Below are 112061 nucleotides of genomic sequence, written 5' to 3' on the forward strand. Positions count from 1 at the left end.
GGTGTAGCAATGCACGGGCAGTTTCAGCACGCGCGCCTCGTTCAGCAGTTCGGGCGCCGGCTCGCCATAGATGTGCAATTGCCAGTCCATGCTGCGCAGGGCCGTGAAGTTGTCTTGCGTGCCATCGGAGAACCACGGCAGGCGGTCGCCGCCGCGCAGGTACTCGGCATGGCCAGCGGACAGGGCGCTGTCTTCATAGCTGATCTCGATTTGCGACACCGTCTTGAAGAGCAAACGGCGCGCCCGCCCGAAGCCCGAGAGGAAGGGCAGCGCGTGCGGCACCAGCCAGCGCCGCAGGAATTGTCCGGCCATGCCTTGCGCGACGATGGCCTGGAAGGCGCGGTCGGTGGTGGCGACGAGCTTGCGTGCAAACACGATGCGCTCGCTTTCATAGGTGTCGAGCAAGGCGTCGTTGCTTTGGCTCCGCAGCTTTTGCGCCATTTTCCACGCCAGGTTGACGGCGTCCCCCAGGCCCGTGTTCATGCCCTGGCCGCCCACGGGGCTGTGCAAATGGGCCGCGTCGCCGAGGATGAAGCAGCGTCGCATGCGAAACTGCGCCGCCACCCGGTGATGGACTTTATAGGTGGAAAACCAGTTCACCTGTTCGACCTTGATGCCGAGCAGGGTTTCCACGTCGCCGCGCACGTCGTCGAACACGGGCGCCGGCGCGCCATCGGGACGGTCGGGCAGGATGCCGATCAGGCGCTGCATGCCGCTGGTGCGCACGGGCAACATCAGCGCAAATGCGTTCGCGCCCAGGTGGGCGTGCAAATCCGTATTGCTGCCGGCCACTTGCGCATCGGCTACGTAATACAGGTGGTCGTAGGTGCCGCCGGAAAAGTCGACACCGGCGATCTCGCGCACCTTGCTGCGGGCGCCGTCACAGCCGCAGATATAGTCAAACGTGCAATATTGTCGCTCGTCATCCTTGAGCAGGATGGCTTGCACTTCGCTATCGTCCTGCGTCCACAGGTCCAGCGCGACATTCCATTCCACGTGCACGCCGGCCGCCGCCAGCTTGCTGATGAGGAAGCGCTCATGCTCGTCCTGCGGCAGGCTCAGCACGAAAGGGTAGGGGCTCAGGCCTTCGCCGATCTCGCCCAGCGCCAGTTTCACGAGTTCCTCGCCGCCTTCGTGGATGTGCATGGCATTGATCTTGATGCCCAGGCTGACCAGTTCGTCGGCAAAGCCCAGCTGCTGGTAAAACTCCAGGGTGCGCGCATGCACGGCCATGGCCCGCGACGCCTGGCCCGGACCGCTATTTTTATCGATGATGCGGCAATCGACGCCATGGCGCGCCAGGCGCAAAGCAAGCATGAGGCCGGTAGGACCGGCGCCGACGATCAATACGGGAGGAGTATTCATGCCATCCAGTATAGGACAGGATGGGAGAGGGCAGCGCAACGATTGAAGTTGCTAGTCGAAAATGAAAATGTCCCGCCGGGGCGGGACATTCAGGGTGCTATGTGCGCCTTGCAGCGCAGTATTTAGATGCCGCGCAGGAGTTCGTTGATGCCGGTCTTGGCGCGGGTTTTGGCATCCACGCGCTTGACGATGACGGCGCAGTACAGCGAGTACTTGCCGTCTTCCGAAGGCAGGTTGCCCGAGACCACGACGGAGCCGGCTGGCACGCGGCCGTAGGTGACTTCGCCCGTGGCGCGGTCGTAGATCTTGGTCGACTGGCCGATGTACACGCCCATCGAGATGACGGAATTTTCTTCGACGATCACGCCTTCGACGATTTCCGAGCGGGCGCCGATGAAGCAGTTGTCTTCGATGATGGTCGGGTTCGCTTGCATCGGTTCCAGCACGCCGCCGATGCCGACGCCGCCGGACAGGTGGACGTTCTTGCCGATTTGCGCGCAGGAACCGACGGTGGCCCAGGTGTCGACCATGGCGCCTTCATCGACGTAGGCGCCGATGTTGACGTAGGAAGGCATCAGCACGACGTTCTTGGCGATGAAGCTGCCGCGGCGGGCAACGGCTGGCGGTACCACGCGGAAACCGCCCTTGGCGAAGTCTTCGGCCGTGTAGTTGGCGAACTTGGTCGGCACCTTGTCGTAGAACTGCATCGTGCCATCCGATGGCAGGACGACGTTGTCTTCCAGGCGGAACGACAGCAGCACGGCTTTCTTGACCCACTGGTTGACAACCCAGTCGCCCGAGGTTTTTTCCGCCACGCGGATGCTGCCGTTGTCCAGGCCATTGATGACGTGGGAGACGGCGTCGCGCAGTTCGGCCGTGCCGTTGCGCGGATTGATCTCGGCGCGGTTTTCCCAGGCCTGGTCGATGATGGTTTGCAGTTGTTGGCTCATGATGATGTCTTGTTTATGTAGGGGTTGAGGCGGATGCGGAAAGCTGCTGGCAGAATTTTACTATGCGCAGTGCGGCTTCCAGCCCTTCGGCCGTTTCGGCCACCAGGGCCATGCGGATGCGGTTGCGTCCCGGATTGATGCCGTGCGCGTCGCGCGCCAGGTAGCTGCCAGGCAATACCGTGACATTATATTCGGCGTACAGGCGCTGCGCGAATTCGGTGTCGGACAGTCCCGTGCGGCTGACGTCGGCCCACAGGTAGAAGCCGGCGTCCGGCAATTGCACGTCCATCACCGCTTGCAGCAGTGGCGTGATGGCGTCGAACTTGGCGCGGTACTTGGCGCGATTTTCCTCGACATGGGTTTCGTCGTTCCAGGCCGCGACGGAGGCCGCCTGCACGGCGGGGCTCATGGCGCCGCCGTGGTAGGTTCGGTAGAGCAGGAATTTTTTCAGCACTTCCGCGTCGCCGGCGACGAAGCCCGAGCGCATGCCGGGCACGTTCGAGCGCTTCGACAGGCTGGAAAACACCACCAGGCGCGCATACGGACGCTCGATCGTGGACAGGCCCAGCATGTGCGCCGCCTGCAGCGCGCCCAGCGGGGGCGTGTCGCCGTGGTAGATCTCGGAATAACATTCGTCGGCGGCGATGACGAAGTCGTAGCGCTCGGACAGGGCGAACAGGTGTTCCCAGTCCGTCAGGCTCAAGACGGCGCCCGTCGGGTTGCCAGGCGAGCACAGGAACAGCAGCTTGACCTTTTCCCACACGGCAGCCGGCACCGCGTCGTAGTCGCAGCCGAAATTGCGCGCCGGATCGGAATTGACGAAATACGGTTCGGCGCCGGCCAGGTAGGCCGCGCCTTCATAGATCTGGTAAAACGGATTCGGGCTGATCACGAGCGAACCGGCCGACGGATCGATCACCGTTTGCGCCAGCGCAAACAGCGCTTCGCGCGAACCGTTTACGGGCAGGATTTGCGTGGCAGGATTGAGCTTGGGGATGCCATAGCGGCGTTCCAGCCAGCCAGCGATGGCGGTACGCAAGGCTTCCGAACCGATGGTGGTCGGATAGCTGGCCAGGCCGTGGATATTGTCGACCAGGGCTTGCTCGATGAAGGTCGGCGTCGGATGCTTGGGTTCGCCCATGCCCAGGCTGATAGGCGCATACTCGGGGTTGACCGTCACGCCGGCAAACAGCTGGCGCAGCTTTTCGAATGGATATGGTTGCAGTTTGGCAAGAAGTGGATTCACGGAGCGGACCAGGGCAAGAGTGGGGTGATAGTGTCGCGTATGGATTGCCAGGCATGGCGCAATGACGCCAGTCAAGCAATCAGCTTAGCCTTTTATTATAGCCGTCCTCACGCACGGGCTGTGCAAGTGGGCTGTTGTTGGCCGGCACGGCGTGCAGCTTCCGGGCCTGGCAAGGTAAAATACGCCATGCCTATCTTACTTCCCACCCTGCTTGCCATTGAAACGTCGTCCGAACTGGCCTCCTGCGCCTTGCTGCGCGGCGATGTCATCCTGTCCCGCGCCTCGTCGGGCGTGCGCACCCATTCCCAATCGATCCTGCCGATGGTGCAGGAATTGCTGTCCGAGGCGGGCGTGACCCTGGCCGACGTCGACGCCATCGCCTACGGCTCCGGCCCCGGCTCGTTTACGGGCGTGCGCACGGCCTGCGGCATCGCGCAAGGCCTGGCGTATGGCGCCAAGCTGCCTGTCGTGCCCGTCGTCACGCTCGACGCCATGGCGCTCGCGTGCCACCAGCAGCATGGCGCGCAACACATCGTGACCGTGCTCGACGCCCGCATGGGCGAAGTGTACTGGGCGCAATATGATTACCAGGATGGCTTGCGGGCCGTCCTGCCACCGGCCCTGAGCGCGCCGGCCGGCGTGGCGCCGCAAGGCGACGTCACCGGTTGCGGCAATGGTTTTGGCGCCTATGCCGAAGCGCTGGCCGCGCTGCCGTGCGCGGCCACGGCCGACGCGGCCATCATGCCGCACGCCGTGCAAGTGGCGCAGCTGGCGCGCATCGCCTTTGCCGCCGGCCAGTTCGTGACGGCGGCCGAGGCGCAGCCTTTGTATTTGCGCAACAAGATCGCCTACACGAGCGCGGAGCGGCACGAGATGCAACTGGCCAAGGCCGCTGCGGAGTCCGCGCAATGAGCGTAGCGGGCAAAGGTACGGACAAGTGCAAGGACAGCGCGGCTGGCTGGGACTTGCTGCGTCTCGACTATCAGCCGATGCGTGAGGCGGACCTGGCTGAGGTGCTGGCGCTGGAGCAGCGCGTGTATCCGCATCCCTGGACGCACGGCAACTTCGTCGATTCGCTCAAGAGCGGCTACCCGGCCTGGGTGCTGCGCGACGTGGACGGCACCCTGCTTGGCTACTTTTTATTGATGCTGGTCGTCGATGAGGCACACCTGCTGAATGTGGCCGTCGAGGGCGCCATCCAGGGCCAGGGGCTGGGCCGCTTCCTGCTGAACCAATCCTGCGCCTGCGCGCGCCAGCTGGGCATGGAATCGATGCTGCTGGAAGTGCGCCCGTCGAACCTGCGCGCGCTCGATATTTACCAGCGCTATGGATTTGAGCAGATCGGCCGGCGCAAGGGATATTATCCGGCGGCCAACTCGCAACGTGAGGACGCCATCGTGATGCGTTATACCTTATGAACCGCAGCGCCGTTTTCCTCGATGAAATGGGCGTCGGCCCCCTGTGGCGCTTGCGCCAGGGGGCCGCGCCCGAGGTCGTTGATATTGTCGTCGAAGCTCCCTTGGTGGTGGACGTTGCCGTGGCGGCGCCCGAGGCCCAAGCCGTTGAAGCCGTGACCGCAGTGGTCACTGAGGTGGTTGCCGAGGTGCAGGCCGAAATACCTGTTGCCGTTGCCGCTACGCCTGCTGCTGCCGCCGAGCCTGACGACACGGCCTGGTTCGACGATGCTCCCGCGCCGCCACCGGCCAGGCAGCTGAGCGACGCCGATATCGCCACCCTCGACTGGGATGGCTTGACGGCCGCCGTGGCCAAATGCGCGCGCTGCGACTTGTGCAAGACGCGCAAGGGCGTCGTCATGGGCCGTGGCGACCGCCAGGGCGCCTGGCTGATGCTGGCCAGCAGTCCGTCGCGTTGGGAAGAACGGGAAGGGCGCGCCTTGCCGGGCGAGCAGGGCAAATTGCTCGACAATATGCTCAAAGCCATCGACCTCGAGGCGGGCCGCGACGTGTACATCACGCACTTGCTGAAATGCCGTCCGCTCGATGAGGCGGGGCAGGAACGCTTGCCCACCGAATCAGAGTCGGCCGCCTGCCGCCCGTATTTCGAGCGCGAACTGGCCCTGCTGCAGCCGCGCACCATCGTCACCCTCGGCTCCATGGCCGCTGCCGGCATCAATCCCGGTGAAAAACCCGTGCGCGGCAAGGTGCGTCAGCTGGGCAGTGCTTCCGTCGTGGCCACCTTCCACCCGGAGCAACTGCTGCAGGATGAGACGGGCAAGGCCAAGGCGCGTGCCTGGGCCGACCTGTGCCTGGCGAAAAGCACGCACGGTGGTTGATACATTTCAGGTCCGCTTCGAACGCCGCTGGGGCCATCTGACGCACCCCCGCGTGCGTGCGCTGGCCTGGCTGCTCGACTCGCCCGATTTGCTGGACCCGGCCAGCGCCCACTGGGGCGGGCGCATCGCCAGCTTGCCTCCCGTCACGCCTGCCGTGGCGGCATGGCTGGGGGCGCTGCAAGATGACCCGTCGCCGCTCGATGCGGCGTTGGGGCCGAAATTCTATTCCCGCCTGGGCCTGTTCGCTGAAAAGCTGCTGGCCTTTTATTTTGAGCAGCACGGCGTGCTCGCTGCGCATGGCTTGCAAGTGCAGGTGAACCGCAACGATACGGTGGGCGAGTTCGATTTCCTGCTGCGTGACGGGAACGATCTGCTGCACTGGGAATTCGCCACCAAGTTCTACCTGCTCGAAGGCGCGCCCGATCCCGGTGTCTTCAACCACTTGATCGGCCCCAACCTTGCCGACACCTTGGGCTTGAAGATGCGCAAGATTCTCGACAAGCAACTGGCCTTGTCTCGCCACCCGGCTGCGCAAAGCTTGCTGGCGCACCCAGTGCGCGCGGCGCAGGCGCTGGTCAAGGGCTGGCTGTTCTATGCGGCGGGCGCCACGCCCGCCATGGATGGTATTTCCCAGGAACATGGACACGGCTTCTGGTGCACGCCAACACAATTGCCGGCGCAGCGCTACGTGGTGCTGCCGCGATTGCAATGGCTGGCGCCGTTCAAGGGGCGCGAGGTGGCAGTGCTGGACGTCGCTACCTTGCGCGCGCAGTTGTCTGATCTGGCGCAACCGGTGATGGTGGCCACGGTGGACCATGTCGAAGGCTGGGAAGTGGAGCGCACGCGCGGGTTTGTCGTGCCCCATGACTGGACGCAGCAGGCTGCCGCGAGGCGGCTGGCTGGCACGCTACCTGCGTAGGTCGGATTAGCGGGGCCGCCGAGGCGCGTAGCGCGTAATCCGACACCACCGTTAATGCTTATGCTCGCCGATCAAGGACAGGCTGTCGTGTTCCGCCTGATTCAGCTTGTGCCTGCGCATGATCATGTACATGGTGCCGGCGACGAACAGGCCGAACAGGGTGATGATGATATTGAGCGGCAGGTGCAGGCGGATCATGATGGAATACACGGCCAGCATGGTGAGAATCGACAGGTTTTCATTGAAGTTCTGCACGGCGATGGAATGGCCCGCGCTCATCAGGACGTGGCCGCGGTGTTGCAGCAGGGCATTCATGGGCACGACGAAGAAGCCGGACAGGGCGCCGATCAGTATCAGCAGCGGGTAGGCGATCCACACGGAGTGTACTTGCGTCATCATCATGACGATCACGCCCATGGCGATGCCCAGCGGAATGACGGTCAGCGACTTGCGCAGCGGAATGAAACGCGCCGACAGCACGGCGCCGGCGGCCACGCCGATGGCGACCACGCCCACCAGGCTGGTCGCCTTGTCGAACGGCATGTTCAGCGACTGCTTGGCCCATTCCAGCACGATCAGTTGCAAGGTGGCGCCAGCGCCCCAGAACAGGGTCGTCACGGCCAGGGTGATCTGGCCCAGCTTGTCTTTCCACAGGATGGAATAGCAATTGGCAAAATCGGTGATCAGTTTGATAGGATTGCGTTCCTGGTGCGCATACACGCAGCCCGTGTCGGGAATCTTCAGGTTGGCCAGGGTTGCCAGCACATAAATGCCTACCACCACGCACAGGGCCGCTTCCGTCTTGCTGGTGATGCCGGTATCGATCATGGGGAAGTCGATCGATAGCAGCATGTCGGACACGTGGCCGCTGACAAGCGCGCCGCCCATGACGGTGCCGAGGATGATGGAGGTGACGGTCAAGCCTTCAATCCATCCATTCGCCGCCACGAGCTTTTCCGGCGGCAGCAGTTCCGTCAGGATGCCGTACTTGGCGGGCGAATACACGGCCGCGCCGAAGCCGACGACCGCGTAGGCCAGCAAGGGATGCACATGGAAGAAGACGAGGGCGCAGCCGAAGATCTTGACCATGTTGGCGATGAACATGACCTTGCCTTTCGGCAATGCATCCGCGAAGGCGCCGACAAAAGCGGCCAACAGCACGTAAAACAGCACGAACGACAATTTGAGCAGCGGCGTGATCCACGCCGGGGATTTCATGGACACCAATAAATCGACGGCGACAAAAAAGAGGGCGTTATCTGCCAGCGAGGAAAAGAACTGCGCCGCCATGATGGTATAAAAACCACGATTCATTCTGGATTGCCTGAAATCATATCTGGCTTGCTTTATACCACGAAAAAACGGCAAACCCCAAGTTTGGGCGGGGTCGCTTTGCATAGTCTTGCCTAAGCGAAGCTTAATTTTTCTGCCGTAGAAAAATACACATAGATGTGAGCATTTTATAAATGATGTCCTCTGCACACGATCCTGGGCGTCTGCAGTGTCCGCTTACTGTGCATCCGGTAAAATACGGCTTTCCCACCCGCCGTGAACGACGCATATGCCCAGGCCCCTCATCGCCACCATCCATCTGGATGCCATGCAACAGAATCTGGCGCGCGCGCGTGCCTGCGCCCGCGGCGCCAGGGTGTGGGCCGTCGTCAAGGCGAATGCCTATGGCCACGGCCTGGAGCGGGCCATGCGGGGCTTTGCCGACGCCGATGGCCTGGCGCTGGTCGAGGTTGATTACGCCGTGCGCTTGCGCGAACTGGGCTGGAGCAAGCCCATCTTGCTGCTGGAAGGCTTTTTCGACGCCAGCGATTTGCCGGTCATGGCGCAATATGGCTTGAATGGCAGCGTGCATTGCGAAGAACAGATCGCCATGCTGGCAGCGGCGCGCTTGCCGCACGCCATCGATGTGCATCTGAAGATGAATACGGGCATGAACCGCCTGGGCTTTACGCCAGATGCCGTGGCGGCTGCGTATGCGCGCCTGCGCGCCATGCCGCATATCGGCACGATTACCCTGATGACGCATTTCGCCAATGCGGACGAGGCGGCGCCCACGCGCTTGCCGCTGGCCCAGCAGATGCTGCGCTTCGAGGCCGGGGCGGCCAGCATCGGTACCAGCTTGCCGCGCAGCCTGTGCAATTCGGCCGGCTTGCTGCTGCACCATCTGGACAGCGACTGGGTACGCCCCGGCATCATGCTGTATGGCGGCACGCCCAGCGGCACGTCGGCGCAGGCGTTCGGCTTGCTGCCCACGATGACCTTGCGCAGCAGCATCATCGGCATCCAGAATATCGCCGCCGGCGAAGTGGTGGGTTACGGCAGCCGCTATGAAGCGGCCGGCAATATCAAGGTGGGCGTGGTGGCCTGCGGCTATGCGGATGGCTACCCGCGCCACGCGCCCGAAGGCACGCCCGTGCTGGTCGACGGCGTGCGCACGGGGCTCATCGGCCGGGTCTCGATGGACATGCTGATGGTCGATTTGACGCACGTGCCCGGTGCGCGGGTCGGCAGCAGCGTGACCTTCTGGGGCCAGGGCCTGCCGATCGACGAGGTGGCACTGGCCGCCGGCACCATCGGCTACGAGCTGATGTGCGCACTGGCGCCGCGCGTACCGGTGAACGAAGCGTAGGGTGACGCGGCAGCGCGGTTTGTATATACTGTATATATAACCAGCTGTTTCATTTTACCTGAGCAAAGTACACCATGGCAAAAGTCAAGACCATCTATACCTGCAGCGATTGCGGCGCCATCAGTAATAAATGGATGGGGCAATGCACCTCGTGCAACCAGTGGAACACCATGGTGGAAACCCTGCCCGAAACGGGCGGCAACAACCGCTATTCGAACCCGCAGCACATGTCGCTGGCGCAGACGGCGCCCGTGCTGTCGCTCGACGATATCGATGCCATCGACGTGCCCCGCTTCGGCACGGGCATCGAAGAATTCGACCGCGTGCTGGGCGGCGGCATGGTGGCGGGCGGCGTGGTGCTGATCGGCGGCGACCCCGGCATCGGCAAGTCGACCCTGCTGCTGCAGGCGCTGGCCAACATGTCGCACCACAAGCGCGTGCTGTATGTCAGTGGTGAAGAGTCCGGCGCGCAGATCGCCCTGCGCGCCAAGCGTCTCGTCATCGATGCCAAGGAACTCAAATTGCAGGCCGAGATCCAGCTGGAAAAAATCCTCGGCACCCTGGCCGACCTGAAGCCGGAAGTGGTGGTTATCGATTCGATCCAGACCGTGTATTCCGACGCGCTCAGCTCGGCGCCCGGTTCCGTGGCGCAAGTGCGCGAATGCGCGGCGCAGCTGACGCGCGCGGCCAAGCAGACGGGCGTGACCATCATCCTGGTGGGGCACGTGACGAAAGAGGGCGCGCTGGCCGGTCCCCGCGTGCTCGAACACATCGTCGACACGGTGCTGTATTTCGAGGGCGACGCCCATTCCAGCTTCCGCCTGGTGCGCGCCATCAAGAACCGTTTCGGCGCCGTCAACGAGCTGGGCGTGTTCGCCATGACGGAAAAGGGGCTGAAAGGGGTGTCGAACCCGTCCGCGCTGTTCCTGTCGCAGCACGACAACCAGGTGCCCGGTTCCTGCGTGATGGTGACGCAGGAAGGCACGCGCCCGCTGCTGGTGGAAATCCAGGCCCTGGTCGATACCAGCCATTTGCCGAATGCGCGCCGCCTGTCTGTCGGCCTGGAGCAGAACCGTCTGGCCATGCTGCTGGCCGTGGCGCACCGCCACGCGGGCATCGCCGCGTTTGACCAGGATGTGTTCATCAATGCCGTCGGCGGCGTCAAAATTACGGAACCGGCGGCCGACCTGGCCGTGTTGCTGGCGATTAACTCGTCGATGCGCAACAAGCCCTTGCCGCGGGGATTGGTCGTGTTTGGCGAAGTGGGCCTGGCCGGCGAAATCCGTCCTGCGCCACGGGGCCAGGAACGCTTGCGCGAAGCGGCCAAGCTGGGCTTTACCCTGGCCGTGGTGCCGAAGTCCAACCTGCCCAAGCAAGTCATCGAGGGTCTCAAGGTGATCGGCGTCGAACGCATCGACGAGGCATTCAACAAGTTGCGCGACCTGGAGTAAGAGTTGGTATGGTGTAAATGCCAAGCTTGAGACAAGTCAAACGGAATTTCCGTTTAGAACTATAATATTTGTCCGACGGATTCGCGCAGCGAGTTCGTATCGACAATGCATAGTGAGAGAAGCGGAATACAGTGTCAGTTGAACAAAGGCAGGGCGCACGCAAGATATTGCGTGCCAAGGCAATGTTGGTAATGGATGGCGCGGGCCCCGTGGCGGCGCGCACCCTCGATGTGGGGCCGGGCGGCATGGCGGCCGTCATCGCGGAACCGGTGCCGACAGGCAAGCAGGGCAAGGTGTTGTTCGAGTTGTTTTACGATGGCTCGGCACACATTATCGAGGCGCGCGCGTCCGTCTCGCACTGCATTTTCAGCAGTGCTGGTTTCAAGGTGGGACTTACTTTCCTGCAACTGGACATGGCTGTCAGCAGTGCCATTTCGAAATTCATGCGCTGAGGCATGTCCGCGGAGGGGGGGCACATGAAATGCGCTATCATGGTGCATATGGGTTTGCAGTCAGGAAAAACTTGTTCTGTTCGCTGTTTTGATATTCCGGTAATACTGCATAATTATCAACCAGAAGAGGGACCTTGCCGCGCCACGCGCGCTTGCTGTCCGTTTTCAGCGCAGCGCGCGGTCATGACCTGAACCGTGTGCCATGACCTTACACCCGACGGGAATGCCCACCATGTTTAATTCGACCATCAACAGCAAGGTTTACACCAACAACACGCAGCAGACGACGCAGGGCAGTATCTCGGCCGATGTGTATGCGAAGGTGGAGCGCCAGATGCAGTCGCAGAACACGGGCGTCGTCAAGCTCAATGCCAGCCTGGCGCGCGACCAGGCCAAGTTCTCGGGCCTGGGCCAGTTGCAATCGGCGCTGGCGAAATTCCAGAGCGTGGCCAAGAACATGGCCGGCAGCGGCCTGGCCACCTCGGCCACGTCCAGCAGCAAGGATGTGCTGAGCGCCACCACCACCGACAAGGCTGTCGGCGGCAGCCATGCATTGAACGTCAAGCAGCTGGCACAGGGGCAGACCCTGCAGAGCGGTGCGCAGAAAACCTCGAGCGCGGCGATCGGCACGGGGGCGCCCGCGCTGGTCAAAATCGAAGTGGGCGCGACCGACGGCAAGCAATTTACCCCCGGCAGCGGCAAGGTCATTTCGCTGACGATTGACAGCAGCAACAATAGCCTCGACGGCATCGCCGCCGCGCTCAAGCAGCAGGGCATCGACGCCAGCGTGGTGAAGGGTCCGGATGGCTATGCGCTGGCCCTGAACGGCAAGAGCGGCGCCGACAGCAGCATGCGCATCAGCGTGTCCGGCGACGCGGCCGTCAGTAACCTGCTCAGCTATGCGCCCGGTGCCGGCAAGGGCCTGCAACAGACGGCCGCCGCGCAGGACGCGCTGCTTACCGTCGACGGCAAGGACATCAAGAGCGCCACGAATACCCTGACGACTGCCGTCGAGGGCGCCACCATCGAATTGAAGAAAACAGGCACGACGGACCTCGTCATCGCCAAGGACAGCAGCCAGATCGCCAGCAACGTGGCCAGCTTCGTCACGGCCTACAACGAGCTCAACAGCAAGCTGCAGAGCCTGCAGCAGGGCGATTTGAAATCCGATACGGCCCTGGGCCAGGTGCGTTCGCAGATGGAGCAAGTGCTGCGCACCGCCAGCACGGGCGTGCCCGCTTCCATCCTGGCCAGCGCTGGCGTGACCCTGGGCAAGAGCGGCGAGCTGGTGCTCGACGACAAAAAACTCAAGGCTGCCATCGCCGCCGATCCGGACGCCGTCAGCAAGCTGTTTACGAATAACGGCAAGGGCGTGGCGGACCAGTTTTCCAGCAAGATAGGCGAGTTGACGGGCGAAACGAGCATCATCCACAAGGAAGTGCAATCGGTGGGCAAGGACATCACCACGCTGAACAACAAGAAAGCCGTGCTGGCCAAGGCACTGACGGCGCAGGCGCAGGCGCTGGTGAAGGCGTATTCGGCCCAGGAGCAGATGGGCACGAACTCGGCCTTGCCGGGTTATACCGGTAAAAATTCTTTATTTGACTTCATGGCTTGAGAGCGCACCGCTAAAGCGCCCATGGCGGCGTTGCACCGCCTTGCCGTACTTAGCGTACTGCCTTCGGCGCTGCGCCTTGCCCTGAGCGCTGTATCGGCGCGCTTTCCAGTTGGCTAGATTCTGTCGCCCTGCGCAAAGAAGGCCGATGGCGAACTGCCGAAAGTCTTCTTGAACATGGCGGAAAAGGCCGACTGGCTGGCGTAGCCCAGTTCTTCGGCCACCTGCGACAGCGGCACGCCGCGCGCGATCAGGGGCGCCGCGTGCGCCAGGCGCACCTGCTGGCGCCACTGGCCAAAACTCATGCCCAATTCCCGTTCGAACAGCCGCGCCAGGGTACGCTCCGAGGCGCCGACCTGCTGCGCCCAGTGTTCCAGCGTCTGGTTCAAGCCGGGCTTGTCGATCAGGCTGTCGCACAGGGTCTTCAGGCGCTTGTCGCTGGGCAAGGGCACACGGATGGGACGCGTGTCCGAGCGTTTCAGCTCGTCGAGGATCAGTTCGGCCAGCAGCGCCTCGCGCGCCGGTTCCTGGCCCGGGTCCAGCTGTTCCAGCGCCATGATCAGCTGGCGCAGCAGGTTCGACACTTCCAGCACCTTGCAGTCATGGCCCGCGAACGGCGCGCGCGCGGCATGGATGCACAGGGGGCGCAAGCGGGTTTTTTCCAGTATCGTGACGGCATGCTCCACGTTGGGCGCGATCCAGATGGCGCGCATGGGCGGCAGCACCCAGCTGCTGTTGTTGGCGGTAATGCGCAGCACGCCTTCGAGCGCCATGATGACCTGGCCCCAGGGGTGGCTGTGCGGTAATAAAAATTCATCGGGTTGCAGGTCGCGCGCGACCATGGTCACGGGGATGGTCGCACTGGGCGCCTCCCTTGGCGGACACATGCGGGTATGGTGGAGGATAGGTACACCCATCAGCTTGGCCTTAATTCGATAAATTATGTCGTTCTGTCGGAAAACGGACGATGGTATTTTGCATACACTTGAGCTTCACCAGTATAAGACAGGGTATGACATGATAACAACTAACTCGGCAAGGCACTTGCCACCGCAGTCACCGCCAACCTTGCGCAGCGACGCGCGCGTCATCGCCCTGGTGGGGCTGGCGCATGGTATTTCGCACTTCTACCACCTGATCCTCGCGGCCCTGTTCGTCTGGCTGAAACCCGCCTTTGGCCTGTCGTATGCGGAACTGGGCCTGCTGATGACGGTGTTTTTCATCATCTCGGGCGTGGGGCAGGCGCTGGCCGGCTTTGTTGTCGACCGCTTCGGCGCGCGTGCCGTGCTGTTTTCCGGCATATTCTTGCTGGGCGTGTCGGCGCTGGCCCTGTCCACCGCGCACAGCTATGCGGCGCTGATGCTGGGCGCCATGCTGGCCGGCATGGGTAACAGCGTGTTCCATCCAGCCGACTATACGATCCTCAACCAGCGCGTCTCGGCGGCCCGCGTGGCCTACGGCTTTTCCGTGCATGGCATCAGCGGCAACATCGGCTGGGCCTTGGCGCCTTTGTTCATGACGTACGTTGCCACCCAGTATGACTGGAGAATCGCGCTGCAATGCGCGGCCGTGCTGCCGTTCGGCGTGCTGCTGATCCTGTTTTTGAACCGTCACGCCATCCGTCCCGAGCCTGTCAAGCAGGCCGCGCCGGGCCAGGCGGGCGGCGGCGAAGGCACGCTGGACTTTTTGCGTTTGCCGGCCGTGTGGATGTGTTTTGCCTTCTTCTTCATTACCGCCATCGCCCTGGGCGGCATCCAGAGCTTTGCCAGCGTGGCGCTGGTCAAGCTGTACGGCATGAGCCTGGCGCTGGCCACCAGCGCCTACACGGCCTACATGCTGGCCTCGGCCGTGGGCATGCTGGCCGGCGGCGTGGTGGGCGCGCGCAGCAAGCAGCCGGACCGCAACGTGGCGATCGCCTTTTCCGCCGCCGCGCTGCTGGCCGTGCTGCTGGCCATGGCCGTCGTGCCGGCCTGGGGCGCGGTGGTGCTGATGGGTGCCATCGGCCTGACGTCGGGCGTGGCGGGGCCGTCGCGCGACCTGATGATACGCGCGGCGGCGCCGAAGAATGCCACCGGGCGCGTGTACGGCGTCGTGTATTCGGGCCTCGACAGCGGCCTGGCCGTGGGGCCCCTGTTCTTTGGCGCGCTGATGGATGGCGACCACCCGGCCTTGCTGTTCGTCTTCATCGGCGTGTTCCAGGCGCTGGCGATTGCCACGGCCGTGGGCGTGGGCGGCAAAACACGCGCCGCGGCGCTGCAAAAGGCATAGAATCGTTGCCATCTGCCACTCAAGGAGTTCCCATGACCTTTGCCACCACCGATCTGTGCGACGACCATGCAGCCATGCTGGACGATGGCACCCTGGCCGTGCTGCCGCCCGTGTACCGCGCTTTCGGCCAGCGCATGCGCTTCAGCGGCCCGGCCACCACCTTGCAAGTGTTCGAAGACAATGCCCTCGTGCGCAGCACCCTGGAAGCGCCGGGCCAGGGCCATGTGCTGGTAATCGATGGCGGCGGCAGCCTGCGCCGCGCGCTGGTGGGCGGCCAGCTGGGCGTGCTGGCGGAGAGCAACGGCTGGGCCGGCATCGTCGTCGATGGCTGCATCCGCGACAGCGAAGAAATCAATGTCTGCCAGATCGGCGTACGCGCGCTGGCCACGCATCCGCGCAAGAGCAACAAGACGGGCGCCGGCCAGCGCGACGTGCGCGTGCAGCTCAGCGGCGTGGCCGTGCATCCGGGCGACTGGATCTACGCCGATGCCGATGGCATCCTGGTGGCGCGCCAGGAACTCGATTGAACTGTGCTCCTGCGGGAGGGAAAGTGCGCTGGAAGGCGTTGCATATTGTCCACGTTAAATATATTTTTGCAAAGTTCTTTGATTTTCATCATGGCTGAGATATGATTTCACTTAAGGTAACTTTAATATCAATAGAGCAAGGAAGCCAGACCATGAAAATCGCCACCATCGCAGCAGTTGTCGCTCTGTTTGCAGCAGGCACCGCCAGCGCCAGCCCCGTCAACCTGATCACGAATGGCAATTTTGAAACGGTCGCTACCGGCTATACCTTCAACAGCGGTTTTAAAGTCATCAACAGCGGTTCATCGGCCCTTACGGGCTGGACCGTGGGCGCCAGTTCCGTCGACCTGATCCGCAATGCCTACAATGCCATCGATGGCTACAGCGTCGATATGCTGGGCACACCGGGTCCAGGTTTCCTCTCGCAAAGTTTCAGTGTCATTGCCGGCCAGACGTATAACCTGAGCTTTGACATGGCGCGCAATTCCGGCGGCCCCGCAGGCCAGGGCGTGGCGGTCAGCTTCGGTGGCGCGGCAGGCAATTTCTACTCGACGGCTGCCGCCTCGAACACCTTGTACAGCAGCAATACCCTGAGCTTCACGGCTGCCACCACCGGCCTGGCGACCCTGTCGTTTGCCAGCGCCGCCAAGGCCGGCACGCCGCTCGACAAATTCTCGGGCGCCGTGATCGACAACGTGTCGGTGATGACCGCCGTGCCGGAACCGGAAACCTATGCCATGCTGCTCGCTGGCCTGGGCCTGATGGGTTTCCTGCGCCGCCGCAAGGCCGCCAAGTAAGTCTGGTTTTGTCCGAAATCAAACCGCCTGCTGCCATGCACAGGCGGTTTTTTTACGTCAGGTGTAGTTGCGCTGCATCGGCCTCTCCCCGTAACGGACACGCCGCCGTGCAACCGCTTCAAGCCCGCGATGCGCGCATCGATGTCAAGCAGCTCGCGCGCCAGCGCCATTGATGCTGTGCTCATGACGGCCGCGTTCGCCACGCCGTCGACTTTTTTTCTGCTGCGCGAGCAACTGAGTTCCCTCAACGTGTACCTGGGCGGCGTGCCGCTGTCCCTCTTCGCGCCGATGCATTTGCTCATCAGCAGCTTGCCGGGCAGTGTGGTGACGGTCTGGTCGGTGCTGCTGGTGAGGGGCCAGCCCGTGCTGTGGCTGTTCATCGTGCCGGCACTGGCCTGGGGACTGGCGCAGAGCCTGCCATTGCACCCCGGCCAAGGTGCACGGGGAGGGCAGCCGCACGAATCGCTGTTGAGATGACGATAACGAAATGCAATAATGGCCGTGCTCGCAGTGCAGCAATGACTGCAATGAACGACTATTAAGGGAATAACTATGCAGCAGGATGCCGCAGGAAAAAACATGGCGTTGCTCGATCCGGTGGTGGCGCCGCGCATCGCGGTGACGCGCCTGGTGACGGGCCTGCTGCAAGGCTTGCTGCTGTACTGGCTGTACAGCACGGCGCAAGACAAGGTGTGGCCCGCCACGGAAGCCTACCTGCTGGGCCCATTGATGCTGATCAGCCTGCTGTTGCCCATCCTGCTGGTGTCCAGCCTGGGCCACATGTCGATCAAGCGCATCGCCCTGTGGATGGCCGGCGCGGCCGTCGTGCTGGCCGTGCTGGCCTGGCATGACGTGGCGCGCGGCGCCGAACACGTCATCTGGGGCAATTACAAGCCGGGCGCGCCGCTGCGCGTCATTTCCGCCCAGCTGTTCGGTTTTTGCGTGGTCGGGTTGTATATCGCCCACGCGCTGGTGCTGGCCAGCGCCCAGGATGGCCGGCGCATCGCCCGCTACCCCACGTATTTTGAAATCGCCTGGAAGCTGGGCATCCAGCTGCTGTTTTCGCTGCTGTTCGTGCTGGGCCTGTGGCTGGTGCTGTGGCTGGGCGGGCAACTGTTCCTGCTGATCAAGCTCAGTTTCCTGAAAAAGCTGCTGGGCCAGGCGTGGTTCGTGATCCCCGTCATCTGCTTCGCGTTCTCGTTCGCCATCCACATCACCGACGTGCGCCCATCCATCGTGCGCGGCATCCGCACCCTGCTGCTGGTGCTGCTGTCGTGGCTGATGCCGATTGCCGCCGTGCTCGTTTCCGGTTTCCTGCTGACCCTGCCCTTCATCGGCTTCGAGCGCCTGTGGGCCACGCGCCATGCCGCGTCCGTGCTGCTGGGCATGGCCGGCGTGCTGGTGGTGCTGATCAATGCCGCCTTCCAGAATGGCGAAGTGGGCCATGGCGTGGCGCGCGGCATCCGCCTGGGCACGCGCCTGGCCTGTCTGCTGCTGCCATGGGTGGTGGGCATCGCCATCTATGCACTGACCCTGCGCGTGATGTCGCATGGCTGGACGGCCGATCGCCTGATCGCCGCCGCCTGCCTGCTGGTCGCCACCTGCTACGCCGCCGGCTATGCCTGGGCGGCCAGCAAGTATGGCGACTGGCTGCACCTGATCGCCAACGTCAACGTGGCCACCGCCTTTGTCACCCTGCTGGTGCTGTTCGCGCTGTTCTCGCCGCTGGCGGACCCGGCGCGCATCTCCGTGGCCAGCCAGATGGCGCGCCTGGACAGCGGTAAAGTGAGCGTGGACAAGTTCGATTTCGAATACCTGCGTTTCCAGGGCGCCCGCTATGGCCAGGCGGCCCTGCAGGAATTGAGCAAACGCACGACGGGGCCGGATGCGGCCATCGTGCGCGCGCGTGCCGAGGCCATGCTCAAGCGCCAGAACCGCCTCGACGAGACGGGCGCGCTGAGCGACGTGTCGATCAACCTGACCCTGCGTCCGGCCACGGCGAAGCTGCCGGACAGTTTTCTGCGCCAGGACTGGACACAAGTGAGCCCGGCCTGGCGCCTGCCCGCCTGCCTGAAGCGGGCAGGGCCTCAGTGCGATGCCTACCTGCTCGATTTCGACGGCGATGGCAAAGACGACGTGCTGCTGATCAGCAATGACCCGCGCGCCTCGTCGGTCTTGCTGGCGGAAAAGGAAGACGGCAGCTGGACCGCGCGCGGACAAATCCCTGTGGACGCCCTGCGCTGCAAGCCGCTGCGCGAGAAACTGCAGGCGGGCGAGTTCCAGCTGGTGCCGCCGAAGGTGCGCGAGCTGGAAGTCGACGGCCAGCGCGTGCCGATGACTTTATATACGCCAGAGGATGAGGTCAGCTGCCCGGATGAGGCGGCGCCGGGCTCGTAAATGGCAGGGAGAGGACCTGGCGCGCCTGGTAAAACCTCTTGTTTGCCATGAAGGCAATGATTTCGTGCGCTGAGCCATTCCGACCGTCCGCTATCGGCCTATTGTGTTGAAAAACGCGGGTACGTTGATGTTTAGATAGAAAACCTGTCAGCCTCGACTGGTCAGAACCGCCGCTATTGAACGATCACCGACTGCTTGGAGGCCCGAGACATCCCGAAATGGTTGCCACTCGACATTTTCAACACAATAGGCCAGGAGCGGACGTTGAATAGGTATGCGCTGCTTCTTGCCTGCCTTTACGGGCAAGAGCACAATCGACTTCAACGATTCTGAACTCAAGTCGATTTTGCGTCGAATTTTCCTGGGCTACTTTCAGCGAGGTTAACTACTGCAAGTTCAGCCGTTCGATAGAGTAGATGTTGTTTAATTCAGGGCGTGCAGTCGCTCGTTTCCAAATATGGAATCAATGAAAGTGATGGCAATAAAGTGGAGGAACCAGGAGGTGCGAAGCTACAATGGCCTCATGTGCAGCAACGGTGATATCTACGAAGTGCACGAAACCTGGATGGCCAGAGTACATGAAAAACAGGAGCTTGGCGGTTGGCTCAATGTCGCGATTCTGGCGCAAGAAGAGCTATATGGTGGACAGTACATAGTTAAATGCGGAGAGGCTATGGAACATGGCTCAATCGGCGTAGTCGTTTTGGAATCGCTGCAAAATCATGAACCTGTTTGGACGTTTGTTTCGGATCAATCCAATCCATTTGATCAAATAACAATCAAGGGCGGCTGGGTTGTGGTGCTGTCAACGTCAGGCGCCGTGTTACGGTTTGGTGCGCCAATGAGGGAGGCAAGGCTTCTGCTTCCGAGTACGTCGATCCATGATACTAACGACGGGCGCTTGTAAAGTGAGACGCTGCTCTTCCGCTATGCTTAGGTGATGCCTTTTAGGCAGCCTCCGGCCAAAAACGGACTCTGAAGCATTAACCGAAACCGACCTTTTAACCCGGTATACCGAACGATCACACTAAATTATGGGAATAATCCGTCGATCAGCAGCAAGCCTAAGAATTTTCGGTGACGAACTCCAGCCGGCGGAAATCTCGCGCATGTTGAAATGCGAGCCAACCCAAGCAAGAGTAAAGGGAGAAGTGATCAAGTATCCATCTGGAAGGGAGCGAACAATTACCTGCGGGAGTTGGCTCCTTACTGCTAATCGCACGGAGCCGGAAGACCTTGATGGTCAGATCGAATGGTTGATGGCCAAAATGACTGACGATCTTATGGTCTGGCAGGCCCTGACCTCTTCCTATGATGTGGACATGTTTTGTGGCGCGTTCATGCAGAGTACGAACGACGGCCTCTCGATCAGTCCGAAAACCATGCTTGCTCTTGGTTCACGCGGAATCGAGTTTGATCTGGATATCTACGGTCCTGATGACGATAGCGATGGCGACGATTAGCTGAACAACGACTTTGAGCTTGAGAAGTCGATCTGTAAACGTCCGCTTCGGGGGGGGAACCAGCCAGCGACGGCAAGCGCCAGAAGCTTTCCTGAAAGACTGTATTGCGTCAGTTCGTTGCCGAGCCAAGCTGCTTGTCGGCAGCCTTCATGGCGTGTTCAACAACGCTGTTCCTCAACGACAGCAGCAAGGCAGCAGCGGCGAATCCTGCGGCGAGCCAGAGGTTGGCGCAGAGGCCTGGCCCGTCGACGGCCTGTCCACCGGCCCATGCCCCGAGCGCAATGGCAACGTTGAATACGCCCACATACAGCGCGGCGACTATTTCCACGGCCCGGGGCGCCGCCTTCATCATCAAGGTCATCAGGCCGACCGATACACCGCCGCGGGCAGGGCTTCGAGGCGATCGATGGCCACCCGTGGCACCTGGTCTGGACGGCGCCGGAAGCCTGAGGCGCCGGGCAGGTTGCCGAGGTCGGCGAAACAGGCCGGATCAGTTCTTCGTGCGTACCTGGCGCACGTGGTTTTCCAGTTCGCTGAATGAAGGGCGTTCCGTGGCGGAAATGACCTTGCGGCCGAATTCCACGGCCAGCGCCGGCGCATAGCCGTTCAGGCTGGCCAGCAGGGTCACTTTCACGCACTGGTACATCTTTGCCGTTTCATGGTGCTTGCGGCGCAGCAAGCTGGCCAGCGGCGCGATGAAGCCGTAGGCCAGCAAGATGCCGATGAAGGTGCCCACCAGCGCCTGCGCGATCAGCACGCCCAGCTCGGCCGGCGGCAAGCCGACGGACGCCATCGTGTGCACCACGCCCATCACGGCGGCCACGATGCCGAAGGCGGGCATGGCGTCGGCCAGCTGCGAAATCGTCTGGATCGGCATTTCCGCATCTTCATGGTGCGTCTCGATCTCGTTATCCATCAGGTTTTCGATCTGGTAAGCATCCATATTGCCCGACACCATCAGGCGCAAATAATCGGTGATGAATTCCAGGATGTGCTCGTCACCAAGCGTATACGGGTATTTCACGAAGATGGGGCTTCGGTACGGGTCGTCGATATCGTCCTCGACCGACATCAGGCCTTCCTTGCGGATCTTGCTGAGGATTTCATACATCAGCCCCATCAATTCCATATAGCGCGCCTTCGTGTATTGCGAACCGTGGAACAGGGTGGGCAGGGCGGCGAACGTGGCGCGGATGGCCTTGGCGTCGTTGCCGACAAAGAAGGTGCCCAGCGCGGCGCCGCCGATCATCAGCAATTCCAGCGGCTGGAACAGGGCCGCCAGGTGGCCGCCCTGCATGGCGAAGCCGCCGAAGACGGAAAACAGCACGACGAGAAATCCGAGTATGACTAGCAAAACTTACTCCTTCATAACATTGCCATATCGCAATATTGTAGTTTAACCTGATTCGGATGCCGTGGCCGCTTCCGGCTGCAATTGCTGGCCGAGAAAATTGATAAAGGCGCGCACTTTGGCGGGCAACTGGTGGCGGCTGGGGTAGCAGGCGGACAGGTCGGCAGGCGCCAGCGACATATCGAGGTGGGCCTGGGCCTGGTCGGCATCGGCTTCGAGGGCAAGGCGAATCGGTATGCTGGCCTCAGGCCGGCGCCTGCCGCTTCACCTGTGCGGCGGGACTGGTCTTCTCCCAGCGGAACAGCCACATGATGATCAGCTTGGTCGTGGCGCTGACGCAGGCCAGCAGCAGCAGGGGCCAGCCTGTTTTCAGCCCCATGACGCAGGCAAAGAAGATGGTGCTGATATCCATCGCCAGGATGAACTGGCTCATCTTCAGCGACACGGCGCCCGTCTTGCCCGAGCGCCAGATCAATCGGATCTGGTGCGCATAGCCCTGCGCCAGCAGCACGGTGACGGCGACGATCAGGCTTTGCGAGATCACGCGCTTTTCATCGCTGAAGGTGGGACCGAACGCCAGCCCCGCCACGCCGGCGCACAGCAGCAGCGCGCAGGCCAGCAGCGCATGGCGCGATGCCAGGCTGCGGCGGTCGCGGTCGATTTCATACAGGATGGCCAGCGCGATCAAGGACGCGATCAGGCGGGGCCAGACGATGTAGTGGTTGAACGGCGTGATCGAATAGCCATACACAAAGAACGCGCAATACGCGAGGAAGCTGACGCTGAACTGGTTGAGCGACAGGATGTCCGTCGTCTTGCCGGCGCCGACCCTGGCATCGTGCTTGCGCTGCCAGATCTTTTGCAGCTGCGACCACAGGCCAAGCAGGCTGACGACGATGAAGAGCGAGTTGAGGCTGCCGGCGAGGGCGTAGAGGGATTGATGCTGCAAGATATCTCCTGGGAAGGCCAAGGTGCCGCTGCCGTGACAGCACGCCTTGTCTATACATTTTATTTTGGCAATATGCTCTCATGAAATAAATTGGCGGGCAAGCAATGCTTTTAATGCTGCGGCCTGTGTCGCGGCATTTGCCTGAACGCACCTGTTCCTGAGCTTGGCCCTATAATTGCACCATGACTTTCTTATCACTGCGTGCCCGCTCCGTGCTGGCCACCCTCGGCAAAATGGCCGTTTCCCTGATTCTTCTGTTGACCGCACTGTGGGGCGCGCTGGCGCTGTGGTACCAGCTGTCCGGCGGCACGGCGGCGCAAGCCATCGGCGCGCTGCTGTGGGGCGCGCTGGGCGTGGCCAGCGTGGTGCTGTGGTGGATGCGCGGCGATGTGCGCGCGCTGCTGCCGTATGCGGCCGGTTTTCTCCTGCTGCTCGTGTGGTGGAGCCTGATCACGCCGAAGCAGCAGCGCGTGTGGGCCGACGACGTGGCGCGCAATGTCACGGGCACCGTCAAGGGCAATCGCGTCACCTTGGACAATGTGCGCAATTTCGACTGGCGCAGCGATGATGACTACACGGTCAAGTGGGAACAGCGCAGCTACGACCTCGACGAGCTGCGCACGGTGGACACGGCGCTGTCGTACTGGACGGGTCCCTACATCGCGCATACGCTGATCTCGTTCGGCTTTGCCGACGGGCGCTTTTTGACGTTTTCCATCGAGATCCGCAAGGAAAAGGGCGAGAGCTTTTCCGCCATCGGCGGCTTCTTCAAGCATTTCGAGATGAGTCTGATCGCCGCCGACGAGCGCGACATCCTGCGCGTGCGCACGAATGCGCGCGGCGAGGACATGCATCTGTACCGCGTGATGATGCCGAAAGCGGCCATGCGTTCGCTGTTCCTGGCCTACCTGGACGAAGCGCAGGCGCTGAAGGCCAAGCCGCAGTTCTACAACACCCTGACGGCCAACTGCACCACCATCGTCTTCGAGATGGTGCGCCGCATCGTGCCGGGCCTGCCGCTCGACTACCGCCTGCTGGCCTCAGGCTACCTGGACCGCTATCTGTTCGACGTCAAGGGCCTGGTGCCCGGCCAGAGCTTCGAGCAGCTGCGTACAGGGGGCCACGTCACGGCGCGTGCGCGGGCGGCGAATGACGATGCGGACTTTTCGCACGTCATCCGCCGCGGCATGCCGGGCTATGATGAAACGGGCCATCCGAAGCTGCAAATGCCACGCCAGTAGCGGTCTGCCTTATACTGTCGCAATTCCGACCGGCCGCCTTTCGCGGCCGGTCTCACTTTACGAATAAAGAAGGCCCGCTATGCCATTTTCCTCACTGGGTCTGATTCCCGCCCTGGTCCGTGCCGTTGACAAAGCCGGCTATGCCGCGCCGACGGCCATCCAGGCTGCCGCCATTCCCGCCATCCTGCGCGGTAGCGACGTGCTGGGCGCGGCGCAGACGGGTTCCGGCAAGACGGCGGCCTACGCGCTGCCGCTGCTGCAGGCGCTGATGGCGCCCGCTGCCGGCCCGCGCCAGGTGCGCGCGCTGATCCTCGTGCCCACGCGCGAGCTGGCCGCGCAGGTGGGGCAAACGGTGCACGCGCTGGCCAAGCCGTTGCCGATCAAACTGAAGATTTCCGTGCTGTTCGGCGGCGTGTCGATCAATCCGCAGATGATGGACTTGCGCGGCGGCGCCGATATCGTCGTCGCCACGCCGGGCCGCCTGCTGGACCTGGTGCGGCAAAATGCCGTGAAACTGGGCGGCGTGTCGCTCTGCGTGCTCGACGAGGCCGACCGTTTGCTCGACATGGGTTTTAGCGAAGAAATCAACGCCATCCTGGCGCTGCTGCCGGGCAAGCGGCAAAATCTGTTCTTTTCCGCCACCTTCCCCGACAGCGTGCAGGCGCTGGCCGACAGCCTGCTCCAGGAACCCGTGCGCATCGAAGTGGCGTCCGAAGCGCAGGACAAGCCCGACATCGTGCAGCGCGCCATCACGGTCGACGTGCCGCGCCGCACGCAGCTGCTGCGCTACCTGATCCTGCAGCAGCAGTGGGACCGGGTGCTGGTGTTCGTCGCCACCAAGTATGCGGCCGAACACGTGGCCGACAAGCTGCAGCGCGCGGGCCTGCATGTGGGCGCCTTCCACGGCGAATTCAGCCAGGGCACGCGCAGCCAGTTGCTGGCCGACTTCAAGGCGGGGCGCTTGCAGGTGCTGGTGGCCACCGACGTGGCCGCGCGCGGCATCGACATCGCCGGCCTGCCGGCCGTCGTCAATTACGACTTGCCCCGCTCGGCCGTCGACTACACGCACCGCATCGGGCGCACGGGCCGCGCGGGCGAAAGCGGCACGGCCGTCAGTTTCGTGACGGCCGATACGGAAGCGCATTTCCGCCTGATCGAAAACCGCAACGACTTGCGCATCGTGCGCGAAGTGGTGGCCGGTTTCGAACCGACGGAACTGCCCGCGCCCGTGAATCCCGTCACCGATACGGTCAACGGCGGCGTGAAAGGCGCGCGCAAGAGCAAAAAGGACAAATTGCGCGAGGCTGCTGCCATGGCTGCCATGGCGGAAAAAGCGGCCGGGGGCAATTAAATCGTCCTTATGTGCGCTGGCCGCTTGAACCGCCAGGTTTCCCGGACTAAGATTGTGTTTCTATAAAGCAAGGGGATGGGAATGCACATGACATTCATCACACGCGCGGGCGCGCGGGCTTGCGCGCTGGCGCTGGCCGGTTGCGCCGGCATGGGCGGAAGCGGTGACAAGCCCGATGGCACGACCGGCATGCAGATGCCGGGCAAAGCGCCGGCCGATGCCGCCGTGGCCGCCACCTGGTACAACCCGCCCAGCGAATTTCCCGGCATTTGCCTGACCCAGTTCAAGGATGGCAGCTTGCGTTTCGACGGCGGCTTCGCTTTCTATAACCCCGGCCGTTGGGCGTATGACGCCGACAGGGGCGAATTGCACCTGGCGCTGGCGCCGACGCCTTCGCTGGAGCTATCGCACGCGCAAATCGTGCAGCACCAGAATCTGCTGCGCATCGAGGCGGACAAGAATACGCTGGTCTATGGCGTGAAAGCCGACACCAAGGCCATCGGTCTGGGCGGCTTTGTGTTTTACCGCGACACGCCTTGCCCGGCGCGGCACGGATAAGTGCGGGATTAGTGTCATACGGGAATATTTAGTCGTATAATTTCAGCGCAAGCCGATTGCCGCGCAAGATGATGCCGCGCTCCAGGCAAGCTTCCATATCGCCTTGGCGATGAGAGGATGGTCCGATGGATTTGCACGACGAGCATGGTATGCCGGGTACTGCGGTGCTGGCGGCGGATGCCGTACAGCAGCCTGCGGCGCAGCGGCGCACCTTGCTGCTGGTCGATGACGAGCCCAATATCCTCGCCTCCCTCAAGCGCCTGCTGCGGCGCGATGCCTACCATATCCTCACGGCCAACAGCGGCCAGGAAGGACTGGACGTGCTGGCCAGCAATGTGGTCGACGTGATTGTGTCGGACCAGCGCATGCCCGGCATGCTGGGCGCCGACTTCCTGCGCAAGGCCAAGCTGATGTGTCCGCAAACCATCCGCATCATGTTGTCGGGCTATACCGAGTTGCAGGCCGTCACGGACGCCGTCAACGAGGGCGCCATCTTCAAGTTCCTCACCAAGCCCTGGGAAGACCATCAGCTGCGCGAGCATATCGCCGAAGCCTTTCGCCTGAAGGGCATCGACGACGACAATGTGCGCCTGAATGCGCAACTGCGCGACGCCAACCAGGCGCTGGCGGCGGCCAATGCCGCCATGCAGGCGCTGGTGAGCCAGCAGCAGCACCAGATCAGCCGCGATGAAGTCAGCCTGGGCATCGCGCGCGAAGTGCTGCAATTTCTGCCGCTGGCCGTGATCGGGCTCGACGACGAAGGCATGATCGCCTTCATCAACGCGTCGGCAGCCAACCTGTTCGAGCGGGGCGCGGCCCTGCTGGGCAACGAGGCGGCGCTGGTCTTGCCGCAACTGTTCGACGGGCAGGACACGCCCCGCCTGACCGCCATCGACGGTCAGCCGTATGTGGTGGCAGTCCATCCCATGGGCTTGCATTCGCGCTCGCGCGGCAGCCTGGTCACCCTGAGTCGTCATGGAGCCGATACATGAGTGAAAGCGTGAGTGAAAGCGGACGCGAGATTTCCATGGAGCAGGCGCAGGAAGGCATGGTGCTGGCGCAGGCGTTGAGCGACGCCAGCGGCGCCGTGCTGCTGGCACGGGGCGCCACCCTGACGGCGGCCAGCCTGACGGCCTTGCGCAGGCGCAATATAGAGCGCTGCCATGTCGTCATGGACGAGGCGCCGGACCCCGCCGCGCAGGCGCGTGCCGAGCAGGAACGCTTGCGCCGCCTGGAACGGCTGGCCGTACTGTTCCGCGCCACGCCGCCCGATTCCGCCGGGGCGGAACTGCTGGCGCTGCTGCAACGCTACCGGCAAGGGGGCGCGGCATGACACGGCTCAGTTTTGAACATATCATCCGCCAGATACAGGAATTGCCGTCGCTGCCGGTGGTGGTGCTGGAGCTGCTGTCGAGCATGGACCAGGACGATACGGATGTGCATGTGCTGGCGCAAAAGATCGAGCTGGACCAGGCTTTGGCGGCCAAGACCTTGCGCATCGCCAACTCCTCGTTCTACGGCATGCAATCGAAGGTCACCAGCATTCCGCAAGCCGTTTCCGTGCTGGGCTTTCACAGCATCCGCACCGTCGTCACGGCCTGCGCGCTGACGGGCAGCTTCGCGCCGGTGGCCGGCGGCTTCGATTTCAAGGCGTTCTGGCGCCACTCGCTGGCCACGGCCATCGCCGCGCGCCTGCTGGCGCCGCACCTGCGCGTCAATCCCGAGACGGCGTTTACGGCCGGCTTGCTGCACGACCTGGGCACGCTGGTGCTGGTGACGCGTTTCCCGGCCGAGCACGCGCTCGTGCGCAGCTACCGCCAGGCGCATGACTGCCAGATGGCCGAGGCCGAACTGGCCGTCATCGGCATCGATCACGCGCAAGTGGGCAGCGCGCTGGCTGCCTACTGGAAGTTTCCCGAGGCGATACAGCAGGCGGTGGCCGACCACCACGCCATCGACCGCCTGGAGGCGGGTGGCTTGCCGCTGGCCGTGCACATGGCCAACGCCGTGGCCCTGGCGCTCGACCTGGCCGGCGTCGACGATGCGCTGGTGCCGGCCCTGTCGCCCACGGGCTGGCGCAGCATCGCGCTGGACGAGCCGGCCTGGCTGGCGCTGCTGGGGCAAACTGAACACACCTTCGATGAAATGTCGCGGATCATGCTGGCATGAACAGGATAGAGGCCATGGACACAGACGCAGGAAAGGCACTGCCCGCCACGCCGGAACGCCGTCAGACCGATTCCATCGCGCTATCGGCGTTTTTCGACGGCCACCCCGTGGCCACCTTCGCCATCGATACGGACCACGTGGTGACGCACTGGAACAGCGCCTGCGAACAGTTGCTGGGCTTTACGGCCGCCGAGATGGTCGGCACGCGCGAGCATTGGAAGGCGTTTTATCCGCAGCCGCGCGCCTGCCTGGCCGACCTGCTGGTGGCCGACGATATCGCGCTCGGTGAAAATGACCTTTACCTTGGCAAGCTGAAGCGCTCCCCCGTGATTCCCGGCGCCTTTGAGGCCGAGGATTTCTTTGCCGATATCGGCCCTGACGGCCACTGGCTGCATTTTACGGCGGCGCCCCTGCGCGACCGCCAGGGACGTCTGGTGGGCGCCATCGAAACCCTGCGCGACGTGAGCGAACGGCGCCTGGCCGAACTGGCGCTGCGCAAGGCGCACGACAACCTGGAACACCTGGTTGCCAAGCGCACGGCCCAGCTGGCCGAAATGAACGAGCGCCTGGCCGACGATATCCGCCAGCGCCAGATCGCCGATCTGGAATTGCGCGAGCGTAACCTGGCCCTGACGGAATTGAACAGCAAGCTGTCGCTGGCCCAGCAAAAGCTGCTGCAGTCGGAAAAACTGGCCTCGATCGGCCAGCTGGCCGCCGGCGTGGCGCACGAGATCAACAATCCCATCGGCTATGTATTTTCGAATTTCGGCACCTTGGAAGGCTACCTGGACGATCTGTTTTCCATGCTCGACGCCTACGAGGAAGCCGAGCCGGCCGTGGCCGACGCCGTGGTGGCGGCGCGCCTGCGCGCCTTGCGCGAACAGATCGACCTGGACTTCCTGCGCACCGACATACCGCTGCTGATGGGCGAGTCGAAGGAAGGCATTTCGCGCGTGCGCCGCATCGTGCAGGACCTGAAGGATTTTTCGCGCACGGATGCGCACCAGGAGTGGGTCTGGGCCGACCTGCGCCAGGGCATCGATACCACGCTCAATATCGTGAATAACGAAGTCAAGTACAAGGCCGACGTGGTGCGCGAATATGGCGACATTCCCGATATCGAATGCCAGCCTTCCGAGCTGAACCAGGTGATCATGAACCTGGTCGTCAACGCGGCCCACGCCATGGGCGAGGAGCACGGACGCATCACCCTGCGCACGGGCAGCGATAACACGACGGAAGTGTGGATCGAGGTCGAGGACACGGGCGGCGGCATCGCGCCCGAACACCTGTCGCGCATCTTCGATCCGTTCTTTACCACCAAGGCCGTCGGCAAGGGCACGGGCCTGGGCCTGTCGCTGGCCTACACCACGGTGCAGAAGCACCACGGCCGCATCGACGTGCGCAGCGTCATCGGCCGCGGCACCACCTTCCGCATCACCTTGCCCGTGCGCCAGGCGCAGGCCGTCGCACCATGACCGAACAGGACAGCATGAGTACCAGCACCAGCACCAGCGCCAGCACCGCGGCCGCGCCGCCGACCATCCTGTGCGTCGACGACGAACCGAATATCCTCTCGTCGCTGCGGCGGCTGTTCCGCCCGCACGGTTACCGCGTGCTGACGGCCGACGGCGGCGCGGCGGGCCTGGCCCTGCTCGAGAGCGAGACGGTGGACCTGGTCATCTCCGACATGCGCATGCCGCACATGGATGGCGCGCAATTCCTGGCCCAGGTGCGCCAGCGCTGGCCCGGCACCATGCGCTTGCTGCTGACCGGCTATGCCGATATCCAGTCCATTCTCGACGCCATCAACCAGGGCGAGATCTACCGCTACGTCACCAAGCCCTGGGACGAGAACGACATCGTGCTGGTGGTGCGCCACGCGCTGGAACGGCGCGCGCTGGAACAGGAAAAACTGCGCCTGGAAGCGCTGACGGCCAGCCAGAACGTGCAGCTGCAGGCGCTCAACGCCAGCCTGGAAGCGAAGGTGGCCACGCGCACGCAGCAGCTGAAACAGTCGCACGACGAGGTGCAGGCGGCCAATGAGCGCCTGAAGGCCACGTTCGTGACGACCATCAAGGTGTTTTCCAACCTGATCGAGATGCGCGGCGGCAAGCTGGCCGGCCATGCGCGGCGGGTGGCCGAGCTGTCGCGCAAGCTGGCGCAGGCGCTGGGCCTGGAAGGGCAGGAGGCGCGCGACGTGTTCATCGCGGCCCTGCTCAAGGATATCGGCAAGCTCAGCCTGAGCGACGATGTGCTGGAACTGCCGGCCAGCGCCTGGACGGGCGAGCAGCTGGCCGCGTTCCGCAAGCATCCGCTGCGCGCCGAACAATTGCTGATGGCGCTCGACGAGTTGCGCGCCGTCTCCGTCATCCTGCGCTCGCAGCTCGAGCGCTTCGACGGCGGCGGCTTTCCCGATGCCATGGTGGGCCTGGCCATTCCGCTGGGCGCGCGCATCCTGGCGCTGGCGTCGGACTACGACGGCTTGCAGATCGGCGCCATGGTGCAGCGCAGCCTGCGCGCCGACGAAGCGCGCACCCTGATCTACGACAGCGTCGGCAAGCGCTACGACCCGGCCGTGGTGGCTGCTTTCCGCAGCATCATGGAGGAGACGGAGCCGCCGGCGCGCGACCTGACCGTGCTGTCGGGCCAGCTGGCGCCGGGCATGACGCTGTCGCGCGACCTGATCAGCCGCGATGGCCTGATGCTGCTGGCGGCCGAACACGTGCTGACGGCCCGCGTGATTGCCCAGCTGCTCGATTTCGAAGGCAAGAATGGCGGGCGCCTGAGCATCCGCGTGTACGCGCCGCCGAAAGACGCCTAGGCGTTCGCGGCGCCAGGGGGCTGCAGCGGCAGGTGCACGGTAAAGCGCGTGCCCTGGCCCACTTCCGACGCCACCTCGATGCGCCCGCCATGCTTGTTGACGATGCCGTACGACAGCGACAGGCCCAGGCCCGTGCCGCTGCCGACGGCCTTGGTGGTGAAGAACGGCTCGAAGATGCGGTGCAGGTGCTCGGGCGCGATGCCGGCGCCCGTGTCGCCGACTTCCACCCATACCCAGTCGCCCGCGTGACCGGTGCGGATGCTGATCACGCCTTCGCCGCTGATGGCCTGGCCCGCGTTGACGAGCAGGTTCATGAACACCTGGTTCAGCTGCGACGCCAGGCACAGTATCGGCGGCAGTTCGCCATACTGTTTCTCGATGCGCGCCTTGTATTTCAATTCGTTGGCGACGATATTGAGGGTGCTGTCCAGGCCCGCGTGCAGGCTGGCCACTTGCCAGTCCGTCTCGCCCACATGGGAAAAATCCTTCAGCGCCTGCACGATGTCGCGCACGCGCTTCAAGCCATCCATCGATTCGCGCACCAGGTCGCCGATGTCGTCCTGCAGGAACGTCAGGTCGGCCTGCGCGCGCACCTCGGTCACGTACGCGGCCAGGGCAGGGCCGTCGGGCGGCTCGCGCATCGCCGCCTCGTATTGCGCGATGACGTCGAACAGGGTGCCGACATAGCCTTGCAGCGAACTCATGTTCGAGTTGACGAAGCCGATCGGGTTATTGATTTCATGCGCGATGCCGGCCGCCAACTGGCCGATGGAGGCCATCTTTTCCGATTGCAGCAGCTGGTCGTGCGCTTCCTGCAGCTTGCTGATCAGTAGTTGCTGCTCTTCGCCGCGCGCCTGCAGCATCGCTTCCATGCCCTTGCGTTCCGTGATGTCCGTCAGCGAGCCGATCACCTCGAGCGGCACACCATGCTCGTCGCGCACCAGGCGCAGGCTGTCGTGCATCCACAGATAGCTGCCGTCGCGCACGCGGAAACGGTATTCATAGGCGCGCGCGCCTTCGACGAAGATCTGCGCCAGGCTGGAAAAAATGCCGGGCGCATCGTCGGGGTGGATGTGGTCGAACCAGAAGTTGGGGTCGGCCACCATGTCTTCGGGCTGGTAGCCCAGCACGTTCAAGGCATTGTTGCTGACGAAGGTCATCTTGAAGTCGCCGCTGGGCACGGTGCAATAGATGATGGAGGGCGTATTGTCGAGCAGGTATTGCAGGCGCACGGCCGTGGCCGCCGACGCATCGTCGCCAGGCACCGCCTTGGCATGCTGGCCGGCCTCGGGTAAAGAAAGGTCGAAATCCTCGAACTGCATCGTCATACCTCGCTGCTTGCACGGCATTGCTGTCATCCTGGCTTGATTATGCCTGATTCCGCCTGCCTTGGGCCGCCATCGTCAGCGGCGCATCAAGGGGCCAGCGGCTGCTCGACGATCGCCATGCGCCGCGCGATGCGCTGCGCCGCTTGCGTGTCGCCCGCCTGTTCGGCGCGCAGGCGCTGCACGCCCAGCCACGCCAGCAGCGGGCGGCGCCAGCCTTGGTCCGAAGCGGTGGCCACGGCCGTATCGAGCAGCGCCGGCGTGGCGCGGCCCGAGCGCAGCAGCACGCCAGCCGCCACCAGCTGCGACAGCGGGTCATCGATGGCCGCCACGGCGCTGGCGGCGGCCGTGTCGGAGGCGGCACCGGCTGGCGCGCGCTGCGCCTGCGGCAGCAGGGCGACGTCGGCCGCCTGCGCCTTGCCGGCCAAGTAAGCCGCATACGCGCGGTCGGCGTCATTCGCGTCCGCTTGCAGGGCGTCAAAGCCGGCGCAGTCCTCGAAGGCCAGGCTGGCCACGCGCGCGGCGCAGCGCAGCAGTTCGATGCGCGCCACCAGTTCGAGCTTGCCCGTGCCGGCCACCTGGCTGCGGGCGCGGCGGAATTCCGTCTGCTCGACCAAGGCGTTGCCATTCAAGTAAGCCGCTTGAAACCGTTCGATGGAACTTTGCGCATTCATTTTCCAGTCCGGCACGGGCGGGCCGCTGGAGCAGGCGGCAAGTGCTGCCATGGCCAGGGCAGACAGGAGGAGTTGGATATTTCTCATGGCAGTTTGATCTCCGGATTGCGCTTGAACGGCCATTTGCGGTTGATTTCATTGACCAGCTGCTCGACCTTGCGCAGATTGCTTTCCACGTCGGCGCGCAGCGGGCCCAGGTCGGCTGTTGCCGCCCTGGCGTTGGCGCCCACGGCTTGCGCCTCGACCAGCACGGCGTCGACCTTTTTCAGGCTGGCGCGGGTGTCGGCCAGCAGGGCGTTCAGCTGCACGATGGTGGCCTGCGCATCGGTCATCACGCCTTTTTCACCAAACACGCGCGTGTCGGCATTGGCCACCAGGCCATCCGTGCGGCGCGCCAGCTGGTCGGCCGTGACCAGCAGGGCGTTGGCCCGCTCGACCAGCAGGCGCGACTGCTTGTCGTCGCCCGTCAGCAAGCCCATGGCGCCGCCCGGGCCGCTTAGCTTGCCGGTCACGGCCTGCACATTGCGCAGGGTGCCGTCGAGCGGAGAATCGGTGCCCGTCAGGCTGCCCAGATTGTTCAGCAAGTCTTTCGCGGCGGCCAGCAGGCGCGGGATTTCCGCCGCCATGTCGCCCACCAGCAAGTCGCGCGTGGCGTCGTCGGGCAGCGGCGGGTCCGTCAGGATGCCGCTGTAGGCGCGCAGCTTGGCGCCGCCGACGATGCCCCGTTCCAGGGTGAAGATGGAGCTGCTGCGCAGCCAGTGCGCGTCTTTGCGCGGCACGTCGATGATGACGCGCGCGCGCCCGTCCGGCGCCAGTTCGATGCGCTGCACGCGGCCGATGGGAAAGCCGGAAAAGGTCAGGTCGGCGCCCACGCCGACGCCGTCCGAATCGTCGGCCGTCAGCACCAGCGTTTGCGTGGCTTCGAAGGCGCCGCGCGCATACATCAGGTAGACGACCGAGCCGACCAGCAGCACGAACATGAAGACGAGCAGGATGGCCGCCTTCAGTTCGGCATGGCGCACGGGCGGCGGGGCGGGCAGCACGGCATCTGGCGCGAGACCGGCAGGCGCCGTGACGTCGACCTGGTCGGGATTGGGGGGCTGGCTCTGGCTCATGGATACTGGCTCTCGTATGGGTGGTTCGGGGATCGCTGGCGGTGGCGGCGGGGCATCAGTAGTAATTGCCCATCAGCGAAGCCACTTCGATCAGCAGGATGACGGAAAACAGGCGCAGCATTTCGGACAGGCCGTGCGCGGCCCATAGCCGGTTGCGCCGGCCGTGCGGCTCGTCCGGGTAGTAGGACGAGGCCAGCGGAATCAGGGCCACGGCAAAGCTGAAGAAGATGACTTTGAGCATCAGGATCAGGGCCACGGCCGGATTGAAGATTTGCCCGACCACGCGCGTATAACCCTGCAGCGCCCACGGCGTGAAACCGTAGATGGTGACATACGCGAGGATCAGCGAGGTGACGCAGCTGACGATGGCCAGCATCCACACGGCGAAGATGCCCGACATGACGCGCGGAAAGTATTCACGGCGCAGCAAGTCGACGCCCTGGCGCTGCATGGTATCGAGCATGCCGGAAGAGCGCATTTGCGCAAACGCAATGCCGTCGGGCAGGGTCAGGCGCAAGGCCACGAACAGGGCGGCCGTCAGCGGGATCAGTTCCAGCACCAGCACGCGCACCACCATTTCCAGCGCATAGCGCGACAGGCCGTAGCTTTGCGCGCTGACGACGACGATGCGGATCAGCACCAGGCTGACCAGTGCGCTGGCCACGCTGAACCACACGAGGTTGGGCGCCGTGTTCGTCACCAGGCGGTGCGCGAGGATGGGGCGGTTGTCGCGGTTATAGCTCGATGGCGACAGGGCCAGCGAAAACACGAGGGTGGCGAAGTGCAGCATGCGCCACCAGCTGATCAGCCAGGCCATGGTGGCCCGGTGCAGGCGACGCAGGCTGATGATGAGGGAGACGGATAGGGTCATCATGGCATCTTAACATTGGATGCGTTCGATACAAGCGATTGTCCAGTCGTGCGGCCGTGCCTGGCCGCCTCGCTATTGGCCGGCCACGCTGTGGATAATCGCATCGGCCGCCGCACGCACGCGGGCCGAGCGGCTCAGGTCGGCATGCATGACCAGCCATACGTCGTAGCTTTCCGCCCGCTCGGGCCAGATGCGCACCAGCTGCGGGTCGATGTCGCCCAGGTGGGTGGCCAGCTCGGCCACGCCCAGGCCCGCGCGCGTGGCTTCCTGCAGCATCGCCGCCGAATTGACTTCCATGGCGACCCTGGCGTTGGCGACGGATTCGCCCGCGATCTTGTCCGCATGGCGTGGCGTCACGGACTGGTGGTAGATGACGATGTCGTGCCCGGCCAGCGCCGTGCCGCGCACGGGCTCGCCGCGTTGCGCCAGATAGCTGGTTGAGGCATACAGGCCCAGGCTGCGCTTGACCAGATGGCGGGAAATGAGGTCCGGGTCGGTGGGACGCACGCCGCGCACGGCCAGATCCGCCTCGCGCCGCGTCAGGCTGGCCAGCGCGGGCGCCACGTTGAGCACGATGCGGATGTCCGGATGGGCCGCGTGCAGCTGCTGCATGGCGCGGATGACGAAATGGCTGGCCATGGTGTCGGTGGTGGCCACGCGCACCAGGCCGCTTAAGCGGTTGTCGACGCCCTGCATCTCGCGTTGCAGCTTGTCGGCCGCCCGCTCCATCGCTTCGGCGGCCGTGAGCGCCAGTTCGCCGGCCGGCGTGGGCACATAGCCCGACGGCGTGCGCAGGAACAGCGTGGCGCCCAGCGAGCTTTCCAGCGCGGCCAGGCGGCGCCCGCAGGTGGCCTGGTCGATGCGCAGCAGGGCGGCCGCGCCGCGCAGGGTGCCGGCGCGGCCGATGGCCAGAAAGATGCGCGCGTTATCCCAGTCCATGAGTGCTTTCCATTGAATGTTTGTGATGCATTTTTGCATCAGAATGCCGATTTTATGCCTGTTTACCGCATCAGGCAACGCTCGCATAATGGCTGCCCGCTGACCCTGCAAGGAATACCATGTCTGCCCCCACACCGCGCCGCGCCAGCGGCTTGATCCTGCTGACCCTGGCCTTCGGCTTCGTCATGGCCATGCTCGACGTCACGGCCGTCAACGTGGCGCTGTCCGATATCGCGCTGGACCTGGCCATCCCGCTGACGGGCCTGGTGTGGGTGGTCGATGGTTACACCTTGACGTTTGCCGCGCTGCTGCTGGCCGGCGGCGCGCTGGCCGACCGCTACGGTCCGAAAGCCGTGTACCAGGGCGGCCTCGGTATCTTTATCCTCGGCTCGGTGTTGTGCGGCGCCGCGCCCGACGGGCATTTTTTGACGGCGGCGCGCCTGCTGCAGGGCGCGGGTGCGGCGCTGTTCATGCCCAGTTCGCTCAGCCTGCTGACGCACAGCTTTGACGACGAGCGCGAACGCACGCGCATGCTGGGCGCCTGGTCGGCACTGGTGGGCGTGGCGGGCGCGTCCGGCCCCCTGATCGGCGGCATTCTCGTGCACCAGTTCGGCTGGCGCAGCGTCTTCTGGGTGAACGTGCCGCTGGGCGTGCTGGCCATCGTCATGGCGCAGCTGCTGCTGGCCGCGCCGGCGCGCCAGCCGCGCGATTTGTCGCTGTTCAGCCATGCGCTCGGTGTGGCGGCGCTGGCGGGCCTCAGTTTCGTGCTGATCGAAGGTCCTGTGCTGGGCTGGCTGTCGCCCGGCGTGCTGGCGGCGGGGGTATTGACCTTGCTGTCGGCCTGGCAGTTGCTGCGGCGCGAGCGCAGCGGCAGCCATCCGCTGTTGCCGCGTGAACTGTTTCACAGCAGCAGCTTTGGCGCGGCCAATGGCGTGGGTTTTTTGATCAATTTCTGCGTCTTCGGCCAGCTGTTTTTATTGAGCCTGTTCCTGCAGCAATCTGGCGGCGCCGATGCCTTGCAGTCGGGCTTGCGATTGCTGCCCATGATGGCGGCTTATACGGTGGGGAACTTCATGGCAGGCGGTATCGCGGCGCGCCATGGCACGCGCTGGCCCATGCTGGCGGGCTTGCTGGTGGGCGCCGTGATGGCCTTGCTGCTGATGGGCTTGCGTCCCGGTACGCCCTACGTCTTGCTGGCGCTGGGCACGGCCGTCATGAACGTGGCCATCGGCATCGCCATACCCGCCATGACGGCCACCGTGATGCGGGTCGCCGGCAAGCGGCATGCGAACAGCGCGGCGGCGGCCCTGAACGCGAACCGCCAGATCGGCGCGCTGGTGGGCGTGGCCCTGATCGGCAGCATCCTGCACATGCTGCCGGACTGGTCGCTGCGCCTGCCGCTGGCCTACGCGACGATTGCCGTCGCGTATGGCCTGGCGGCAGGCCTCGTCTACCGGCACGTGCATCTGCCGAGGGCCGTGGCCGCGTGAAGCGTTATTGAAGCGTTATTGCTCGCGCGTGCTGCGCCATTCCACCAGTTCTTCGATGGTCAGGATCGGCATGCCGTGCAGCTCGGCGAAGCGCTCGATATCGTCGCCGCGCATCATGCTGCCGTCCGGGTTCATCAGCTCGCACAGCACGGCGGCCGGGTTCAGGCCCGCCATGCGCGACAGGTCGACCGAGCCTTCCGTGTGGCCACGGCGCTCGAGCACGCCACCGGGCGCGGCGCGCAGGGGGAATACGTGGCCGGGGCGCACCAGGTCGGCCGGCTTGGCATTCGGCGCGATGGCGGCGCGGATGGTGGTGACCCGGTCGGCGGCCGACACGCCCGTCGTGACGCCGTCACGCGCCTCGATGGAGACGGTAAACGGCGTGCCGTAGCGGCTGCCGTTGTCGGGCGACATGGGCGGCAATTCCAGCGCGCTGACGACGTCGGTGGGCAGGCACAGGCAGACGATGCCGCTGCATTCGCGGATCAGCAAAGCCATGGTTTCGTTCGTCAATTTTTCGGCCGACAGGATCAGGTCGGCTTCGTTTTCACGGTCGAAATCGTCGAGCAGGATGACGGGAATGCCGGCGCGCATGGCGGCCAGGGCGGACTGGATGCGACCTTCCAGGTCGTTGGAAAGCAGGGTATAGCTGTTGACTAACATGGTGAAACGCTCCTCGCATAGGCGAAAAACGCTGCAGGGCAAGCGAATAGACGCAGCCGGCCGCATCGACAGGTCGAGCGGACATCGCGTTTACTGCACATCTTCTTTCATCCGGACTATACCGTCGGCCCCGGAATCACACCGGATCTGCTGACCTCATCAGGCGAAACCTGACAAGCGCTCGCGGGCTTGACCGTTGCCGGTCTTACCGCCGGTGGGGAATCGCACCCCGCCCCGAAGACGTATTGTTGTGCCGGTCCACATGACCGGCGGCAATACTTTAGCACAACGGACAAAAGCTGGCAGGCTACTGTTGAGTTTGTCATTCGGCAAAGTTGCCTGGGAGGGCAATTTTTTCTAAGCTGTTTTTAATGGCGGAAACACGATTTCAGTGTAAGGTATGTCTACCGAATCTTACCGTTGAGAATACATGAAGCTGAGTAAATTACGCCTGATCTCGGGCGCCGTCCTGCTGGCGTGCGCCTGCCTGGCCCAGGCGGAAATCCGTTTGAGCGATCCCCTGCCGTTGGCACCGGAAGTAACGGTCGGAAAACTGCCGAACGGCCTGACCTATTACATCAAGAAAAATGCCCGTCCCGCCCAGAAAGTGGAGTTGCGCCTGGTGGTGAAAGCCGGCTCCATCCTGGAAGATGACGACCAGCAAGGCCTGGCGCATTTCACGGAACACATGGCCTTCAATGGCTCCACGCATTTCAAGCGCAATGAGCTCATTTCGTATCTGCAGTCGATCGGCGTGAAGTTCGGCGCCGACCTGAACGCCTACACGAGTTTCGATGAAACCGTGTACGTGCTGCCGATTCCGACGAACAAGAAGGACAACCTGGAAAAGGGTTTTCTCGTGCTGGAAGACTGGGCGCACGGCTTGAAATTCAATCCGGCCGACATCAACAGCGAGCGCGGCATCGTGCTGGAAGAGGCGCGCCTGGGCAAGGGCGCCAGCGACCGCATGAACAAGGTGCTGTATCCGAAGCTGCTGAACGGTTCGCGCTATGCGCAGCGCATGCCGATCGGCAAGGAATCCGTCTTGAAAACGTTCAAGCCGGAAGCCATCAAGCGTTTCTACAAGGATTGGTACCGGCCCGACCTGATGGCCGTGATGGTGGTCGGTGACGTGGAGCCGAGCCAGGCTGAAAAGCTGATCCGGCAGCATTTCGGCAAGCTGAAGAACCCCGCGCAACCACGGCCGCGCCTGTATGCGGAAGTACCGCAGCGTTCGCAAACGGAAGCGCTGGTGATCACGGACAAGGAAGCGCCGGACGACACCGTCTTCATCCGCTACCCGATCCGCGCCGCGCAGGAGGCCGTCACCATTGCCGACTACCGCCGCCAGATGATCGAAAACCTGTATGGGCAAATGCTCAGCGCGCGCATGCAGGAATTGACGCAGCAAGCGAACCCGCCTTTCATCCAGGGCGGCAGCAGCATGGGCAAGCTGGTGCGTGGCTACGAATCGTTCAGCGCGTATGCCTTGCTGGGCAAGGGCGGCGTGCAGCCGGCCGTCGACGCGCTGGTGCAGGAAGATGAGCGGGCGCGCCGCTTCGGTTTCAGCCAGGATGAGCTGGACCGCGCGCGCAAGAACATGCTGCGCAATTATGAACGCGCGCACAGCGAACGCGACAAGTCCGACTCGGCCGGTTTCGTGGCCGAGTATTCGCGCAACTTCCTGGAGCAGGAAGCCATCCCCGGCATCGCCAATGAATTGCTGTACGCGCAGGAACTCTTGCCGCAGGTAACGCTGCAGGAAGTCAACGAGACGGTGGCCAAGGTGATTCCCGACCAGCAAAAGAAACTCGTCGTCTTCATGGGCGCCGAGCCGAAAGCGGGCGGCAGCGTACCGACGCAGCAGCAATTGCTCGACGCCGTGGCGCAAGCGGAGCGGCAGAAGGTCGAGCCGCGCACGGAAAAAGTCCTCGCCAGCAAGCTGATGGATGGCCCGCCGGCCGGCGGCAGCATCGTCTCGGAAAAGCTGAACAGCGCCATCGGCGTGACGGAGCTGACCCTGGGCAATGGCGTGCGCGTGCTGCTCAAACCGACCGATTTCAAGAATGACCAGGTGCTGATGGGCTCGACCCGTTTCGGCGGCCAGTCGCTGTTCGGCGACGCCGACATCTACAACGCCCGCTATGCCAGCGCCGTGGTCGGCAGCATGGGCTTGAAAGACCTGGCGCCGCTGGACTTGCAAAAGGTGTTGGCCGGCAAGACGGTCAATGTGGGCGCCTCGCTGGGCGAACTGAGCGAAGGCTTTGGCGGCTCGGCCAGCAGCGCCGACGTGGAAGCCATGCTGCAACTGGTGACCCTGTATTTCCATGCCGTGCGCAAGGATGCGGACCTGTACCAATCCTTCATCGGCAAGCAGCAGGATCTGGCGAAAAACAGCATGGCGCAGCCGGAAGCCGTGTTTTACGATGCCGTCCAGCACGCCACGTTTGGCGACAACCCGCGCGTCGATGGCGTGCCGCGCGCGGCCGACTTCGACAAGGTGGGCCTGGACCGTTCGCTGGACATCTTCCGCCAGCGCTTTTCCAGCGCGCGCGACATGACCTTCATCTTCGCGGGCAGTTTCGAGATCGACAAGATCAAGCCCCTGATCGCCAGCTACCTGGGCACCTTGCCCGTGGCCGAGGTGGCGCACGCCTACCGCGACGTGGGCATGCGCCCGGTGGCAGGGATCGTCAAGAAGGATATCTACATGGGCAGCGAGCCCAAAAGCACGATTTCCATCACCTTCAATGGCGACGTGGCGTATTCGGACGAGCAAAAGCTGACCCTGCAGGCGCTGGGCGAGGTGTTGAACCTGAAAGTCATCGAAGTGCTGCGCGAAAAGATGAGCATGATCTATGGCGGCGGCTTCGAAACCTCGATGGGCCAGCATCCGTACGGCCATTATTCGGTGGCGCTGAACTTGCCGACGGGGCCGGAAAACGTGGACAAGGTGATCGCCGCCGCGTTTGCCGAAATCAACAGGATGAAGACGGACGGGCCGTCCGCGGCCGACCTGGAAAAGGTCAAGCTGAACTGGATCACGCGCCAGCAGAAATCCTTGCGGGAAAATAATTACTGGATGAAACAGCTGATGGGTTCGGTGACCCAGGGCCGCGATCCCGCGCAGATCCTGCGCTACGAGCAGCGCGTGCGCGCCATCACGCCGCAAGCCGTCAAACAGGCGGCGCAGCGCTATCTGGACATGCATAATTACGTGCAGGTGGTGCTGTATCCGGAACGCAAGAACGTTGCAGTGAAGTAATCTTCATGGTTGAACTGCAGCGGCGGCAACGTGGCGAAGCTGTTAAACTGCTGCTGATTGATGTGATCGCAATTTGACAAGCAAGGACATACGATGGCTAAGAAAGAAGAACTCGATCCGGAAACCCTGGAATTGATCAACTGGTGTATCGAGGTTGAAGGCTTCCTGGTGGCCGGCGGCGCCACCGTGGCACAGGCACAAGACCATATCGAAGAGCAGGTCGAGTGGTTTACCGACCAGTTCTACGACGGCTTGACGCCGGAAGAGGCGGCCAAGGAAGCGCTGGCGTGATGCGCCAGTAACAAGCGAGCAGTAACAAAGCGGGCGGTGCCTGCCGGGCATCAGCCTGGTAGCGCCGCCCGCTTTGCTTTTCTGAAAAGATTTCCACATGGAAATTGTTTATAATTCCACGCTTTATTTTCTACCCAGGCTCCCATGACACTCCGTTCGCGCATTCTCCTCCTGTGTTTCAGCACCTTGCTGGGCATCGTCCTCATCGCGTCGTTCTCTCTGTATTCCTTGCGCCAGACCATGATGGCGGAAAGGGTCGAGCAATTGACGGTGCTGGTGGAACTGGCCAATGCCTCGGTGGAAAAGGCGTATGCGCTGGAACAGTCGGGCAAGCTCACGCGTGAGCAAGCCCAGCAGCAGGCCAAGCTGGCCATCGGCAGCTTCGTCAAGGACGAGATGTATTATTTTGTGCGCGACTTCAGCACCGATTTGCTGTACGTGCACCCGAATGCGTCGCGCATCGGTGTGCCGCAAAAGAACATGAAGCAGTCGGGCGACCGCTACCGCGCCGCGCTGGCCACCAGCCGTATCGGCATGGTGCAGGCGGACGGCACGCGTCCCGGCGTGAAGGACCCGGTGGCGAAGATGTATGCGGTGGTGAAATTTGCGCCGTGGGACTGGCTGATCGGCACGGGCACCTACATCGATGACATCAACCACAAGTTCTGGGCCCAGGCCGGCGTGCTGCTGGCCATCGGCGGCGCGCTGATGCTGGTGGTGGGCGCTCTGGCGGCGCTGATGCTGCGCCGTATCCTGGCCCAGCTCGGTGGTGAACCCGACTATGCAGCGGCCATCGTGGCGCAGATCGCCCAGGGAGATCTGACCACGCAGATCGACACGCGCCCCGGCGACACGTCGAGCCTGCTGATGGCGATCAAGGCCATGCGCGACAACCTGGCGCATCTGGTGAGCCAGGTGCGCAACGATGCCGATGCCATTTCCACGGCGTCCGGCGAGATCGCTTCCGGCAACCACGACTTGTCGGCGCGCACGGAGCAGCAGGCGGGATCGCTGGAAGAAACGGCCTCGACCATGGAAGAGATGACCTCGACCGTGCGCCAGAATGCGGACAATGCGCGCCAGGCCAACCAGCTGGCTATTTCCGCCTCGCAAGTGGCGACCCAGGCGGGCGGCGTGGTGAGCCAGGTGGTCGACACCATGGGCGCCATCAATGCCTCGTCGAAAAAGATCGGTGACATCATCGCCGTCATCGACGGCATCGCCTTCCAGACGAATATTCTGGCCTTGAATGCGGCCGTGGAAGCGGCGCGCGCGGGCGAGCAGGGCCGTGGCTTCGCCGTCGTCGCCAGCGAGGTGCGCAACCTGGCGCAGCGTTCGGCTGCCGCCGCCAAGGAAATCAAGCAATTGATCGACAGTTCCGCCGAGCAAGTGGGCGCCGGTGAAAAACTGGTGGCGCTGGCGGGCGAGACGATGGAGAAAGTCGTTTCCAGCGTGCAGCATGTGACCGATATCGTGGCCGAGATTTCCTCGGCCAGCGCCGAGCAGAGCGCCGGCATCGAGCAGATTAACCAGGCCATCGTCGAGATGGATAACATGACGCAGCAAAACTCGGCCCTGGTCGAGCAGGCGTCGGCGGCGGCGCAGGCCATGAACGAGCAGGCGGCCGGGCTGGCGCAGATCGTCAGCGTGTTCAAGGTCGGTGCCGTGGTGCCGGCAGCTGCAGCGGCGCCGCGACGCCTGGCGCGCTAAGCACTTTTTCTGTCATGCGGGGAACTTATCCCTGGCTCACCTGTCCAAACTTTTTCGTCCACAAGGGACGCACAGAAGAGGTGAACATGACAGACGGTTTTTCGTATCACGCGGCATTTGCCCGCAACCTGGGCTGGGTCACGCAGGCGGAGCAGGACAGCTTGCGCGGCAAGCGCGTGGCCATTGCCGGAATGGGCGGCGTGGGCGGCGTGCATTTGCTGACGCTGGCGCGGCTGGGCATCGGCGCTTTTCACATCGCCGATTTCGATACCTTCGATATCGCCAACTTCAATCGCCAGGCCGGCGCCATGATGTCCACCCTGGGCCAGCCCAAGGTGGCCGTGCTGGCGCAGATGGCGAAGGACATCAATCCCGAACTGGAGATTAAACAATTTCCTGACGGCATACACGACAGCAACCTGGCGGAGTTTTTTGCCGGTGTCGACCTGTATGTGGACGGCCTGGATTTCTTTGCCTTTCCCGCGCGCCAGGCCACCTTCGCCACCTGCGCGCGCCTGGGCATTCCCGCCATCACGGCCGCGCCGCTGGGCATGGGCACGGCCCTGCTCAGCTTCATGCCCGGCGGCATGACGTTCGAAGAGTATTTCGGCTGGGGCGACTTGCCCGAGGAAGAAAAAGCCCTGCGCTTTCTCGTCGGGCTGGCGCCGGCCGGCTTGCACGGGCCCTATCTGGTCGACCCGTCGGCCATCAACCTGAAGGAGCGGCGCGGACCGTCGACCATCATGGGTTGCCAGCTGTGCGCGGGTGCGGCCGCCACCGAGGCGCTGAAAATACTCTTGAGGCGCGGCAAGGTGATGGCGGCGCCGCACGGCATGCATTTCGACGCCTACCGCAACAAGCTCGTGCGTACCTGGCGTCCCGGTGGCAACCGTCATCCGCTGCAACGCCTGACGATGGCCATCATCCAGCGGCGCCGCGCGGCGCAGGGGGCATGATGGCACAAGCACCGCTGATCGCGCAGATCGATTCTGTGCTGGAAAACATCCTCGACCAGGCGCGCTGGGCGCCCAGCGGCGACAACACGCAGCCGTGGCGTTTTGAAGTCGTGGACCCGCGCCATGTCGTCGTGCATGGCTTCGATACGCGCAGCCACTGCGTGTACGACCTCGACGGTCATCCCAGCCAGCTGTCGCTGGGCGCCTTGCTCGAAAGCATGGCGCTGGCGGCCAGCAGCCATGGCTTGCGCATGGAAGCGCGCCGGCACGGCGGCTTGCCCGACACCTTGCCCACGTTTGATGTGCGCTTCGTCGACAGCCCTGGCATGCTGCCCGACCCGCTGGCGGCCTTTCTGCAGCAGCGCAGCGTGCAGCGGCGAAGGCTCAGTACGCGCGGCCTGCGCGCCAGTGAAAAGGCGGCGCTGGCGGCCAGCTTGCCGCCCGGCTACAGTGTGCAGTGGTTCGAAGGCTGGCGCATGCGCCTGGCCTGTGCGCGCCTGATGTACGACAATGCGAAGCTGCGCCTGACCATGCCCGAAGCGCACAAGGTGCACCGCGACGTCATCGAATGGGGCGCGCGCTTCAGCGCCGACCGCATCCCTGAGCAGGCGCTCGGTGTCGACCCGATGACGGCGCGGCTGATGCGCTGGGTCATGCACAGCTGGCGTCGCGTGGATTTTTTCAATACCTGGCTGGGAGGCACCATTGCCCCGCGTCTGCAGATGGACTTGTTGCCAGGCCTGTATTGCGCCGCGCATTTCGTGCTGCTGGCCGAGGCGCCGCCGCGTCACATCGATGATTACGTGGCGGCCGGCAGGGCCATGCAGCGCTTCTGGCTGACGGCCACGCAGCTGGGCCTGCAGTTACAGCCGGAACTGACGCCGCTGATCTTCGCCCGTTATGTGCGCGAACGGCGGGCCTTTTCGCGCACCGACGGCATGCTGGAGCTGGCGCAGGAACTGGCGCTGCAATGCCAGGCCGTGCTGGGTGCGGTGGCGTTTGATCGGGCCGTATTCCTGGGCCGCATCGGCGCCGGCCCGGCGGCCCAGGCGCGCTCCTTGCGCCGGCCGCTGCACGACTTGCTGGTGGCGCCGCTCAACGGGAGGACGCCTGTGTGAACGGCATCGGTTTGCCGCTTGCCGCAAAAAAAGCCGCGGAGGATATCCGCGGCTTTTCAACAGGATGATGCGCATGTCAAGCCTGGCGCTGCCCGCCTTGCTGGCGGCGCGCAGTCATGCCCAGGCCAAACAGGCCGATGCCGAGCAGGGCGATGGTGCCTGGTTCAGGTACCTGGAATAATTCCAGGCCGCCACCGTCGGCCATCGCGATAAAACTGTCGGTCAGGCTGCCGCCGACGAAGCTGTTCGTATTCCCGCTGAGGGACTCCAGCGGGAAAAACGGGTCGGGGTTGACGAAAAACAACTGTCCTTGCGGCGTCAGTGTGGCGTTCAGCAAGGACTTGAAGTCGCCCTGCGCCAGGCCGGCGAAAATGTGTGCTTCGCCCACGTCGAGCGTGTAGGTCATGATCGCATAGTCATCCCCGGAGACGCCACCCACATTCACCGGCGAGCCGGCCACGTTACTGACCGACAGTGACGTGTCCTGATTGGGATCGATGTACAAGGTCATGGTCAGGGTTTGAAAGGTAGCGTGGATCCCGCCAGCCAGCGTATCGGACTGGCCGGTGATGGAAAACAGGCCATAAATGCCATAGCCGTTGAGGGCGTTCAGTTGCGATGGCACGCTGCCGCCAGTGGGACTGCCGAAAGCGGCCTTGCTCAGAAAGCCTGTTTGAGTGAAGGGATCGTTGCCCCCACCCAAACCGCCAACGATGGTTTGTTCGACGCGCGCGTGATATTCAAAGCTGATGCGGTCGGCCACAACCAGATTGGCTGCGGTGCCGGGGACGGAACCTTCATTGACGGTAAACAAAGGACCAGCGAGTGCGGGAGCGCTGATCAGCGCGGCGCCGATGGTGGCCGCGGAGAGAGCGAGACGCAGGAATGAGGACAGCGTTTTCATGGCATTTCCTTCAGCGTGAGGGTGGATCGGACCAGGTCACTGTGGCGGCTGCCTCAGATAACCTCATACGCCCTTGAAGCAGAATTCGTACCAAGTTATATTTATATTTGAATTCAACAGCTTATAAAAACAGGGAGGCCATTTTTCGTGCTTGTGTAAAAAAAATCGACGTTTTACCCGGCCGATGGCGCGGCTCGCGGGCGCCAGTCTTTCCTGGCATCGGCTAGAGTGGGGCAAAGGAGGTCACCATGCCACTACCATCCCGTCATGCCCCGCTGCGTGCGCACAGCACGCCCGAACCGGATATCCCGCCGCCGCCCGAAGGCGATCCGCTGACGCCGCCGCCGGAAAAGCCGCCGCACACGGACCCCGTGCCCGTCGAGGAACCGACGCCACCACCGCCGCCCGTCAGGATGGGCTGAGAGGGCTGAGAGCCAGTCGTCGCACGCCTGAGCGCACCCGAGCGGCGATGCCACTGCCGCGCGCTGTTTATTTCTGGTCAGAAATGGATTGCGCGGGCGGCGGGGTCGTCACGCCAATTAAACAACAAAAATGCCAATAAACATTGCTGAGTGGATACAAATCAAGCGCTAACTGCTGTGTGTCATGTGGCCGTCACGATTCTGTTCTTATAATGAGACATCATAAAAATTCTTGTACAGGAGACCATCATGGGCAATTCCTTGCATAACAAAATCTACCTGGGCCGGCGCCCTGTGATCACCGGCAAGAACCTCGCAGCGCTGGCGCTGGCGGGCGCCGTGGCTGGCTGCGGCCTGGCGTGGCTGCTGCTGCGCAGCTACAAATAAGCACGCTTCACGCGCATTTTCAGTACGCCATCCGTGGGGCGGGCGGCGACTGAATCACGTTGCCTGTTGCCGATGCGCAGCGGGGCGCGTACCATGGGGGCCGAACACCTGGCCTTTTATGGAAAAGTAATGAAGAACGAGAAATTAACAACCGATGAATATGACGCGCTGGAGCAAGTTGCACGCGGCATCAAGACCGAGCGCCCCAGTGCTTGCGTTGCCCGCAATGCCAAGCGCCTGTCCGGCCTGAAGCTGCTCAGCTATGCACGCGATGGCCGTTTGTCCATCACCGAGAAAGCACAGCAGCTGCTGTTCCTGCGCCGCTGCATCATGGGGCTGCGCGCCGTCGCCGCCGATCCGCTGACCAGGCTGGAATCGGACGTGGCCTATTTCCTGGGCAAGAAAGCCCACATCGTGGCGCGCGCGGAAGGCGAGGGCCACGACATTTCCGACAAGGGCCGCGACTCGCTGGCCGACATCGACACCCTGGGCCTGTAAGGTCTACACCGGCCCCTGGGGCCGGTTTTTACATCCCCACTCTTTTTCTTATTTCCCCCTTGGAGAACACTTTGGACAGCGCGATGAACTGGTCGGCCCACGAACTGACGATGACGGTCCTGATGACGCCCGATATGGCCAACTTTTCCGGCAATGTGCACGGCGGCACCATCCTGAAATACCTCGACAGCGTCGCCTACGCCTGCGCCAGCCGCTATTCGGGCAGCTATGTGGTGACCCTGTCGGTGGACCAGGTGATGTTCCTGCAGCCTATCCACGTCGGTGAGCTGGTGACGTTCCTCGCCTCGATCAATTACACGGGCACGACCTCGATGGAAGTGGGTATCCGCGTGGTGACGGAAAACATCCAGCAGCGCCTGGTGCGCCACGCCAACAGCTGCTATTTCACGATGGTGGCCGTGGACGCCAACCGCAAGCCCGTGGCCGTGCCGCCGCTGGTGCTGGAAACGCCGGAGCAGCAGGTGCGCTTCGAGCAAGCCAAGCTGCGCAAGCTGTCGCGCCAGAAGGTGTCGAAGAAATAAATGGGCGGACATGAAAAAACGGCCACCAGAGCGATCTGGTGGCCGTTTTTTTATTGCCTGCCGCCTGCTGGCGGCATGGCGCCGTGATTAACGGTCGCCGTAGCTGCGGCGTGCGCCGTCGGTGCTGCGCGGGTTGGAACCCTTGTAGCCGCCGCCGGTGCTAGGTGCGCCGTCTTTGCGTGGTGCGCCTGGCTTGCTGAACGTGCGTTGCGCCGGCTTCGCGCCGCCACGGTTGTCGCCTGGTTTCCAGCCGCCTGGACGGGCGCTCGAACGTGGTGCCGACGCCGTTTTCTTAGGCTCGAAACCTTCGATGACATTGACCGGGATCAATTGCTTGGTGAAGCGTTCGATGCGCTTGACGTTCATGCCTTCAGCGTGGTTCACCAGCGAGATGGCCAGGCCATTGCGGCCAGCGCGGCCGGTACGGCCGATGCGGTGGACGTAGTCTTCCGGGAACTTCGGCAGATCGTAGTTGAACACGTGGGTGATCGTCGGTACGTCGATGCCGCGGGCGGCAACGTCGGTGGCGACCAGCACTTTGACCTGGCCGCGGCGCATGCCGTCCAGGGTGCGGTTACGCGCGCCCTGATGCATGTCGCCGTGCAAGGCGGCAGCCGAGAAACCGGCGATGTTCAGACGGTCGGCGATGGTGTCGGCGTCACGCTTGGTGGCGGTAAACACAACAGCCTGGTCCAGGGTTTCGTCGCGCAGCAGGTGGTCCAGCAGGCGATTCTTGTGCGACAGATCGTCGACGAAGTGGACGCGCTGGGTGATGTTTTCATGCTTGTTCGACGAACCGGCGATCTGGATGACCAGCGGGTTTTTCGTGATGCGGCGGGCCATGTTGCCAACCACGCCGTCCAGCGTTGCCGAGAACAGCATGGTTTGACGGCCTTCTGGCGTCGCGTCCACGATTTTTTCGATGTCGTCGATGAAACCCATGTCCAGCATGCGGTCGGCTTCGTCCAGCACCAGGATTTCCAGTTGCGAGAAGTCGATCTTGCCCGAGTCCATGTGGTCGATCAGACGGCCAGGGGTGGCGACCAGAATCTCAGGATTCTTGGCCAGCAATTGCATCTGTTTAGGGTAAGGCATGCCACCCAGGATCGACACAGCCTTGATGCGGCGGATGCCGGTGCTGTACTTGTCGGTGTTGGTGGTCACTTGCAGGGCCAGTTCGCGCGTTGGCGTCAGCACCAGCATTTTTGGCTGGGCAGCCTTGAAGCGTGGACGCTCGCCGCGGGCGCGCGATGCTTGCATTTCCTGGTTCGGCGTCTTGCCGGCGGCGCTTTGTTCGGCGCTGGCCAGTTTGTGCAACGACGGCAGCATGAACGCTGCGGTCTTGCCCGAACCGGTCTGCGACGAGACCAGCAGGTCACGGCCTTCGATCGCGGCGGGAATCGCTTGCGACTGTACCGCGGTTGGCGCGGTGTAGCCCGATTCGGTCAGAGCGGCGATGATGGACGGATGCAGGCCTAAGGATTCAAATGTCATTCTTTTCTTTCGTAAAAATCAGCGTTCTTGCAAAAAGCAGAACGCAAAATAGCAACGCCAACCAAAACGAAATGACTCAACTAGAAAGAAATTTCGGCACAAAAGCTTTGCGCCGGGACGGTGTCAGGTGCGACACACAAGGCGGGAGGGCTTTATAAGCGGCATCCTGTGGATGCGCTAAGGCTTGCGAAGCTGCTAAGTTTGTAATTGCATGTTACTGCGGTGTTGCCATTGCTTCAAGCGAACATATTGCAGCGCACAACGACACTATACCGTATTTGCCGCCGTTTTGCACGGCCTAAATGGGAAGAAGCGACAGTCCTACCACGTTTTGAACATGTTTCCTATGCGAAATAAGTAAGAATACGTAGTTTTCCTTGATTTAATTGAGCATGGCCACGATGTCGGCCGGCAGTTGGGGGGCCTGTGCCGTTTCCCTGGCCAGGTTGATTTGCCGGGTTACCTGCGCCAGTTCGGCCAGGCCGGGTTCCAGCTGATATGTTCCCTTGGCATGCAGCCATGTCAGTACGTCGGCCAGGTGCCAGATGCTGGCGCTACCCTCATGCACGGGCACGGGGAAGCTGTGGCGGTGTTTGCTCATCAGCTTGTGCAGGTTTTGCCGGGACAGGCCCAGTACCTGCGCCACGTCCGTCAAGCCCACGAAGTCGGGCGCGGCCTCGACCAGCACGGCTTCAGGCACGATGGCTTTGACGTCGGCCAGGGCGCTCAGCAGCGCTTCGTTGGCATTGCTGGCCTCGCGCGTGAATTCCAGCGCCAGGCGTCCCGCTTGCCCGATGCCAGCCAAGGCGTCGTCGCAGCCGCCACTGCCCAGGCGCTCGGCCAGCGCGTCCAGGTTGTGTTCGTGGTCGGGCAGGCGGTATTTGAGGGTGAAGATGTAATCCATGATGGCTACCCCTTGGATTTGCGTTGCATGCAGTCGTGCATCAGTTTATTGAAAGTACAATTATCGACCACCCGCAAGATCGCCCGCGCGTGGTTGCCGGGATTTTTCGGCGTGCTCCAGATGCAGGCGATGCAAAACTCGCCGCAGCGGCAGCCGTCGTCATTGTAGGGGCAATAGATTTTCCCCCAGGCATGGCTGCCGCCCATTTCCACTCTCCAGCCCTGGCTTTCCGCGTGGCGCAGCGCTGCTTCGATGTCTTTCTTCGGGTGCGAGGAGCGCGCCATGCGATGTCTCCAATGTAGGTCGATATCAGCCGGTTGTCAAGTGACAACCGCGGAATATCGGCCATCACCGCATTACTCTACTTCGGGATTGACGGCCATCACTTGTGAAAAGCCGCCATCGACGTAGGTAATCTCGCCCGTGATGCCCGAGGCCAGGTCGGACAGCAAAAAGGCCGCCGTGTTGCCCACTTCCTCGATGGTGACGTTGCGTCGCAGCGGGGCGTGTTCCGCCACAAAGCCCAGCAGCTTGCTGAAATCCTTGATGCCGGAGGCGGCCAGGGTCTTGATGGGGCCGGCGGAGATGCCGTTGGCGCGGATGCCGCGCGGGCCCAGCGATTCGGCCAGGTAGCGCACGGACGCTTCCAGCGACGCCTTGGCCAGGCCCATGGTGTTGTAATAGGGCACGGCGCGCACGGCGCCCAGGTAAGTCAGGGTCAGGACCGAAGCGCCCGGATGCAGCAGGGGCAGCGCGGCCTTGGCCATGGCGGGAAAACTGTAGGCGGAAATATCGTGCGCGATGCGGAAGCTGTCGCGCGACAGGCCGTCGAGAAAGTCGCCGGCGATCGCCTCGCGCGGCGCAAAGCCGATGGCGTGCACCAGGCCATCCAAATGTTCCCAATGCTGCGCCAGGTTGCTGAAGACGGCGCTGATCTGTTCATCGCTGGACACGTCGCAGTCGAAGACCAGTTCGCTGCCGAATTCGGCCGCAAATTCCGTGATGCGTTCCTTGAAGCGCTCGCCCACATAGGTGAAGGCGAGGGTCGCGCCTTCGCGGTGGCACGCCTTGGCGATGCCGTAGGCGATGGAGCGGTTCGACAGCAGGCCCGTGATGAGGATTTTTTTGCCTTGCAAGAAAGCCATGACGACTCCTGTCTGGATGGGTGGGCGGATGTGCAACCGGCCGCGACAGCAAAGCTGTGGCGGCCGGTGAGGTGCGTCAATACAACTCAGGCGATCAGTGACGCGCTTTTGCCCGGCTGTTGCTGCCGCCGCGCTGGATGCGCGGTTTCACCAGGGAAATTGGCGCGGCTTGCACCTTGCCGCCCTTGGCGACGCGGCGCAGTGCCTTGGCGGCCCGTTCCGGACGGTCCGCTTCGAGCAGCATGGTGGCGCTGTCGGCGATTTCTTGCGTGATGTCCTTGTTCATCGTGGCCGAAGTCTTCGGCACGAGGATGGTGGAGCCCGCGCGCAGGCTGGTGCGCTGGGGAATGTTGTTAGCCTGGCGCAGCACGTCGGCCGTGGTGCCGAATTTCGACGCCAGCGTTTCGATGCGTTCGCGCGCATTGGTGATCTTGTGCGTGGTCCAGCTCGACAAGGCATGGCCCCATTGCGCCAGGTTGGTGGTGAACTTGGCGGCGTTTTCCTGCGGCAGCAGAATCTTGGTCTTTTCGCCGCCGATGATGACGGGGCGGTTGAATTGCGGGTTCAGCGCCTTGAATTCGTCGGTCGACAGTTCGGCCAGCTGGGCCGCGACGGTGATGTCGATGTCGCTGGTCTTGTCGATGGCCGTGAAATACGGCTGGTTGTCGACCACAGGCAGGGTCAGGCCGAACTGGGCCGGATTGGCGATGATGTTTTTCACCGCTTGCAGTTTCGGCACGTAATTGCGCGTTTCAGCCGGCATCAGATCGGCCAGGCTTTCGAAGTCGGTCGGCTTGCCCAGCGCCTGGTTTTTCTTGATGGCGCGCTGCACCGAGCCTTCGCCCCAGTTGTAGGCGGCCAGCGCCAGTTGCCAGTCGCCAAACATGTCATACAGGCGCTGCAGATACGTCAATGCCGCATCGGTCGAGGCCAGCACGCCGCGGCGGTCGTCCTTGAACATGGTTTGCTTGAGGTTGAAATCGCGTCCCGTGGCGGGCACGAATTGCCACAGGCCGGCCGCACTGGCGCTGGAGAAAGCCTGCGGGTTGAAGGCGGACTCGATAAACGGCAGCAAGGCCAGTTCCGTCGGCATGCCGCGCTTTTCCAGTTCCTGCACCACGTGGAAGATATAACGCGAGGCGCGCGCCGTGGTGCGCGCCAGGTGGTCGGGGCGGGTGGCATACCAGTTGACGTGGTTGGCCACCAGCTGGTTGTTGATGTCGGGAATCGCATAACCGCTGCGGATGCGGCCCCAGACGTCGGCTTCGCGCAGCGGATCGGAATTGTCGCTGAGGTTTTTCAGCAGACGGTCGGTCTTTTGCAGGCGGTTGTCGAGGGTGGGGAGTTTCGCCGTGACCTGGGCGGTCATCGGGATCAGGGCAGGTGTGGTTGCAGCGACTGGCGCGTTATCGCTCTCAACACCGGCTTCGTACGCCTGGCTGAGGGCGGGCGCAAGCGCCAGGGCCAACGCCGCCAGGACGGTAGATTTAAAGGAGTTTTCGTGCATAGTGTTCCATTGTTGTCGTCGGAGAAACATCGGACAGACCCATGATCAAGCTGCGAGTGTACGTATATCCACATGCCGGAGTCAAGAATTATGTCAGCATGATGACAGGAAATACGCGGCAATAAGTGGGAAACGACAAGGTTTCCATTCGCATATGCTGTCATTATTGCAAATTTAATTTGCCCGATGCGTGATTCGGCCGCTGTTATAGCATACATGGCGAGGAGGCTGGCGCAAGCCTGGCAGCCGTTCAGTATGAGACTGCGCAAAGAGTGCGTACAATTTGGCTTTGGCCGGCCATTGGGCTGCCGGCCGCCATATTGATAGAGAGTCATGCATATGAACACCCCGCCGCGCCACGACGACGACAACGCCGTCATCATCGCCAATACCGTTGCCTGGCTGGAAAAGGCCGTGATCGGCCTGAACCTGTGCCCGTTCGCCAAGGCCGTGCACGTCAAGAAGCAGATCCGCTATGTGGTGTGCGAGTCGAGCAATCCGGAAGATCTGCTGGCCATGCTGATGGACGAGCTGCAAACCCTGGCCGACACGGACCCCGAGCAGATCGACACGACCTTGCTGATCCATCCGTATACCCTCAACGATTTCCTCGACTACAACGAGTTTCTCGATGTGGCCGATGCGGCCGTGGAAGACATGCACCTGGCCGGCGAACTGCAAGTGGCCAGTTTCCATCCGAACTACCAGTTTGCCGAGACGTTCGAGGACGACATCAGCAATTACACCAACCGATCGCCGTACCCGACCCTGCACCTGCTGCGCGAAGACAGCATCGAGCGCGCCGTCGAGGCGTTCCCGGAAGCGTCGGACATCTTCGACAAGAATATCGCCACGCTGGAAGCGCTGGGTACCGAAGGCTGGGAAAAGCTCGGCTTGCCGAAGGTATCCTGATGGCTGACAAGGCATTGCCGCCGCGTCCCGATACGCCCTGCGTGGCCGTCTGCTCGACGACGTTCGATGAAATCTGCCGCGGCTGCGGCCGCAGCGTGGTGGAAGTGGCGCACTGGGTGTCGATGACGGATGAAGAGAAGGAAGTGGTGTGGGTGCGGATTCTGTCTCAAGGGTATCCGCGCCGGAATACTTAGCTAGCCCAAGGGCAACTGCTGGGGTCAGACCCCCTCACATGTCAGCGATGACTTTTGTGTGAGCGGCATTGAGGGTCTGACCCCGGTACTATTGGCGTCAACTATTAATAACTACCAATAAAATCTTTCTTGCCGACTTCGATGCCGTTATGGCGCAGGATGTCGTACGCCGTCGTCGCGTGGAAGAAGAAGTGCGGCAGCGCGTAGTGGAACAGATACGTCTGGCCCGTGAAGTGCTTGGTCTTTTCGCCGCTGCCGGTGGTGATGGCGCGCGTTTCGCTGCCGTCGATGTCCGCTTGCGGCAGGCTTTCCAGGAAGGCGATGGTTTTCACGATGCGCGCTTTCAGCTCTGTAAAGCTCTGTTCGCTGTCTTCATACGGTGGCACGGCCACGCCGGCCAGGCGTGCGCCGCAGCCCTTGGCGAAGTCGGTGGCGATCTGGATCTGGCGCACGAAGGGCAGCATGTCCGGGAACAAACGGAATTGCAGCAGGGCGTTCGGGTCGATTTTCTTGTCTTGCGCGTGCGTTTCCGCCTTGTCCAGGATGGCGGCCAGGCTGCCCAGGATCTGTTTGAAGACGGGGATGGAAGCGGAGTAGATGGAGAAGGTCATGGTGGTTCCTCTAGGTAAAGTGGCGCGATGATAGCAAGCTGCGCGTTTTTCTGCTGGCGCTGGCCCGGCGCGCCGGCCCGCGTGTGGTTTTTCAGCCCTGTGGATATGGCATGAGGTCGCCGTTGGCGCGTGTTTATTGGTGACTTACCCCGCTTTTTCCATGCATAATTGCTCCTGAAAAAGTTTCTTCCCGCCTTATCACCCGGATTCCCCTGTAAAGTTCCATGACCGCCTGCCTGATCCCTGTTGCCCTGTTGCCGCATGTTTAATTCGCCCTCTCAGCGCTTGCGCGCCAGCCTGCGTGTGCTGTACGGCTCGTCGATCTATGGCGCCTTGCTGCTGGTGGTGTTTGGCGGCCTGGTCGTGCCCGCCATCTTCGGCAGTTATCTGCTGGTCGGCGTGCATGAACGCCAGTCGGCGCGCACCAGCCTGAACGAAGCCTTGCAGCGCAATGCCGACATCCTGGCGCTGGGCATGCAGGAATCGCTGTGGAACATAAATGCGGAATCGGCCCATTCTCTGGTCGAGTCGGTGATGCGCGACCGTGCCGTACTGCTGGTGAAGGTGCTGGGGCAGGGCGACACGGAATTCATCCGCCTGCAGGCGCCGCAGCGGCCCGTGGGCAATCTGTACCGCGCCGAGCGCGACATCCTCGTGCGCGGCGAGCGCATCGGCCACATTGTCGTCGAGATGGACGATGCGCGCAGCCAGCAGGAGCTGCGCGAAAAGCAGAGGTCCTATATTTTCGTGCTGGGCGCTCAGCTGGCCGTGTCGATGGCGCTGATCGTGCTGTTCCTGAACCGCCGCCTGTTGAAACCCCTGCGCCGCCTGACGCGCTTTTCCGACCGCCTGTCGCACGGCGACTTTGACACGCCGCTGGCCTCGCACAGCAATGACGAGCTGGGTCGCTTGACGGCCCAGCTTGAGCAAATGCGCGCGGCCATTCGCCAGCTGTTCGAGGATGTTGGGCAGCGCGAAGAGCGTTTCCGCACCATCGTCACGCAGGTGCCGGGCGCCGTCTTCCGCTACCGGCCCGACGGGCCCATCGATTTCGTCAGCGATGCCATCGAAGACATCTCCGGCTATTCGGCGCGCCAGTTCATGCGCGGCAGCACGCACGCCTGGGCCGACCTGATCTGCCCGGAAGACCGCCGCGAGCACCGCCGCGCCGTGCGCCAGGCGGTGCTTGAGGTGCGCCCGTATGCGCTGGAATACCGCATCATTGACGCCTTCGGCATCGAGCGCTGGGTGTCCGAGAATGGCCAGCCGCAGGCCGGTGAACAGGGCGTCGTCTGGGTCGACGGCATCATTGCCGACATCAGCCAGCGCAAGCACCATGAGATGCGCATCGAGGCGCTGCTGACGGAGCAGAGCGCCATCCTCGACAATGTGATGTTCGGCGTGATGTTCGTGCGCCACCGCCGCATCATTTCCGTCAACCGCCGCTGCGAGGAGCTGTTCGGCTACGCTCACGCCGAAATGACGGGCAGTTCGACCGCCATCGTCTTCCCCACGCCCTTCGAGTTCGAGGCGGCGGGCGAGCGCCAGTATCCGGCCCTGGCGGCCGGCGGCGACTTCAGCGAGGAGCGCCACTACCTGCGCCAAGATGGCAGCCAGTTCTGGGCCCTGGTCAGCGGTTGCGCGCTCGATCCGCTGCACCCCAACGACGGCAGCATCTGGGTCTATGCCGACATCACCTCGCGCAAGGAAGCCGAGGAAAAGCTGCGCCTGTCGGCCACCGTGCTGGAACATATCGCCGACGGCGTGATGATGGTCGATCCCGCCGGCATCATCGTCGCCGTCAACCCGGCCTTCACGCAGATCACGGGCTACCAGGAGGCCGAGGCGCTGGGGCGGCACTCGTCGCTGACGCGTTCGCAGCGCCACGACGCGGCGTTTTACCAGGCCATGTGGGATGCATTGATCGCCTCGGGCTTCTGGCGCGGCGAGATCTGGCACCAGCGCAAGAACGGCGACATCTACCTGGAGTGGCTGACCATCAGCGCCGTGCGCGACACGCAGGGCGTCACCACGCAGTATGTGGGCGTGTTCAGCGATATCACCCTGCTCAAGGAATCGCAGGAAAAGCTCGACCACATGGCGCACCACGATCCGCTGACGGCGCTGCCGAACCGCCTGCTGTTCCACGACCGCCTGCAGCACGCCTTGCTGCGCGCCGCGCGCGACCAGGAGCAGCTGGCCATCCTGTTCATCGATCTGGACCGCTTCAAGAATGTCAACGATACGCTGGGTCACCATATCGGCGATGAATTGCTGCAAAAGGTGGCCAGCCAACTGGCGGCCCGCCTGCGCGAAGGCGACACCCTGGCGCGCCTGGGCGGCGATGAATTCATCGTGCTGCTCGAGCGCGTCGATGGCGAGTACGGCGCCACGCAGGTGGCCGAAAAGCTGATGACCATGTTCGAGCAGCCGTTCACGGTGGCCGACCATGAATTGTTCGTCACGTGCAGCGTGGGCATCAGCCTGTATCCGGATGATGCGCTGGACTTGAACATGCTGATCCGCAATGCCGACGTGGCCATGTACCAGGCCAAGGCGCGCGGGCGCAACGGCTACCGTTTCTATGCGCCGTCGATGACGGGCGAGGGCGTCGAGCGCCTGCGCCTGGAAACCTTCCTGCGCCGCTCGCTGGAAAAGAACGAGATGTTCCTGAATTACCAGCCGCAGGTGGAAATCGACACGGGCCGCCTGGTCGGCGTGGAGGCGCTGGTGCGCTGGAACCACCCGGAACTTGGCCTGGTGCCGCCGGTGCGCTTCATCCCGCTGGCCGAGGATAGCGGTTTCATCAACCAGCTGGGCAAATGGGTGCTCGACGAAGCGTGCCGCCAGATGATGCGCTGGCAGGCGCAGGGCTTGCGCGTGCCGAAGATGGCCGTCAACCTGTCCGTGAAACAGTTCGAGCGGGGCAGCATCGCCGGCATGGTGGCCGATATTTTGAAGGAAACGGGCCTGGAGCCGCAGCGCCTGCAGCTGGAAGTGACGGAATCGGTGATCATGAACACGGGCGACGCGCTCGGTTTCATCAACGATCTGCACGCCATCGGCGTGGGACTGGCCATCGACGACTTCGGCACCGGCTATTCCTCGCTCGCGTACCTGAAACAGCTGCCCGTGCAAACTTTGAAGATCGACCGCTCCTTCATCAAGGATATCTCGACGGACGTCAATGATGAAGCGATTGCGATTGCCATCATCCAGCTGGGCAAGAGCATGCACTTGTCGGTGATCGCCGAGGGCGTGGAGACGGAAGAGCAGGCCGCATTTCTGCTGCGCCATGGCTGCAAGCTGGCGCAAGGTTATTTGTATAGCCGCCCGGTGCTGGCAGAGGATATGCTGGAGCGCTGGCGCGACCCGCTGCAACCACCACTAACTAATTAAAGGGTATCCCATGGCCGCAGAAAAAAACACCTCGCGTCGCCGTTTCCTGCTCGGTGGCCTTGGCCTCGGCGTGGCCGGCGTGGGCGCCCTGGTGCTGGGCTGGGGCGTGCTGCCGCCGCGCCAGCGCCTGCACGGCAGCGCACCGCTGCCGCTGCAGGATGGCGCCGTGGCGCTGAACGGCTGGCTGGCGATTCAAGCCGACGGCACGGTGCTGCTGGCCATGCCGCGCAGCGAGATGGGGCAGGGCGTGCATACGGCCTTGCCGATGCTGGTGGCCGAGGAGCTCGACGTCCCCCTGGCCAGCGTCACATTGATCCAGGCGCCGATGGATAAAATCTTCGGCAATGTGGCCATGCTCAAGGATAGCCTGCCGTTCCACCCGGACGACCAGGGCCGCGTCAAGGCGTTGGCGCAATGGACGGTGGCCAAGGCGGCGCGCGAACTGGGTGTGATCGTCACGGGCGGCTCGTCGAGCGTGAAGGATGGCTGGGGGCCCATGCGCGAAGCGGGGGCCTCGGCGCGCGCCATGCTGGTGGCCGCCGCCGCCGCGCAGTGGCAGGTGCCGGCCGCGCAATGCCGCACGCACGATGGTGAAGTGCTGCACCCCGATGGCCGGCGCGCCAGCTACGCCAGCCTGGCGCAGCGCGCCGCGGCCATCGATCCGGGCACGCCCGTGCTGAAACGGCCCCAGGATTTCAAGCTGATCGGCCAGCCGGCGCCGCGCCGCGACACGCCGTCGAAAGTCAATGGCAGCGCGCGTTTCGGTATCGATGCGCGTCCGCCGGGCATGCTGTACGCGGCCCTGCATCTGCCGCCGCGCCTGGGCGACACCTTGGCCGCGTTCGACGCGGCACCCATCCTGGCCATGCCCGGCGTCAAAAAAGTGCTGGACCTGACGCCGCACCTGGCGCAGCGCAGCGTCTCGTGCGCCGCCGTGGTGGCCGACACCTGGTGGCGCGCGAAACAGGCGGCCGCCGCCTTGCCGACGCAGTGGAAGGCTGGTGCGCAAGCGAACCTGTCCAGTGCCGACGTGTATGCGCAGTTTGCCCGCCTGCTGGACACCGAAGCCGGTTATGCCTACCACGCCAGCGGCGAGGTCGAGGGCAAGGTCGCGCAGGGCTTGCGGCAGGTCAGTGCCGAGTACCGCGCGCCGTTCCTCGCGCACGCCGCCATGGAACCCGTCAACTGCACCGCGCAGGTCAAAAATGGCAAGGTGATGCTGTGGGTCTCGACGCAGGCGCCTGGCATCGCCGTCGACGTGGCGGCGAAGGTGGCCGGCGTCGACGCGAAGGAGGTGACGATCGAGGTGTTGCTGCTCGGCGGCGGTTTTGGCCGCCGCCTGGAAGTGGACATGGTGGCGCAAGCCGTGGCCATCGCGTTGCAGTGCGATGGCGCCCCGGTGCAGCTGGTGTGGACACGCGAGCAGGATACCCGGCACGATATGTACCGTCCCGCCGCGCTGGCGCGCTTTGCGGCGCGCCTCGACGAGCACGGCCGCATCGCGTCCTGGGACAACAAATCCGTCAGCGGTTCCATCACGCACCAGTTTTTGCAGCGCAACTTCGGCTTGCCTGGCGCGGGGCCGGACAAGACCACGGCCGAAGGCGAATTCGACATGCCGTATGAAATCGCCAACCAGCGCATCGCCCACGTGATCGCCGACAGCCCCGTTCCCATCGGCTACTGGCGCTCCGTGGGGCATTCGCACAATGCCTTCTTCAAGGAAAGTTTTATCGATGAGCTGGCGCATGCGGCCGGGCAGGATGGCATCGCCTTCCGCCGCGCCATGCTATTGAAGCATCCGCGCCACCTGGCCGTGCTCGATGCGGCAGTCGCCAGGGCGGGCAGTGCGCCGCCCGGCCATGCGCACGGCGTGGCCTTGCACCAGTCGTTCGGCAGCATCGTCGCGCAAGTGGCGCAGGTATCGGTGGAAAACGGCGAGATCCGCGTGCAGCGCGTGGTGTGCGCCATCGATTGCGGCATCGCCGTCAATCCGAACATCATCGCCCAGCAGATGGAGTCGGCCGTGCTGTTCGGCCTGTCGGCGGCGCTGGGCGGCGAGATCACCTTCAAGGATGGCAAGGTGGAACAGGGCAATTTCCACGACTATCCCGTGCTGCGCATGGGCCAGGCGCCCGAGGTGGAAACCATCATCATCGCCAGCGCCGAGCATCCGGAAGGCGTGGGTGAACCCGGTACGCCACCGATCGCGCCGGCCGTGGCCAACGCCGTGTTCAGTTTGACGGGAAAACGGCTGCGCAGCCTGCCGCTGCGCCTGGCCTGATGTTTACTGTGCCAGGGTAGCGGCCAGTAATTGACGCAGATTGCAGTCGCGCTGCCAGTCGCGCCGTTCCTGCGTGCTGCCAGCCAGCGCCGCCAGTTCCTCGGCGCTGAGCGCCTGCTGCGCCTGCACCATGCGGTGCGCCAGGCCGCCGTCGGGCAGCACCGTGCCGAAGAAGGCGACATGGTCCTCGCGCTGGATCAGCAGGGTGGGGAAGTTGTCGATGTCGAGGTCGCCCACCACGTCGGCCTGGTCTTCGATGTCGATCCAGACGAAGAGCGTGTCCGGGTGGCGCGCGGCCAGTTCCTCGAACGTGGCGCGGTAGCTGCCGCAGGTGCCGCACCACAGCGCGCACAGGCAGGCCACGGTCCAGCGTGGGCCGGCCAGGGCTGCCGCGACGTCGGCGCGGTTATCGGTCGTGAGGGTCAGGCTGTGCATGCTCGTATCTATTCGTGGACGGATGGGCGCGGGGCGCCCGATGCGCGTATTCTACCGCGCCCGGCCCCCTCGGTCCTGAGAATGCATGCGCTTGTTTAGCGGTGTTTTTTGATGCAATCGCCCTTTCTGGTGGATAATGCTGATAATTGCGCGCTGATTACGCTGGTCCATGCTGTTTCCTGGCCCCGCAGCCTGACCCCTCCAGTCTGTTTTCATGCCCTGCCCGGTGTCAGCGCTCCCGCCTTTGTTTATTTTTATTATGGAATTAGCCAGCTTATGTTGAGTTACCGCCACGCCTTTCACGCGGGTAATCACGCCGATGTGTTGAAGCATTATGTGCAGATTCAGTTGTTGCAATATCTGAATCAAAAAGATACCGCCTATAGTTATATCGATACCCACTCCGGCGCGGGTGTGTATGCGCTCGACGGTGGTTATGCCGCGAAAAACGCGGAATACGAAACGGGCATCGCGCCCCTGTGGGACCGCACGGACTTGCCAGCCTCGCTGGCCGAGTACATGAAGCTGATCAAGGAAATGAATCCGAGCGGCAAGATGCGCTACTACCCGGGTTCGCCGTACTGCGCCGACAAGGTCAGCCGTGAGCAGGATCGGTTGCGCCTGTTCGAGCTGCATCCCGCTGATGCAAAAATTCTGGCCGACAACTTCCGCAAGGTCGAGGCGCATGCGCTGGCCCAGGGCGAGCGTCCGACCGTGCGCGGCAAGCGCGTGCTCATCACCAAGGCCGACGGCTTCCAGAGCCTGAAAGCGCTGCTGCCGCCGCCATCGCGCCGCGCGCTGGTGCTGATCGACCCGCCATATGAAGACAAGATGGATTACCGCAAGGTCAAGGACACCCTGGCCGACGCGCTCGTGCGCTTCCCGTCGGGCATCTACGCCGTCTGGTACCCGGTGCTGCAGCGCATGGAATCGCGCCAGTTCGCCGACAAGCTCAAGCAACTGCCCAGCTCGGACTGGCTGCACGTGACCTTGACGGTCAACACGCCGTCGCCGGACGGCTTCGGCTTGCACAGCAGCGGCATGTTCATCTTGAACCCGCCGTACACCCTGGAGCCAATGTTGCGCGAAGTCATGCCGTACCTGGTGAAGGTATTGGGTCGCGACGATGGCGCCAAGTTCGTATTGGAAACGGGCAAGGGCGGACAGAAAAATACCGGAACAAGAAGAGTCTGAGGACACCTGACCAAACCTACTGCGCGTCGGTATAGGCGGCCTGCGATGCTCACCGGCTCGGCGCCCCCGTACTGAGTACGGTTGCGCTTCTTAGCCACCTCTCCCTTCCGCTCGCTACGGTTTTGTCAGGTGTCGTAACTATCGTAGTTGAACAAAGTAAACGCCACGGCAAATATGTCCGTGGCGTTTGTCGTTTACTGTCCCAATAACAGGAACACGGTCGGTTTCTTGTGGAAGTCCGGCGCCTTGCCGGCGGCCAATTGTTTCTTCCACTGCCCGCCATTCCACGTTTGTACGCTTTCCGTGTCCAGGCTCAGGTCGGTGGCGACGCAGATCAGGGTCGACGGCGCGCATTGCGCCACCAGCGCTTCGAGCATGGCGGCGTTGCGGTACGGCGTTTCGATGAACAGCTGGGTCTGCTTTTCCGTGCGCGAGCGCACTTCCAGTTCCTTGATGCGCTTGGCGCGCAGGGCCGCATCGGTGGGCAGGTAGCCGTTGAAGGCGAAGCTCTGGCCATTCAAGCCGCTGGCCATCACGGCCAGCAGGATCGACGACGGACCTACCAGCGGACGCACTTTAATGCCGTGCTGATGCGCCAGGCGCACCAGGTCGGCGCCGGGGTCGGCCACGGCGGGCACGCCCGCTTCCGAGACGAGGCCCGCATCGCGTCCCGCCAGCAGCGGCGCCAGCAAGCCGGCCAGCGCTTGCGCCGGGGTATTGACGTTGAGTTCGGAAATCGTGATTTCCTGCAGCGGCTTGGCCAGCGGATGCTGGTTGCCGATCAATTTCAAAAAGGCGCGCGCCGTCTTGGCGTTTTCCGCAACGAAATAATCGAGCTGCGAGGTGATCTGCCGTACTTGCTCGGGAATGAGGTGGGCCAGCGGGTCGATGGCGCCGTCGGACAGGCCGAGGTGATTGGGGATCAGGTACAGGGTGCCGGTCATATTCTTCTTGTCGGTAAATTAAATGGTAAAAAACGTCACGCCCGCCTTGCGCAGCATGCCGGTCAGGGCGATCAGCGGCAAGCCGGTGAGGGCGGTCGGGTCGGTGGTGGCGACGCCTTCGAGCAGGGCGATGCCCAGGCCCTCGTTCTTGGCGCTGCCGGCGCAATCATACGGCTGCTCGATGCGCAGGTAGGCGTCCAGCTCGGCATCGGGCAAATCGCGCACGGTGACGAGGGTCTGGACATCTTCCACCTGCGCCACGGGCGGATTCTGGCGGCCGTCGAGCAGGCACAGGGCCGTATGGAACACGGTCTGGCGCCCGCGCATGGTTTGCAGCTGCTGCAGGGCATAGGCATGGTTGCCCGGCTTGCCGATCTGTGCGCCATCCAGAGTGGCGACCTGGTCGGAGCCGATGACGAGGCTGCCGGGATGGCGATCGAGCACGGCTTGCGCCTTGGCCTGGGCCAGGCGCAGGGCCGTGGCGCTGGGGCTTTCGCCTGGCAGGGGGCTTTCGTCGAGATCGGGCACGGCCACCTCGAAAGGCAGGCGCAAGCGTTGCAGCAATTCCTTGCGGTAGGTCGAACTCGATGCAAGAATCAAGCGCAATGGGGCGGAAGTTGGTATCATTCGGTAGTGGATGGCGGCCGGCATGGCCGCGCTGGTCGATGTCAGTGGAATGTCACGTGATTCCAGGGCGCAGAGCCCATAACTGAGGCCCCATGCGGCATGACGGTGTTGATGAAGTTGTCATGTTTATGGCAAAGATTGCGTCAAAAAAGATGCTTAGCCTTTGACTCCGTGCTCAAAACCCTGTTATTATCGCAGGTTTTCCGGGGAAATTTTCTACCAATGAATGCTTTTGTGATCGACGCCTTTGATTTTTGTCGTATCAGCGGGAGCCGCGAGGGTGTAACTCCTGTCGCTGAAATGACCCGGTTGACCAAGGATTGTGCAGATGCTTCCGGCGACATCGCCTGGAAGATCGTCGGCGGCACCAGCAAGCTGGGCTACCCACAACTGACCTTGTCGGTCAACGGCACCGTTCAGCTGGTTTGCCAGCGCTGCCTGACTCCGTATGCTTACGCAATTGATTCGACGACTACTCTGATGCTGGGCAAGGATGACGAGCAGGCCGACGAGATCGAAGAAATCATCAACGATGAATCGATCGACGTGATCGTCGGCAGCCGCAGCATGGATGCCGCAGCCCTGATCGAAGATGAAGCCTTGCTGGCCCTGCCGCAGGTACCCAAACACGACGTCTGCCCCGATACGGCGCAGCTCGATGCTCTCAAGACTGAAAAGCAGTCGCCGTTTGCGGCACTGAAGGGCTTGAAGCCAGAATAAAGCGGTAAAGGGGTTTTCCCCATCAAAGAACGTGTCAAACGCGTGTTGTAATCGAGTATGGCAAGTGTAGTGAAATGTAATTGTAATAAACGATGTCGGTCCGGGCTATTTTCGGGTAGTCTTTGCCGCTGGGATACTCGATTCGCATGTATTTGCCAATCGATTGTGCTAAAATTTTAGAACTTATGTATTAGGAGTCATCATGGCAGTTCAACAGAACAAGAAAACCCCTTCCAAGCGCGGCATGCACCGTTCGCACGACTTCCTGGTCGCGCCGCAATTGAGCGTCGAGCCAGTTACCGGCGAAACACACCTGCGTCACCATATCAGCCCTAACGGCTTCTATCGTGGCCGTAAAGTGTTGAAGACCAAAAACGACGAGTAATCGACGTTTTTGTTGGGTAAGATGAAAGCGGTGTTGCGTGGTTATTCGGCGTGGCGCCGCTTCTTCTTTTTTATCGGCTGCAATTCATCTTGCGCACCCGTCATTTTGAATCACGCTGTCCAGGTCTGTGCATGACATGCTGCGCCCTGCATATGCTCCAGTCCGATTCACATCTTGCCGCACGCCCGCAGCGGTATTGAATCAACACAAATGACAATCAAAATTTCTATCGACTGCATGGGCGGAGATCATGGTCCCTCAGTCACTATCCCTGCAGCAATTTCCTTCGTAAAACATGAGCCTGAAGCCGAACTGATCCTTGTTGGATTGGAAGACGTGATCCGTGCCGAACTGAAAAAACATAAAGCCGACACGCATCCGCGTTTGTCGGTATTGCATGCCTCCGAACAAGTTACCATGGACGATCCCCTGGAAGTGGCTTTGCGCCGCAAGAAGGATTCCTCCATGCGCGTGGCCATCGAACAGGTCAAGAGCGGCGCGGCGCAAGCCTCCGTTTCCGCCGGTAATACGGCAGCCCTGATGGCCGTGTCGCGCTATGTCTTGAAAACCATGTCCGGCGTCGACCGCCCGGCCATCTGCAGCATCTTGCCGAATCAAAAGAATGGCCCGACCTACATGCTGGACCTGGGGGCCAATGTCGATTGCGAACCGCATCACTTGCACCAGTTCGCCATCATGGGGTCCGTGCTGGTGTCCGCCATGGAAGGCATCGCCCGCCCGACGATCGGCTTGCTGAACGTGGGCACGGAAGATATCAAGGGCAATGAAGTGGTGAAACTCACTTCGAAGCTGCTGCAGGCCGACCACGAGCGTGGCGCGCTGAACTTCTACGGCAACGTGGAAGGCAACGATATCTTCAAGGGCACCACCGATATCGTCGTCTGTGACGGTTTTGTCGGCAATGTCACCCTGAAAGCCATCGAGGGTCTGGCGCGCCTCATGAAGGACGTGCTGACTACCGAATTCAAGCGCAACCCGATCACCATGCTGGGCGCGCTGATCGCCCGCGGCGCCCTGAAAGCCATCGGTAATCGCCTGAATCCTTCGCGTTACAACGGCGCCAGCCTGCTGGGCTTGCGTGGCCTTGTCTTCAAGAGCCATGGCAGCGCCGATGCCTATTCGTTTGAATGGGCCTTGCGCCGCGCCTTTGATGCGGCAAAAAATGACGTGCAAGCGCACCTGGCCAGCCTGATCGCCGAGCTGATGCCGCGCACGCCAGTACCGGACGAACCTACTTCAACAAGCTCTACCATTTAGTGGACGGGTACTTGCATGACTGTTTTTAGCAAAACTTACAGCAAAATTATCGGCACCGGCAGCTACCTGCCGGAGAAGCGCGTCACCAACCAGGACTTGACCGAGCAGCTCGCCGCCAAGGGCATCGAGACCTCGGATGAATGGATCGTCTCGCGCAGCGGCATCTCGGCGCGCCATTACGCGGCGCCAATGCAAAACTCCTCGGACCTGGGCGTGGAAGCGGCCAAGAAGGCGCTGGAGATGGCGGGCCTGAGCGGCAACGACCTGGACCTGATCATCGTCGCCAGCTCGACCCCCGATTTCTTCGGCAGCTTCCCCAGCACCGCCTGCATCGTGCAGAGCAAGCTGGGCATCACGAACAACTGCGCCGCCGTCGACGTGCAAGCCGTCTGCAGCGGCTTCGTGTATGCGGTCGCCACGGCCGACAGTTTTATTCAGTCGGGCATGCACAAGAACGTGCTGGTGATCGGCGCCGAAGTGTTTTCGCGCATCCTCAATTTCGACGACCGCGGCACTTGCGTGCTGTTCGGTGACGGCGCCGGCGCCATCGTCATGACGGCCTCCACCGAGCCGGGCATCCTGGCCACCAAGCTGCACGCGGACGGCCGCCATTCGAACATCTTGAGCGTACCTGGCAGTCTGGCTGGCGGCGCGCTGGCCGGCAGTGCCTTCCTGTACATGGATGGCCCGGCCGTGTTCAAGCTGGCCGTCTCCGTGCTGGAAAAGGTCGCGCACGAAGCATTGGCGCACGCCAACATGACTTCGGACCAGATCGACTGGCTGATCCCGCACCAGGCGAACATCCGCATCATGAACAGCACGGCCAAGAAACTCGGCTTGCCACTGGAAAAGATGGTCGTCACCGTCGACCAGCATGGCAACACCTCGGCCGCGTCGATCCCGCTGGCGCTCGACATCGCCGTGCGCGATGGCAGGGTCAAGAAGGGCGACAACGTCATGATGGAAGGCGTGGGCGGCGGCTTTACCTGGGGCGCCGTGCTGGCGCGCATGTAATCCCGCAACACTATTAAAAAACGGAGTCGACATGACACAATTTGCATTTGTTTTCCCAGGCCAAGGCTCGCAAGCGATTGCGATGCTCGACGGCTTCGCCGGCAACCGCGTGGTGGCCGATACGGTGGCCGAAGCGTCGGACGCCCTGCAATTTGACCTGGGCAAGCTGATCGCCGAAGGTCCGAAGGAAGAACTGGATCTGACCACCAACACGCAACCGGTGATGCTGACGGCGGCCGTGGCCTTCTACCGCGCCTGGCTGGCAGCGGGCGGCCCCGTGCCGAACGTCGTGGCCGGCCATAGCCTCGGTGAATACTCGGCGCTGGTCGCCGCCGGCGTCATTGCGTTCAAGGATGCCGTGCCGCTCGTGCGCTTCCGCGCGCAAGCGATGCAGGAAGCCGTGCCCGTGGGGCAGGGCACGATGGCTGTCGTGCTGGGCCTGTCGGATGACGACGTGCGCGCCGCCTGTGCGGAAGCGGTGGCGGAAAACCCGGCCCTGGTGGTCGAGCCTGTCAATTTCAATGCACCTGCACAAGTGGTCATCGCCGGCCATACGGCGGCCGTCGAGCGCGCCTGTGAACTGGCCAAGGCCAAGGGCGCCAAGCGCGCCATGAAGCTGCCCGTCTCGGCGCCATTCCACTCGTCGCTGCTGAAACCTGCCTCGGACCGCTTGCGCGAGTACATGGCCGGCCTGACGTTCGCCGCGCCACAGATCGCCCTGATCAACAACGTCGACGTGGCCATCGTCAACGATGTCGCCGGCATCAAGGATGCGCTGGTGCGCCAGGCAGCGAGTCCTGTACGCTGGGTAGAAACGATGCAGAAAGTGGCGCTTGAGGGCATCACGCAAGTGATCGAATGCGGTCCGGGCAAGGTCCTGATGGGCCTGGCCAAGCGCATCGATCCCGTGCTGGTGGGCGACGCCATCGTCGACCAGGCCTCGCTGGAACGCATTTTGACGCAGCTCAAATAAACATCAGATCGCGGCAGCCTGCCTGCCGCGCTTGCTTTTAAGGATACTCATGAATTTAGCAAATCAAGTCGTGCTGGTCACGGGCGCCTCGCGCGGCATCGGCCGCGCCATCGCCACCGAACTGGGCAAGCAGGGCGCCACCGTGGTTGGCACCGCCACCTCGGAAAGCGGCGCGCAAGCCATCACCGATTACCTGGCCGCCGCAGGCGTGGCGGGCAAGGGCCTGGTGCTGAACGTGACGGATGCGGCGCGCTGCGCGGCCGTCGTCGATGAAGTGCAGAAAACCTACGGCAGCCTGTCGATCCTGGTCAACAATGCGGGCATCACGCAAGACCAGCTGGCCATGCGCATGAAGGATGAAGAGTGGGACAGCGTCATTTCCACCAACCTGTCGGCCGTCGGCCGCCTGTCGCGCGCCGTATTGCGCGGCATGATGAAAGCCAAGGCAGGGCGTATCATCAATATCACCTCGGTGGTGGCTTCGTCGGGTAATCCGGGACAAATGAATTACGCGGCGGCCAAGGCCGGCGTGGAAGGCATGAGCCGTGCCCTGGCGCGCGAAATCGGCAGCCGCAACATTACCGTGAACTGCATCGCTCCCGGCTTCATCGATACCGACATGACCAAGGCCCTGAGCGAAGAACAGCACGCGGCCCTGTTGACGCAAATTCCCCTGTCCCGCCTGGGCAAACCGGAAGACGTGGCAGCGGCGGTGGCCTTTCTGGCCTCGCCGCAAGCGGCGTATATCACGGGCACGACCCTGCACGTGAACGGCGGAATGTACATGAATTGATGTGAAAGCTAGACAGGGCGGGCGTTTGTGGCATGATTCAACGGTCGTTTTTGTCTATAATCGCATCTTTTAGCAGCAGCTTCGGTCGAATTAGCAGCAGACACCGAAATTAGTATTCGGACGCGCAAACCTGATAAAATGCGCGCACTTTCCGTAACACACACTTTGGAGCCATAACATGTCGGATATCGAACAACGCGTTAAGAAAATCGTCGCTGAGCAACTGGGCGTTGCAGAAGCAGACATCAAAATCGAATCCTCCTTCGTCGACGATCTCGGCGCCGATTCCCTGGACACCGTGGAACTGGTCATGGCCCTGGAAGACGAATTCGAAATGGAAATCCCTGACGAACAAGCTGAAAAAATCACCACCGTGCAACAGGCGATCGACTACGCCACCGCACACGTCAAGGCCTAAGCCTGTTTGACCGACTTCAGGAGAATCGCTTGAGCCGTTCTAAAAACCGTCGTGTTGTTGTAACCGGCCTGGGCTGTGTTTCACCTGTCGGCAATACTATTGCCGAGGCGTGGAGCGCAATTACCGAAGGTAAATCCGGCATTGCCACGATTACCAAGTTTGATGCATTGCCCTTCACCACGCATTTTGCCGGTGAAGTCAAAGGTTTCAATATCGAAGAGTACATCTCCGGTAAGGAAGCCCGCCACATGGATACCTTTATCCATTACGGCATGGCTGCAGGCATCCAGGCGATGCAGGACTCCGGTCTGGAAGTGACCGAGGAAAACGCCGAGCGCATCGGTGTGATCATCGGTTCCGGTATCGGTGGCTTGCCGCTGATCGAGGAAACCAAATCCGAGTACGAAAAGCGCGGTCCGCGCCGTATCTCGCCATTTTTCGTGCCTGCCTCGATCATTAACATGATTTCTGGCAATCTTTCGATCAAATATGGTCTGAAGGGCCCGAACCTGGCGATCGTGACGGCGTGTACCACCGGTTTGCACAGCATTGGCGCTGCCGCGCGCATGATCGAGTACGGCGATGCCGACGTCATGATTGCCGGCGGTGCGGAATCGACCGTGTCGCCGCTGGGCCTGGGCGGTTTCGCTTCGGCACGTGCCTTGTCGACCCGCAACGACGATCCGGCAACGGCATCGCGTCCGTGGGATACCGACCGCGACGGCTTCGTGCTGGGCGAGGGTGCTGGTGTCATGGTGCTGGAAGAGTACGAGCACGCGGTGGCCCGTGGTGCCAAGATCTATGCCGAAGTGCATGGTTTCGGGATGAGCGCAGATGCTTATCACATGACCTCGCCGCTGGAAGATGGTAGCGGCGGCAGCAAGTCGGTGATCGCGGCCCTCAACAACGCAGGCTTGAATCCGGATCAGATTCAGTACCTGAACGCGCACGGCACGTCGACTCCGCAAGGCGACGTGGCGGAAGTGATGGGCATCAAACGCACCTTCGGCGAGCATGCCAAGCATATGGTCGTCAACTCGACGAAGTCGATGACGGGCCATTTGCTGGGCGGCGCGGGCGGTCTGGAAGCGGTGTTTACGGTCCTGGCATTGCACCATCAGGTGTCGCCACCGACCATCAACATCTTCAACCAGGATCCCGCTTGCGATCTCGATTTCTGTGCCAACACGGCGCGGGACATGAAGATCGATTATGCAGTGAAGAATTCGTTCGGCTTCGGCGGAACGAATGGCACGCTGATTTTCGGTAAAGCGAAATAAGCAGGAACTTTCAAGCGCTCACTACGGTCAAATCGTAGTGAGCGCTGATTCGGTGCCAACGTTCGTTGGTGCCTGAATTTGCCCGGCATGGTGCCGGCGCGCCTGATGTTTTTCCCTTTGAGTTGGCAATATGTCGATCGCGGTAGCGGCTGTCATTCGCACGCCTGTCTGTTTGCGCCTGCTGCAAGCGCTACTGGCGCTGTGCGCGCTGCTGGCCGCCTGGCCCTTGAGCGGCGCGTGGCACGTTGCGGCCCTGTCTGGCTCTGGCCTCGGCCCCGCCCCGCCGGTGGGCGGCTATGCGCTGGGCTGGCCCGGGGCACTGGCGAGTGCGACTGGCGGCGTGTTTTTGCTGGCTTTGCTGTGCCAGCGCAGAAAGCCGCAGGTGCTTGATATTTCGCCGGTCGGCCAGTTGCGGCTGGCGGTATATCTGGAGCATGGCGGGGCGCCGTCCAGCGCGGGGCCGTTGGTGCCGCCAGTGCTGCGCCTGTTGCCGGGCTCGACCCTGTGGCCATCGCTGCTGGTGCTGTGCCTGGCCGATGTTGCGGGGCGGCGCACGCAGGTGCTGGCGCAGCGAGGCAGCGCTTGCGCCGCCTTCCGTCCGCTGGCTGTGGCGTGCCGGGCCATCGCGGCGCGCAGCGGGGAAGAATAAAAGTGGGGCGAACACTGAACTTCTTGCAGCGGGCCAACTCTATATCCATACAGGCGCCCACGCTGCATGCGAACAGGGGCATCGGGCGTGAGGACAGAGCGCGAGTATGATCAGTTACTGGTCGAGCGGGTGCAGGCTGGCGACAAACGGGCATTCGATGTGCTGGTATCGAAATATCAGCGCCGCTTGATGCGCCTGGTATCGCGACTTGTGCATGACCCGGCGGAGGCCGAAGATGTGGTGCAGGAAACCTTTATCAAGGCATACCGGGCGCTGCGCCATTTTCGCGGCGATGCCGCCTTTTATACCTGGTTGTATCGCATCGGCATCAATACGGCCAAGAATTATCTCGTCACGCAGGGGCGGCGCGCCGCCACATCCAGCGATGCCGACGCCGAGCAGGCGGAGTCCTTCGATGATGGCAATAAATTGCGTGACAACAATACGCCCGAATCGGTGCTGGCCAGCAAGCAGATTGCCGCCACCGTCAACGCGGCCATGGAGGTGCTGCCCATCGAGCTGCGCACGGCCATCGTGCTGCGCGAGATCGAGGGCCTCAGCTATGAAGAGATCTCGGAGATCATGGCGTGCCCCATCGGCACCGTGCGCAGCCGCATTTTTCGCGCGCGCGAAGTGATCGCAGAGAAATTGAAACCGTTGTTGGATATGCCGATTGACAAGCGCTGGTAATCTGGGGAGTATGAGCTTGGCATGGCTGCGTTCGGTTTCGCACCGACCCTCTTGAAATGGCAGGACCCATCATGGATACCCATACACGATTGCACGAGACGATTTCCGCCCTGGCCGATGGCGAGCTGGCGGCGAGCGAACTCGAACTGGCTTTTGCCGCCCTCGACACGGATGAGGGGCGGCAAGCCTGGGATGCCTATCGCCTGATCGGCGACGTGCTGCGCTCGGAGCAGTGCGGCCATGCCCTGAGTGCCCAATTCGACGCGCGCCTGGCCAGCCGGCTGGCCGCCGAGGCGGCGCCTGACGAGCCGCTTATCCGCGCGGAGCCCTTGCTGCCCATCGTGCCGCCGGGCGCTGCCGAGCCGCTGGAGGCGGGGCCGCTGGGGCAACGCTAGCGCTGCCGCATCCGCGGCATCTTATGCCGGCGGGTCTTGATACTTAGAGCCTATCCCAGTAGGGAGCGTCTTCTGCTGGCAGTTCATCAGGAGCGCGGACAAGGCGTGAGGAGGACGCGTGGCGAGCCACGCGACGACGAGCAACGCCGTCCCCGCTTCTGAGGGGCGCCAGCAGGGGATGTATTCATCTACTGGGATAGGCTCTTAAGCTGCTCCTGGCCCTCTTGACACGGGACTTCGCTACGATTGACACTGTGTGCAGGCAATATCTTGCTTTTGCGATATATTGTTGCTGCCATGCGCGCTGCCAGGTGTGTTTTCCCCCGGGATGCCGTCATCACGGCCAATCATGCACGCAGGCAATCGCCGATCCGCGTTTTGATCCGTTTATATACTCGAAAAGATCCTTTCCATGAAAAAAAACATATGTGCCGCCAGCAAGTCATTTTCAGTGAAGACGCTTTCCGCCTTATTGTTCGGTACGGCTGGCGTCTTTTTCGCCCCGACCGTGCTGGGCCTGGCGCCACAGGCGCAGGCCGCCGTGCCGGCCGTGAAACTGCCTGATTTCTCCGACCTGGTCGACGCCGTAGGCCCGGCCGTGGTAAATATCCGCACCACCGAGCGCCTGAAGATGGCTGCGCCCGGCGCGGGCGGCCAGGATGAGCAGGAAATGCAGGAATTCCTGCGCCGCTTCTTTGGCGGCGCCATGCCCACGCCGCGCCAGCAGGGACCGCGTGGCGGCCGTCGCGCCGTGCCGCAGGAGCAGGAAGTGCAGCGCGGTGTCGGTTCCGGCTTCATCATTTCGGCGGATGGCTACGTGCTGAGCAATGCCCACGTGGTCGACGGCGCCGATGAAGTCTATGTGACCCTGACGGACAAGCGCGAATTCAAGGCCAAGGTCATCGGCGCTGACGCCCGCACCGACGTGGCTCTGCTGAAAATCGAGGGCGCCAACCTGCCGCGCTTGACCATCGGCGACTCGAACAAGATCCGCGTGGGCGAGTGGGTGATCGCCATCGGCTCGCCATTCAACCTGGAAAACACGGTGACGGCCGGCATTATTTCCGCCAAGTCCCGCGACACGGGCGACTACTTGCCACTGATTCAGAGCGACGTGGCCGTCAATCCTGGCAACTCGGGCGGTCCCCTGATCAATATGCGCGGCGAAGTGATCGGCATCAATTCGCAGATCGCCACCTTGTCCGGCGCCTACAATGGCATTTCGTTTGCCGTGCCCATCGATGAAGCCATGCGCGTGGGCGAGCAGCTGAAAAAGACGGGTAAAGTGGTGCGCGGCCGTATCGGCGTGCAGATCGGCGAAGTGAGCAAGGATGTGGCGCAATCGCTGGGCTTGCCCAACGCCAAGGGCGCGCAAGTGTCGATGGTGGAAGAGGGCGGCCCGGCCGACAAGGCGGGCATCAAGCCGGGCGACATCATCCTGAAGTTCAATGGCGCGCAGATCGAGCGTTCGTCCGACCTGCCGCGCCTGGTAGGCGGCGCCGCCGTCAACGGCAAGTCCACGGTCACCGTCTGGCGCAAGGGCGCGCAGCAGGACATTCCCGTCACCGTCGTCGAGCTGGAAAGCGAGAAAACGGCGAAGAAGGGCGCCAAGGAGCCGGAAGCGCAAGCCGTCAATGCACTGGGCCTGAAAGTGAGCGACGTGCCGGCCGCGAAGAAGCAGGAACTGAAGATCGACGCGGGCGTGCTGGTCGACGATGCCGATGGCGTGGCGGCCCTGGCCGGCCTGCAGCCTGGCGATGTGATCTTGCAGTTGAACAACGTTGCCGTGAAAGACGCCAAGCAGTTCAATGCCCTGGTGGCCAAGCTCGATCCGAAGAAGTCGTCGGCCGTGCTGGTGCGCCGTGGCGACGTGGCGCAATTCGTTTCGCTGCGTCCGTCGGCGAAGTAACTATGTGATCATCCCGCATTCCGGCCACAGCCGGGATGCGGTATCCTGCTCGCCATGCACTTCACCCTCTATTCCCGCAGTTACTGCCACCTTTGCCAAGACATGCTCGACGCCTTGCTCCTGCTGCAGCCGCCCGCCACTCCCTTCACGGTCGAGGTGATCGATATCGATACGTCGCCCGACACATCGCTGCTGGCGCGTTTCGATGAGCTGGTGCCGGTGCTGTTTGGCGACCTGGCGCAACCCGAGCTATGCCATTATTTTCTGGACGAGGCGGCCGTGCGGCGCTGTCTGTTATAGTCTAAACGACAACGTTGACACTGCATTGCACCATTCTGGTGCCAAAAACAGCTGAAAATGTCGGCTTGCCCGCTGCCGGCCTCTGAAAGACGGGCTTTCCGCTCTGAAATCCGGTAAAATGGGGAGGTCGAAAAAGCTACTGTCCGAGGCAGCAGCTTCTGTCGCTTCAAAAGCGCTCGCCTGGGCATGCAGATGTCCTGCTCGGAGCGCTTTTTTCATCATGAGTGGGGCGCCTGGTTTCGGCCCTGTTTGGCCCGGACATGATCCCCTTGATTCCTGTTAAAGCAGTGTTGTCACTCGCACATATATTAGTTAATGAATAACATACGCAACTTCTCCATCATCGCCCATATTGACCACGGTAAATCGACCCTGGCTGACCGCATCATTCAATTGTGCGGCGGCTTGTCCGACCGCGAGATGGAGGCGCAGGTGCTCGATTCGATGGATCTGGAGCGCGAGCGCGGCATTACCATCAAGGCGCAAACGGCGGCCCTGCACTACAAGGCGCGCAATGGCCAGATCTACAACCTGAACCTGATCGATACGCCAGGCCACGTCGACTTCAGCTATGAAGTGTCGCGCTCGCTGTCGGCCTGCGAAGGCGCGCTGCTGGTGGTGGACGCATCGCAAGGCGTGGAAGCGCAAACGGTCGCCAACTGCTACACGGCGCTGGACCTGGGCGTGGAAGTGGTGCCCGTCCTGAACAAGATCGACTTGCCGAACGCGGACCCACCGAACGCCATTGCCGAGATCGAAGACGTGATCGGCATCGACGCGGCCGACGCCGTGCATTGCTCGGCCAAGACGGGCCTCGGCGTGCTGGACGTGCTTGAACAACTGATCGTCAAGGTGCCGCCACCGAAGGGCGACCCCGATGCGCCGCTGCAGGCGCTGATCGTCGACTCCTGGTATGACGCCTATGTGGGCGTAGTGATGCTGGTGCGCGTGGTCAACGGCACCCTGAAGCCGAAAGACAAGATCCGCCTGATGGCCACCGATTCGGTGCAGTTGGTGGAAGACATCGGCGTATTTTCGCCCCGTTCGCAATCGCTGCCGCAATTGTCGGCAGGCCAGGTGGGCTTCATCATCGCCGGCATCAAGGAATTGAAAGCGGCGAAAGTGGGCGACACCGTCACCCTGGTCAGCCGTCCTGCCGCCGCGCCATTGCCCGGCTTCAAGGAAGTGCAGCCGCAAGTGTTCGCCGGCCTGTTCCCGGTCGAAGCGAACCAGTACGACGCGCTGCGCGACTCGCTGGAAAAGCTGAAACTGAACGACGCGGCCCTGATGTACGAGCCGGAAGTGTCGCAGGCGCTGGGCTTCGGCTTCCGCTGCGGCTTCCTGGGCTTGCTGCACATGGAAATCGTGCAGGAACGCCTCGAGCGCGAATTCGACATGGACCTGATCACCACGGCGCCCACCGTGGTGTACGAAGTGATCCAGCGCGACGGCACCATGATCAACGTCGACAATCCATCGAAGATGCCCGATCCGTCGCGCATCGAGGAAGTGCGCGAGCCTATCGTCACGGTCAATCTGTACATGCCGCAGGAATACGTGGGCTCCGTGATTACCCTGTGTATCGGCAAGCGCGGCATCCAGATGGACATGAGCTACCACGGCCGCCAGGTCAAGCTGGTCTACGAAATGCCGATGGCCGAGATCGTGCTGGACTTCTTCGATCGCCTGAAATCGACGTCGCGCGGCTATGCCTCGATGGATTACGAGTTCAAGGAATACCGCGCGGCCGACGTGGTCAAGGTCGACATGCTGATCAACAGCGAAAAAGTCGATGCGCTGGCCATCATCGTCCACCGTTCGAACAGCCAGTACCGTGGCCGCCAGGTGGCCGCCAAGATGCGTGAACTGATCCCGCGTCAGATGTTCGACGTGGCCATCCAGGCGACCATCGGCGCGAACATCATTTCGCGCGAGAACGTCAAAGCCTTGCGCAAGAACGTGCTGGCCAAGTGCTATGGCGGCGATATCAGCCGCAAGAAAAAATTGCTGGAAAAACAAAAAGCGGGTAAGAAACGCATGAAGCAAGTGGGTTCCGTGGAGATCCCGCAAGAGGCATTCCTGGCAATTTTACAAGTGGATGGTTGATCAATGAACCTGCAAGTGATTTTAGGAAATTTCGCTTTAATCCTGTTCGTGCTGATGGTGTTGACGGGCCTGGTCTGGTGCCTGGATGTGTTTTATCTGTCCAAGCAGCGCCGCAAGGCGGCCGACCTTGCCCTGGCCGAGTTCGATGCGCGCCAGTCCAAGTTGGCCGCCGAGGGCATCAAGTCCGATGCGGGCGGCAGCCGCGCCACCATCGAGGCGGCGCTGCTGCGCCAGCCGACCTGGGTCGAGTATTCGGGCAGCTTCTTCCCCGTCATCGCCCTGGTGTTCTGCCTGCGCTCGTTCCTGTACGAGCCCTTCAAGATCCCGTCGAGCTCGATGGTGCCGACCTTGCTGGTGGGCGATCTGATCCTGGTCAACAAGTTCACCTATGGCATCCGTTTGCCGATCATCAACAAGCGCATCATTGAAGTCAACGATCCGCAGCGCGGCGACGTGATGGTGTTCAAGTATCCGAAAGATATGTCGCAAGACTACATCAAGCGCGTGATCGGTGTGCCCGGTGATAAAATCACCTATGAAAACAAGCGCTTGACGGTCAACGGCAAGGAAGTGCAGTACACCCCGCTGGACGACTACCTCGATGACGAAAGCACGGTGTACCACAAGCAGCTGGAAGAAAATCTGACGGGCGTGAGCCACCGCATCCTCAACGACGAGCCTGCTCCTACGTTGAACTTGCGCGAAGTGAAGGATTTCCCGCACAAGGATGCGTGCAACTACAACGAAGATGGTTTTACGTGTGTGGTGCCACAAGGCAATTACTTCATGATGGGCGATAACCGCGACAATAGCGCGGACAGCCGCTACTGGGGCTTCGTGCCGAACGAGAACATCGTCGGCAAGGCTTTCCTGGTGTGGATGAACTTCAGCAACCCGAAACGCGTGGGCGGCATCCACTAGGCCGCTCCTATGGCTGCCGCGCCGACTCCCCGCGCGGCGGCCAGCCGAATTACTCAGATGACACAGAAACAACAATGAATCTTCAGCTATTGCAAACCCGTTTAGGCTATACGTTCCAGGATGCTGGCCTGTTGCAGCAAGCCTTGACGCATCGTAGCCACAGCAGTTTGCATAATGAGCGGCTGGAATTCCTCGGCGACTCCATTCTCAACTGCGTGGTCGCTTCCATCCTGTATGAACGCTTCAAGACCATCGACGAGGGCGACCTGTCGCGCCTGCGCGCGAATTTGGTGAAACAGCAGTCGCTGTATGAAATCGCGCAAAAGCTGGAATTGTCGCAATTCCTGCGCCTCGGTGAAGGCGAGCTCAAATCGGGCGGTTTCCGCCGTCCCTCGATCCTTGCCGATACCTTGGAAGCCTTGCTGGGCGCGATTTTCCTCGATACGGGTTTTGACGCGGCCAGCACGGTGATCCGCGCCTTCTACATCCCCATCCTCGACTCGGTCGATCCGCAAACCCTGGGCAAGGATGCCAAGACCCTGCTGCAGGAGTTTTTGCAAAGCAAGAAAATTTCGCTGCCACAGTACAACGTGGTGGCCACCCATGGCGCCGCCCACAGCCAGGAATTCGAAATCGAATGCCTGGTGCCGAAATTGAATATCCAGGTCTACGGCCGTGGCGGAAGCCGCCGCGCCGGTGAGCAAGCCGCCGCCAAACTGGCGCTGGACGTGGCCGAGCAGGCACTGTTGAAATCGCCTGCCGCCAGCCGCAAGCCCAAACCGCGCGCCGCCCAGCTCAAGCTGGCCGGCATTGCCACCATCCAGAGCGACGACGCGCAAGCTCCTGCAGCCCCGGCGATCGCCGCTCACACTAAACAGAATCGACACTAGCATGACAGCCACCAAAATGCCCGACAACTTCCGCTGTGGCTATATCGCCATCGTGGGCCGCCCCAACGTGGGCAAATCGACCCTGATGAACGTGCTGATCGGCGCGAAGGTCAGCATCACTTCGCGCAAGGCGCAAACCACGCGCCACCGCATCACGGGCATCCAGACGGTGCCGGACGCGCAATTCATCTACGTCGACACGCCTGGCTTCCAGACGCGCCACTCGAACGCGCTGAACAAGACGTTGAACAAGACCGTCACGAACACCCTGATTTCCTCGGACGTGATTTTGTACGTCATCGAGGCGGGCACCTTCGGCCCGGCCGACCAGCAAGTGATGGACCTGCTGCCGAAGGAAGTGCCATGCATCCTGGTCATCAACAAATCCGACCGCGTCAAGGACAAGGCCGTATTGTTGCCGTTCGCGCAAAAGATCGCCGCCATGCGCGACTTTGCCGCCATCGTGCCCGTCTCGGCCAAGCTGCATTTCCAGCTGGAAGGCTTGCAGAACGAAATCAAGCGCTTCTTGCCGGAAAACCAGCCGATTTTTGGCCCGGACGACATCACGGATCGCAGCGAAAAATTCCTCGCCTCGGAAATCGTGCGCGAAAAACTCTTCCGCTTCGTCGGTGACGAACTGCCGTACACGAGCACCGTGCTGATCGAGAAGTTCGAGCAGGAAGGCGATCTGCGCCGCGTGTTCGCCGCCATCCTGGTCGAGCGCGATACGCATAAATCCATGGTCATCGGCAACAAGGGCGCGCGCCTGAAGGAAGTCTCCACCCAGGCCCGCCTGGACATGGAAAAGCTGTTCGGCGGCCCCGTGTACCTGGAAATCTGGATCAAGGTCAAGTCGGGCTGGGCCGACAACGAGGCGGGCTTGCGCGCCTACGGCTACGAGTAATCCGCAACCCGGGGGCGACGCTACACGCATGAGCACCACCACGCCAGCGCAGCCTGACATCGCGCCAGCCTCGCCTGCTGCATCTGCTGCATCTGCACCTGTCCCCGCGCCGGTGGCCATCGCGCCGCCAGCCGCACCTTCCGCAGCGCCCACCTCGGCAGCCCCCCGGCGCAGCCGTCCGCCCGCGCGCGACGGCCGCATCACGGGCCAGCCAGCCTTCGTGCTGCACAGCTACCCGCATAAAGAAACCAGCCTCATCGTCGACGTGTTTACACGCGAATACGGCCGCATCGCGCTCGTCGCCAAGGGCGCCAAGCGGCCCCATTCGCAGTTGCGCGGCGTGCTGCAGACGTTTCAACCGCTGCAGGCGGGCTGGACGGGCAAATCCGAGCTGCGCATCTTGACTGGCGCCGAATGGGTGGGCGGCATGTTGCCGCTGGAAAAGACGGCCCTGCTGTGCGGCTTTTATCTGAACGAATTGCTGGTCAAACTGCTGGCGCGCGACGACCCGCATCCCGTCCTGTTCGACCACTACGTTGCTACCTTGAATCAGCTGGCGCACAATGAGCCGCCACCCATCGTGCTGCGCAAGTTCGAGCGTGCCCTGCTCAAGGAAACGGGCGTGGCGGCCGACCTGACGCGCTGCACGGGCACGCGCCAGGCCGTCGAGGCGGGGCAGGTCTACGTGGTCGACCCGGAACGGGGACCGCGCCCGGCGCGCGCGGCCGATGCCTGGCCGAAGATCACGGGCAAGACCCTGCTCGACATGGAGCGCGAAGATTATCTCGATGTGGCCACGCAGGCGCAAAGCAAGCTGCTGATGCGCTTTTTGCTGGCCCATCAACTGGGGGGCGCCACCTTGAACACGCGCCAGATACTGATCGATTTAATGCAGCTGTAGCGGCGGTTTGCCGCACAACAGCACTTTACGGATACCATCACTATGAGCTTTTTGCAGCCTTCCGGCCCCGTCATCGACCTGGGCGTCAATATCGACCACGTGGCCACCCTGCGCAATGCGCGCGGCACCGCCTATCCGGACCCGATCCGCGCGGCCCTGCTGGCCGAGCAGGCGGGCGCCGACGCCATCACCCTGCATTTGCGCGAAGACCGCCGCCACATCAAGGATGCGGACGTGATCGCCATCGCGCCGCAATTGCTCACGCGCATGAACCTGGAAGCGGCCGTGACGCAGGAAATGATCGATTTCGCCTGCCGCATCAAGCCTGCCGACGTCTGCCTGGTACCGGAAAAACGCACGGAAGTGACGACCGAAGGGGGGCTGGACGTGGTGCGCTACTTCAAGGAAGTGCAATCGGCGGTCCAGCAATTGCAGGGCGAGGGCATCCGCGTGAGCCTGTTCATCGATGCGGACGAGCAACAGATCGCCGCCGCTGCCGAACTCGGTGCGCCCGTGATCGAGCTGCACACGGGCCGCTACGCCGATACGGCAGGCGCCGAGCAGTTGGCCGAGCTGGAACGCATCAAGGCGGGCGTGCTGTTCGGCGTGGGCCGCGGCTTGAAGGTCAATGCGGGCCACGGCTTGCATTACACCAATGTGCAGGCGATTGCTGCCATTCCCGATATTACTGAACTGAACATCGGCCACGCCATCGTCGCGCATGCGGTGTTTGTCGGCTGGGAAAACGCCGTGCGCGAAATGAAGGCCATCATGGTGGCCACGCGCCTGGGCCACAGGGCCTGACCAGGGAGCGCAGCATGATCTACGGCATCGGTACCGATATCTGCAAGATTCCGCGCATCGAGGCGGCGCTGGCGCGCCATGGCGAGCGTTTCGCGCAGAAAATACTGGGGCCGCAGGAGCTGGAGAAATTCCGCGCCCGCAGCGCGAAAAACGCCGTGCGCGGCGTGCGCTTCCTGGCCACGCGCTTTGCGGCCAAGGAGGCGTTTTCCAAGGCCATCGGCCTGGGCTTGCGCATGCCGATGACGTGGCCTGCCGCGCAGATGCTGAATCACCCCAGCGGCAAGCCGATGATCGTCTGCAGCGGCGTGCTGGCGGAGTTCATGGAGAAAAACCGGCTGAGCGCGCAAGTGACGATCAGCGATGAAGAAGAGTATGCGGTCGCGTTCGTGATCGTGGAACAAGCAGGGTAACTATAAGTGCGCCATACGTGCGCAATGAGCCAGCAATGACCGAAGCAAGCCCAGAACCATCCTTGGCGGAAACGCCGCCCGATCCGCGCGCGCAGGTGCTGGCCACCGTCGCCAAGCTGCCGAATTTGCCCGGCGTGTACCGCTATTTCGACGCCGCCGACAAGGTGCTGTACGTCGGCAAGGCGCGCGACCTGAAAAAGCGCGTCTCCAGCTATTTCCAGAAGAACCTGGCCAGCCCCCGCATCGCCATGATGGTCGAGCGCATCGCGCGCCTGGAAACCACCGTCACGCACAGCGAAGCGGAAGCGCTGATCCTGGAAAACAACCTGATCAAGGCGCTGCAGCCGCGCTACAACATCCTGTTCCGCGACGACAAGTCGTACCCGTATTTGAAAATCACGCATGGCGACGCGCCGCGCATGGTGTATTACCGGGGCGCGGTGGACAAGAAAAACCAGTATTTCGGGCCGTTCCCCAGTTCCTGGGCCGTCAAGGAATCGATGCAGATCCTGCAGAAGGTGTTCCTGATCCGCACCTGCGAGGACAGCGTGTACGCCAACCGCACGCGGCCGTGCCTGCTGCACCAGATCGGCCGCTGCAGCGCGCCGTGCGTGGACCTGATCAGCAAGGAAGACTATAAAAACGACGTGGAAAACGCGGCGCGCTTCCTGCGCGGGCGCCAGAGCGAAGTGATGGCCGACCTGGAAAAGAAGATGCACGCGTTTGCCGCCGAGCTGAAATTCGAGCAGGCGGTGGTGGTGCGCAACCAGATCGCCTCGCTGTCGCGCGTGCTGCATCAGCAAAGCATGGAAACGACGGGCGACGCCGACGTCGACATCCTCGCCGTGCTGGTGCAGGGCGGGCGCGCCTGCGTCAACCTGGCCATGGTGCGCGGCGGGCGCCACCTGGGCGACCGCGCCTATTTCCCCAGCCAGCTCAGCGATGCGGCGGCGATTGCCGAAGAGCCGATCGAGGTGGAAGTGCTGGCCGCCTTCCTGGCGCAGCATTACACGGAAAAGTTCATCCCCGGCACGCTGATCCTGAATATCGAATTCGACCAGCCGGCGCTGATGGTGGCGCTGATGGAGCAGTGCGGCCACCGCATCAATCTGATCTTCCAGCCGCAGGGGCAGCGCCGCCAGTGGCTGGAGCTGGCGCAAAAGGGCGCCGAGATTTCGCTGGCGCGCCTGTTGTCCGAGCAGGGTTCGCAGCAGTCGCGCACGCGCGCGCTGGCCGAAGCGCTGCGCCTGGAAACGGAAGACCTCGACAGCCTGCGCGTGGAGTGTTTCGACATCAGCCACACGCAGGGCGAGGCGACGCAGGCCTCGTGCGTGGTGTTCCACCATCACGCCATGCAGAATGGCGAATACCGGCGCTACAACATCAACGACATCACGCCCGGCGACGATTACGCGGCCATGCGCCAGGTGCTGATGCGCCGCTACGAAAAGGTCGCCAATGGCGATGGCGTGATGCCGGACGTGGTGCTGATCGACGGCGGCAAGGGGCAGATCGAAATGGCGCGCCAGGTGTTTGCCGAGCTGGGACTCGATATCAGCTTGATTGTCGGCGTGGCCAAGGGGGAAGGGCGCAAGGTGGGCCTGGAAACGCTGCTGTTCGTCGACGGCCGCGCGGCGCAGGAACTGGGCAAGGAATCGGCGGCGCTGATGCTGATCGCGCAGATCCGCGACGAGGCGCACCGCTTCGCCATTACCGGCATGCGCGCCAAGCGCGCCAAGACGCGCCAGACTTCGCGCCTGGAAGAGATAGAAGGCATCGGCGCCAAGCGGAGGCAGAAGCTGCTGTCGCGCTTTGGCGGCTTGCGCGGCGTGGTCGATGCCAGCGTCGAGGATCTGATGTCGGTGGAGGGGATTTCCACGCAACTGGCAGAGGAAATTTACAAGCAGCTGCATTAGAACGCCCCACCAAACCTACTGCGCGTCGCGACTTGCGGCCTGCGATGCTCACTGGCTCGGCGCCCCCGTGTCAAGCACAGTTGCGCTTCTCGGTCGCAATTCGCTGCCGCTCGCTACGGTTTTGTGAGGGTTCTATGACGGCCTGGTCCGGCGCTGCGGCAACCGGACTAGGCTAATACCCCGGGGCCATGTAGACTAGTGGCGCTTTCTTCACGCTTTCTTCATGTTCAATTTACCCGTCGGCCGATTGCTTCCTTATGCCTTTTAATATTCCCATTTTTTTGACCTGGCTGCGCGTGGCGCTGATCCCGCTTGTCGTCGGCGTGTTTTACCTGCCGCCGTCGATGCTGCTGCATGGCGACCAGAACCTGGTTGCCACCCTGGTCTTCATTGTTGCGGCCGTCACCGACTGGTTCGATGGTTTTCTGGCGCGGCGCTGGAACCAGACCTCGGCCTTTGGCGCCTTCCTCGACCCGGTCGCTGACAAGTTGATGGTGGCGGGCGCCCTGCTGGTGCTGGTGCAGCTGGACCGTGTCAATGCCGTGCTGGCCTTCATCATCATCGGCCGCGAAATCACGATTTCCGCACTGCGCGAATGGATGGCGCAGATCGGCGCATCGAAATCGGTGGCCGTCAGCTCGATCGGCAAGATCAAGACGGCCGCGCAGATGACGGCCATTCCCTTGCTGCTGTACCACGAAGTGATCTTCGGCGCGATCGATACGCATGTGTGGGGCGAGAAGCTGCTGTGGATCGCCTGCGTGCTGACGGTGTGGTCGATGTTCTATTACCTGCGCCTGGCATGGCCCCTGATTAAGGAAAAGGCCGGAAATCTGCATTAAGGCCGCTCCGCCTAGCTACTGCGCAGCGCACTCTCGCGTCTCCGTTGCTCGCTGTACCTTCGTACAGCTCCGCTACTCAACACGATATTGCGCTTGCTCGCTACGCTATTCGGAGGACCTTAAGACTGCATTTGCTGCTGTATGCGGAATATTTTGCAAAACACCAGATATTGCCCGTTGACAGCCCCTGTAATCCCTCTATAATGCTGGCCTGTTGTTGATGACGCGGGAGTAGCTCAGTTGGTAGAGCGCAACCTTGCCAAGGTTGAGGTCGAGAGTTCGAGACTCTTCTCCCGCTCCAGTTTTCTGGATCGTGTCATAGGTAAAAACAGCAGATGCAGTAAAAAGTAGTACTGGCGATGTAGTAGAGCTTCTGATACAATGTTGTCCACTGCGGGAGTAGCTCAGTTGGTAGAGCGCAACCTTGCCAAGGTTGAGGTCGAGAGTTCGAGACTCTTCTCCCGCTCCAGTGAACACTGGATCAGCAGTAAAGCAGCACTGGTAAACGGTAGTAAAAAGCAGTAAAATAGCGGTTCGTATGCGGGAGTAGCTCAGTTGGTAGAGCGCAACCTTGCCAAGGTTGAGGTCGAGAGTTCGAGACTCTTCTCCCGCTCCAGCGCAAGCTGGAAACAGTACAGTAAGATGGCAGTAGCAGAAAATAGAAGCTCCAATGCGGGAGTAGCTCAGTTGGTAGAGCGCAACCTTGCCAAGGTTGAGGTCGAGAGTTCGAGACTCTTCTCCCGCTCCAGAATTCTAAAGGGAAGCTAAGCTGGCTTCCTTTTTTTATCCGCCGCAAAGCGGTTGGCGCGGCCCGATTAAGTGGTAAACAAGCTCCAATGCGGGAGTAGCTCAGTTGGTAGAGCGCAACCTTGCCAAGGTTGAGGTCGAGAGTTCGAGACTCTTCTCCCGCTCCAGTTTTCAAGGTGTGCCGCAAGGCGCATCCAAGCAGTTCCTCTGGCGAGGTAGCAAAGAGGTTATGCAGCGGCCTGCAAAGCCGTTTAGACGGGTTCGATTCCCGTCCTCGCCTCCAGATGAAAAAAATAGCCCGCTTTCGAGTGGGCTATTTTTTTGTGCGCGCTTTCACCCGACTTTTTGCCTGCGGCGCATCTTGTATAATGCCGGCAGGCTCAGCCGCGTCGCACGGCGCGCTGATGATGCTTCCCCTATCCGCCAACCCCATGCAGTCACTGACGATTTCCTCTCCGTTCAACTGCGGCACGGCTTTTTTCTGACGCCCGCTGGCATGGCTGCGCCTGAGGATGCTTGCTCAGGCGCACATTTCCCTGTTCCAACCCTGGATTTGAATCAATGATCAACACGACTTGTCGGGATGAGTGGTTCTCGAACGTACAAAAAAACATCCTGGCGGGCCTGACTACCTCGTTTGCCCTGGTGCCCGAATGCATCGCCTTCGCCCTGGTGGCGCAACTCAATCCCCTGATGGGCCTGTATGGCGCCTGCATCATTTGCGCATTGACGGCGATCTTTGGCGGGCGCCCCGGCATGATTTCGGGCGCGGCCGGGTCCATGGCCGTCGTCATCGTGGCGCTGGTGGCCCAGCATGGCGTGCAATATCTGCTGGCCACCGTGGTGCTCAGCGGCATCCTGATGGCGCTGTTCGGCATCTTGCGCCTTGGGAAATTGATCCGCATGGTGCCCTACCCGGTGATGCTGGGCTTTGTGAATGGCCTGGCCATCGTCATCGCCATGGCGCAGCTGGAACACTTTCGCCAGGCCACGCCGCAGGGCGAAACCTGGCTGCAAGGCACGCCCTTGCTTGTGATGGGCGCGCTGGTGGTGCTGACCATGACCATCGTCTACGTGCTGCCGCGCATCACGAAGGCTGTGCCGCCCGCGCTGGTGGCCATCCTGGGCGTGGGCGTGCTCAGCCATGTCTTGCACTTGCCGACGCGCACCCTGGGCGACCTTGCGCATATCGCCGGCGGCTTGCCGGCCCTGCATTGGCCCACCGTGCCGCTGGACCTGGCCACCTTGCACATCATCTTCCCGTATGCGGCGCTGATGGCCATGGTGGGCTTGCTGGAAACCTTGCTCACTTTCAATCTCACCGATGAGATGACGGAAACGCGGGGCCTGCCCAACCGCGAATGCATCGCCCTCGGTGCATCGAATGTCGTGTCGGGCCTGTTTGGCGGCATGGGCGGCTGCGCCATGATCGGGCAGACCATGATCAACCTGAGTTCGGGCGGCCGTTCGCGCCTGTCTGGCGTGACGGCCGGCGTGATGATTTTATTGTTCATCCTGTTCCTGTCGCCCTTGATCGAGCGCATCCCGCTGGCCGCCCTGGTCGGCGTGATGTTCGTCGTGGCGCAGCAGACATTTGCCTGGGGTTCCTTGCGCGTGCTGGGCAAGGTGCCGCGCAACGACGCGCTGGTGATCGTCGCCGTGACGGTCATCACGGTGTTCACGGACCTGGCGACGGCCGTGCTGTGCGGCATCGTCATCGCCGCCTTGAATTTTGCCTGGCAACATGCACGCGACATGCGTGCCGACGTCGATGACAGCCGCCCCGGCATGCGCGTGTACCTGCCGCACGGCACCCTGTTTTTCGCCTCGGCCACGCATTTCCAGGAGCTGTTCCAGTTGGCGTCGGACCCGGCGCGCGTGACGCTCGACTGCCGCCACCTGCACATGGCCGATCACTCGGCCATCGCCGCCATCGAAGCCCTGTATGCACGCTATGAAAAGGCGGGCAAGCACCTGCAGGTGACGCAGTTGTCCGCTCGCAATGAGGCCTTGCTGCAGCGGGCCGGAGTGGATGTGAGCGTGGCGTAAAATACGGGATTGTTGAATGCCTGTGGAGTGTGAATGCTGTCGAACGAACAAGAACAATTATTGCAACAAAGCCAGACGGCTTTTGACGCCTACTATGACGCGCTGGGCGCCTCGCTGGTGAACTTTGTCGAGCGCCTGGGCATCCAGCCGGCGCACGAAGTGTTGACGAACGCAGCCGAATACCTGCCGTACATCGATGCGGCCATGCGCACCATCGTCATCCGCGACGAGAGCTGGCAGTGGGTGAAAACCATGCTCGGCTACTTTATCGGCGAATATTTCGTGCAGGGCCATGCGGGCTGCTGGTATGTGGAAACGCGGGCCGAATCGCCGCATTTCTGCCGCATCATGGTGGGCGGCTTCGAGCATGGCTTGCCGCCGGATGCCGCCATCGATCCGGAACAACTGGCGCTGGAATTTCTGGGGCAATCCGTGCCGCGCGAGCTGGCGGCACTGATCGCCAAAGCGCAAGCCCGCCTGAGCTGAATGGCTGTCGATAAGGATGCTCGATGAAATGGATACCCTGTCTGAGACTGGCGCGCTGGTGCATGCCAGCCATTGCCATTGTGCTCGTCGGTACGGCACCCTTGGCTTTTTCGCAGGATGGCCGCCACACCGCGTTTGAAACCAATCACGCATTCGATGCCGGCTCGCGCATCGCGCTCGATACCGTGACGCCGGTGCAAGTCGACAATCTCGCCGTGCTCGGCAAGGTATGGGGGTTCCTGAAATACCATCACCCCTTGATCACTGCAGGCGGACGGCAATGGGACTACGAACTCTTGCGTGTCATGCCCCGCATGCTGGCCGCACCTGACAGGGCGGCGGGCGATGCCGTGCTGCGGGAATGGATCGCCGGTCTTGGGACACTTGCCGGTTGCGACCCTTGTGCCGTCCCGGCGCAGGGCGAGCTGCATCTGCGTCCCGCACTGCAATGGCTGGACGATGCGAGCTTGCTCGGCGCCGGCCTGCGCGCCGATCTGCGGCACATTTATCTGCGTCGGCCGGCGTCGGCCAGCCAGTTTTATCTGCGCTTGCACGAGCAGGTGGGCAATCCCGTCTTTGAGCATGAGATCGCCTACGAGAATATTGCACTGCCCGATGCCGGCTTTCAGTTGCTGGCCTTGCTTCGCTTCTGGAATATCATCGAATACTGGTCGCCCTACCGCGCTACGGCAGGTGAAAACTGGGATGAGGTCCTGCGCCAGTCGCTGCCGCGCATCGCGCTGGCCAGGGATCGTGCCAGCTATCAGCTGGAAATGATGGCCGTGATCGCACGCCTGAACGATTCCCACACTAATCTGTGGAGTTCGCTGCACGTGCGTCCGCCCGTGGGGCAATGTCGGTTGCCAGTCAAGCTCCGCTTCATCGGCAATAGCGCCGTGGTGGTCGGCTACCGTGAGGCCGAAGCCGAAGCGGCGACGCGATTGCAGGTCGGCGATGTCATCGCCAGCATCGATGGCGTGCCGGTGGCGCAACTGGTCGCCGCCTGGCGGCCCTACTATGCGGCATCGAATGAAGCGGCGCGGCTGCGCGACATGGCGGGCAAGCTGACCACTGGCGCTTGCGGTGCAACCCGGCTGCAGGTACGCCGCGAGCAGGGGGACGTGGAAATGACGGCGCAGCGTGTGCCAGCCGTGCGGCAAGCGGGGCGGCAAGCGGTGCAGGACACGCATGACAGGGAAGGGGAAGCGTTCCAGCGCCTGGGCGACGATGTCGCCTACCTCAAGCTGTCGAGCCTCAAGCGGGCTGACGTGGCGGCGCATATGGCAGCGGCGGCGGGTAGCCGCGGCCTGATTATCGATATACGCAACTACCCGCGCGAGTTTGTCGTCTTTGCCCTGGGGTCTTACCTGGTCGACCGGCCTACGGAGTTTGCCCGCTTTACCAAGGGCGACCTTGGCAACCCCGGCGCCTTCCATTGGACCAATGCCATGGCCTTGTACCCGCAAGCGCTGCGCTATGCGGGCAAGGTCATGCTGCTGGTCGATGAAGTCAGCCAGAGCCAGGCCGAATACACGGCCATGGCCTTGCGCGTGGCGCCGCGCGCGAAGGTGATCGGCAGCACCACGGCTGGCGCGGATGGGAATATCTCGCCGTTTGCGCTGCCGGGCGGCTTGAGTACCCTGATCAGCGGCATCGGCGTGTTTTATCCGGACCGGCGCCCCACGCAGCGCGTGGGCATCATCCCCGATATCGAGGTCAGGCCTACGCTTGCCGGCATACGGGCCGGGCGCGACGAGGTGCTGGAGGCGGCTATTGCCGAGATACGCCGGCAATAGCTGTTCTTGCTGTTGCTGCGGACTTAAAACTCTTCCCACTCGCCTTCGGCCGGCGCCGGCGCTTTGCCGCTCTTGCGCGTCACGGGCAGGCGCAGGGCAGGGGCCGGGGTCTTGCGGGCAGGCGTGGCCGGGGTTGCCGGCGCGGCCGGGGCGTTGCGCTGTGCCGCTTTCATGCTGAAACGGTCGGTCGCCGCCGCATTCGCGTCCAGGCGGAACACGCTGACCACCTGCGCCAGTTCGCTCGCCTGCTCCTGCATCGCTTCGGCTGCGGCCGAGGCTTCTTCCACCAGGGCTGCATTTTGCTGCGTCACCTGGTCCATTTCGGAAATGGCCTGGTTGACTTGCTCGATGCCGGCGCTCTGCTCTTCGCTGGCGTTGCTGATCTCGCTCATGATGGAGGTGACGAAGCCGATGCTTTGCACGATTTCTTCCATCGTCTTGCCGGCCTTGTCGACCAGATCCGTGCCCACGTCGACCTTTTGCACGGAGTCGTCGATCAGTCCCTTGATTTCCTTGGCCGCCGCTGCCGAGCGCTGTGCCAGGTTGCGCACCTCTGTTGCCACCACGGCGAAGCCGCGACCCTGTTCGCCGGCGCGTGCCGCTTCCACGGCCGCGTTCAGGGCCAGGATGTTGGTCTGGAAGGCGATGCCGTCGATGACGGAAATGATATCGACGATTTTCTTCGACGAGGTATTGATCTCGCCCATGGTGGCCACCACTTCGGCCACCACGGCGCCGCCGCGGCTGGCGATGCCGGCCGCGTCGCCGGCCAGTTTATTGGCCTGGCGCGCATTGTCCGCATTCTGCTTCACGGTACTGGTCAATTCTTCCATCGACGACGCGGTTTCTTCCAGCGAGCTGGCTTGCTGTTCCGTGCGCGACGACAGGTCCTGGTTGCCGGCGGCAATTTCTGCCGATGCCGTGGCGATGGTGTCGGTGCCGCTGCGTACCTGGCCGACGATGCCGACCAGGCTGTCGTTCATGGTTTTCAGTGCATGCATCAGCTGGCCCGTTTCATCGCGGCCTTGCACCGTGATGACGCTGCTCAGGTCGCCTGCTGCCACGGTTTCCGCCACTTTCACGGCATCGCGGATGGGGCCGGTGATCGAACGCGTGATCCACCAGGCGAAACCGATGCCCATCAGCACGGCCAGCACGCCCATGGTGATGAGGAAGATGCGGGTGCTGCTGTAGGCTTCGATGATGCTGGCGCCGACGCCGTCGGCGGCCTTGATCTGCATGCCGGCAAAATGCTTCACTTCGGCCAGGTAAGCCGTAGTGATCGGCGTGACTTCCTTGTCGAACACTTCCTTGGCGCCCGCCACGTCGCCGTCGGCCTTCATCTTGAAGGCGCGCGCGCGCGTCGTCACGTAGTCGGTGCGCACCTTGCGCACGACCTTGAACTGTTCGATCACGGCCGGGTTGCGCAGCGAGGCGATGATGTCGTCCTGCAGCTTGCTGGAACGCTCGGCATCGACTTTCAAGTCTTGCTCGATCTTGGCGCGCACGACGGGATCGGGGATCTCGAACGAGGCCACGCCGCGCACGCTGTTCAATTCAATGATCTTCGACCATTCGGCCACCATGCGCTGGTTCTTGATGCTGGTATTGATGAGGCGGTAGGTCAGGTCGCTGGCCGTTTGCATGCGCACCAGGGCGGTGATGGTCAAGGCGGCAAGCAACAGCAATACGACGGCAAAGCCGACGCCAAGGCGGCTGCCGATGTTCAGGTTTTTCATGTAGTTCCTAACAGTTTAATAGTCATGATCGCCGCCGCCAGCAGGGGCGGACAGGCGCCGCAAGGCGCAGGGGATCGGGGTCTTCGGGTGCCGCGTGATGGCTGTGCGGCGCGCCACGCTGAGCGTGACGATGGAGGTAAAGCAAGGGGTGTGGCGGCGTTGGGGGCCGCTGACCAGCAACCGCAAGTATAGCATTGACGCACGGAAATAGTTTTTCAAAGCAATTTTAATTACTTATTAGCATTAACTCATTGTTGCTTTTTTACATCAAGTACCTGGTTCATAAGTACTATCACTTACATTTCGCCTTACTTTTCGCCGCGCCGGCTGATAAAATACTAATGATAATCATTCGTATTAAATAATCGACCAGGGAATTGTATGCAGCAACAGCGCAAGCCAGGATGTAAACCGATCACGCTCGCCGTACTGGGCGCCCTGACCTTTGGCGCCACGCCATTGGCGGGGTGGGCACAGGAAAGCTTGCCCGCCGTCACCGTGACGGCATCGAAGGACAAGGATGGCTATGTCGCCGCCACCTCCGCCAGCGGTACCAAGACGGAAATGGCCCTGCGCGACGTGCCGCAGACGATCAACGTGGTGCCGGCCGCCGTTATCCGCGACCAGAACGCCATGTCGATCCAGGACATCATGAAGAACATCCCCGGCGTGGGCTTGTCCACGGGCGATGGCCAGCGCGACCAGGTGTTCATCCGCGGCTTCACGGCCATCGGCGACCAGTTCGTCGACGGCTTCCGCGATGACGCCCTGTATTTCCGCGACCTGTCGAATGTGGAGCGCCTGGAAGTGATCAAGGGGCCGGCCGCCGTGCTGTACGGTCGCGGTTCCTCGGGCGGCCTGGTCAACCGCATCACCAAAAAACCGGGTATCGATATCACCGACGTGGCCCTGAGCCTGACGAACACACAAGGGCGCCGCGGCGAAGTCGACGTGGGCAGGGTGGGCGAGACGGTGGACTGGCGCGTCACGGGCGCGCGCGAAGTGTCCGACAGCTACCGCGAGCAGCAATTCATCAACCGCACGGCGCTGGCGCCCTCCGTGGCCATCCGCCTCTCTGGCGCGACCAAGCTGCTGCTGCAGGGCGACTACCTGGAAGACCGCCGCCTGACGGACTTCGGCATCCCGTCCTGGCACGGCCGTCCCGTCGCCGTCGCTGCGGGCACCTATTATGGCGCCGCCAACGCCCGCGATGCGGACTTCAGCCAGTCGCGCGTGGTCTCCACGGCCGCGACGCTGACGCACAAGTTCAGCGATAGCTTGTTGCTGCGCAATGCCTTCCGCTATTACGATTACCACCTGGACCGCAATAACACGAATATTTCCGGCAACGTCAATGAAGTCAAGGGCACGATGAGCCTCGGTCACGCCAAGCTGAACCGCGACGAGAGCGGCTGGTTCAACCAGACGGAACTGACGCAAAAGCTGGTCACGGGCACCATGCGCCACGAAGTGCTGTATGGCGCCGAGTTCGGCAAGCAAAACAAGGATGCCAGCAACTGGGCCTCGACCGTGGTGGCGACGAATGTGTCGATCTTCCAACCCGTCCTGCCTGTGGTCAACCGTAGCAAGCTGGGCGCGCGCAGCGATACCTTCGGCACCTATGACACGGCCGCCGCCTACGTGCAGGATGCCATCGCGTTCAGCGACGAATGGAAGGCGCTGGCCGGCCTGCGCTATGACCGTTATAAACAGCAGTCGCGCCTGGCCAATGCGCTTGGCGTGACGACGGCGGACCTGTCGCGCACGGATGCGGCCTACAGCCCGCGCGCCGGCCTCGTCTGGCAACCGGGCGCGGCGCAGTCCTACTATGCGTCGTGGAGCCGCTCGTTCCAGCCCAGCGGCGAGAACTTCGCCCTGGCCGCGAACAACGCCGAGCTGGCGCCGGAAACCACGCGCAACACGGAAGTGGGCGCCAAGTACGAGCTGTGGGGCGGCCGCGCCAATGCCACCGTGTCGCTGTTCCGCCTGGAGCGCGACAACATCAAGACCAGCGATCCGATCACGAACCGCATCGTGCCCGTCGGCACGCAGCGCACGGACGGCCTGGAACTGACCTTCAACGCGGACTTGCACGATGGCTGGAAGATGATGGCCGGCTACGCGTATCTGGACGCCACGATCACCGATTCCATCGCCGTCGACAGGAGCGTGAATGCGCCGGGCACGACGACGGCCAATTCGGTGGCCATCAAGGGCAAGCGCGCCACCCTGACCGCGCGCAACACGGCCAATCTGTGGCTGACGAAAGAGCTGGGCCACGGCTTCACGGTGGGCGCCGGCGCGAATGCCGTCGGCAGCCGTTTCGCCAATCCCGGCAACACGGTGGTCTTGCCCGGCTACGTGACGGCCGACGCCATGGCCGCATACCGCACGGGCCGCTATGAAGTGCAGCTGAACGTCAACAATATCGGCGATACGCGCTACATCGTCTCGGGCCACGGTTCCAGCCCGAACCTGAGCTTGCCGGGCGCGCCGCGCAACGTGGCGCTGACCTTGCGCTACAGCCTGTAAATCAGCTTGTAGTAAGTTCGGTCCCATCCCAAAAACCCGCTCACGAGCGGGTTTTTTCATGGGCGGAGCGGCGTCAGGCGGGCTGCCATTGTTTAGAGGAACTATTCGGTACCGGTCAAATAATGTTGACTATGTGCAATTTTCTCCGGCGGACTGAGCCTTGACGGGGTTTGAGGGGTAAAATACTGTCATACGGCACAGGCATGGTGCTTATATCTTGGTGATATGACACCACCACGACGTTGTATGACTTTTTATTTACTCACATCATAGAGGCCTGAATATGGTTCAGATGTCCAGGCGCCAGTTCCTTCGGGTAACTGGCGCGACCATTGCTGGTTCCAGCCTCGCCCTGCTCGGTTTCGCACCGGGCCAGGCGATGGCGGAAGTGCGGCAATACAAGCTGTCTCGCACCACCGAGACACGCAATACCTGTCCTTACTGTTCAGTAGGATGTGGCGTCCTGCTGTATGGTCTGGGCGACGGCGCAAAAAATGCCGTCTCCAGCATCATCCACGTGGAAGGCGATGCCGATCACCCGGTGAACCGCGGCACCCTGTGTCCGAAAGGCGCCAGTCTGGTCGACTTCATCCACAGCCCGAACCGCCTGAAAGTGCCCGAATACCGCGCACCGGGCGGCACGGAATGGCAACCGATCTCCTGGGATGTGGCGCTCGACAAGATCGCGCGCCTGATGAAGGATGACCGCGATGCCAACCTGATCGAAAAGAATGCCGACGGCAAGACCGTCAACCGCTGGCTCTCCACCGGCATGCTGGCCGCGTCCGCCGGCAGCAATGAGGTCGGTTATCTGACCCACAAGACAGTGCGCAGCATGGGGATGCTGACCTTTGATAATCAGGCGCGTGTATGACACGGACCGACGGTGGCAGGTCTTGCCCCGACGTTTGGCCGTGGCGCGATGACGAATCATTGGGTCGATATCAAGAATGCCGATGTGATTTTGGTCATGGGCGGCAATGCAGCAGAAGCACATCCTTGCGGATTCAAATGGGTTACGGAAGCGAAGGCGCATAACAAGGCCAAGCTGATCGTTGTCGATCCGCGTTTTACCCGTACCGCATCCGTGGCAGATTACTACTGCGCCACGCGTACCGGCACGGACATCGTCTTTCTCGGCGCGATCATCAATTATCTGCTGACGAACGACAAGATCCAGCATGAGTACGTGCGCAACTACACGGACATGCCTTTCATCGTGCGCGAAGACTATGCGTTCGAGGACGGCCTGTTCTCGGGTTACGACAAGGAAAAAGGCAAGTACACCAACAAGGCCACCTGGGATTACGAGATCGGCGACGATGGCTACGCCAAGGTCGACCCGACCCTGGAACACCCGCGCTGCGTCTACCAGATGATGAAGAAGCACTACGCGCGTTACACGACCGAGATGGTCGAACGCACGTGCGGCGTGTCGCCCGACAAGTTCCACAAGGTGGCCGAAGCCCTGGCTTCGACCGCCGTGCCGGGACGCGCCGGTACCATCCTGTACGCGCTGGGCTGGACGCACCACTCGACGGGCGCGCAAACCATCCGCACGGGCGCCATGGTGCAGTTGTTGCTGGGTAATATGGGTATCGCCGGCGGCGGCATGAACGCCTTGCGCGGGCACTCGAACATCCAGGGCTTGACCGATCTGGGCCTGATGTCGAATCTGTTGCCAGGTTATATGACCCTGCCGAACGAAGCCGAGCAGGACTTCGATGCGTATATCGGCGCGCGCGCCACCAAGCCGCTGCGGCCGAACCAGCTCAGCTACTGGAGCAATTACCGCAAGTTCCACGTCAGCTTCATGAAGACGTGGTGGGGTGATTTCGCCACGGCCGAGAACAATTACGCGTTCGACTACCTGCCGAAACTCGACAAGCCGTATGACTTGATGCAAGCCATCGAGAACATGCACCAAGGCAAGATGACGGGCTATATCTGCCAGGGCTTCAATGTGCTGGCGTCCGCGCCGAACAAGCAGAAGGTCACGGAAGCGCTGTCGAAGCTGAAGTTCCTCGTCATCATGGACCCGCTGGCCGTGGAAACGGGCGAATTCTGGAAGCCGCATGGCCAATACCACGAAGTCGATCCCACCAAGATCATGACGGAAGTGTTCCGCTTGCCGACCAGCTGCTTCGCCGAAGAGCGCGGTTCGCTGGTGAGTTCCTCGCGCGTGCTGCAGTGGCACTGGCAGGCGGCCGAACCGCCGGGCCAAGCGCGCAGCGACCTGGAGATCATGTCGGGCCTGTTCTTGCGCATGCGTAGCCTGTACCAGAAAGAGGGCGGCAAGTTCCCCGATCCTATTCTCAACCTGACGTGGAATTATGCGCAGCCGCATAACCCGCAGCCGGAAGAAATCGCCCGCGAATTCAACGGCAAGGCATTGGCCGACTTGTACGATCTGAAGGATCCGAGCAAGCTGCTGGTGAAAAAAGGCGAGCAGCTGGCCTCGTTTGCGCAATTGCGCGACGACGGCACGACGTCGAGCGGTTGCTGGATCTTCGCCGGCAGCTGGACGCAGGCGGGCAACCAGATGGGACGGCGCGACAATAGCGACCCGACCGGCATCGGCCAGACGCTGGGCTGGGCCTGGGCATGGCCGGCCAACCGCCGCGTGCTGTACAACCGCGCTTCGTGCGACTTGAAGGGCAAGCCTTTCGACCCGACGCGCAAGTTGATCGAGTGGAATGGCAGCAATTGGAGCGGGGCCGATATTCCCGACTTCAAGGTCGACGAACCGCCGGAAAACGGCATGGGTCCGTTCATCATGCTGGGCGAGGGCGTGGCGCGCTTCTTTGCGCGCGGCGCCATGGCCGAGGGACCGTTCCCCGAGCATTACGAGCCGTTCGAAAATCCGCTGGGCTACAACCCCATGCATCCGAAAAACCCGCAAGCGACCAGCAATCCGGCCGCGCGCGTGTTCGCCGATGACCGGAAGCTGTTCGGCACGCACGAGGAATATCCGCATGTGGCGACCAGCTACCGCCTGACCGAGCATTTCCATTACTGGACCAAGCATGCGCGCCTGAACGCCATCATCCAGCCGCAGCAATTCGTTGAAATCGGCGAAGAGCTGGCCAAGAGCATCGGCGTCATTGCCGGTGGTGAAGTGCGCGTCAGTTCCAAACGGGGCCACATCATCGCCAAGGCCGTGGTCACCAAGCGCATCAAGGCTTTGATGATCGAGGGCAAGCAGGTGCATACCGTGGGCCTGCCGCTGCACTGGGGCTTTACGGGCGTGGCCAAGCCGGGGTATCTGATCAATACCCTGACACCGGGCGTGGGGGATGCGAATTCGCAAACGCCGGAATTCAAGTCCTTCCTCGTGAAGGTGGAAAAAGCATGATGGGAGCTCAATAATGGCACTGCAATCCTTAGATATCCGGCGCCTGTCGGCTACCACGGTGACGCCGCCGCAAGCGCGCAGCCCGGTGACGGGTACCGTGGCCAAGCTGATCGATGTGTCGAAATGCATCGGCTGCAAGGCTTGCCAGACGGCGTGCATGGAATGGAACGACTTGCGCGATGAAGTCGGCGAAAACCATGGCACCTATGACAATCCGACGGACTTGACGCCGCAATCGTGGACGGTGATGCGTTTTGCCGAACACGAAAACAACGACGGCAACCTCGAGTGGCTGATCCGCAAGGATGGCTGCATGCACTGCGAGGACCCGGGCTGTTTGAAAGCCTGTCCGGCGCCGGGCGCCATCGTGCAATACACGAACGGCATCGTTGATTTCCACCAGGAAAACTGCATCGGTTGCGGCTACTGCGTGGCCGGCTGTCCTTTCGACGTGCCCCGCATTTCGAAAAAGGACGACCGCGCCTACAAGTGCACCTTGTGCTCGGACCGCGTCGCCGTGGGCCAGGAACCGGCCTGCGTGAAAACCTGCCCGACGGGCGCCATCGTCTTCGGCACCAAGGAAGACATGAAGGTGCATGCGGAAGAGCGCATCGTCGACCTGAAGTCGCGCGGTTTCGAGAACGCGGGCCTGTACGATCCGCTGGGCGTGGGCGGCACGCACGTGATGTACGTACTGCACCATGCCGACAAGCCGAAGCTGTATTCGAACTTGCCGGAACGCCCGCGCATCAGCCCGATGGTGGGCTTCTGGAAGGGCTGGTCCAAGCCGCTGGCAGTAGCCGGCATGGCTGCCACGGCGCTGGCAGGCTTCTTCCATTACACGCGTGTCGGTCCGAACGAAGTGAGCAAGGACGAAGAGCACGAAGCCTTGGAAGAGGCCAAGCGCATCCGGGAGGAACAGCATGAAGCATAGTGAACACCACGATGGCAGGCTGCGCGACAAGGATGGCAATCCCTTGATCCAGCGTTACGACTCGAACGAGCGCACGAATCACTGGGTCACCGCGATCACTTTCGTCATGCTGGCCCTGTCCGGCCTGGCCATGTTCCATCCCTCGATGGCGTGGCTGGCGAATCTGTTCGGCGGCGGGCAATGGACGCGCATCTTGCATCCGTTTGCCGGCCTGGTGATGTTTGTCTCGTTCGCGATCCTGGTGGTGCGCTTCTGGCACCACAACAAGTTCGAGGACGGCGACAAGCAGTGGCTCAAGCAAATGGACGACGTGCTCCACAACCGCGAGGAAAAGCTTCCGAAGATCGGCAAATACAATGCCGGCCAGAAGATCCTGTTCTTCGTGTTGCTGGTCAGCATGATCGGCTTGCTGCTGTCGGGCATCGTGATCTGGCGCGCGTATTTCGCGTTCTACTTCCCGATCGACGTGGTGCGCTTTGCCGCCTTGCTGCATGCCGGTTGCGCTTTTGCCATCATCTGCGCCATCATCGTGCATATCTATGCGGCGATCTGGGTCAAGGGCTCGGTCGGCGCCATGGTGCGCGGCACCGTCACCTACGGCTGGGCGCGCAAGCACCATCCGAAGTGGTTTGAAGCGGTGATGCGAAACAGCAAGGACTGACGGTTTTTTGCTTAAGTAGCCCAAGTGCAAGAGCTGGGGTCAGACCCGCCGGGGGAATGCGTTCCAATGGAACGCGTTCCGATCCCGAAGGGACTGACCCCTGTTTTCCTTTGCGGCTTGCGATGACTGTATCGATTAAAATACTTTTACATCCCCTTTTTTGATGGGAACTCCATTGGTACAACGCATTCTTCAGCCAGGCGAAATCGAAGGCCTGGACCACAACGCGATTCCGCGCCTGCTGCTGCCGCAGCCTGACAGCCTGTTTACGGCGCGCGCCTTGCGCTTGCGCGAACTGGCGCAGGGCAATATCAAGGGCATCCCCGTCGACGCGGGCATGCAGGGTTACCTGGTGCTGATGGCCGCGCTGGCCGATGCGCAGGCCGCCGTGGTGGGAACACTGGCGCCCGGCGCCGTGCCTGCCGCCGACCCCGACGCGCTGCGCCGCGCGATGCAGCACCGCATGCCGGTGCTGCCCGTGAATGGCGCCCGTCCGCCCGTCTGGCGCGCCATCTTTGCCAGCCTGCTCGATGAATTGGCCGCCACGGCTGCCAGCCAGCCGGCACTATCGGGCGGTCTGACCCAGGTGCTGGCCCAGTTGCGCGCGCTCGACGCGCCAGCGCTGGACGCCTGCGCCGATGCCGTGCTCGATGAAAACGGCGACAATGTGAATCCCATGCACGCGCCGTTCGTCGCCGCCGCGCTGCAGATTTTATGGTCGGTGTCGGCCAGCCAGTTGCGCGCCGCGCGCGTGCCGGACCTGGAAACGGGCACCCTGTGCCCCGTCTGCGGGTCGCACCCCGTCGCCAGCGTGATCCGCATCGGCGGCGGATCGCAGGGCTACCGTTACCTGCACTGCGGCATTTGCGAAAGCGAATGGCATATGGTGCGCGTGAAGTGCTCGACCTGCGAACAGAATGGCAAGATCGCCTACCAGGGCCTGGACGCGGCCGATGCGGCGCCGTTCGACCCCGTGGCGGCCAAGGACGACAAATTGCCCAACAAGGCGAATGATCCGAAGAAGGTGGCGCGCGCGGAAACCTGCGACGACTGCCATACCTATCGCAAAGTCTTCAATCAGGAACACGATTACAACGTCGAACCGCTGGCCGACGACCTCGCCAGCCTGATGCTCGACCTGCTGGTGGGCGAAGCGGGCTACCAGCGCGCCAGCGGCAATCCGCTGCTGTGGCTGGGGAAGAACGACAGCGGCGAGGGCCAGCCAGCATGACGACAGGGCAAACCGTGCGCCTGCCGTCGGTCGACCGCATCCTGGGCGACGCGGCTTGCCTTGAGCTGATTGCACGTTACGGCCGCGTGCAGACCCTGGCCTGCGCGCGCGCCGTGCTGGCCGAACTGCGTACGGCCATGCTGGCGGGCGCAGTGTGCGAGGAGGGCGCATCGATCGCCGCCATCGTCGCGCACATGGGCGAGCGGCTGCAGGCCCAATCGCGCTCGCAGCTGCGCGCCGTGTTCAACCTGACGGGCACCGTGCTGCACACGAATCTGGGCCGCGCGCTGCTGCCCGACGCGGCCGTGCAAGCCGTGGTGGAAGCGCTGCAGTGGCCGATGAACCTGGAATTCGATCTGGAGACGGGCAAGCGCGGCGACCGCGACGACCTGGTCGAGGAATTGCTGCGCGAACTGACGGGCGCCGAAGCGGCCACCATCGTCAACAACAATGCGGCCGCCGTGCTGCTGATGCTCAATACCCTGGCGCAGAATAAAGAGGTCGTCGTCTCGCGCGGCGAACTGGTGGAAATCGGCGGCGCCTTCCGCATCCCCGACGTGATGACGCGCGCCGGCGCCGTGCTGCGCGAAGTGGGCAGCACCAACCGCACCCACCTGGCCGATTACGCCAATGGCGTGAATGAACACACGGCCCTCTTGATGAAGGTCCATTGCAGCAATTACGCGATCACCGGTTTCACGAAAAGCGTGGAACTCGACGAACTGGTGCCGCTGGCGGCGCAACGCGGCGTGCCGACGGCCGTGGACCTGGGCAGCGGCACCCTGGTCGACCTGGCCCAGTATGGCTTGCCACATGAAACGACGGTGCGCGAAACCATCGAAGCGGGTGCCGACCTGGTGACCTTCAGCGGTGATAAATTGCTGGGCGGGCCGCAGTGCGGCGTCATCGTCGGACGCGCCGATTTGATCGCGAAGATCAAGCGCAACCCCCTGAAACGCGCGCTGCGCGTGGGCAAACTGACCCTGGCGGCATTGGCCCCGGTGCTGCAGCTGTACCGCGCGCCGGACTTGCTGGCCGAACGTCTGACCACCTTGCGCCTGTTGACACGCCCTGCGGGCGCCATGCGTGCGCAGGCGCACACCCTGCTGCCGCTGCTGCAAGGCGCGCTGGGCATGCAGTACGTGGTCACGGCCGAAGCCATGCAAAGCCAGATCGGCAGCGGCGCTTTGCCCGTCGACCAGCTGCCCAGCTTTGGCCTGGCCATCCGCAGTACACCCGGTTCGCGCCTGAGCAACCCATTGGGCGTGCTGGAACAGCGTTTGCGCGCCTTGCCGTGCCCCGTGATCGGGCGCATCGGGCAAGACACGCTGTGGCTCGATTTGCGCTGCCTGGAAGCGGCGCACGAGACGGCCTTCATCGCGCAGCTCGGCGAGTTGTCCGCATGATCGTCGGCACCGCAGGCCATATCGACCATGGCAAGACGACGCTCACGCGCGCGCTGACGGGCGTGCACACGGACCGCCTGAAGGAAGAGCAGGCGCGCGGCATCTCGATTGAACTCGGCTACGCCTATCTGCCGCTGGCGGACGGCACGGTGCTGGGCGTGATCGACGTGCCGGGCCACGAAAAATTCATCCGCACCATGGCGTCCGGCGTGACGGGCATCGACTTCGCCCTGCTGGTGGTGGCGGCCGACGACGGCATCATGCCGCAGACGCACGAGCACCTGGCGATTTTGCAGCTGCTGGGCGTGACGCGCGGCGCCGTGGCGCTGACCAAGATCGACCGCGCCGACGGCGCCCGCGTGGCGCAGGTGGAGGCGGACATCGAGGCGCTGCTGGCCGGCACGCCGCTGGCGGGCAGTCCCATCTTCCCCACGGCCGCCAGCCGCGACAACGATGCCGGCGTGGCGGCCTTGCTGGCGCACCTGACGCAGGTGGCGCGCAGCCTGCCGCAGCGCGATGAACGGCGCTTGTTCCGCCTCGGCGTGGACCGCGTGTTTACCTTGTCGGGGCAGGGCACCATCGTCACCGGCACGGCGCTGGCCGGCATGGCCAGGGTGGGCGACACGCTGCAGCTGGCGCCCGGCGGCGCAGGCGCGCGCGTGCGCAGCATCCATGCGCAGAACCGCGCGGCCGAGACGGGCGTGGCGGGCCAGCGCCTGGCGCTGAACCTGGCCGGCATCGAGCGCGAACGCATCGAACGGGGCAACTGGATCGTCGCGCCGGAGCTGGCGCAGTGTTCCGAGCGCCTCGACGTGCAACTGACCCTGCTGCCCGACGCCGGCGTGCAATTGAAAGCCTGGTCGCCGCTGCACGTGCACCTGGGCGCGGCGCACCAGCTGGCGCGCGCCGTCATGCTCGATGGCGAAACCCTGTCGCCGGGGCAGACGGGCAGAGTACAACTGGTGTTCGAGTCGCCCATGCACGGCGTGCCGGGCGACCGCTTCGTCGTGCGCAATGCGCAAGCGACGCAGACGGTGGGCGGCGGCATGGTGCTCGACCCGTTCGGCCCCGCGCGCAAGCGGCGCAGCCAGGCCAGGCTGGCCTGGCTGGACGCGCTGGCCGCCTTTGTCGCACACGGCGATATCGCCGCCTTGCTGGCGCAAAGCCCGCTGGGGCTGCGCGAGTCGCTGCTGGTGCGCCTGTCGCTGCTGCCGGCGAACGCCATCGCGCTGCCGGCCGAGACGCGGCGCATCGCCCTGCGCGGTGGCGACGCCCTGCTGCTGGCACCGCCAGCGTTGCTGGCGCTGGAAGAGCGGGTGCTGGCCGCCCTGGCGGTGTTCCACGCGCGCGCGCCCGATGAAGCAGGGCCGGAACTGTGGCGCCTGAAGCGCATCGTCGACGCGGAGATGGAAGACGCCTTGTGGAGCCATCTGGTCGAAGGCTTGCTGGCGCGCGGCGAGGTGCTGGCGCGCGGCGCCAGCCTGCATCTGCCGACCCACAGCGTGGAACTGACGCCACAGGAGCAGGCGCTGGCCGAGCCCTTGCTGGCGGCGTTGGAGCAGGGGCGCTTCGAGCCGCCGTGGACGCGCGACCTGGCGCGCGACTTCGGCCTGGCCGAGGACGACACGCGCAGGCTGCTGCGCAAACTGGCCAAGGCAGGGCAGATCAGCCAGGTGGTGCACGACCTGTTTTATCACCAGGCGGCGCTGGCCGAGCTGGCGCAACTGGTGCGCAGCCTGACCGAAAAAGCGGAGTTGGACGAGAATCTGGCGCCCGGTTCCGGCGCCGTGGGCGCGGCCACCTTCCGCGATGCCAGTGGTCTGGGCCGCAAGCGAGCGATCCAGGTCTTGGAATTCTTTGACCGCGTCGGTTATACTCGCCGTGTTGGCAATGGGCATCTATTACGCCCGCAAGCGCTGTGGTCCTATACCGCAGCCTTGGCCAGCAGCTAGCTCAGGCACCGCGGAAAGCACACTCATCCGGTGATGTGGCCGGGCTTCAAACCCGGTGGAGGGCGTCAGACGTTCTCCCGTAGGTTCGACTCCTACTGTTTTCCGCCAGATATTCTTCCTTTCCCCTGCATGCTGATCGTCCCGGCGTTGGCCTGTTGCCACGTTGCGGAAAATAAATGGTGTAATTGATAATATGCGGCGCTGCCGGCACGGGGCGATGGTAACATCGGCGGCAATCCCCTGTAGCAGATGAAAGCAAGCATGAAACAAGCAAGCATGGCGCGGCTGCTGGCAGTGGCGCTGCTGATGCCGGTGCTGGCCGCAGCGGCTGGCCTGCGCATCGTTGGCGAGCACTTGCCGCCATCGAGCATGATGGAAGGCAATGTCGTTGTCGGACGCGAAACGACGAAGGTGCGCGACATCATGGCGCGCGCCGGCATCGCCTACCGCATCGAGTTGTTGCCGTGGAAGCGCGCGTATGCGCAGGCGCTGCGCGAGCCTGATACCTGCATCTTTTCCACCAGCCGCACGCAAGAGCGCGAAGCGCAATTTCGCTGGATCGGCCCCCTCAACGAAGCGGAGTGGGTACTGTATGGCCTGGCCGAGCGGCATCTGACGCTGCGCACGCTGGCCGATGCGCGCGGCCTGGTGATCGGCACGGTGCTCGGTGACGCGCGCGACGACTACCTGCGCCAGCATGGCCTGAACGTGGCGCCCGTGACGCAGGAGTGGCTCAATCCGCAAAAGCTGCTGCTGGGGCGCATCGACCTGTGGGCGGTGGGCATGGCGGTGGGCAGCAAGCCGTTTGCCGGCAAGCAGTGGGAGGGCAAGGTGGAACCGCTGCTGACCTTTAATCGCGTGCAGACTTACCTGGCCTGTAACCTCAAGGTGCCCGAGGCGCAGGTGGCTGCCATGCAGCGCGCCGCTGCCGCCATGCGCCGCGACGGCAGCATGGCGCGCGAACAGCTGCGCTGATGCAGTGCATTGAGTCAGCTTTCCAGCCACTGGCGCACGCAGTTGCGTCCTTCGCGCTTGGCCTGGTACAGGGCCTGGTCCGCATGGCTGTAGGCCGTCTCGAACGGCGTGCCGGCGCGGTTCCAGCTCAGGCCCACGCTGACGGTGATGGCGCGCGTGATGGGCGCCGCATGGCGCTGGCGGCCGACGCTCTCGCAGATTCGCTGCGCGATTTGCGCCGCCTCGTCGCGCGAAGAGGTGGGCCAGACCACGGAAAACTCTTCACCGCCGACCCGGCCGATGGCCGTCTCCTGTCCCAATAATCCCTTCAGGCAGTCGACCACGGCCTGGATCACGCCGTCGCCGGCCGGGTGGCCGAAATCGTCGTTGACCTGCTTGAACAGGTCGATGTCGAGCACGATCAGGGCCATGTCGCCCTGCGCCAGGCAGTGCGAGGCATGCTCGATCACGGCGCCGCGGTTCAGGGCGCCCGTCAGCGGGTCGTGCGTGGCGCGGTATTCGAGCTGGCCGGCCAGGGTTTGCAATTGCCGGTTCAGCAAATGCATGTCGCGCTCGGCGCGGTCGCTGCGGCCGATCAGGCGCCGCGTCTCGCGCATCAGCCGTTCGTAGTGATTGATCAGTTCACCGAGCACGCGGCGCTGCGCCTCGCCGCTGGCATGGACGTCGGCGTGCATGCGCCGCGCGGCAGCCAGCGCCGCCGCTTCCACGGTGAACAGGTCGGGTTCCAGGCCGGACTCGGAGATGGCGGCGTGCATGCTCTAGCTGCCTCGCACGGGATGGTCGCGGAAATCGAGCGCCGTGAAATCCTGCTGCAGCTCCTGGCCGAACTCCAGGATGGTGTCGTCGTCTTCGTCGTGATACCAGTTCAGGCGCACCTGGTTGCCATCGATGGCCGCCTGGTTCAGGGTGTCGAACAGGGTAAACAGCATCTTCGTGCTGGAGCTGTTGAAGTAGGCCAGCGAGACGTTGACGGTGATGGCGCTCTCGCGGCAGGCGTCCAGGTAGGCGCGCACGGTGGCGATCAGCGGGCCATAGAAGGCGGCCGCGTTTTCCGGATAGGACTCGCCCTTGATCGACAGGGTGTGCTGCTCGAAACGGAAGTCGATTTCGGGCGAACACGGGGTCGCGGCGATGAACAGTGGTGACGGTAATTGCATATGCTTTCCTGAGTCGGCTCTTTCAAATGATGGCTTTGATGCAGAAGATGGTGTGCCCCGGCTCCTGTGGGTCCTGGACGAATTCGAATTCCAGCGGCTCGCTGGCGTCGCGCGCCATGGTGAGAAAACCCAGGCCGGCGCCCTTGCTGTCGGCCGGCGCTTCCTCGCGCAGGGCCTTCTTGTAGGCGAGGCGGATTTCTTCCATCGTCATCGTGTGCAGCGGCTCCAGGCGGGCGCGGATCTGCGCCACGTTGTCCGTCGAGACGGGGTTGGCGCACAGCAGAAAAAAGCTGTCGCCGCGCGTGCCGATGCAAAACGAGCCGCGCCGCATCTGCTGGTCCAGCTGCGCATCGGGCGTCAGGCTGTCGGCGGAGTAGTGCATGATGTTTTGCGACATCTCGATGAACGAGGAAAAGATGCGCCGCCGCGTGGGTCCGGCCGCGCCGGCCGTGTCGAGGCGCGCCTTGATGGTTTCGGAAATGGCGCTCACCACGTGCTGCGAGAAATAGCCCACGTAAAAAAAGATGATGTTGCGCTTGCGCGCCACATCCCAAAACTCGTTGAATTCTTCGTACAGCACGTCCGTGCTCCTGGCTAGCCGGTGACCCGGTTTCTTGTTGATAAGGTGCTTCGATGGCGCCAAAACTACAGGCGGAAACAGAAAAAGGTCAGGTCGTCGCGGCGCGGTTGCTTGCCTTGCCAGGCGGCGCTGTCCTGCAGCAGCGCCGCCGCCACGTCGCCGGCGGGAGCGGCGCGCTGCGCCAGCAACTGCTCGCGCATGCGCCGCTTGCCATAGGCGATGTCGCGCGCGCCGCCGATCTGGTCGAGCAAGCCGTCGGTGGTGATGAACAGCAGGCTGCCGGCGGGTATGGCGAGCGTCTCGTTGTGCCAGCAGTAGCCGGGCGGCGTGTCGACATAGCCCACGCCCATGCGCGCGCCGTCGATGGCGCGCACGGCCTCTTCGCCCGGCGCCACCACGTACAGCGCCAGTTTCGCCCCCGCGAAACGCAGGCTGGCGCTGGCGTCGTCGTAACACAGGAAGGCGCAATCCATGCCGTCGTTCGAACCGGCGTGGCCTGCGTTGTCGCTGGCGGCGCCGTCCTGGCCCAGCAAGGTCTTGATGGAGCGGCTGACGGCGCCGATCAGGGCGGCCGGATCGCGCGGCCCCAGTTCGCGCAGTGCCTGGCTCAGGGCCGACGAGGCGATCAGGGTCATGAAGGCGCCCGGAACGCCGTGCCCGGTGCAGTCGGCGATGGCGGCAAACCAGCCGCCCGCGTGGCGCTCGAAGAAGTAAAAATCGCCGCCGACGACGTCGCGCGGCTGCCATTCCAGGTGCGCGTCGGGCAGGGTGGCGCGCAATTCCGCGCTTGATGTGCGCAGCAGTGCGCGCTGGATCACGCTGGCGTAATCGATGCTGTGCATGATTTGCCGGTTTTTTTCCGCCTGCATGGTGGCCACCACGTTCATCAGCTGCAAGCCGAAGCCCACGCCGGCCAGCGCGCCACCCTCGGTGATGATGAAGCCGTCGGCCAGCGCCTTTTCGCCCGCTTCCACGGCGCGGAAGGTGAGGTCTTCGATGCTCATGGCGCCATCGACGATCAGCGGTTCCTTGTCCATGAAGGCGATGCAGCTCTTCTTGCCGTACACCTCGTGATAGAAGGGCTTGGACATCTGCGACATGAAGATGTTGCGGCTGATCAAACCGATGGGCTTCTGCTGCTCCGTGACTGGCAGGCTCATCATGTCTCGCCGTTCCGTGAACAGCTCCAGCACGGCGAAATTGCTGGCGTCGGCCTGCACCGATTCCGTGGGGATGCACAGATCGAACGCCACGGAGGTGCGATAACGGGGAAGATGCAATCGAGAAGCGTTGAACTCCACAGCGGCTACCTTTACATGACGAGCGGACCCTTGTTGTCGCGACGGCAAGGCGACTGACAAACAGGCAATATCATCATGGTAGCCGTGGAATGTGACGGCTTGATTACCAGCTTGTCAAAACCGTATGCAAGATGGCTGCATGGCAATCCGTTCCGGCCCTACAGGCGCCGCGCCAGCGCCTGCGCCTGTTCCAGCCAGCGCGCGCGCTGCACTTCGGTGGAATTGAGGATGGGGCCGAAGCTGGCCACCTTGACGGGCTTGATGCCGCAAAATTCCAGCGTCGTCTTGCGCAGCTGGTGGATGCCGGGCATGTGGTAGACCCAGCGGAAATACCAGGGCGGCGTGTCCATCGTCACCAGGAGCTGGGCCGTGCGGCCCTTCAGCAGCTGGGCCGGGAAAGCCTTGCCCGGGCGGTACTTGAAGGCAAAGCCGGGCAGGAAGACGCGGTCGACAAAGCCTTTCAGCAGGGCCGGCGCGCCGCCCCACCAGATGGGGTAGGCGAACACCAGGTGTTCGGCCCAGCTGATGGCTTCCTGCGCGGCCAGCAAGTCCGCTTCCAGCGGCTGCACCTGGCGGTAGCCTTCGTGCAGGATGGGATCGAAGTCCAGCTGGCCCAGGCGCAGCTCGCGCACGGTGTGGCCTTCGCTGCGGGCCGTGGCGGCATAGGCCTCGGCCAGGGCGGCGCAGAAACTGTCGCTGGACGGGTGGCCGAGGATGATCAAGACGCGTTTGGGGGCTATTTTTGGCATGCTGCAGGCTTTCCGTTAAAGAACAGCCTGCATGCTAAAGCCTGCCCCTAGTGGCAGAGTCAAGCGGCCGCTGAAAGGTGCTGGCGCGCCAGGCAGTCGTGAATTTCCGTGTCGATGTCGGCCAGTTGCGCGTCGAGCTGGCGCAGGCGGGCGAACTCCTGCTGTATCTGCGCGCGCTTGGCGGCGATGTGCCGCGACAGGGCGGCCCAGTCGGTCTCGTCGCCGGCCAGGACGGGCAACAGTTCGGCCAGGCGGAAGCCCAGCGCCTGCGCCTGGCGTATCAGTCTCACTTGCGCCAGGTCTTGCTGCGTGTAGACGCGGTAGGCGCCCGAGCGGCGTACGTCGCCCAGCAAGCCCAGCGTTTCATAGTGGCGCAAGGCCTTGGGCGAGGTGCCCGCCAGGCGGGCGATTTCTCCGATGTACATGGGTGATCCTTTCTCAAGCGTGAGCGAATCTTACCGCAAGGCAGCGGCGCCCTGGCGGCCCAGGCAGCTTCAGGCCCGGCGCGGCGGAATTTTCTTCGCCGTGCACTCGGCGCAGGTGCCGTACAGCGACAGCGCGTGCTCGTGCAGCACGAAGCCCCGCTCGGTGGCAATCTCATTCTGGCGCAATTCGATGCCTTCGTCGACGAATTCATCGACCTTGCCGCAACCGGTGCAGACCAGGTGATCGTGGTGCTGGCCTTCATTGAGTTCGAAGACGGCGTGGCCCGATTCGAAATGCCGGCGAAACAAGATGCCCGCCTCGGCAAACTGCATCAGCACGCGGTAGATGGTGGCCAGGCCCACGTCGATCTTTTCAGCCAGCAAGAGTTTGTAGACATCGTCCGCACTCAGGTGCTTGATGCCGCCTTCTTGAAACAGCTGCAGAATCCGCAAGCGGGGGATGGTCACTTTCAAGCCCGATTCACGCAGTTCCCTCAATATATCCATGTCTCCCATTCCTTTTTATGATCGCCTGAGCGAGCGCTTAAGCGTGAACCTGCATTATATCGCAAATGATAATCATTACCATTCGCATGTGCGCACTGGAAATAGGATGCGGTGTAGCCCGTTGGGAAACCAGTGACATCGGCGCAAGTGCCCATTGCGTGGCGGGCAAGTTGTAGCAGCACTATCGTTCAAGATGGAAAAATGGCGCTCGAATCGCTACACTGTGCAGCAGGCAATAACAATGGAGGGGGCATGGACCGATTTGATGCGATGCGTCTGTTTACCCGCATCGTCGAGCTGCGCAGTTTCACGCAGGCGGCGCATGACCTCGGCTACCCGAAGGCGACCGTCACGCATGCGATCAAGCAACTCGAAGCACGGCTGCGCGTACGCCTGCTGCAGCGGACGACGCGGCAAGTGACGCCCACGCCCGATGGCCAGGCGTATTACCAGCGCTGCGCGCGCCTGCTGGCGGACCTGGAAGAAACGGAAGCCGTGTTTTCCTCGGCGATGCAGCAGCCGGCCGGCAAGCTGCGCATCGACCTGCACGCGACCCTGGCCATGCATTTCGTCCTGCCCGTGCTGGACCGGTTCTGCGCCCGCTACCCTTTGATCGAACTGGAAATCGGCATGGGCGACCGCCTCGTCGACCTGGTGCGCGAAGGCGTCGACTGCGTGCTGCGCGTGGGCGAATTGAGCGACTCGTCGATGGTGGCGCGCCGGCTGGCGCTGCTGGAACAGGTAACATGCGCCAGCCCCGCCTACCTGGCCGCGCACGGCACGCCGAAGAATCTGGCGCAGCTCGATGGCCACCGCGCCGTCAATTTCTTTTCCGCCCAGACGGGCAAGGTCTGGCCCTTCGATTTCAAGGTGGATGGCCAGCGACACAGCGTGGCCTTGCCGGGCACCGTCTCCGTCAACAATGCCGACGCGTATCACGCCTGCTGCCGCGCGGGCCTGGGCTTGATCCAGGCGCCGCGCTACCACCTGGAGCGGGCGCTGGCCGCCGGTGAGCTGGTGGAAGTGTTGTCGGCCATGCGTCCCGACCCGCTGCCCGTGTCCGTGCTGTATCCCCATCAGCGGCAACTGTCGCCGCGCGTGCGCGTGTTTGCCGACTGGCTCGCCAGCCTGTTTGCCGAGGTGGTTTGATTTTGCAATGCCGCATTTTCTTGACCTGGGTAAAGAAAAAAATCCCTCTGATGATGCCATCTAGCACTATTTGATGTGGATCAAAGTTTTTGTTGCACTGCACTCTTAGACTTCGCAGCGTTACTTAACGACAAAAAGAGGGAACTAGAATGAAGAAGTCCGCAACTGCAGCAGCAATCGTCCTGGCCGCCATCGGCGCATTCGCCGGCAATGCAATGGCGCAGGAAAGCCCATGGCTGGTGCGCGCGCGCGCCGTGCACATCGATCCTGCCAACAAATCCACGCCGGTGTTGGGCGTCGGTGCATCGGACACGATCCACGTCAGCAGCAAGACGATTCCTGAAATCGATATTTCGTATTTCTTCACGCCAAACATCGCTGCCGAGCTGATCCTGACGTATCCGCAAAAGCATGACGTCACCCTGGGTGGCCAAAATATCGGTACGTTCAAGCATTTGCCGCCGACCTTGTCGCTGCAATACCACTTCATGCCTGAAAAACAGTTCAGCCCATACGTCGGTGCAGGCGTGAACTATACGAACATTTCGAGCGTGAAACTGCTGAATGGCGCTGGCCGCCTGGAGCATGACAGCTGGGGCTTCTCGCTGCAAGCCGGCGTCGACTACAAGCTGGACAAAAACTGGTCGCTGAACTTTGACATCAAAAAAGTCCAGATCCGCAGCGACGTCTTCGTCGGTGCCGCCAAGGCCAGCGAAGTCAAGATCGACCCTGTCCTGATCGGCGTAGGCGTCGGCTACCGCTTCTAAATAGCGATGGCGCCCGCGTGGCGCAGACAATAAAAAAGGACGGCCGGGTTTGCACCTGGCCGTCCTTTTTTGCATTGCCTGCGCCGGTTTATTTTTTCAGCGTCTTTTCCAGCGCCAGCTGGTAGTCCGTCTTTTCGTAGCCGGCCAGGTATTTGTTCGTCGCGTCGAGGAAGGCGCGCGAGCGGTAGGCCGCTTCCAGGTCCTTGACCCATGGCTTGGCCTTGTCGGCCGTGCGGATGGCCACCAGGTTGATATAGCTGTCCGAGATCTTTTCCACGCTAAGGGCCGAGGTCAGTTTCATGCCGGCGGCCAGGGCGAAGTTACCATTGACGAAAGCGTAGTCGGCGTCGGCCAGCGAACGCGGCAGCTGCGCCGCTTCCAGCGGCACCAGTTTCAGCTTCTTCGGGTTTTCCAGCACGTCGCGCTCGGAAGCGCGCAGCGGGTCGACGTTCGGTTTGAGCTTGATCCAGCCCATCTTGGCCAGCATCACCAGCGCGCGCGCCTGGTTGGTCGGGTCGTTCGGCATGGTGATGGTGGCGCCGTTTTTGACTTCCGCCAGGGTTTTTTGCTTGCCGCCGTACAGGCCGATCGGCATGGTCGGCACGGTGATGAGGGAACTCAAGGGCAGCTTGTTATCGGTGGCGAACTTGGTCAGATAGACGATGTGCTGGAACACGTTGGCGTCGAGCGAGCCTTCGGCCAGCGCGTAGTTCGGCTGCACATAATCGTTGAATTCGACGATTCGGACCTTGTAGCCCTGTTTTTCCAGGATCGGCTTGATGCCCAGCTTCAGCTGGTCCGAATACGGGCCGGAGCTGGTGCCGATGACGAGTTCTTTCGGGTCCTTGGCGTGGGCGGCGGTGGCGAAGGCCAGGCTGGCGGCTGCCAGGAGCAGATTGCGGCGAAGATGGTTCATGCTTTTCCTTGTACTGAAATACTGAAGATGAATTAACGTTTGTCGAGGCGCTTGGCGATGCGCGTGCCGGCGAACTGGATGGTTTGCACCAGCACGATCAGGATGGCCACGGTGACGACCATGATGTCCGTCTCGAAGCGGTAGTAGCCGTAGCGGATGGCCAGGTCGCCGATGCCGCCGCCGCCCACCACGCCGGCCACGGCCGAATACGACAGGAAGCTGATCGACAGCACGGTCAGCGCCAGCACCAGGCCGGAGCGCGCTTCGACCAGCAGCACGCGGAAAATGATCTGCATTTCCGACGCGCCCATGGCGTGCGCCGCCTCGATCACGCCGCGCGGCACTTCGCGCAGGTTCTGTTCCACCAGGCGTGCCAGGTAGGGGATGGCGGCGAACGACAGGGGTACGGCAGCTGCCAGCGGGCCGATCGAGGTGCCCGCGATGATGCGCGTAAACGGCGTCAGGGCGACCAGCAGGATGATGAAGGGGAAGCTGCGCACGG

The 112061-nt window shown here is 62.7% G+C and carries 108 protein-coding genes, 7 tRNA genes and 1 riboswitch (2 of these 116 only partly in view); of the genes, 80 read left to right on the forward strand and 35 right to left on the reverse strand.

The genetic code is table 11. The features are described 5' to 3' along the window. The 3 genes from ACP7DW_RS14830 to dapC form a co-directional block, all read right to left on the reverse strand. Window positions 1–1365, reverse strand: the 5' portion of a protein-coding gene (locus tag ACP7DW_RS14830; protein WP_426055422.1) for an FAD-dependent oxidoreductase. The gene continues 183 nt to the left of window position 1, outside the view; the window shows 1365 of its 1548 coding nt (coding positions 1–1365); its start codon is at window positions 1363–1365; its stop codon lies off the left edge, out of view. 122 nt (window positions 1366–1487) lie between these two features. After that, window positions 1488–2315 (reverse strand): 2,3,4,5-tetrahydropyridine-2,6-dicarboxylate N-succinyltransferase, encoded by an 828-nt coding sequence (gene dapD, locus ACP7DW_RS14835; RefSeq protein WP_070223998.1) that lies wholly within the window; start codon window positions 2313–2315, stop codon window positions 1488–1490. Between the two features lie 13 nt (window positions 2316–2328). Further along, window positions 2329–3561, reverse strand: a complete 1233-nt coding sequence (gene dapC, locus ACP7DW_RS14840) for a succinyldiaminopimelate transaminase (RefSeq protein ID WP_426055421.1) — start codon at window positions 3559–3561, stop codon at window positions 2329–2331. 186 nt (window positions 3562–3747) lie between these two features. Between dapC and tsaB the strand changes: the two genes are divergently transcribed. From tsaB to ACP7DW_RS14860, 4 genes are read left to right on the forward strand one after another with little or no spacing between them, the layout of a single operon-like run. Beyond that, window positions 3748–4473 (forward strand): tRNA (adenosine(37)-N6)-threonylcarbamoyltransferase complex dimerization subunit type 1 TsaB, encoded by a 726-nt coding sequence (gene tsaB / locus ACP7DW_RS14845; protein WP_426055420.1) that lies wholly within the window; start codon window positions 3748–3750, stop codon window positions 4471–4473. After that, window positions 4470–4979 carry a ribosomal protein S18-alanine N-acetyltransferase gene (gene rimI / locus ACP7DW_RS14850; protein WP_426055419.1) on the forward strand — a complete coding sequence of 170 codons (510 nt, stop codon included), beginning with the start codon at window positions 4470–4472 and terminating at the stop codon, window positions 4977–4979. Before tsaB ends, rimI begins: the two co-directional genes overlap by 4 nt. Continuing rightward, entirely contained in the window at window positions 4976–5854 is an 879-nt protein-coding gene (locus ACP7DW_RS14855) for a uracil-DNA glycosylase (protein WP_426055418.1), read from the forward strand. Before rimI ends, ACP7DW_RS14855 begins: the two co-directional genes overlap by 4 nt. Further along, a complete protein-coding gene (locus ACP7DW_RS14860; RefSeq protein ID WP_426055417.1) occupies window positions 5847–6773 on the forward strand; it encodes a DUF1853 family protein in 927 nt (308 codons plus the stop codon). Before ACP7DW_RS14855 ends, ACP7DW_RS14860 begins: the two co-directional genes overlap by 8 nt. A gap of 51 nt (window positions 6774–6824) precedes the next feature. Here ACP7DW_RS14860 and lplT read toward each other — a convergent pair whose 3' ends face one another. Further along, window positions 6825–8087: a lysophospholipid transporter LplT gene (gene lplT / locus ACP7DW_RS14865; RefSeq protein WP_298406042.1), complete on the reverse strand. Its 1263-nt coding sequence runs from the start codon at window positions 8085–8087 to the stop codon at window positions 6825–6827. Between the two features lie 247 nt (window positions 8088–8334). On the opposite strand from lplT, the gene alr reads away from it, so the two are divergent. The 4 genes from alr (at window position 8335) to fliD (ending at window position 12935) form a co-directional block, all read left to right on the forward strand. Continuing rightward, window positions 8335–9414: an alanine racemase gene (gene alr, locus ACP7DW_RS14870; RefSeq protein ID WP_426055416.1), complete on the forward strand. Its 1080-nt coding sequence runs from the start codon at window positions 8335–8337 to the stop codon at window positions 9412–9414. A 74-nt stretch (window positions 9415–9488) separates the two neighbouring features. Next, window positions 9489–10865, forward strand: coding sequence for a DNA repair protein RadA (gene radA / locus ACP7DW_RS14875; RefSeq protein ID WP_099763088.1), 1377 nt, complete (start codon window positions 9489–9491; stop codon window positions 10863–10865). Between the two features lie 131 nt (window positions 10866–10996). Then, window positions 10997–11317 (forward strand): PilZ domain-containing protein, encoded by a 321-nt coding sequence (locus tag ACP7DW_RS14880; RefSeq protein WP_257225035.1) that lies wholly within the window; start codon window positions 10997–10999, stop codon window positions 11315–11317. A gap of 232 nt (window positions 11318–11549) precedes the next feature. Continuing rightward, window positions 11550–12935 (forward strand): flagellar filament capping protein FliD, encoded by a 1386-nt coding sequence (gene fliD, locus ACP7DW_RS14885; protein WP_426055415.1) that lies wholly within the window; start codon window positions 11550–11552, stop codon window positions 12933–12935. A gap of 113 nt (window positions 12936–13048) precedes the next feature. Here the strand turns inward: fliD and ACP7DW_RS14890 are convergent, their stop codons facing one another. Continuing rightward, window positions 13049–13849: an AraC family transcriptional regulator gene (locus ACP7DW_RS14890; protein WP_426055414.1), complete on the reverse strand. Its 801-nt coding sequence runs from the start codon at window positions 13847–13849 to the stop codon at window positions 13049–13051. Between the two features lie 100 nt (window positions 13850–13949). Here ACP7DW_RS14890 and ACP7DW_RS14895 point away from each other — a divergent pair, with 100 nt between their 5' ends. From ACP7DW_RS14895 to ACP7DW_RS14925, 7 genes are all read left to right on the forward strand, one after another. Further along, window positions 13950–15200, forward strand: a complete 1251-nt coding sequence (locus ACP7DW_RS14895; RefSeq protein ID WP_426055413.1) for an MFS transporter — start codon at window positions 13950–13952, stop codon at window positions 15198–15200. Window positions 15201–15232: 32 nt separating this feature from the next. Continuing rightward, on the forward strand, window positions 15233–15727 hold the full coding sequence (gene rraA / locus ACP7DW_RS14900; protein WP_426055412.1) for a ribonuclease E activity regulator RraA: 495 nt from the start codon (window positions 15233–15235) through the stop codon (window positions 15725–15727). Window positions 15728–15879: 152 nt separating this feature from the next. Then, window positions 15880–16524, forward strand: a complete 645-nt coding sequence (locus ACP7DW_RS14905) for a choice-of-anchor C family protein (RefSeq protein WP_426055411.1) — start codon at window positions 15880–15882, stop codon at window positions 16522–16524. Between the two features lie 141 nt (window positions 16525–16665). After that, entirely contained in the window at window positions 16666–17001 is a 336-nt protein-coding gene (locus ACP7DW_RS14910) for a hypothetical protein (RefSeq protein WP_426055410.1), read from the forward strand. Between the two features lie 102 nt (window positions 17002–17103). Continuing rightward, on the forward strand, window positions 17104–18921 hold the full coding sequence (locus ACP7DW_RS14915; protein ID WP_426055514.1) for a DUF4153 domain-containing protein: 1818 nt from the start codon (window positions 17104–17106) through the stop codon (window positions 18919–18921). A 466-nt stretch (window positions 18922–19387) separates the two neighbouring features. Next, window positions 19388–19828, forward strand: a complete 441-nt coding sequence (locus ACP7DW_RS14920) for a hypothetical protein (protein WP_426055409.1) — start codon at window positions 19388–19390, stop codon at window positions 19826–19828. 127 nt (window positions 19829–19955) lie between these two features. Further along, entirely contained in the window at window positions 19956–20384 is a 429-nt protein-coding gene (locus ACP7DW_RS14925; RefSeq protein WP_426055408.1) for a DUF4279 domain-containing protein, read from the forward strand. A 109-nt stretch (window positions 20385–20493) separates the two neighbouring features. On the opposite strand, the gene ACP7DW_RS14930 is transcribed toward ACP7DW_RS14925, so the two are convergent. The 4 genes from ACP7DW_RS14930 to ACP7DW_RS14945 form a co-directional block, all read right to left on the reverse strand. Continuing rightward, complete coding sequence (locus ACP7DW_RS14930; protein ID WP_426055407.1) at window positions 20494–20745, reverse strand: hypothetical protein; 252 nt, start codon at window positions 20743–20745, stop codon at window positions 20494–20496. Window positions 20746–20874: 129 nt separating this feature from the next. After that, on the reverse strand, window positions 20875–21738 hold the full coding sequence (gene motA / locus ACP7DW_RS14935) for a flagellar motor stator protein MotA (RefSeq protein WP_070255446.1): 864 nt from the start codon (window positions 21736–21738) through the stop codon (window positions 20875–20877). A gap of 42 nt (window positions 21739–21780) precedes the next feature. Continuing rightward, window positions 21781–21915 carry a hypothetical protein gene (locus ACP7DW_RS14940; RefSeq protein ID WP_426055406.1) on the reverse strand — a complete coding sequence of 45 codons (135 nt, stop codon included), beginning with the start codon at window positions 21913–21915 and terminating at the stop codon, window positions 21781–21783. A 64-nt stretch (window positions 21916–21979) separates the two neighbouring features. Beyond that, window positions 21980–22684: a hypothetical protein gene (locus tag ACP7DW_RS14945; protein WP_426055405.1), complete on the reverse strand. Its 705-nt coding sequence runs from the start codon at window positions 22682–22684 to the stop codon at window positions 21980–21982. 182 nt (window positions 22685–22866) lie between these two features. On the opposite strand from ACP7DW_RS14945, the gene ACP7DW_RS14950 reads away from it, so the two are divergent. From ACP7DW_RS14950 to ACP7DW_RS14985, 8 genes are all read left to right on the forward strand, one after another. Beyond that, the gene (locus ACP7DW_RS14950; protein ID WP_426055404.1) at window positions 22867–23925 is read left to right on the forward strand and encodes a DUF4105 domain-containing protein; all 1059 of its coding nucleotides are present in this window, start codon (window positions 22867–22869) and stop codon (window positions 23923–23925) included. 79 nt (window positions 23926–24004) lie between these two features. After that, on the forward strand, window positions 24005–25276 hold the full coding sequence (locus ACP7DW_RS14955) for a DEAD/DEAH box helicase (protein WP_426055403.1): 1272 nt from the start codon (window positions 24005–24007) through the stop codon (window positions 25274–25276). Between the two features lie 87 nt (window positions 25277–25363). Continuing rightward, window positions 25364–25834 carry a hypothetical protein gene (locus tag ACP7DW_RS14960; protein ID WP_426055402.1) on the forward strand — a complete coding sequence of 157 codons (471 nt, stop codon included), beginning with the start codon at window positions 25364–25366 and terminating at the stop codon, window positions 25832–25834. A gap of 125 nt (window positions 25835–25959) precedes the next feature. Next, window positions 25960–26826, forward strand: coding sequence for a response regulator (locus ACP7DW_RS14965; RefSeq protein ID WP_426055401.1), 867 nt, complete (start codon window positions 25960–25962; stop codon window positions 26824–26826). After that, window positions 26823–27167 carry a hypothetical protein gene (locus ACP7DW_RS14970; RefSeq protein ID WP_426055400.1) on the forward strand — a complete coding sequence of 115 codons (345 nt, stop codon included), beginning with the start codon at window positions 26823–26825 and terminating at the stop codon, window positions 27165–27167. Before ACP7DW_RS14965 ends, ACP7DW_RS14970 begins: the two co-directional genes overlap by 4 nt. After that, window positions 27164–28003 carry an HDOD domain-containing protein gene (locus tag ACP7DW_RS14975; RefSeq protein WP_426055399.1) on the forward strand — a complete coding sequence of 280 codons (840 nt, stop codon included), beginning with the start codon at window positions 27164–27166 and terminating at the stop codon, window positions 28001–28003. Before ACP7DW_RS14970 ends, ACP7DW_RS14975 begins: the two co-directional genes overlap by 4 nt. A 14-nt stretch (window positions 28004–28017) precedes the next feature. Continuing rightward, window positions 28018–29481: an ATP-binding protein gene (locus ACP7DW_RS14980; RefSeq protein ID WP_426055398.1), complete on the forward strand. Its 1464-nt coding sequence runs from the start codon at window positions 28018–28020 to the stop codon at window positions 29479–29481. A 14-nt stretch (window positions 29482–29495) separates the two neighbouring features. Continuing rightward, the gene (locus ACP7DW_RS14985) at window positions 29496–30827 is read left to right on the forward strand and encodes an HD domain-containing phosphohydrolase (protein ID WP_426055397.1); all 1332 of its coding nucleotides are present in this window, start codon (window positions 29496–29498) and stop codon (window positions 30825–30827) included. On the opposite strand, the gene ACP7DW_RS14990 is transcribed toward ACP7DW_RS14985, so the two are convergent. From ACP7DW_RS14990 to ACP7DW_RS15010, 5 genes are all read right to left on the reverse strand, one after another. Continuing rightward, window positions 30824–32149, reverse strand: a complete 1326-nt coding sequence (locus tag ACP7DW_RS14990; protein ID WP_426055512.1) for an ATP-binding protein — start codon at window positions 32147–32149, stop codon at window positions 30824–30826. The two genes, ACP7DW_RS14985 and ACP7DW_RS14990, sit on opposite strands and share 4 nt — an antisense overlap. A 92-nt stretch (window positions 32150–32241) precedes the next feature. After that, entirely contained in the window at window positions 32242–32913 is a 672-nt protein-coding gene (locus ACP7DW_RS14995; protein WP_426055396.1) for a hypothetical protein, read from the reverse strand. Further along, a complete protein-coding gene (locus ACP7DW_RS15000; RefSeq protein ID WP_426055395.1) occupies window positions 32910–33941 on the reverse strand; it encodes an MlaD family protein in 1032 nt (343 codons plus the stop codon). The genes ACP7DW_RS14995 and ACP7DW_RS15000 overlap by 4 nt, the downstream gene beginning before the upstream one ends. Window positions 33942–33996: 55 nt before the next feature. Then, window positions 33997–34812, reverse strand: a complete 816-nt coding sequence (locus ACP7DW_RS15005) for an MlaE family ABC transporter permease (RefSeq protein ID WP_426055511.1) — start codon at window positions 34810–34812, stop codon at window positions 33997–33999. A gap of 72 nt (window positions 34813–34884) precedes the next feature. After that, window positions 34885–35751, reverse strand: a complete 867-nt coding sequence (locus ACP7DW_RS15010; RefSeq protein WP_426055394.1) for a LysR family transcriptional regulator — start codon at window positions 35749–35751, stop codon at window positions 34885–34887. A 119-nt stretch (window positions 35752–35870) separates the two neighbouring features. Between ACP7DW_RS15010 and ACP7DW_RS15015 the strand changes: the two genes are divergently transcribed. Further along, on the forward strand, window positions 35871–37241 hold the full coding sequence (locus ACP7DW_RS15015) for an MFS transporter (protein WP_426055393.1): 1371 nt from the start codon (window positions 35871–35873) through the stop codon (window positions 37239–37241). 15 nt (window positions 37242–37256) lie between these two features. Here the strand turns inward: ACP7DW_RS15015 and ribB are convergent, their stop codons facing one another. Next, window positions 37257–37904, reverse strand: coding sequence for a 3,4-dihydroxy-2-butanone-4-phosphate synthase (gene ribB, locus ACP7DW_RS15020; RefSeq protein WP_141170056.1), 648 nt, complete (start codon window positions 37902–37904; stop codon window positions 37257–37259). Between the two features lie 95 nt (window positions 37905–37999). Continuing rightward, window positions 38000–38150, reverse strand: a riboswitch (FMN riboswitch). A gap of 184 nt (window positions 38151–38334) precedes the next feature. On the opposite strand from ribB, the gene ACP7DW_RS15025 reads away from it, so the two are divergent. From ACP7DW_RS15025 to ACP7DW_RS15045, 5 genes are all read left to right on the forward strand, one after another. Continuing rightward, the gene (locus ACP7DW_RS15025) at window positions 38335–41169 is read left to right on the forward strand and encodes a M16 family metallopeptidase (RefSeq protein WP_426055392.1); all 2835 of its coding nucleotides are present in this window, start codon (window positions 38335–38337) and stop codon (window positions 41167–41169) included. Window positions 41170–41262: 93 nt separating this feature from the next. After that, window positions 41263–41460 (forward strand): hypothetical protein, encoded by a 198-nt coding sequence (locus tag ACP7DW_RS15030; protein WP_010399555.1) that lies wholly within the window; start codon window positions 41263–41265, stop codon window positions 41458–41460. 144 nt (window positions 41461–41604) lie between these two features. Beyond that, the gene (locus tag ACP7DW_RS15035) at window positions 41605–43170 is read left to right on the forward strand and encodes a methyl-accepting chemotaxis protein (RefSeq protein WP_426055391.1); all 1566 of its coding nucleotides are present in this window, start codon (window positions 41605–41607) and stop codon (window positions 43168–43170) included. Window positions 43171–43256: 86 nt separating this feature from the next. Beyond that, a complete protein-coding gene (locus ACP7DW_RS15040; protein ID WP_426055390.1) occupies window positions 43257–44126 on the forward strand; it encodes a ThiF family adenylyltransferase in 870 nt (289 codons plus the stop codon). After that, complete coding sequence (locus ACP7DW_RS15045; RefSeq protein ID WP_426055389.1) at window positions 44123–45244, forward strand: nitroreductase family protein; 1122 nt, start codon at window positions 44123–44125, stop codon at window positions 45242–45244. The genes ACP7DW_RS15040 and ACP7DW_RS15045 overlap by 4 nt, the downstream gene beginning before the upstream one ends. 76 nt (window positions 45245–45320) lie before the next feature. Here the strand turns inward: ACP7DW_RS15045 and pepA are convergent, their stop codons facing one another. Beyond that, window positions 45321–46148: a flocculation-associated PEP-CTERM protein PepA gene (pepA, locus tag ACP7DW_RS15050; RefSeq protein WP_426055388.1), complete on the reverse strand. Its 828-nt coding sequence runs from the start codon at window positions 46146–46148 to the stop codon at window positions 45321–45323. A gap of 248 nt (window positions 46149–46396) precedes the next feature. Here pepA and ACP7DW_RS15055 point away from each other — a divergent pair, with 248 nt between their 5' ends. From ACP7DW_RS15055 to ACP7DW_RS15070, 4 genes are all read left to right on the forward strand, one after another. Beyond that, a complete protein-coding gene (locus tag ACP7DW_RS15055; RefSeq protein WP_298405970.1) occupies window positions 46397–46570 on the forward strand; it encodes a hypothetical protein in 174 nt (57 codons plus the stop codon). Between the two features lie 249 nt (window positions 46571–46819). Further along, window positions 46820–46957: a hypothetical protein gene (locus ACP7DW_RS15060; RefSeq protein ID WP_165829503.1), complete on the forward strand. Its 138-nt coding sequence runs from the start codon at window positions 46820–46822 to the stop codon at window positions 46955–46957. Between the two features lie 129 nt (window positions 46958–47086). Then, window positions 47087–47455 carry a hypothetical protein gene (locus ACP7DW_RS15065; protein WP_071076464.1) on the forward strand — a complete coding sequence of 123 codons (369 nt, stop codon included), beginning with the start codon at window positions 47087–47089 and terminating at the stop codon, window positions 47453–47455. A gap of 83 nt (window positions 47456–47538) precedes the next feature. Next, entirely contained in the window at window positions 47539–47997 is a 459-nt protein-coding gene (locus ACP7DW_RS15070) for an acyl-CoA thioesterase (RefSeq protein ID WP_096238581.1), read from the forward strand. 87 nt (window positions 47998–48084) lie between these two features. Here ACP7DW_RS15070 and ACP7DW_RS15075 read toward each other — a convergent pair whose 3' ends face one another. The 5 genes from ACP7DW_RS15075 to ACP7DW_RS15095 form a co-directional block, all read right to left on the reverse strand. Beyond that, window positions 48085–49491 (reverse strand): DEAD/DEAH box helicase, encoded by a 1407-nt coding sequence (locus ACP7DW_RS15075; protein WP_219307003.1) that lies wholly within the window; start codon window positions 49489–49491, stop codon window positions 48085–48087. Between the two features lie 382 nt (window positions 49492–49873). After that, window positions 49874–50395 carry a helix-turn-helix transcriptional regulator gene (locus ACP7DW_RS15080; RefSeq protein ID WP_426055387.1) on the reverse strand — a complete coding sequence of 174 codons (522 nt, stop codon included), beginning with the start codon at window positions 50393–50395 and terminating at the stop codon, window positions 49874–49876. A 5-nt stretch (window positions 50396–50400) separates the two neighbouring features. Continuing rightward, entirely contained in the window at window positions 50401–50679 is a 279-nt protein-coding gene (locus tag ACP7DW_RS15085; protein WP_426055386.1) for a hypothetical protein, read from the reverse strand. A 72-nt stretch (window positions 50680–50751) separates the two neighbouring features. Then, window positions 50752–51540, reverse strand: coding sequence for an enoyl-ACP reductase FabI (fabI, locus tag ACP7DW_RS15090; protein ID WP_099763123.1), 789 nt, complete (start codon window positions 51538–51540; stop codon window positions 50752–50754). Window positions 51541–51634: 94 nt separating this feature from the next. Next, window positions 51635–53047: a transglycosylase SLT domain-containing protein gene (locus tag ACP7DW_RS15095; RefSeq protein ID WP_426055385.1), complete on the reverse strand. Its 1413-nt coding sequence runs from the start codon at window positions 53045–53047 to the stop codon at window positions 51635–51637. 333 nt (window positions 53048–53380) lie between these two features. Here ACP7DW_RS15095 and ACP7DW_RS15100 point away from each other — a divergent pair, with 333 nt between their 5' ends. Together ACP7DW_RS15100 and ACP7DW_RS15105 are read left to right on the forward strand one after the other, a co-directional pair. Next, entirely contained in the window at window positions 53381–53959 is a 579-nt protein-coding gene (locus ACP7DW_RS15100) for a DUF1415 domain-containing protein (protein WP_426055384.1), read from the forward strand. After that, on the forward strand, window positions 53959–54153 hold the full coding sequence (locus ACP7DW_RS15105; RefSeq protein WP_081344517.1) for a DUF1289 domain-containing protein: 195 nt from the start codon (window positions 53959–53961) through the stop codon (window positions 54151–54153). The genes ACP7DW_RS15100 and ACP7DW_RS15105 overlap by 1 nt, the downstream gene beginning before the upstream one ends. Window positions 54154–54257: 104 nt before the next feature. Here the strand turns inward: ACP7DW_RS15105 and ACP7DW_RS15110 are convergent, their stop codons facing one another. Next, the gene (locus ACP7DW_RS15110) at window positions 54258–54764 is read right to left on the reverse strand and encodes a DUF1993 domain-containing protein (protein ID WP_426055383.1); all 507 of its coding nucleotides are present in this window, start codon (window positions 54762–54764) and stop codon (window positions 54258–54260) included. A 261-nt stretch (window positions 54765–55025) separates the two neighbouring features. Between ACP7DW_RS15110 and ACP7DW_RS15115 the strand changes: the two genes are divergently transcribed. Continuing rightward, complete coding sequence (locus ACP7DW_RS15115; RefSeq protein WP_426055382.1) at window positions 55026–58163, forward strand: EAL domain-containing protein; 3138 nt, start codon at window positions 55026–55028, stop codon at window positions 58161–58163. Window positions 58164–58173: 10 nt separating this feature from the next. After that, window positions 58174–60447 carry a molybdopterin cofactor-binding domain-containing protein gene (locus ACP7DW_RS15120; RefSeq protein WP_426055381.1) on the forward strand — a complete coding sequence of 758 codons (2274 nt, stop codon included), beginning with the start codon at window positions 58174–58176 and terminating at the stop codon, window positions 60445–60447. A gap of 3 nt (window positions 60448–60450) precedes the next feature. On the opposite strand, the gene ACP7DW_RS15125 is transcribed toward ACP7DW_RS15120, so the two are convergent. After that, on the reverse strand, window positions 60451–60882 hold the full coding sequence (locus ACP7DW_RS15125) for a thioredoxin family protein (RefSeq protein WP_426055380.1): 432 nt from the start codon (window positions 60880–60882) through the stop codon (window positions 60451–60453). Between the two features lie 276 nt (window positions 60883–61158). Here ACP7DW_RS15125 and ACP7DW_RS15130 point away from each other — a divergent pair, with 276 nt between their 5' ends. Continuing rightward, window positions 61159–62076 carry a 23S rRNA (adenine(2030)-N(6))-methyltransferase RlmJ gene (locus ACP7DW_RS15130; RefSeq protein ID WP_071076471.1) on the forward strand — a complete coding sequence of 306 codons (918 nt, stop codon included), beginning with the start codon at window positions 61159–61161 and terminating at the stop codon, window positions 62074–62076. 194 nt (window positions 62077–62270) lie between these two features. Here the strand turns inward: ACP7DW_RS15130 and ACP7DW_RS15135 are convergent, their stop codons facing one another. Continuing rightward, on the reverse strand, window positions 62271–63020 hold the full coding sequence (locus tag ACP7DW_RS15135) for an SAM-dependent methyltransferase (RefSeq protein ID WP_426055379.1): 750 nt from the start codon (window positions 63018–63020) through the stop codon (window positions 62271–62273). Window positions 63021–63038: 18 nt separating this feature from the next. Further along, a complete protein-coding gene (locus ACP7DW_RS15140) occupies window positions 63039–63647 on the reverse strand; it encodes a Maf-like protein (RefSeq protein ID WP_426055378.1) in 609 nt (202 codons plus the stop codon). Between the two features lie 222 nt (window positions 63648–63869). Here ACP7DW_RS15140 and ACP7DW_RS15145 point away from each other — a divergent pair, with 222 nt between their 5' ends. The 31 genes from ACP7DW_RS15145 (at window position 63870) to ACP7DW_RS15295 (ending at window position 89223) form a co-directional block, all read left to right on the forward strand. After that, window positions 63870–64367, forward strand: coding sequence for a YceD family protein (locus tag ACP7DW_RS15145; RefSeq protein WP_426055510.1), 498 nt, complete (start codon window positions 63870–63872; stop codon window positions 64365–64367). A 202-nt stretch (window positions 64368–64569) separates the two neighbouring features. Beyond that, a complete protein-coding gene (gene rpmF, locus ACP7DW_RS15150; RefSeq protein WP_010399517.1) occupies window positions 64570–64752 on the forward strand; it encodes a 50S ribosomal protein L32 in 183 nt (60 codons plus the stop codon). A 210-nt stretch (window positions 64753–64962) separates the two neighbouring features. Next, window positions 64963–66030, forward strand: a complete 1068-nt coding sequence (gene plsX, locus ACP7DW_RS15155) for a phosphate acyltransferase PlsX (RefSeq protein ID WP_141170044.1) — start codon at window positions 64963–64965, stop codon at window positions 66028–66030. Window positions 66031–66045: 15 nt separating this feature from the next. After that, window positions 66046–67044, forward strand: a complete 999-nt coding sequence (locus ACP7DW_RS15160; protein ID WP_298405939.1) for a beta-ketoacyl-ACP synthase III — start codon at window positions 66046–66048, stop codon at window positions 67042–67044. A gap of 31 nt (window positions 67045–67075) precedes the next feature. Continuing rightward, window positions 67076–68017, forward strand: a complete 942-nt coding sequence (gene fabD / locus ACP7DW_RS15165) for an ACP S-malonyltransferase (protein WP_298405937.1) — start codon at window positions 67076–67078, stop codon at window positions 68015–68017. 49 nt (window positions 68018–68066) lie between these two features. Then, window positions 68067–68810 carry a 3-oxoacyl-ACP reductase FabG gene (fabG, locus tag ACP7DW_RS15170; protein ID WP_426055377.1) on the forward strand — a complete coding sequence of 248 codons (744 nt, stop codon included), beginning with the start codon at window positions 68067–68069 and terminating at the stop codon, window positions 68808–68810. 178 nt (window positions 68811–68988) lie between these two features. After that, the gene (gene acpP / locus ACP7DW_RS15175; RefSeq protein WP_008449912.1) at window positions 68989–69228 is read left to right on the forward strand and encodes an acyl carrier protein; all 240 of its coding nucleotides are present in this window, start codon (window positions 68989–68991) and stop codon (window positions 69226–69228) included. A gap of 29 nt (window positions 69229–69257) precedes the next feature. Further along, window positions 69258–70508: a beta-ketoacyl-ACP synthase II gene (gene fabF / locus ACP7DW_RS15180; RefSeq protein WP_099763134.1), complete on the forward strand. Its 1251-nt coding sequence runs from the start codon at window positions 69258–69260 to the stop codon at window positions 70506–70508. Between the two features lie 130 nt (window positions 70509–70638). After that, window positions 70639–71157, forward strand: a complete 519-nt coding sequence (locus ACP7DW_RS15185; RefSeq protein WP_426055376.1) for a hypothetical protein — start codon at window positions 70639–70641, stop codon at window positions 71155–71157. Window positions 71158–71223: 66 nt separating this feature from the next. Beyond that, window positions 71224–71847, forward strand: a complete 624-nt coding sequence (gene rpoE / locus ACP7DW_RS15190) for an RNA polymerase sigma factor RpoE (protein ID WP_071076481.1) — start codon at window positions 71224–71226, stop codon at window positions 71845–71847. A 71-nt stretch (window positions 71848–71918) separates the two neighbouring features. Beyond that, window positions 71919–72242 (forward strand): RseA family anti-sigma factor, encoded by a 324-nt coding sequence (locus tag ACP7DW_RS15195; protein WP_426055375.1) that lies wholly within the window; start codon window positions 71919–71921, stop codon window positions 72240–72242. 412 nt (window positions 72243–72654) lie between these two features. Beyond that, the gene (locus ACP7DW_RS15200; protein ID WP_426055374.1) at window positions 72655–74151 is read left to right on the forward strand and encodes a DegQ family serine endoprotease; all 1497 of its coding nucleotides are present in this window, start codon (window positions 72655–72657) and stop codon (window positions 74149–74151) included. Between the two features lie 54 nt (window positions 74152–74205). Continuing rightward, a complete protein-coding gene (locus tag ACP7DW_RS15205; protein WP_426055373.1) occupies window positions 74206–74451 on the forward strand; it encodes a glutaredoxin family protein in 246 nt (81 codons plus the stop codon). A 315-nt stretch (window positions 74452–74766) separates the two neighbouring features. Next, window positions 74767–76557, forward strand: a complete 1791-nt coding sequence (lepA, locus tag ACP7DW_RS15210; protein ID WP_071076485.1) for a translation elongation factor 4 — start codon at window positions 74767–74769, stop codon at window positions 76555–76557. A 3-nt stretch (window positions 76558–76560) separates the two neighbouring features. After that, window positions 76561–77478 carry a signal peptidase I gene (lepB, locus tag ACP7DW_RS15215; protein ID WP_298405917.1) on the forward strand — a complete coding sequence of 306 codons (918 nt, stop codon included), beginning with the start codon at window positions 76561–76563 and terminating at the stop codon, window positions 77476–77478. 74 nt (window positions 77479–77552) lie between these two features. Then, window positions 77553–78368, forward strand: a complete 816-nt coding sequence (gene rnc, locus ACP7DW_RS15220; protein ID WP_086140332.1) for a ribonuclease III — start codon at window positions 77553–77555, stop codon at window positions 78366–78368. A gap of 1 nt (window position 78369) precedes the next feature. After that, on the forward strand, window positions 78370–79272 hold the full coding sequence (era, locus tag ACP7DW_RS15225; protein ID WP_096236430.1) for a GTPase Era: 903 nt from the start codon (window positions 78370–78372) through the stop codon (window positions 79270–79272). Between the two features lie 28 nt (window positions 79273–79300). Continuing rightward, window positions 79301–80173, forward strand: coding sequence for a DNA repair protein RecO (gene recO / locus ACP7DW_RS15230; protein ID WP_426055372.1), 873 nt, complete (start codon window positions 79301–79303; stop codon window positions 80171–80173). A gap of 42 nt (window positions 80174–80215) precedes the next feature. Next, complete coding sequence (gene pdxJ, locus ACP7DW_RS15235) at window positions 80216–80977, forward strand: pyridoxine 5'-phosphate synthase (protein WP_426055371.1); 762 nt, start codon at window positions 80216–80218, stop codon at window positions 80975–80977. 14 nt (window positions 80978–80991) lie between these two features. Further along, window positions 80992–81387: a holo-ACP synthase gene (acpS, locus tag ACP7DW_RS15240; RefSeq protein ID WP_426055370.1), complete on the forward strand. Its 396-nt coding sequence runs from the start codon at window positions 80992–80994 to the stop codon at window positions 81385–81387. Window positions 81388–81422: 35 nt separating this feature from the next. After that, the gene (gene uvrC / locus ACP7DW_RS15245; protein WP_426055369.1) at window positions 81423–83303 is read left to right on the forward strand and encodes an excinuclease ABC subunit UvrC; all 1881 of its coding nucleotides are present in this window, start codon (window positions 81423–81425) and stop codon (window positions 83301–83303) included. Between the two features lie 257 nt (window positions 83304–83560). Then, window positions 83561–84145, forward strand: a complete 585-nt coding sequence (gene pgsA, locus ACP7DW_RS15250; RefSeq protein WP_230516366.1) for a CDP-diacylglycerol--glycerol-3-phosphate 3-phosphatidyltransferase — start codon at window positions 83561–83563, stop codon at window positions 84143–84145. 225 nt (window positions 84146–84370) lie between these two features. Next, a tRNA-Gly gene (locus tag ACP7DW_RS15255) sits at window positions 84371–84446 on the forward strand. A gap of 92 nt (window positions 84447–84538) precedes the next feature. Next, window positions 84539–84614 (forward strand) — tRNA-Gly (locus ACP7DW_RS15260). A 71-nt stretch (window positions 84615–84685) separates the two neighbouring features. Next, window positions 84686–84761: transfer RNA gene (locus ACP7DW_RS15265), tRNA-Gly, on the forward strand. 56 nt (window positions 84762–84817) lie between these two features. Beyond that, window positions 84818–84893, forward strand: a tRNA-Gly gene (locus ACP7DW_RS15270). A 90-nt stretch (window positions 84894–84983) separates the two neighbouring features. Then, window positions 84984–85059: transfer RNA gene (locus ACP7DW_RS15275), tRNA-Gly, on the forward strand. Between the two features lie 42 nt (window positions 85060–85101). Then, window positions 85102–85175: transfer RNA gene (locus ACP7DW_RS15280), tRNA-Cys, on the forward strand. Between the two features lie 278 nt (window positions 85176–85453). After that, window positions 85454–86941, forward strand: a complete 1488-nt coding sequence (locus ACP7DW_RS15285) for a SulP family inorganic anion transporter (protein WP_426055368.1) — start codon at window positions 85454–85456, stop codon at window positions 86939–86941. Window positions 86942–86974: 33 nt separating this feature from the next. Further along, window positions 86975–87427 carry a hypothetical protein gene (locus tag ACP7DW_RS15290; RefSeq protein ID WP_426055367.1) on the forward strand — a complete coding sequence of 151 codons (453 nt, stop codon included), beginning with the start codon at window positions 86975–86977 and terminating at the stop codon, window positions 87425–87427. Between the two features lie 62 nt (window positions 87428–87489). Further along, on the forward strand, window positions 87490–89223 hold the full coding sequence (locus ACP7DW_RS15295; RefSeq protein WP_426085219.1) for a S41 family peptidase: 1734 nt from the start codon (window positions 87490–87492) through the stop codon (window positions 89221–89223). Window positions 89224–89246: 23 nt separating this feature from the next. Here the strand turns inward: ACP7DW_RS15295 and ACP7DW_RS15300 are convergent, their stop codons facing one another. After that, window positions 89247–90962, reverse strand: coding sequence for a methyl-accepting chemotaxis protein (locus ACP7DW_RS15300; RefSeq protein WP_426055365.1), 1716 nt, complete (start codon window positions 90960–90962; stop codon window positions 89247–89249). A 381-nt stretch (window positions 90963–91343) separates the two neighbouring features. On the opposite strand from ACP7DW_RS15300, the gene ACP7DW_RS15305 reads away from it, so the two are divergent. The 9 genes from ACP7DW_RS15305 (at window position 91344) to ACP7DW_RS15345 (ending at window position 104008) form a co-directional block, all read left to right on the forward strand. Further along, a complete protein-coding gene (locus ACP7DW_RS15305) occupies window positions 91344–93494 on the forward strand; it encodes a TonB-dependent receptor (RefSeq protein WP_426055364.1) in 2151 nt (716 codons plus the stop codon). 283 nt (window positions 93495–93777) lie between these two features. Then, a complete protein-coding gene (gene fdnG, locus ACP7DW_RS15310) occupies window positions 93778–96849 on the forward strand; it encodes a formate dehydrogenase-N subunit alpha (RefSeq protein ID WP_426055363.1) in 3072 nt (1023 codons plus the stop codon). A gap of 13 nt (window positions 96850–96862) precedes the next feature. Beyond that, a complete protein-coding gene (fdxH, locus tag ACP7DW_RS15315; RefSeq protein WP_070290616.1) occupies window positions 96863–97783 on the forward strand; it encodes a formate dehydrogenase subunit beta in 921 nt (306 codons plus the stop codon). After that, on the forward strand, window positions 97773–98444 hold the full coding sequence (locus tag ACP7DW_RS15320; RefSeq protein ID WP_426055362.1) for a formate dehydrogenase subunit gamma: 672 nt from the start codon (window positions 97773–97775) through the stop codon (window positions 98442–98444). Before fdxH ends, ACP7DW_RS15320 begins: the two co-directional genes overlap by 11 nt. A gap of 175 nt (window positions 98445–98619) precedes the next feature. Next, window positions 98620–99675 carry a formate dehydrogenase accessory protein FdhE gene (gene fdhE / locus ACP7DW_RS15325; protein WP_298413708.1) on the forward strand — a complete coding sequence of 352 codons (1056 nt, stop codon included), beginning with the start codon at window positions 98620–98622 and terminating at the stop codon, window positions 99673–99675. Continuing rightward, window positions 99672–101081 (forward strand): L-seryl-tRNA(Sec) selenium transferase, encoded by a 1410-nt coding sequence (gene selA, locus ACP7DW_RS15330; protein WP_426055361.1) that lies wholly within the window; start codon window positions 99672–99674, stop codon window positions 101079–101081. Before fdhE ends, selA begins: the two co-directional genes overlap by 4 nt. Beyond that, window positions 101078–103033 (forward strand): selenocysteine-specific translation elongation factor, encoded by a 1956-nt coding sequence (gene selB / locus ACP7DW_RS15335; RefSeq protein WP_426055360.1) that lies wholly within the window; start codon window positions 101078–101080, stop codon window positions 103031–103033. Before selA ends, selB begins: the two co-directional genes overlap by 4 nt. Window positions 103034–103045: 12 nt before the next feature. Continuing rightward, window positions 103046–103141, forward strand: a tRNA-Sec gene (locus tag ACP7DW_RS15340). Window positions 103142–103294: 153 nt separating this feature from the next. Continuing rightward, window positions 103295–104008: a substrate-binding periplasmic protein gene (locus ACP7DW_RS15345; protein WP_426055359.1), complete on the forward strand. Its 714-nt coding sequence runs from the start codon at window positions 103295–103297 to the stop codon at window positions 104006–104008. 14 nt (window positions 104009–104022) lie between these two features. Here the strand turns inward: ACP7DW_RS15345 and ACP7DW_RS15350 are convergent, their stop codons facing one another. From ACP7DW_RS15350 to fur, 7 genes are all read right to left on the reverse strand, one after another. Continuing rightward, window positions 104023–104763 (reverse strand): GGDEF domain-containing protein, encoded by a 741-nt coding sequence (locus ACP7DW_RS15350; protein WP_071076506.1) that lies wholly within the window; start codon window positions 104761–104763, stop codon window positions 104023–104025. Window positions 104764–104766: 3 nt separating this feature from the next. After that, on the reverse strand, window positions 104767–105165 hold the full coding sequence (locus ACP7DW_RS15355) for a DUF1987 domain-containing protein (protein ID WP_298413673.1): 399 nt from the start codon (window positions 105163–105165) through the stop codon (window positions 104767–104769). A gap of 22 nt (window positions 105166–105187) precedes the next feature. Next, window positions 105188–105745, reverse strand: coding sequence for a SiaB family protein kinase (locus tag ACP7DW_RS15360; RefSeq protein ID WP_071076508.1), 558 nt, complete (start codon window positions 105743–105745; stop codon window positions 105188–105190). 65 nt (window positions 105746–105810) lie between these two features. After that, a complete protein-coding gene (locus ACP7DW_RS15365) occupies window positions 105811–107025 on the reverse strand; it encodes a SpoIIE family protein phosphatase (RefSeq protein WP_426055358.1) in 1215 nt (404 codons plus the stop codon). Window positions 107026–107204: 179 nt separating this feature from the next. After that, entirely contained in the window at window positions 107205–107795 is a 591-nt protein-coding gene (locus ACP7DW_RS15370) for an NAD(P)H-dependent oxidoreductase (RefSeq protein ID WP_426055357.1), read from the reverse strand. Between the two features lie 59 nt (window positions 107796–107854). Further along, window positions 107855–108220 (reverse strand): MerR family transcriptional regulator, encoded by a 366-nt coding sequence (locus ACP7DW_RS15375; protein WP_426055356.1) that lies wholly within the window; start codon window positions 108218–108220, stop codon window positions 107855–107857. A 69-nt stretch (window positions 108221–108289) separates the two neighbouring features. Continuing rightward, window positions 108290–108727: a ferric iron uptake transcriptional regulator gene (gene fur, locus ACP7DW_RS15380; protein ID WP_332861718.1), complete on the reverse strand. Its 438-nt coding sequence runs from the start codon at window positions 108725–108727 to the stop codon at window positions 108290–108292. Window positions 108728–108979: 252 nt separating this feature from the next. Between fur and ACP7DW_RS15385 the strand changes: the two genes are divergently transcribed. Together ACP7DW_RS15385 and ACP7DW_RS15390 are read left to right on the forward strand one after the other, a co-directional pair. Continuing rightward, window positions 108980–109876 (forward strand): LysR family transcriptional regulator, encoded by an 897-nt coding sequence (locus ACP7DW_RS15385; RefSeq protein WP_426055355.1) that lies wholly within the window; start codon window positions 108980–108982, stop codon window positions 109874–109876. 149 nt (window positions 109877–110025) lie between these two features. Continuing rightward, window positions 110026–110643 (forward strand): OmpW/AlkL family protein, encoded by a 618-nt coding sequence (locus ACP7DW_RS15390; protein WP_152251095.1) that lies wholly within the window; start codon window positions 110026–110028, stop codon window positions 110641–110643. An 88-nt stretch (window positions 110644–110731) separates the two neighbouring features. On the opposite strand, the gene ACP7DW_RS15395 is transcribed toward ACP7DW_RS15390, so the two are convergent. Then, window positions 110732–111559: a MetQ/NlpA family ABC transporter substrate-binding protein gene (locus tag ACP7DW_RS15395; RefSeq protein ID WP_116744988.1), complete on the reverse strand. Its 828-nt coding sequence runs from the start codon at window positions 111557–111559 to the stop codon at window positions 110732–110734. 32 nt (window positions 111560–111591) lie between these two features. Then, window positions 111592–112061, reverse strand: the 3' portion of a protein-coding gene (locus ACP7DW_RS15400) for a methionine ABC transporter permease (protein ID WP_426055354.1). The gene runs 205 nt beyond the window's last position; only the last 470 of its 675 coding nucleotides appear in the window; the start codon falls outside the window, past its right edge — the gene reads right to left on this strand; it ends in the stop codon at window positions 111592–111594.

The sequence above is a fragment of the Janthinobacterium sp. PSRC1-1 genome, assembly GCF_049897525.1.
GTDB lineage: Bacteria > Pseudomonadota > Gammaproteobacteria > Burkholderiales > Burkholderiaceae_D > Janthinobacterium > Janthinobacterium tructae.

Bases quoted from the DNA above. Each gene is read 5' to 3' on its own strand.
- ACP7DW_RS14990 (WP_426055512.1), bottom strand. From the start codon at position 32,149: ATGCAGTTCGAGGATTTCGACCTTTCTTTACCCGAGGCCGGCCAGCAT.
- ACP7DW_RS15145 (WP_426055510.1), top strand. From the start codon at position 63,870: ATGAATGCTTTTGTGATCGACGCCTTTGATTTTTGTCGTATCAGCGGG.
- ACP7DW_RS14905 (WP_426055411.1), top strand. From the start codon at position 15,880: ATGAAAATCGCCACCATCGCAGCAGTTGTCGCTCTGTTTGCAGCAGGC.
- fdxH (WP_070290616.1), top strand. From the start codon at position 96,863: ATGGCACTGCAATCCTTAGATATCCGGCGCCTGTCGGCTACCACGGTG.
- fabD (WP_298405937.1), top strand. From the start codon at position 67,076: ATGACACAATTTGCATTTGTTTTCCCAGGCCAAGGCTCGCAAGCGATT.
- dapD (WP_070223998.1), bottom strand. From the start codon at position 2,315: ATGAGCCAACAACTGCAAACCATCATCGACCAGGCCTGGGAAAACCGC.
- rnc (WP_086140332.1), top strand. From the start codon at position 77,553: ATGAATCTTCAGCTATTGCAAACCCGTTTAGGCTATACGTTCCAGGAT.
- ACP7DW_RS14930 (WP_426055407.1), bottom strand. From the start codon at position 20,745: ATGACCTTGATGATGAAGGCGGCGCCCCGGGCCGTGGAAATAGTCGCC.
- ACP7DW_RS15390 (WP_152251095.1), top strand. From the start codon at position 110,026: ATGAAGAAGTCCGCAACTGCAGCAGCAATCGTCCTGGCCGCCATCGGC.
- ACP7DW_RS14980 (WP_426055398.1), top strand. From the start codon at position 28,018: ATGGACACAGACGCAGGAAAGGCACTGCCCGCCACGCCGGAACGCCGT.
- lepB (WP_298405917.1), top strand. From the start codon at position 76,561: ATGAACCTGCAAGTGATTTTAGGAAATTTCGCTTTAATCCTGTTCGTG.
- ACP7DW_RS14975 (WP_426055399.1), top strand. From the start codon at position 27,164: ATGACACGGCTCAGTTTTGAACATATCATCCGCCAGATACAGGAATTG.
- ACP7DW_RS15070 (WP_096238581.1), top strand. From the start codon at position 47,539: ATGAACTGGTCGGCCCACGAACTGACGATGACGGTCCTGATGACGCCC.
- ACP7DW_RS14950 (WP_426055404.1), top strand. From the start codon at position 22,867: ATGACTTTCTTATCACTGCGTGCCCGCTCCGTGCTGGCCACCCTCGGC.
- ACP7DW_RS15005 (WP_426055511.1), bottom strand. From the start codon at position 34,812: ATGACCCTATCCGTCTCCCTCATCATCAGCCTGCGTCGCCTGCACCGG.
- ACP7DW_RS15320 (WP_426055362.1), top strand. From the start codon at position 97,773: ATGAAGCATAGTGAACACCACGATGGCAGGCTGCGCGACAAGGATGGC.
- lplT (WP_298406042.1), bottom strand. From the start codon at position 8,087: ATGAATCGTGGTTTTTATACCATCATGGCGGCGCAGTTCTTTTCCTCG.
- ACP7DW_RS15025 (WP_426055392.1), top strand. From the start codon at position 38,335: ATGAAGCTGAGTAAATTACGCCTGATCTCGGGCGCCGTCCTGCTGGCG.
- ACP7DW_RS14855 (WP_426055418.1), top strand. From the start codon at position 4,976: ATGAACCGCAGCGCCGTTTTCCTCGATGAAATGGGCGTCGGCCCCCTG.
- selB (WP_426055360.1), top strand. From the start codon at position 101,078: ATGATCGTCGGCACCGCAGGCCATATCGACCATGGCAAGACGACGCTC.
- ACP7DW_RS14920 (WP_426055409.1), top strand. From the start codon at position 19,388: ATGAAAGTGATGGCAATAAAGTGGAGGAACCAGGAGGTGCGAAGCTAC.
- ACP7DW_RS15345 (WP_426055359.1), top strand. From the start codon at position 103,295: ATGAAACAAGCAAGCATGGCGCGGCTGCTGGCAGTGGCGCTGCTGATG.
- era (WP_096236430.1), top strand. From the start codon at position 78,370: ATGACAGCCACCAAAATGCCCGACAACTTCCGCTGTGGCTATATCGCC.
- lepA (WP_071076485.1), top strand. From the start codon at position 74,767: ATGAATAACATACGCAACTTCTCCATCATCGCCCATATTGACCACGGT.
- acpS (WP_426055370.1), top strand. From the start codon at position 80,992: ATGATCTACGGCATCGGTACCGATATCTGCAAGATTCCGCGCATCGAG.
- rraA (WP_426055412.1), top strand. From the start codon at position 15,233: ATGACCTTTGCCACCACCGATCTGTGCGACGACCATGCAGCCATGCTG.
- rimI (WP_426055419.1), top strand. From the start codon at position 4,470: ATGAGCGTAGCGGGCAAAGGTACGGACAAGTGCAAGGACAGCGCGGCT.
- selA (WP_426055361.1), top strand. From the start codon at position 99,672: ATGACGACAGGGCAAACCGTGCGCCTGCCGTCGGTCGACCGCATCCTG.
- ACP7DW_RS15130 (WP_071076471.1), top strand. From the start codon at position 61,159: ATGTTGAGTTACCGCCACGCCTTTCACGCGGGTAATCACGCCGATGTG.
- recO (WP_426055372.1), top strand. From the start codon at position 79,301: ATGAGCACCACCACGCCAGCGCAGCCTGACATCGCGCCAGCCTCGCCT.
- ACP7DW_RS15075 (WP_219307003.1), bottom strand. From the start codon at position 49,491: ATGACATTTGAATCCTTAGGCCTGCATCCGTCCATCATCGCCGCTCTG.
- ACP7DW_RS14940 (WP_426055406.1), bottom strand. From the start codon at position 21,915: ATGTCGCTGGCGCCTGCCGACCTGTCCGCCTGCTACCCCAGCCGCCAC.
- ACP7DW_RS15195 (WP_426055375.1), top strand. From the start codon at position 71,919: ATGGATACCCATACACGATTGCACGAGACGATTTCCGCCCTGGCCGAT.
- rpmF (WP_010399517.1), top strand. From the start codon at position 64,570: ATGGCAGTTCAACAGAACAAGAAAACCCCTTCCAAGCGCGGCATGCAC.
- ACP7DW_RS15160 (WP_298405939.1), top strand. From the start codon at position 66,046: ATGACTGTTTTTAGCAAAACTTACAGCAAAATTATCGGCACCGGCAGC.
- ACP7DW_RS15100 (WP_426055384.1), top strand. From the start codon at position 53,381: ATGCATATGAACACCCCGCCGCGCCACGACGACGACAACGCCGTCATC.
- ACP7DW_RS15285 (WP_426055368.1), top strand. From the start codon at position 85,454: ATGATCAACACGACTTGTCGGGATGAGTGGTTCTCGAACGTACAAAAA.
- ACP7DW_RS15105 (WP_081344517.1), top strand. From the start codon at position 53,959: ATGGCTGACAAGGCATTGCCGCCGCGTCCCGATACGCCCTGCGTGGCC.
- ACP7DW_RS14955 (WP_426055403.1), top strand. From the start codon at position 24,005: ATGCCATTTTCCTCACTGGGTCTGATTCCCGCCCTGGTCCGTGCCGTT.
- ACP7DW_RS15375 (WP_426055356.1), bottom strand. From the start codon at position 108,220: ATGTACATCGGAGAAATCGCCCGCCTGGCGGGCACCTCGCCCAAGGCC.
- ACP7DW_RS15120 (WP_426055381.1), top strand. From the start codon at position 58,174: ATGGCCGCAGAAAAAAACACCTCGCGTCGCCGTTTCCTGCTCGGTGGC.
- ACP7DW_RS15300 (WP_426055365.1), bottom strand. From the start codon at position 90,962: ATGAAAAACCTGAACATCGGCAGCCGCCTTGGCGTCGGCTTTGCCGTC.
- fabI (WP_099763123.1), bottom strand. From the start codon at position 51,540: ATGGCTTTCTTGCAAGGCAAAAAAATCCTCATCACGGGCCTGCTGTCG.
- ACP7DW_RS15200 (WP_426055374.1), top strand. From the start codon at position 72,655: ATGAAAAAAAACATATGTGCCGCCAGCAAGTCATTTTCAGTGAAGACG.
- tsaB (WP_426055420.1), top strand. From the start codon at position 3,748: ATGCCTATCTTACTTCCCACCCTGCTTGCCATTGAAACGTCGTCCGAA.
- ACP7DW_RS15205 (WP_426055373.1), top strand. From the start codon at position 74,206: ATGCACTTCACCCTCTATTCCCGCAGTTACTGCCACCTTTGCCAAGAC.
- ACP7DW_RS15015 (WP_426055393.1), top strand. From the start codon at position 35,871: ATGTCTGCCCCCACACCGCGCCGCGCCAGCGGCTTGATCCTGCTGACC.
- ACP7DW_RS15035 (WP_426055391.1), top strand. From the start codon at position 41,605: ATGACACTCCGTTCGCGCATTCTCCTCCTGTGTTTCAGCACCTTGCTG.
- ACP7DW_RS15295 (WP_426085219.1), top strand. From the start codon at position 87,490: ATGCCAGCCATTGCCATTGTGCTCGTCGGTACGGCACCCTTGGCTTTT.
- ACP7DW_RS15110 (WP_426055383.1), bottom strand. From the start codon at position 54,764: ATGACCTTCTCCATCTACTCCGCTTCCATCCCCGTCTTCAAACAGATC.
- ACP7DW_RS15000 (WP_426055395.1), bottom strand. From the start codon at position 33,941: ATGAGCCAGAGCCAGCCCCCCAATCCCGACCAGGTCGACGTCACGGCG.
- fliD (WP_426055415.1), top strand. From the start codon at position 11,550: ATGTTTAATTCGACCATCAACAGCAAGGTTTACACCAACAACACGCAG.
- ACP7DW_RS14910 (WP_426055410.1), top strand. From the start codon at position 16,666: ATGTCAAGCAGCTCGCGCGCCAGCGCCATTGATGCTGTGCTCATGACG.
- ACP7DW_RS15065 (WP_071076464.1), top strand. From the start codon at position 47,087: ATGAAGAACGAGAAATTAACAACCGATGAATATGACGCGCTGGAGCAA.
- pgsA (WP_230516366.1), top strand. From the start codon at position 83,561: ATGCCTTTTAATATTCCCATTTTTTTGACCTGGCTGCGCGTGGCGCTG.
- ACP7DW_RS15305 (WP_426055364.1), top strand. From the start codon at position 91,344: ATGCAGCAACAGCGCAAGCCAGGATGTAAACCGATCACGCTCGCCGTA.
- ACP7DW_RS15290 (WP_426055367.1), top strand. From the start codon at position 86,975: ATGCTGTCGAACGAACAAGAACAATTATTGCAACAAAGCCAGACGGCT.
- ACP7DW_RS15395 (WP_116744988.1), bottom strand. From the start codon at position 111,559: ATGAACCATCTTCGCCGCAATCTGCTCCTGGCAGCCGCCAGCCTGGCC.
- plsX (WP_141170044.1), top strand. From the start codon at position 64,963: ATGACAATCAAAATTTCTATCGACTGCATGGGCGGAGATCATGGTCCC.
- fabG (WP_426055377.1), top strand. From the start codon at position 68,067: ATGAATTTAGCAAATCAAGTCGTGCTGGTCACGGGCGCCTCGCGCGGC.
- radA (WP_099763088.1), top strand. From the start codon at position 9,489: ATGGCAAAAGTCAAGACCATCTATACCTGCAGCGATTGCGGCGCCATC.
- ACP7DW_RS14960 (WP_426055402.1), top strand. From the start codon at position 25,364: ATGACATTCATCACACGCGCGGGCGCGCGGGCTTGCGCGCTGGCGCTG.
- ACP7DW_RS15040 (WP_426055390.1), top strand. From the start codon at position 43,257: ATGACAGACGGTTTTTCGTATCACGCGGCATTTGCCCGCAACCTGGGC.
- ACP7DW_RS15185 (WP_426055376.1), top strand. From the start codon at position 70,639: ATGTCGATCGCGGTAGCGGCTGTCATTCGCACGCCTGTCTGTTTGCGC.
- ACP7DW_RS15115 (WP_426055382.1), top strand. From the start codon at position 55,026: ATGTTTAATTCGCCCTCTCAGCGCTTGCGCGCCAGCCTGCGTGTGCTG.
- pepA (WP_426055388.1), bottom strand. From the start codon at position 46,148: ATGAAAACGCTGTCCTCATTCCTGCGTCTCGCTCTCTCCGCGGCCACC.
- ACP7DW_RS15095 (WP_426055385.1), bottom strand. From the start codon at position 53,047: ATGCACGAAAACTCCTTTAAATCTACCGTCCTGGCGGCGTTGGCCCTG.
- ACP7DW_RS15055 (WP_298405970.1), top strand. From the start codon at position 46,397: ATGCCACTACCATCCCGTCATGCCCCGCTGCGTGCGCACAGCACGCCC.
- ACP7DW_RS15140 (WP_426055378.1), bottom strand. From the start codon at position 63,647: ATGATACCAACTTCCGCCCCATTGCGCTTGATTCTTGCATCGAGTTCG.
- ACP7DW_RS14985 (WP_426055397.1), top strand. From the start codon at position 29,496: ATGAGTACCAGCACCAGCACCAGCGCCAGCACCGCGGCCGCGCCGCCG.
- ACP7DW_RS15010 (WP_426055394.1), bottom strand. From the start codon at position 35,751: ATGGACTGGGATAACGCGCGCATCTTTCTGGCCATCGGCCGCGCCGGC.
- pdxJ (WP_426055371.1), top strand. From the start codon at position 80,216: ATGAGCTTTTTGCAGCCTTCCGGCCCCGTCATCGACCTGGGCGTCAAT.
- ACP7DW_RS15030 (WP_010399555.1), top strand. From the start codon at position 41,263: ATGGCTAAGAAAGAAGAACTCGATCCGGAAACCCTGGAATTGATCAAC.
- acpP (WP_008449912.1), top strand. From the start codon at position 68,989: ATGTCGGATATCGAACAACGCGTTAAGAAAATCGTCGCTGAGCAACTG.
- ACP7DW_RS15370 (WP_426055357.1), bottom strand. From the start codon at position 107,795: ATGCCAAAAATAGCCCCCAAACGCGTCTTGATCATCCTCGGCCACCCG.
- ACP7DW_RS15125 (WP_426055380.1), bottom strand. From the start codon at position 60,882: ATGCACAGCCTGACCCTCACGACCGATAACCGCGCCGACGTCGCGGCA.
- alr (WP_426055416.1), top strand. From the start codon at position 8,335: ATGCCCAGGCCCCTCATCGCCACCATCCATCTGGATGCCATGCAACAG.
- uvrC (WP_426055369.1), top strand. From the start codon at position 81,423: ATGACCGAAGCAAGCCCAGAACCATCCTTGGCGGAAACGCCGCCCGAT.
- ACP7DW_RS15060 (WP_165829503.1), top strand. From the start codon at position 46,820: ATGGGCAATTCCTTGCATAACAAAATCTACCTGGGCCGGCGCCCTGTG.
- ACP7DW_RS14895 (WP_426055413.1), top strand. From the start codon at position 13,950: ATGATAACAACTAACTCGGCAAGGCACTTGCCACCGCAGTCACCGCCA.
- fur (WP_332861718.1), bottom strand. From the start codon at position 108,727: ATGGATATATTGAGGGAACTGCGTGAATCGGGCTTGAAAGTGACCATC.
- ribB (WP_141170056.1), bottom strand. From the start codon at position 37,904: ATGTTAGTCAACAGCTATACCCTGCTTTCCAACGACCTGGAAGGTCGC.
- ACP7DW_RS14970 (WP_426055400.1), top strand. From the start codon at position 26,823: ATGAGTGAAAGCGTGAGTGAAAGCGGACGCGAGATTTCCATGGAGCAG.
- ACP7DW_RS15085 (WP_426055386.1), bottom strand. From the start codon at position 50,679: ATGGCGCGCTCCTCGCACCCGAAGAAAGACATCGAAGCAGCGCTGCGC.
- ACP7DW_RS14890 (WP_426055414.1), bottom strand. From the start codon at position 13,849: ATGGGTGTACCTATCCTCCACCATACCCGCATGTGTCCGCCAAGGGAG.
- ACP7DW_RS15385 (WP_426055355.1), top strand. From the start codon at position 108,980: ATGGACCGATTTGATGCGATGCGTCTGTTTACCCGCATCGTCGAGCTG.
- ACP7DW_RS15355 (WP_298413673.1), bottom strand. From the start codon at position 105,165: ATGCAATTACCGTCACCACTGTTCATCGCCGCGACCCCGTGTTCGCCC.
- ACP7DW_RS14925 (WP_426055408.1), top strand. From the start codon at position 19,956: ATGGGAATAATCCGTCGATCAGCAGCAAGCCTAAGAATTTTCGGTGAC.
- ACP7DW_RS14995 (WP_426055396.1), bottom strand. From the start codon at position 32,913: ATGAGAAATATCCAACTCCTCCTGTCTGCCCTGGCCATGGCAGCACTT.
- ACP7DW_RS14965 (WP_426055401.1), top strand. From the start codon at position 25,960: ATGGATTTGCACGACGAGCATGGTATGCCGGGTACTGCGGTGCTGGCG.
- ACP7DW_RS14915 (WP_426055514.1), top strand. From the start codon at position 17,104: ATGGCGTTGCTCGATCCGGTGGTGGCGCCGCGCATCGCGGTGACGCGC.
- ACP7DW_RS15350 (WP_071076506.1), bottom strand. From the start codon at position 104,763: ATGCACGCCGCCATCTCCGAGTCCGGCCTGGAACCCGACCTGTTCACC.
- ACP7DW_RS15045 (WP_426055389.1), top strand. From the start codon at position 44,123: ATGATGGCACAAGCACCGCTGATCGCGCAGATCGATTCTGTGCTGGAA.
- ACP7DW_RS15135 (WP_426055379.1), bottom strand. From the start codon at position 63,020: ATGACCGGCACCCTGTACCTGATCCCCAATCACCTCGGCCTGTCCGAC.
- ACP7DW_RS15080 (WP_426055387.1), bottom strand. From the start codon at position 50,395: ATGGATTACATCTTCACCCTCAAATACCGCCTGCCCGACCACGAACAC.
- rpoE (WP_071076481.1), top strand. From the start codon at position 71,224: ATGCGAACAGGGGCATCGGGCGTGAGGACAGAGCGCGAGTATGATCAG.